Raw genomic sequence first — 113,159 nt, 5'->3', positions numbered from 1 at the left:
GAGGGTGCCGGTGGGGGTGCTCTCGGGATCGACGGAGTAGGCGCCGAGCGACGGAGCCAGCAGCAGCGCGGTTCCGGCCACACCCTCGCTCCCCGCTGCGTAGTGCAGGGTCATCGGCCGGCCCGCGGCACCGAGCGCGGCGGCGATCTCCTGCGCGGGAGCCTCCGACACCTCCACGAGACTCAGGGCGTCGACCGCGTTCTCGGTCGCGAGAGCGACGACCGTGTCGACGGGCACGGAGTCGAGCGTGTTCCAGGTCAGGATCCGCAGGTCCGCGAGGCGGTGGGCGCGGGGCGGCGAGGAGTCGTCGCCCCGGACGGCCTGCAGACCGGCGAGGACCACGGCGAACGCGAGTCCGAGCCCCGCGATCACGAGCGCGAGCCGGCGCACCGGGCGCACCAGCACCGCCACCACGACGAGGACGACGGCCACCGCCACGGCGCCGAGCGCCGTGCCGAGCCGGAACGAGACCAGCTGGGCGAAGGGCGCCTCGCGAGCGAGACCGAAGAACCCCGGCGCGGTCGCCACGAGCAGGACGATCGCCACCGCCGCCGCCACCGCGGTCTTCACCAGTCTCGTCCCCATCCCGGTCAGGGTAGGGCATCCTCCCGGCCCCGGGCGCAGGACGCGCGTCTACGATGGGGGGCATGCATGTCGCGGGAGGCGGGTTCGACCTCCACACCCACTCCCTCGTCTCCGACGGCACCGAACCGCCCGAGGTGCTCGTGCGCGCGGCGGCCGACGCGGGCCTGGCCGGGGTGGCTCTCACCGATCACGACTCCACCGGCGGCTGGTCCGCCGCGATCGACGCGGCCCGCGACTGCGGCATCGAGCTGGTCCCGGGCATGGAGCTCTCGTCGCGCGTCGGCTGGGCGAGCGTGCACGTGCTCGCGTACCTCGTCGATCCGGAGGATCCGGGCCTCGTCGCCGAGACCGCGCGCATCCGCTCGGAGCGGAGGCACCGCGCCGAGGCGATCGTGACCGCGATCTCGGCCGACTACGACCTCACCTGGGACGACGTCCTCGCGCAGACCCGTCCCGGATCCACCATCGGCCGCCCGCACATCGCCGACGCCCTCGTCGCCCGCGGCCTCGCCACCGACCGCTCGGCGGCCTTCGCCGGGATCCTCGACTGGCGCGGCGGCTACTACCGACCGCACTACGCCCCCGATCCGGTCGACGCGGTCCGCCTCGTCCGCGCCGCGGGGGGCGTGCCGGTGATCGCGCACCCGGCGACCAGCACCCGCGGCATCGTCGTCGAGTCGATGCTGCCGGACCTCGTCGACGCCGGGCTGTTCGGCCTCGAGGTCGAGCACCGCGAGAACACGGCGGGCGGCCGGACGAGGCTGCGCGAGCTGGCCGAGCGCTACGGACTGGTCACGACCGGGTCGAGCGACTACCACGGCACGGGCAAGCCGAACCGGCTCGGCGAGAACACGACGCCGCGGGCGACGGTCGACGCGATCCGCGCCTCCGCTCGGGGCTGACGCCGACGCTCACCCCCGGGTGAACGCACGAGCCCCCTCGCGCGATCGCTCGCGGAGGGGGCTCGTGAGGTGCTGCGTCAGACCTGCGCGTCGGGGCGCGGGCTGCGGCGGCGCTGGCGCGTCCGGCGGCGCGGCTCGCTGTTGCCGTCGTGGTGCTCCTTGCTCTCGCTCGAGGGCGCCTGGCCGGTCTGCGGTGCGGCGGCCTCGGCCTGCTCGCCTCCGCCGCGGGTGCGGCGACGGGGCTCGCGACCCTCGCGCGGCTCGCGCGGCTCGCGCGGCTCGCGCTGACGGGTGCTGCGCTCGGGCTGCGCGTCGGCCTTCGCCTCGGCGGGGATCGGAGTCGGCTTCAGCCGGCCCTTCGTGCCCACGGGGATGTCGAGGTCGGTGTAGAGGTGCGGCGACGAGGAGTACGTCTCGACCGGGTCGGGCTGGCCGAACTCGAGCGCGCGGTTGATGAGGGCCCACTTGTGCAGGTCCTCCCAGTCGACGAACGTGACGGCGATGCCGGTCTTGCCCGCGCGGCCGGTGCGGCCGACGCGGTGCAGGTAGGTCTGGTCGTCGTCCGGGATCGTGTGGTTGATCACGTGGGTGACATCGTTCACGTCGATGCCGCGGGCGGCGACGTCGGTGGCGATCAGGATGTCCTTCTTGCCGGCCTTGAACGCCGCCATCGCCCGCTCGCGCTGCTCCTGGTTGAGGTCGCCGTGCACGGCGGCGGCGTTGAAGCCGCGGTCGTTCAGCTCCTCGACGATGCGGGCCGCGGCGCGCTTGGTGCGGGTGAAGATGACGGTCTTGCCACGTCCCTCCGACTGCAGGATGCGCGCGATGACCTCGTCCTTGTCGAGCGAGTGCGCCCGGTAGACGATGTGCTTGATGTTCGCCTGCGTGATGCCCTCGTCGGGGTCGGTCGCGCGGATGTGGATCGGCTTGTTCATGAAGCGGCGAGCGAGCGCGACGATCGCGCCGGGCATCGTCGCCGAGAACAGCATGGTGTGGCGGGTCTGCGGCGTCTGCGCGAACAGCTTCTCGATGTCCGAGAGGAACCCGAGATCGAGCATCTTGTCGGCCTCGTCGAGGACCATCACCTGGACGTTCGCGAGCGACAGCAGTCGCTGACCGGCGAGGTCGAGGAGGCGGCCCGGGGTTCCGACGACGATCTGCGCGCCGGCCTTGAGCTGCTCGATCTGGCCCTCGTACGCCTTGCCGCCGTAGATCGAGACGATCTTGGTGGGGCGGTTCGAGGCGGCGAGCTCGATGTCCTCGGTCACCTGGACGGCGAGCTCGCGCGTCGGGACGACGATGAGCGCCTTGACGCCCGGCTCGGGATCGGTGCCCAGCGCCTGGATAAGGGGGAGGCCGAAGCCGAAGGTCTTGCCGGTGCCGGTCTTGGCCTGGCCGATGATGTCCTGCTTCTGCAGGGCCAGGGGGATCGTCTGCTCCTGGATGGGGAACGGCTCGAGGATGCCCTTGGAGGCGAGTGCGGCGACGATGTCGTCGTCGATGTTGAGATCGGAGAAAGTCACGGGAGTGAAGCGCCTGTCGTGTCGAACGGTCTACGCCCCTGTACGACTCCGGGCGCAGGGTCACCGATCCAGCGCCGGTGACATCCCGGCGAGTCTACCGCCACGCTCTCTCCGGGCCCCGGAAGGCGGCGGCGGGGCGGACCGCCCGCGCTCTAAGCTGGGCGAATGGCAGCCTGGTTCCGACGCCGACGTCCCTCCGGAGAGGCCCCGCGTCTGACCCCGCGGGGCGAGTCGGCCAAGCGCGACCGCGTCGACCTGGCGGATCTGACCCCCGAGGTGCTGCCCTACCTCGGGCAGGTCGCCTACCTGCAGCTTGCGATCTTCGAGGCGCTCGCGCGCGCGGTCGCCGACACCGACGACCTCGCCGACAAGGAGGCGATCTCGGCCGCGGCCGGCACCGCGCTCTCGAAGCACCACGCGGTGGTCGCCGAGCTCCGCCGGCGCGAGGTGGAGCCGGGCGAGGCGATGGCGCCCTTCCGCCCCGCGATCGACACGTTCGAGCGGCTGACCCGAGGAGCGGACCTGCACGAGACGCTCCTCTCGGCCTACATCACGGCCGGGCTGCTCGACGACTTCTTCATCCGCCTGACCGGGGGGCTCCCGAACGACGTGGGACCGCGGATCGCTCAGACGCTGGGCGCGGACACCGGCATCGACGGGTTGATCACCATCCTGCGCCGCGAGATCGCCTCGGACGAGCGCCTCGGCTCCCGTCTGGCGGTCTGGGGTCGCCGCCTGGTGGGCGACACCCTGCTCGTCGCGCGCTCGGCGCTGATGGGGTCGGGCAACCCCGACTCGGACGAGTCGCGCATCGAGCCGGTCTTCACCGAGCTGATCGCCTCGCACACCCGGCGGATGGACGCGCTCGGGCTGACCGCCTGAGCCGCCGGGCTCACTCCGCCGAGAAGCCGGGCACGTCGGCGAGCGTCGCGATCGTGCGCTGCCGCCCCCACTCGACGTGAGCGTGAGCCACCGAGGAGGCGAGGCCCGCGTCCCCCGCGGCGACCGCCTCCGCGAGGCGCACGTGCTCGTCGTGGCGCACGCGCGGCTCCGCCTGGATGTTCGCGATGTTGAGGCGGTTGCTCCGCTCGTCCAGCGGGCCCATCGTCGAGATCAGCAGGCGGTTGCCCGCGATCGCCTCGATCGCACCGTGGATGCGGCCGCTCTCGGAGTGGAAGCGCGCGAGGTCGCCGTCGGCGAGGGCCGCGCTCGCGTCCGTCACGACGGCGACGAGCGCCGAGGCGTCGGCGCCGCGCGACACCGCTTCGGCGGCCTTCCGCGCCACGAGGGGCTCGAGCGCCGACCGGATGTCGTAGAGCTCGTCGACATCGCGTCGGGTGACGATCGTCACGACGGCGGTGCTCCGGGGCCGCACTGTGACGAGGCCGGCCAGCTCGAGCCAGGGGAGGGCCTCGCGGATCGGGACGCGCGAGACGGCGAGCTCGGCGGCGAGATCGCGCTCGCGGATCGGCTCGCCGGCCGGGAGCCTGCCGTCGAGGATCCTGCGGCGCAGCTCCTCGTAGACGGACTGCGACATCGTCTTCGCCGGGCTCTTCTCGACCATCGCGTCTCCTCGGGTCTACCTGTGCGGATGGGGCCAGGGTAGCGGGCGCTGTGATCACCAGCCGTAACAGCGATTTCACGCGGGCGAAACATGCGGGCGGGAGCACGACCGTAGCGTTGCGGTCGTGCTTCGGTATACCGAGCGCCTCCCTGACTCCGTTCGAAAGGATCCGCCCATGAGCACCGTCACGAACCCTCCGCCCTCGACGACGATGGGGGACCGCATCGAGGCCGCCTACTCGCGCATCGGAGTCACGAGCGCGCACGTGGGCATCGTCGCGATGATCCTGTTCGGCGTGTTCTTCGACGCGATCGAGCAGAACACGGTCGGAGTCGCCGGGCCGGTCCTGGCCGCGGACTGGGGCCTGGCCGGGGCGCAGCTGGGCCTCCTCAACACCGCGACGTTCACCGCCGTCGCGCTCGGCCGCGTGCTCGCGGGAGTCGTGATGGACCGGGTCGGCCGGCGGACCCTCCTGGGCGCGAACCTGATGGTCTTCGCGGTCGGCAGCCTGCTCTGCGCCCTCGCGCCGAGCTACGAGATCCTGGTCGCGGCGCGCTTCCTCGTGGGCCTCGGGCTCGGCGGCGAGATCGCGACAGCCGTGATCATGCTCGCGGAGTTCTTCTCGGCCAAGCACCGCGGGACGGCGGTCGGCCTCATCAACGTCGCGGCGGCCGGGCTGGGCAACATGCTCGCGCCGCTGTTCGGAGTCATCGTCTTCACCGTGTTCACGGGCGACGACCGCTGGCGCTGGCTCTTCGGCCTCCTCGTGATCCCCGCCCTCGCCGTCGTGGTCTACCGCCGAGCGCTGCCCGAGACGCCCCGCTACCTCGCAGCCCGGGGACGCGTCGCCGAGGCGAACACGGTCGTCAACCGTCTGGCGCAGGGGCGGCTGCACCGGCCGCTGACCGAGGAGGTCGACTACCTCGGTGCTGCCGAGATCGCGCCGATCACCGCCGCAGCGACTCCGCGCTGGACCGAGCTCTTCGGCCGGCGCCACCGTCGCACGACGATCGCCCTCGGAGTCGCCGTCTGCATGTCGTACGCCGCGCAGATCTCGATGCTCACCCTCATCCCGCTTATCCTCACGTCCCGCGGCTTCGACATCACGAGTGCCCTCTGGTATACCCTCGTCATGCAGTCGGGCTCCCTGGTCGGCGCGCTCGTGGCCGCTCTCGCCGCCCGCCGCCTGCCCCGCAAGCTCACGCTCACGGTCGCCGCGATCCTCGGCGTCGGAGCGGGGCTGGGATTCGGCTTCCTCGGCACGACCGTCGCCCTCGTGCTGATGTTCGGCTTCCTCTTCAACTTCTCGGTGATCGTGCTCAACACCACCATCTGGCTGTTCGCCCCGGAGCAGTACCCCACGCGGATCCGCGGGCTCGGCACCTCCGTCATCCTCGCGCTCGGATCGCTCTCGGGAGGCCTGTTCCCGCTCCTGGCAGGAGCCGTGCTGGACGCCTCCGGGGTCGGCGGCATGTTCGCCCTGCTCGCGGGCCTCTTCGCGATCTGCGCGATCGCGGTGCAGTTCCCCCGCGAGACGGTCGGCCGCCCGATGGCGGAGGACTGAGCGCCGTGCGCACCCTCGTCGTGCTGAACCCGAACACCTCCGTGACCACCACGCGGCTGCTCGTGGGCATCGCCCGGGACGCGGTGCGCGGTCTGGACGTCCGGATCGCGGGGGAGACGGCGGCGAGGGGACCGCGGATCATCACCGACCCCGTCACCCTGGCCGCCGCAGCGGGCGAGGTCGTGGCGGCGGCACGGCGCTCGGTCCCGCTGCATGCGCCCGACGCCCTCATCGTGGCCGCGTTCGGCGATCCGGGTGCGGAGGCGGCGGCCCGCGCGACGGGGCTCCCGGTGATCGGGATCGGCGCCGCTGCGGTGCGCGCGGCGGGGATCGGCGGCCGTCGGTTCGCGATCGCGACGACGACGGCCCGGCTCGAGACGACTCTGCACTCGTTGGTGGCCTCGGCGGGTCGGTCGGAGGACTACGTCGGCTGCTTCCTGACGGAGACGGCCGCCGAGGAACTCGAGGACCCCGAGCGCCTGCTCGCCGAGCTCCGCGGCGCCGTGCTGCGCGCCGAGGCGGCCGGCGCGGAGGCGGTGATCATCGGCGGAGGACCGCTGAGTGCGGCGGCGCAGGTGCTCGTCGCCGAGTTCGCGGGTCGGCTGCCGATCGTCGAGCCGATCCGGGCCGCCGTGGCGGAGGCGCTGCTCGCGACGGAGGTCGCGGAGACGGTGCCGGCCTGAACCCCCGCGGACGACGAACGGCGCGGGAGTCGAGGACTCCCGCGCCGTTCGCTCGTGATGCGGTTCGTCTAGGGCGCGACACGGCCCGCGAGCATCGCCTGGAGCGAGGCGTCGTCGCGGCGGGCGCGAGAGCGGCCCAGCACGAGGTCGGCGACGACCACGGCGACCGCGGTGAGCGCCAGCACGAGGAACCAGATCAGGCCGCCGTCCCAGGGCAGCCCCGCCCAGGTCAGCGCGACCCAGAGCACTGCTGCGACGACTCCGCCGACGACGGGCACGAGCACCGAGCCGTGCAGGTGGCGGTGCGGCAGCGAGTACCGGGCGGCGAGGCCCAGGAGGACCCCGCCGATGCCGATGAAGAGGAGCTCCACGTCGTGCTCGGGAAGTGCTTAGGCGACGAAGCCGACGCGGCGCGACTCTTCCGAGCCGAGCTCGACGAACGCGATGGTGTCGGTCGGGACGATGTAGATCTTGCCCTTCTCGTCGCGCAGGCGCAGGACCTTCGCACCGGCCTCGAGAGCGGTGGTGACCGTCTTCTCGACCTCGGTCGCGGACATCGAGGACTCGAAGTTGAGCTCTCGCGGGGTGTTGACGATTCCGATACGGATTTCCACCAGCAGTTGCCTTTCGGGAGGAGGGACGTGGCTGTCACGATACGGCACCGTGCGGAGGCACCGACGCGGGTTTCGCGCTGAGCGGACCGGGGTCCGGGGCTGCCGCGCCGCGGGCGCCGGGCAGTGTCGGCGGTGTTGGCTAGCGTGGTCGCGTGCCCGCTCCTGGAACCCCCTCCGCCCGCGCCGCCTCCGTCGAGGAGCGGCCCCAGGAGCGCGCCCGGGCGGGGCTCGACGCCTCGCAGCGGGCCGTGGTGGACCTGCCGGACGGCCGCAGCGCCGCCGTGCTCGGAGCGCCGGGATCGGGCAAGACCACGACGATCGTCGAGCTCGTGGCCGAGCGGGTCCTCGAGCGCGGCTACGCCCCCGAGTCCGTCGCCGTCCTCGCCGCGAGCCGCACCGCCGCCACCTCCCTCCGCGACGTCCTCGCCCTCCGACTCGACGTGCCGACGCGCGGGCCCTTGGCGCGCACCGCGACGTCGCTGGCGTTCGAGGCGGTCACCGCCTCCGCCAAGGAGCTCGGGATCGAGCGGCCGACGCTGCTCACCGGCGGTGAGCAGGACGTCCTCCTGTCGGAGCTGATCGAGGGGCACCTGGCCGAGGGCACCGGGCCGCGCTGGCCCGACGGGTTCGGCCCCGAGGTGCTCCGGCTCCGCACCTTCCGCACGGAGCTGCGCGAGTTCGGCATGCGGGCGACCGAGCACGGGCTCGACACCGCGGCGATCCGCGCACTCGCGGTCGACGCCGAGCGCGGCGAGTGGGCGGCGGCCGCCGAGCTGCTGGAGGAGTTCCGCGAGGTCGTCGACTGGATGTCGCCGGACGTCGGCACGAAGCTCGACGCCGCCGAGTTCGCCGCGTTCGCGGCCGAGACCATCCGCGGCGGAGGCGGGGGCGAGCGGATCACCGCGCTGCGGCTCGTGGTCGTCGACGACCTGCAGGAGGCGAGCGAGTCGACCGTCGTGCTGCTGCGCGCCCTCGCCGCGCGCGGGGTGACGATCATCGCGTTCGGCGACCCGGACGTGGCGACCAGCGCGTACCGGGGCGCCTCCTCCGACACCCTCGGGCGCTTCTCCGCGAGCATCAGCGTCCCCGACGCCGAGACGCTCGTCCTCGAGCGGGCCCACCGGCATCCGGCCTCGCTGCGGGCGCTGGTCTCGCGGGCGACCCAGCGCATCGGAGCGGCGGCGGCCGGCCGCCAGCGCGCGGCCGGCGCCGACGACGACGCTCCGGGCGCCCCCGCACCGATCCTCGTGCTGCAGGCGCCGACGGCCGCGCGCGAGGCCGCGACCCTGGCGCGGCTGCTGCGCGAGCGGCGGCTGCGCGACGGAGTGCCGTGGCACCGCATGGCCGTCATCGTGCGCTCGGGAGCGGCGGTGCAGCCGCTCGTGAAGGCGCTCGCCGTGGCCGAGGTGCCGGTGCGCTCTGTCCTGGCCGGTCGCGCGCTCCGCGACGACCACGCGGCCCGATCGCTGCTCGTGCTGGTCGGCGTCGCCATCGGCGAGCGGCCCCTCGATGCCGCGCTCGCCGCCGAGCTCCTGCTCGGGCCGTTCGGCGGCGTCGACCGGCTCGGCCTGCGCCGACTCCGGCTCGCCCTGCGCGCCGAGGAGCTCGCGGGCGACGGGATCCGTCCGAGCGACGCCCTGCTCGTCGAGGCGCTGTCGGCCCCCGGCCGCTTCGCGACCATCGACTCCGGCCCCGCCCGGCAGGCCGAGCGACTAGCGGTGACGATCGACCGGGTGCGGCGGCTGCACGCCGAGCACGGCTCGATCGAGGAGCTCCTCTGGTCGGCCTGGGAGTCAAGCCGGGTCGCGACGTCCTGGCGCGAACTGGCTCTCGGCACCGGGCTCACCGCCGCCGAGGCGAACCGCAACCTCGACGGCGTGGTCGCCCTTTTCAGCGCGGCCCGCCGCTTCGTCGAGCGCGCAGCGGCGTCCTCGGCGATCGGATTCGTCACCGAGATCCTCGAGGCCGAGGTGCCCGAGGACACGCTCGCGCCGCGCTCCGTCGACGACGCGGTGCTGATCGGCACTCCCTCCTCCGTCGTCGGGCTCGAGTTCGACGTGGTCGTCGTCGCGCGGCTCCAGGACGGCGTCTGGCCCAACCTCCGCCAGCGCGGCTCCCTCCTGGATCCCGACGGGCTCGTCCGCGCCGCGCGCGGCGAGGGAGGGCTGCCGCTCGACGGGCGGAAGGCCACCCTCGACGACGAGCTGCGGATGTTCGCGCTCGCCGCCTCCCGCGCCCGCCGCCAGCTCGTGCTCAGCGCGGTCGCCGGCGAGGACGAGACCCCGTCCCTCTTCTTCCGGCTCACGCCGCCCGATGCGCCCCACCTCGACGCCGTCTCGGCGGTGCCCCTCACCCTGCGCGGAGCGGTCGCGGCGCTGCGGCGCACGGCGACCACTCCGAACTCGCCCGACGCGCCCGCGGCGATCCGCGGGCTGCGCGCCCTGGCGCTCGCCGAAGTGCCCGGCGCCGATCCGGTCTCCTGGTACGGGGTGCTCGAGCCCTCGACCAGCGAGCCGCTGTTCGAGCTCGACGACCCGGAGCGGCCGGTGTCGGTCTCGCCCAGCCGGCTCGAGGCGTTCGAGAGCTCGCCGCTCAACTGGTTCGTCGATGCGGTGTCCGGATCGACCACGAGCACGGCGATGGGCGTGGGCACGCTCGTGCACTGGGTGCTCGAGAACGCCGCCGAGCCCGACACCGAGACCCTGTGGGCGCAGCTCGAGTCGCGCTGGCCCGAGCTCGTCTTCGAGTCGCCCTGGCTCGGCGAGCGGCAGAAGCGGCTGACCCGACGGCTGGTCGAGGGGCTCGCCGAGTACCTCGTCGACTTCCGCGAGGCGGGGGGCGAGGTCCTCGGCCGCGAGCAGCAGTTCGAGATCGGAGTGCCGCCGGCCCGCGTGCGCGGTTCGATCGACCGCGTCGAGCGCTCGGCCGACGGCTCCGTGACCATCGTCGACCTCAAGACCGGACGCAGCATCCCTCCGCAGGCCGCGGTCGCGGAGCACGCCCAGTTGGGCAGCTACCAGCTCGCGGTCGCGAGCGGGGCGATCGAGGCGGCGGGCTCGGCCGAGCGGGGCGGCGCGAAGCTCCTCTTCGTCTCGGGCGGGGTGCGCGGCAGGCGCTACCGGGAGGTGGTGCAGCCGCGCTTCGGCGAGGAGGAGCTCGAGTGCCTGCGCGAACGGGTGCGCGCCGCGGCGACCGGGATGGCCGCTCCGGCCTTCTCGGGCCTGCTCGACGCCGTGCCGTTCTCGCCGGGGGACGCACTGCGCTACCGCCAGCACGCCGTGCCGGAGGTCTCGGGGGACGGCACCCTCGCGCTCGACGAGGTCGAGCCCGACGACGACTCCGATGAGGACGAGTCGGAGGTGTCCGCGTGATCGACGCCCTCACCATCGCCGAGAAGCTCGACCTCCGCCCGCCGACAGCCGAGCAGCGCGCCGTGATCGAGGCGCCGCTCGCCCCCGCGCTCGTCGTCGCGGGCGCGGGCAGCGGCAAGACCGAGACCATGGCGAACCGCGTGCTGTGGCTCCTCGCCAACGGCCTCGCCACCCCGTCCGAGGTGCTCGGACTGACGTTCACCCGCAAGGCGGCCGCCGAGCTCGGCGAGCGGATCGGCCGGCGCATCGACCAGCTCGGCGCGGCGGGGCTCCTCCCGCTCGCGGAGGGGCAGACCGAGCCGGATCCCTTCGACGCCGCGACGGTCTCCACCTACAACGCCTTCGCCAACACGATCTTCCGCGACAACGCCGCGCTGATCGGGAGGGAGGGCGACGCGACGGTGCTGTCCGAGGCCTCGGCCTGGCATCTGGCGCGCGGAGTGGTCGCCGACACGTCCGACCCGCGCATCCTCGACGTCGAGGCGAACATCGACCGCCTCACCGACCTCGTCATCGCCCTCGCGCACGACCTCGCCGACAACCTGGCCGACCCGGCCGACGTCGCGGGCTTCGCCGAGGACTTCGTGCGGATCGCCGAGCTGCCGCGCGGCTCGAAGGGGAGCGGTGTCTACCGCGAGGTCGAGAAGGCGGTCCAGGCGGTCGGCGCGCTGCCCGTGCTCACCTCCCTCGCCGAGCGCTTCCAGGAGGCGAAGGCCGAGCGCGGCTTCGTCGAGTTCTCGGACCAGGTCGCCCTGGCGCTGCAGATCACCGAGCGGGTGCCGAAACTCGTCGACGAGCACCGCGCGCGCTACCGGGTCGTGCTGCTGGACGAGTACCAGGACACGTCCGTCCTGCAGACCCGCCTGCTCTCGCGACTGTTCGCCGGGCAGGGCGTCATGGCGGTCGGCGACCCGCACCAGTCGATCTACGGGTGGCGCGGCGCGAGCGCCGAGGGCCTCGGCCGGTTCGGCGTCGACTTCGGCTCGGCGGCGCGCTTCTCGCTCAGCATGAGCTGGCGCAACGGCCACCGCGTCCTCGCCGCGGCGAACGCGATCGTCCAGCCGCTCGAGGCGACCAGCGGAGTGGCGGTCGACCGGCTCGAGGCCGGTCCCGCCGCGAGCGGGCACCCCGTCGAGCTGACCTTCCCGGAGACCATCGAGGACGAGGCCGACGACGTCGCCCGCTGGTTCGCGGGCCGGCTCGCCGAGAGTCCCGAGCCGCCGTCGGCCGCCGCCCTCTTCCGCGTCCGCGCCCACATGGACCGCTTCGCGGCGGCCCTGGCGAAGCACGGCGTGCGGTACCACATCCTCGGGATCGGAGGGCTGCTCCGCCAGCCCGAGATCACCGATCTGGTCGCCGCCCTCACCGTGGTGGAGGACCCGGCCGCCGGCAGCGAGCTCGTCCGCCTCCTCGCCGGCGCGCGCTGGCGGATCGGGGTGAGGGACCTCCGCGCCCTGCGCGACCTCGCCTCCTGGCTCGCCTCACGCGACCACGCGCACCGGCTGCTGCCCGAGGACGTCCGCGAGCGGATGCGCGCCTCCGTCACCGAGGGCGAGGGCGGCTCGATCATCGAGGCGCTCGACTTCATCGCCTCGCGCCGCCCGGGCGAGGACGGCAGGATCGACCACTCCGCCCTCTCGGCCTTCAGCGAGCAGGGTCTCGCGCGGATGCACGACGCGGGCACGCTCTTCGCCCGGCTCCGGGCCCGGGCCGGGCTCGATCTGCTCGACTTCGTCACCCTCGTCGAGCAGGAGCTCGGCCTCGACATCGAGGTCGAGGCGAACGAGTCGCGCAGCGACGGCCGCGCGAACCTCGAGGCCTTCCGCGAGGCCGTCGCCGGCTACCTGCAGACCGACGACCGGGGCGGCGGCACCGGATCCTCGCTCCGCGGCTTCCTCCGCTGGCTGGTCCTCGCCGACAAGCGCGACGGCCTGGCGCCCCGACCGGAGGATCCGGAGCCCGGAACGGTCCAGCTGCTGACCGTCCACGGCTCGAAGGGCCTCGAGTGGGACCTCGTCGCGGTGCCGCGGATGGTCGACGGCGAGCTCCCGGGCACGCCGGTCGAGGGCTTCCGGGGCTGGGTGCGGCTGGGCGCCATGCCCTACGCCTTCCGCGGCGACGCGGCCGAGCTGCCCGATCTCGACTGGCGCACCGCCGAGACGCAGAAGGACGTCGTCGACGCGATCGGCGAGTTCGGCGACACCCTGCGCGAGCGCAACGAGTCCGAGGAGCGGCGCCTCGCCTACGTCGCCGTGACCCGCGCCCGCCACCATCTGCTGCTGAGCGGATCGTGGTGGGCGGGGCAGTCCAAGCCCCGCGGGCCCGGCGTGTTCCTCCGCGACCTCGCCGAGGCAGGCACGATCCCCGAGCTCCCCGTCGAGCCGTCCCACCTCGAGAACCCCCTCGAGCGCGCCCCGCGCACCTTCCGCTGGCCGCACGATCCGCTCGGATCGCGCGGGGAGCGCGTGCGCGCGGCCGCCGAGCGGGTGCGAATCGCCGAGCCGGGGCTCCAGGGCCCGCGCGGCGACGACATCCGGCTGCTGCTCGCCGAGCGCGCCGTGCGGCTCGCCGGCGGGGAGCGCGTCGCGCTGCCCGTGCGCATCCCCGCCTCGCGCTTCAAGGACGTCATCAGCGTGCCGGAGGAGGTCGCCGCCCAACTGCGCCGGCCGATGCCCGAGCGCCCGTACCGCCAGACCCGGCTCGGCACGACGTTCCACTCCTGGGTCGAGAACCGCTTCGGCGTCCAGGGCGAGGCGGAGGCGGTCGACACGTTCCCCGACGAGCTCGACGACCTCGGTGCGACGAGCGTCGAGCAGGAGCGGCTCGCCGCCCTCGTCGAGACCTTCGAGCACTCGGAGTGGGCCGCCCGTCGCCCGGAGGCGGTCGAGATCGAGATCCACCTGCAGCTCGCCGAGCACGTCGTCGTCTGCAAGATCGACGCCGTCTACCCCGTCGCAGGCGGCTACCAGATCGTCGACTGGAAGACCGGCCGCGCCCCGAAGGACGCGGCCGACCTCGAGCTGAAGCAGTTCCAGCTCGCGCTCTACCGGCTGGCCTTCGCGAAGTGGAAGGGCGTGCCGCTCGAGAGCATCGACGCCGTCTTCTACTTCGTGGCCGACGACCTGGTGCTGCGACCCGAGCGGTTCTACTCGGAGCGCGAGCTCTCGGAGTCGCTCTCCTCGGCCCTCGGGGCGAGGCCGCGGCCGTGAGCCGAGGCGCCGGTCCGGGCGCCGGGCGTGCGGTTGAGCAGCTCCTCGACCTCCGAGACCTCGAGCACCGGGCCCGTGTCGGACGACAGCGGAGCGGAGAGATCGCCGAGCACGCTGTCGACGAGCGTGTCGAGCATCGCCACCGCGTCGTCGACGATCGCGGAGTCGTCGGTCTCGGTGCCGTGCAGCAGCCAGCGCGCCAGCTCGAGCTCGGCGTAGAGCTGAGCCCGCTGGCGCAGGGTCCGGTCGACCGCTCCCGCGCGCATCCGCGAGTAGGCGGCGAAGGCGGTGCCGGCACCGGGGGCGCTCAGCAGCCAGTGCAGATCGCGCGCCGGGTCGCCGACGCGCAGAGCCGCCCAGCCGAGCACCGCGGTGACGACCTCGCCCGAGCGCAGGAAGGAGTCCGACGTCATCGAGCCGTTCACGACGGTCGGGTCGAACTGCCAGAGCGAGTCGTCCGAGGACGCCGTCTCCCAGCGCGCGACGAGCGCCGCGGGGACGTGCCCGGTGTCGGCGGCGCGCTCGATCACGGCGACCGTCTCGTTCACGCTGTCGCGGGCGGTCGAGACGGGCAGGCCCGCCTCCTGCACGAACGACGCCGGCAGCGAGTGGATCGCTCCGATCGCGCGACCGATCGAGTCCGCGAGCCCGCTCGCCGGGGCGACGTCGTCGATGAGGACGCGGTCGCCGTCGAGGAACTCGTAGACCACGGCCCGGGTGCCGTCGAAGGGCGCCTGCCCGACGCTCGTGTGGAGGTCGAACGGCAGGCGGCTGCGGATCCCCGCGGTCAGCGCGCGCAGCGCGACGAGGTCGCCGAGCTGCTCCTGCTCGGCCAGGGGCGAGGTCGGCACGCGCACGAGGAGCCGGGCTCCCTCGCGGGTCGAGAGCAGGGCGGAGTCGAAGTCCCCGTGAGTCGAGTGGGTGAACGCGCGCGCGGTCCGGACGTCGAGGCCCTCGACGGCCGAAGTGGCCAGCGCGGCTAGAGTGAGATGGGATCTGGCCATGGCTCCAGGTTAGGTCGCTCCGCCCCCGACCGGCCCGTCCGCCACGCGCTCTCCCGCCGATGCCGTGCTCGGGATCCGGCTCCGGCCCAGGCGCTCCGCCCGTCCCCCTGCGCCTCCCGATCCCGCGGCACCGCCTCCTGGAAAGAGCCCCGAATGACCACGCCCTTCACCGACCGCCTCCCGCTCGCCCGCCAGGCCGTCGATCGCGACTACCTCACCCGCGCCCGTCCGGATCTCTACGACGAGCTGCTCGCCGATCCCGCCACCCGGGTCCTCGCCCTGCGCAAGGACCGCGCCCTCGTCGACGGCGACGCCCTCGCCCTGCAGAGCGCGAGCGCGGTCACGGCGGGCACCCTCCGCGTCTACCTCGGCCGCACCACCGTCGACGCCCCGGGGGAGCCCGCGGGCACGCCCGTCGTCGCCACGGTCCTCACCGAGGCCGCCGCGCTCGAGCTCGAGCCCGACGAGGAGCGCTGGAGCGCGCTGCGCCCGATCGCCGAGCGCCTCAGCCGCCGCGACGCCGGCCTCTTCACCGAGGCGCTCGCGATCGCCAACTGGCACGCCTCCCACGCCTACTCGCCGCGCAACGGCGATCCGACGATCGTGGAGCAGGGCGGCTGGGTGCGCCGCTCGCCCACCGACGGCAGCCAGGTCTTCCCGCGCACCGACCCCGCGATCATCGTCTGCGTCCTCGACGCCGACGACCGCCTGCTGCTCGGCTCGAACGCGATGTGGGGGGCCGACCGCTTCTCGCTCCTCGCCGGCTTCGTCGAGCCGGGGGAGTCCCTCGAGGCCGCCGTCGTCCGCGAGATCTTCGAGGAGTCGGGCATGCGGGTCGTCGATCCCGTCTACCTGGGTTCGCAGCCGTGGCCCTTCCCCGCGTCGCTGATGGTCGGCTTCACCGCCCGCCTCGCGCCCGACCAGGAGCCGGCCGCGCTGCTCCCCGACGGTGAGGAGATCGTCGACCTCCGCTGGTTCACCCGCGACCAGCTGCGCGACTCGCTCGAGTCGGTCCTGCTGCCGGGCCGCTCCTCCATCGCCCGCGCCATGATCGAGGACTGGTACGGGGGCGAGCTCGAGAACGGGCCGATCGCGTGAGCCTGCTCGACGGACTCGACGAGGGGCAGCGCGAGGCGGCGGAGGCTCTGCTCGGCCCGGTCTGCGTGCTCGCGGGAGCGGGCACGGGCAAGACCCGCACCATCACGCACCGCATCGCGCACGGGGTCGCGACCGGCGTCTACACGCCGAGCCGGGTGATGGCGCTGACCTTCACGAGCCGGTCGGCGGCGGAGCTGCGCTCGCGCCTGCGCGTCCTCGGTGCCGGGGGAGTGCAGGCCCGCACGTTCCACGCCGCGGCGCTGTCGCAGCTGGGCTACTTCTGGCCCCAGCTCGTCGGCGGGACGATGCCTCAGCTGCTCGACGGCAAGGCCCGCCTGCTCGGACACGCCGCCGAGCGGCTCCGCCTGAAGCTCGACACTGCGACGCTGCGCGACCTCTCGGCCGAGATCGAGTGGCGGAAGGTCTCGGCGCTGTCGCTCGAGCAGTACGCCGTCGCCGCCCGCACCCGCGCGCTCCCCGGTCGGCTGACGCTCGAGCAGACCGTCGCCCTCGTCGACGAGTACGAGGGGCTGAAGGACCAGCGCCGCCAGATCGACTTCGAGGACGTCCTGCTCGTCACCGCGGGCATGCTCGAGTCTGAGCCCGCGATGGCCATGCAGGTCCGCGAGCAGTACCGCTTCTTCGTCGTCGACGAGTACCAGGACGTGAACCCGCTCCAGCAGCGCCTGCTCGAGCTGTGGCTCGGCGACCGCAGCGACCTGTGCGTCGTGGGCGACGCGAGTCAGACGATCTACTCCTTCGCCGGCGCCCGCGCCGACTACCTCCTCGACTTCCCGGGCCACTGGCCCTCCGCCACCGTGGTGCGCCTCGAGGAGAACTACCGCTCCGCGACTCCGATCGTGCAGACGGCGAACCGCTTGATGCGCGGTCGCCCCGGCGCCCTCGTCCTGCACGCCGTCGAGAAGGGCGAGGCTCCCGAGCCCTCCATCGACGCCTACCCCGACGACATCGCGGAGGCGCGCGGCGTGGCCGAGCGGGTCGCCGCCGACATCCAGGCGGGCGTCCGCCCCTCCGACATCGCGATCCTCTTCCGCACCAACTCGCAGTCGGCGGTGCTCGAGCACGCGCTCACCGAGCGCGGCGTCAGCGCGCACATGCGCGGCGGCAAGCGCTTCTTCGACCTGCCCGAGGTGAAGCAGGCGGTCATGCAGCTGCGCGCCGCCTCGGTCTCGATCGCCGGCGAGCCCCTCTTCAAGTCGGTCAGCGACGTGCTCCGCTCGCTCGGCTGGAGCGCCGAGCCGCCGTCCGCCCCCGGCGCGGTCCGCGACCGCTGGGAGTCGCTCGACACCCTCGCCCGCCTGGTCGACGAGGCCCCCGCTGACTGGAGCTTCCGGCAGTTCACCGATGACCTCCTCGCCCGTCAGCAGGTGCACCACGAGCCCGACCGGGCGGCGGTGACCCTCGCGACCATCCACTCCGCGAAGGGCCTGGAGTGGGAGTCGGTCCACCTCATGGGCCTCTCGGAGGGGCTGCTGCCGATCTCGTACGCGAGCGGTCTCGAGGGCATCGACGAGGAGCGCCGACTCCTCTACGTCGGCATCACCCGCGCCCGCAGGCGGTTGCGCCTGTCGTGGTCGCGCTCGACCGTGGGCCGCGTCACGAGGCGGGAGCCGTCGCGGTTCCTGGAAGAGCTCGGCACGCGCACTCGCGGTGCGGCTCCAGCCTCCGCTCGCTGAAGCCGCCCGACGCATCGGAGTAGGTGCGCTCGCTCTCGCGCAGCGCCGTCGATCCCGCGAGGACCCGGCGGAGCACCGCATCGGCCGCCACCACCGCGATCGAGGCGCTGGCGAGGCCGGTCCTGGTCGGGGCGCGGCGGCCGAGCACCTGGATCACGAGCCGCGGCCACTCGGGGTCGAAGTCGATGCGGTCGCGCTCGGCGCAGTGCAGGCAGGGCCCCGCGCCCGGCTCGACCAGCGGGCCGACCCGGACCGCCTCGTCGCCGAACACCACCGCGAGGTGGGGGACGTCCGCCGCCAGCCAGTGCGCCGCCCGCGCGGGAGCGACGGCGAAGTCGGCGAGGAGCACCGCCACGTCCGGCACCTCCTCCTCCGCCACGAGCTCGCAGCCCTCTCCGCGCAGCAGGGTGCGCAGGGCGTCCGCCGCGGCGCCGTCGCCCTCGACGACGACGCGCGGCGCCGGCGGTGGAACGGGGGAGACGTTGCGGGAGAGCACCGGGCGCAGCGTCTCGAGCAGGTCGTCGATCCGGTCGTCGGAGGCGCCGGCCCGCTGCGCGATCAGCCGCGCGGTGCCGGCGCTCGTCCCGATCCGCAGGGCGTGCAGGAGCAGCTCCTCCGCGTAGCCGACGCCCTCGAGGACCGCGTGCGGTCGGTCGAGGCCGATCTGCACCGCGGTCGCGGAGCGCCAGAGGACGGGGAGTCGGGGATCGAGCCGGAGGACCATGCCGAGAGCATGGCCGAAACGACGGAGGGGCCCGCGGAGTTCTCCACAGGCCCCTCGCGCGTCGTCGGATCAGACGGGACGGTCGCCCGTCGGGCCGGTGCCGTCCTCGGAGGAGGCGTCGGGCGTCCCGCCGTTCAGGAGCTCCTCGAGTGCGAGGTCCATCTCGTCCGGCTCCGGAGTCTCGCCCCGGGCCTCCGCGCTGAGCCGCGCCACGAGGCGGCTGGGGTCGTCCAGATCCTCGGAGCCGGGAAGAAGATCGGGGTGCGACCACAGGCTGTCGCGCGCCTGGGCTCCGACCGCGTCGGTGACGGCCTGCCACATGGCAGCGGCGTCGCGCAGGCGCCGGGGACGGAGCTCGAGGCCCACGAGGGTCGCGAACGCCGACTCGGCAGGGCCTCCGGAGGCGCGGCGGCGGCGGACGGTCTCGGCGATCGCGCCGGCACTGGGCAGGCGCGTCGTCGCGGCGGCGGTCACCACGTCGACCCAGCCCTCGATGAGCGCGAGGACCGTCTCGAGGCGGGCGTGCGCGGCGAGCTGCTCCTCCGTCTTCGGCGGGATCAGAGCGCCGGAGGTCATCGCGTCGCGCAGCTCCTCGGGGTTCGAGGGGTCGAACGTCTCGGCGAGCTCCTCGAGGCGGGTGGTGTCGATGCTGATGCCGCGCGCGAAGTCGGTGATCTGCGAGATCAGGGCCAAGCGGAGCCACTTGCCGTGGCGGAAGAGGCGGGCGTGCGCGAGCTCGCGCACCGCCAGGTAGATCTGGACCTGGTCGATCGGGATGTCGAGGCCCTCGTTGAACGCGGCGACGTTCTGCGGCAGGATCGCGGCGTCGCCCTCGTCGAGCAGCGGGATGCCGATGTCGCCGCCCGAGACGACCTCGGCCGCGAGCTGCCCCACGACCTGACCGAGCTGGAGGGCGAACAGCGTGCCGCCGATGCCGCGCATCATGTTCTCGGCGCCGGCGATCATCGCGCGCATCTCCTCCGGAGCCTGCTCGCGCATCACACGGGTCAGAGCGTCCGAGATGCTCAGGGCGACGGGCTCGGCGAGCTGCGTCCAGACCGGCATCGTGAGCGAGATCCACTCGAGGCGGCTGATGCTGCGCGGCGGGCGGCTGAGCTCGGACACGTGGGCGACCTCGTCGAGCCAGAGTGCGGCGACGCCGAAGGCCCCGTCGAGCGGGGCGCGCACGGAGTCGGTGACCGGCACCGAGTCGGCGCGGGCGAGCTGCTTGGCCTGCTCGCTCGCGAGCGTCCAGTTGATCCCGTCGCCGTTCTGCTGCATCGCGCTCTGCAGCTGCGAGAGCAGGTTCTGCAGCGCGACCGGGTCGTTCGGCAGCCCGGCCGCACCGGCCAGCTGGGAGGGGTCGATCGGCCCGTCGCCCGAGAGGAACCGGCTCAGCATCTCGCGGAACTCGTCCTCCGAGCCCTCGCCGGGTCGGTCAGCACTGTCGCCTGCGGCCATTCGGATCAGCCCTCCGTCGTTCGCGTGAACGCCCGGGATCGTGACTCGACTCCCAGTCGTGCAAGCTACGTTAGCCCGAGTGCCCGGGCGATCGGCCTGAAGACGACCGCAACCGCAGGGCCCGCTTCCGCCCGCCGCGAACACTCCGGCGGAGCTTCCCCGCACGCCCTGAGGAAGGCCCCCGTGACGCTGTTCTCCGACGATCCCCGGCGCTCTCCCACGCGGGAGCGGCGGGCCTGGGTGGGGCCGGCCGTGCTGTTCTCGGGGGTCGCTCTCGTCGTGGTGCTGGGCGTCGCCCCGGCCCCCTACGTCATCGAGCAGCCGGGCCCCGTCTTCGACACCCTCGGCACGAGCGAGGCCGACGGCGAGGACGTGCCCCTCATCTCCATCCCCGACGAGCCGACCTACCCCACCACCGGAACCCTCGACATGCTGACCGTCTCGGTCGTCGGCAACCCCGAGAGCCTGCCGAGCTGGGTCGAGATCGTCGGCGCGTGGTTCGATCGCAGCAAGGCGGTCGTGCCGGTCGAGTTGATCTTCCCGCGGTCGGTCACGGTCGAGCAGCGCGACGAGGCGAACCAGGCCGAGATGACGGATTCGCAGCAGGAGGCGATCGCCGCCGCGCTGACCGAGCTGGGGTACCCGGTCGAGCAGCGCGTGTCCGTCGTGCAGATCCCCGACGGGTCGCCGTCGGTCGACGTCCTCGAGCCCGGAGACGCGGTCGTCGCGGTCGGGGGCGAGCCGGTCGCCGACGTGGCAGCGCTGCGCGAGGCGGTGCAGGCGTCCGGAGCGGGCACGCCCGTCGACCTGACCGTCGAGCGCGGCGGGGAGCAGCAGGACGTCCGCGTCGTGCCCGTCGACCGCGACGGCTCCGCGGTCCTCGGCATCGTCGCCGGCGCCGCGTTCGACTTCCCCTTCGAGGTCGACATCCAGCTCGACGACGTGGGCGGCCCGAGCGCCGGCATGATGTTCGCGCTCGGCATCATCGACAAGCTCACCGAGGGGTCGCTCAACGGGGGAGCGGAGGTGGCCGGCACCGGCACCATCGACGCCGCCGGCGAGGTCGGGCCGATCGGGGGCATCCGACAGAAGATGTTCGGAGCGGTCGACGCCGGAGCCGACTGGTTCCTCTCTCCTGCGCAGAACTGCGGAGAGGTCGTCGGGCACGTACCGGACGGCCTGCAGGTGCTCAGCGTCTCGACGCTCGACGAGGCGCTCGCCGCGCTCGAGGGCATCGCCGCGGACGACGTCTCCGGGCTGCCGACCTGCGACACGGCCGAGCCGATCGACTGACGTGCGGCTCCCGGCGGTCGGGGCCGACGCTCAGGTGGGCCGGACACCCGTCGCATAGCATGGGTGCCCTCCCCTCACATCTCGACAGCAAGAGGCTTATCCGTGAGTTCCACAGCAACCGAAACCCCGCCGCGGAAGAGACGGAGCGTCCTCGCCGTCACTGTCGTGGTGGTGGCCGCTCTGGTGGTGGCGTTCTTCGTCTTCGCCGGTCTCTACACCGACATCCTCTGGTACGACCAGCTCGGCTTCCTCTCCGTGCTCACGACGCAGTGGGCGGCGGCGGGCGGCCTCTTCGTCCTCGGCTTCGTCGCGATGGCCGTCCCGGTCTTCATCAGCCTCAGCCTCGCGTACCGCCTCCGGCCGGTCTACGCCAAGCTCAACTCGCAGATCGACCGCTACCAGCAGGTGGTCGAGCCGCTGCGGCGCCTGGCGACCTTCGGGATCCCCGCGGTCCTGGGCCTCTTCGCCGGAGTGTCCTCGGCGTCGCGCTGGCAGACCAGCCTGACCTTCTGGAACCGCACGCCCTCGGGCGACGTCGACCCGCAGTTCGGGCTGGACACGTCCTTCTACCTCTTCGAGCTGCCCTTCTACCAGAGCCTCGTCGGCTTCGCCTCCGCCGTCCTCATCATCTCGGCGCTCGCCACCCTCGCCACCGGCTACCTCTACGGAGCCATCCGCGTGAACGGCCGCGAGGTGCGCGTCTCGAAGTCCTCCCGCATCCAGGTCGCGATCATCGCGGCGCTGTACCTGCTGGTGCAGGCGGTCAGCCTCTGGCTCGACCAGTACGCGACCCTCACCGACCAGGGCGCCCGCATCACCGGAGCGACCTACGCCACCGTCAACGCCACGATCCCCGGTCTGCAGATCCTCGCCCTGGTCGCGGCGCTCGTCGCGGTCCTCTTCGTCGTCACGGCCTTCATCGGCCGCTGGCGCCTCCCGGTCATCGGCACCGCGCTGCTGATCGTGTCGAGCCTGCTCGTCGGGTCGCTCGCCCCGTGGGTCGTGCAGAAGTTCCAGGTCGAGCCGAACGAGCGCACGCTCGAGGAGCCGTACATCCAGCGCAACATCGACATGACGCGCCAGGCCTACGGAGTCGACGACGTCGAGGTCATCCCCTACGACGCGACGACCGACGCCGAGCCGGGCGCGCTCCGCTCCGACGCCGAGACGACCGCGAACATCCGGATCCTCGACCCCGCGGTCGTGACCGACGCGTTCTCGCAGCTCCAGCAGTTCCGCCAGTACTACTCCTTCGGCGACGACCGCAACGCGCTCGACGTCGACCGCTACTCCATCGAGGGCGCGACCCAGGACGCCGTCGTCGGCGTCCGCGAGCTGAACCTCAACGGCCTGGGCAACAACCAGACCTGGTACAACCAGACGCTCGTCTACACCCACGGCTACGGCCTCGTCGCCGCCTACGGCAACCAGCGCTCGGCCGACGGCGAGCCCGTCTTCATCGAGTCCGGCGTGCCCACGACCGGCGACCTCGGTGACTACGAGCCGCGGATCTACTTCGGCGAGAACTCGCCGGCGTACTCGATCGTCGGCGGTACCGAGTCGCGCGACATCGAGCTCGACTACCCTTCGGGCACCGACGGGGCGCAGCAGACGTACACGACCTTCGACGGCGAGGGCGGCCCCTCGCTCGACAACGTCTTCAAGAAGCTCGTCTACGCGATCAAGTTCCAGTCCGAGCAGATCTTCCTGTCGGACGGCGTGAACAGCGAGTCGCAGATCCTGTACGACCGCAACCCGGTCGACCGCGTGCAGAAGGTCGCTCCGTACCTGACGCTCGACTCGGACGCCTACCCGACCGTCGTCGACGACCGCGTGGTCTGGGTGGTGGACGGCTACACCAAGTCGGCCGACTACCCCTACTCCGCCGTGCAGAGCCTCTCGCAGGCCATCGCCGACACCAACACGCAGCAGCAGTTCCCGACCGACGACGTGAACTACATCCGCAACTCGGTGAAGGCCACGGTCGACGCCTACGACGGCAAGGTCACCCTGTACGCCTGGGACACCGAGGACCCGATCCTGCAGACCTGGCAGAAGATCTTCCCGTCGACGGTGAAGCCCGTCAGCGACATGTCGGCCGATCTGATCAGCCACGTCCGCTACCCGGAGGACCTCTTCAAGGTCCAGCGCGCGGTGCTCGGCACCTACCACGTGACCGAGGCGGGGTCGTTCTACTCCCGCGAGGACGCCTGGTCGACGCCGAACGACCCGACGAGCGGAGCCGCCACCACGGCCGCCGCGACCGGCGACACCCTGCAGCCGCCGTACTACCTGACGCTGCAGACCCCCGACCAGGACGTCCCGTCGTACTCGCTCTACTCGACGTACATCCCGGCGAGCGTCGCGGGCAGCCAGACGAGCCGCAACGTGCTCACCGGCTACCTCGTGGCCGACTCCGACGCGGGATCCGCTGACGGCGAGGTCGCCGACGGCTACGGCACGCTCCGCCTCCTCGAGCTGCCCAAGGACGACACGGTCCCCGGACCCGGCCAGGTGCAGAACGCGTTCACGACCGACCCCACTGTCGCGAACGAGCTCAACATCCTGTCGCGCGGTGACACCACGGTCACCCGAGGCAACCTGCTGACGCTCCCCGTCGGAGGCGGTCTGCTGTACGTGCAGCCGATCTACGTCCGCTCCAACGGCGACACGAGCTTCCCGCTCCTCCAGAAGGTGCTGGTCGCGTTCGGTGACGACATCGCGTTCGAGGACACCCTCGACGCCGCGCTCGACAGCCTCTTCGGCGGCGACTCGGGAGCGACTGCCGGCGACACGGGAACGCCCACGACTCCGGACACCGGCACCGACCCGGGCACCGACGTCGGGACGGATCCGGGAACGGACACCGAGACCGGTGGATCGGACGCCGACACCGGCGACCAGACGCCGCTGCAGCAGGCGCTCAGCGACGCCCGCACCGCGCTCGACGCCCGCGAGGCGGCCCTGCGCGCCGGCGACCTGACCGCGTTCGCGGCGGCCGACGAGCAGCTGACGGAGGCTCTCGCCCGGGCCCTCGAGGCCGAGGGGGCGCAGTAGCACCATGGTCCAGGTCGACCGCGGCGAGCACCTGCGCTCGGGGGAGTGGCTCGATCTGAACCGCGCCCTCTGGGACGAGCGCGTCGCCGCGCACGTCGACAGCTCGTTCTACGACCTGTCGGCGCTGCGCGGCGGGGCGGGCCGGCTCTTCCCCGTCGAGGAGGAGTCGCTCGCCCGCGTCGTGCCCGACGGCTGGGAGGGCAAGCGGGTGCTGCACCTGCAGTGCCACTTCGGCGCCGACACCCTCGCGCTCGCCCAGCGCGGCGCGGACGTCATCGGAGTCGACTTCTCGATGCCGGCCGTGCGCAAGGCGCGCGAGCTCGCGGCGGAGCTCGGCCTCGCGGACCGCGCCCGCTTCGTCTGCGCCAACCTCTACGAGCTGCGGCACATGCTGCCGGAGCCCGACTCCTTCGACGTCGTCGTCACCACCTGGGGCACCGTCGTCTGGCTGCCCGACCTCGTCGAGTGGGCGCGCATCGTCGAGTGGTTCCTCGCCCCCGGCGGCTCCTTCGTCTTCGTCGACACGCACCCCGCCGCGGCGGTCCTCACCGGCTCGCCCGAGGGGGAGGAGCCTCGGTTCCAGCAGCCCTACGACGGCCGCGGCGAGCCCGTCGTCGTCGAGAGCTCGGGTGACTACGCGGTGTCGGACGCCTCGTTCGAGAACGTCCGCGCCCACGAGTTCAGCCACCCCATCGGCTCGATCGTGTCGGCGCTGCTCGGTGCGGGGCTGTCGCTGACGGAGCTGCGCGAGGAGCCGATCGCGCCGTGGCGGGTCGTTCCGCAGCTCGTCGAGAGCGACGGCGTCTGGTCCTGGCCCGACCGGGAGTGGCTGCCGCTGGCGCTCGCGATCACGGCCGTGAAGCCCCGCTGAGGGTCGGACCCTCCCGCTCCCGGCCCTCGATTTGCATCGCTCGCGATCCGCGTGTAATGTCTTCTCTTGTGCCGCGGGGTGGAGCAGTTCGGTAGCTCGCTGGGCTCATAACCCAGAGGTCGTAGGTTCAAATCCTGCCCCCGCAACAAGAAAGCGAAACCCGGTCTCCTCGGAGGCCGGGTTTCGTCGTTAACGGGCGCCCGATCGTCGCCCCTCCGCCGATCGAGCAGCCTGCGGAAGGCGTCCCCTGCCTGCTGATCGAGCAGCCCGCGGAGCGGGCGCGTCGAGATCCGGTTCAGTCCGCGGCGATCACGCTCAGCACGTTGCCCGCCGGGTCGCGGAACCAGGCGATCTCCGGGCCGTGCCCGCGCATCACTCCGGTCGCGTCGGTCGGGAGCTCGTCGTCGTCGTAGATCTTCGTCACGACGCCCGCGGTGTTCAGCTCCGCCACCGCGTCGTCGACCGACTCGACCGAGAGGTTGAGGATCGTGAAGGTCGCGGGCACGTGGTCCTGCTTCGGGTACGCGATCGCGTGACCTCCACCGGGGAGGTCGATCTCGAGGATGCCCATCGAGTTGAGCGACACGTCGAACCCCAGCGTCGTCCCGTAGAAGGCCCTCGCCGCCTCGATGTCGTCGACGCTGAAACCGCTGAACACGCGCTCGCTCCGGACCACGGTGCACCTCTTCCGTCCGCGGGGCAGCGTCGTTGCCGCCCTCTCGGGCCAGACGCTACTCTGATCGGCTGCCCGCGTCACCACCGCGGAGGAGGGATCGGCATGGCCCCCGCCCTCCCTCGCGCGCTCCGCCCCTTCGAGACGCGCGGCTACCGGTTCCTCGGCGGCTCTCTCGCGCTCTCCCTCCTCGCGAGCGGTGTGTGGATCGTCGCCCTCGTCTGGCAGGTCATCGCCCTGGGCGGCGGCCCCGGGGACGTCTCTCTGGTGGCGACGGCCAGCGCCCTCGGTCTCGTGCTCGCCGTGCTCCTCGGAGGAGTGCTCGCCGACCGGGTGCCGCAGCGGCGCATCCTGATCGTCGTCGAGGCCGTGCGGGTGCTCGTCGTCCTCGCCGCGGTCGCCCTCTCCGCAGCCGGGATCCTCACGGTCTGGCAGCTGACCGCGGTCGCGTTCGTGCTCGGCGTCGGTGAGGCGTTCTTCTTCCCGGCGTACTCCGCGCTCCTCCCGCGCCTGCTGCCGGCCGATCAGCTCCTCGCGGCGAACGGCGTCGAGGGGGCTCTTCGCCCGATCGCCCAGAGCGCCGCCGGGCCTGCGATCGCGGGGGCCGTGATCGCGGTGTCCGCGCCGTCCGCGGCGTTCGCCGTCGCGGCGATCGGATACGCGCTCGCCCTCGCGGGGCTGCTCCTGGTGGGTCCCGTCCCCTTCGAGCGGGCCGCGGAGGCCGGAGGGAGCCCGCTGGGCTCGGCTCTGCGCGACCTCCGCGAAGGTTTCGGCTACATGGTGCGCACGCGGTGGCTCCTCGCGACGCTGCTGTTCGCGATCGTCCTCGTGTTCCTGGTCGTGGGTCCGATCGAGGTGCTCGTGCCCTTCGCGGTGCGCGATCAGACCGGGACCGGCGCCTCGGGCTACGCGCTCGCACTCACGGCGTACGGCGTGGGCGGAGTCGTCGGCTCCCTCGTCGTCTCCTCGCGCCCCGTGCCGCGTCGCTACCTGACCACGATGATCCTGCTGTGGGGCCTCGGTGCGCTCCCCTTCGTCCTGCTCGGCGTCGTCGACCAGCTGTGGATGATCGCGGCGATCCTCTTCCTCGACGGCGTCACGGGAGCGGCCGCGCAGGTGCTCTGGGGCACGCTCCTGCAGCAGCGAGTGCCGTCGGCACTGCTCGGACGCGTCTCGAGCCTGGACTTCTTCGTGTCCCTCGCTCTGATGCCGGTCTCGATGGCCGTCGCGGGCCCGGTCGGCGAAGCGGTCGGGATCGCGCCGACGTTCGCGGTCGTCGGCGTGCTCGCGGCGGCGTCGGCGGTCGTCACGCTCCTGCTCGCGCGGCTGGGACCGGACGAGCTCGCTCACCCCCTCCGGAACGGGTGAGCAGGGTCGCCGTGCCGGGTGTCGCAGGGCGGTGTGTCGGAGGTGGTCGGCCGGTATCCTCGACGGGGACGCGAAGGGTGACGGTGTGACGGACGAACAGGTGGACGGGACTCCGACGGCCGGCGACGGATCTGGAGCGATCGACCACCCGACCCGGCGCAGCCGCCGGGCCGCCGAGGCGTCGCCGGCGTCCTCGCTCTCCGACTCCGTCCCGGGAGAGGCCGCCCACCGCGGCGATCGACCCGCCCGCGCCGCCGCCGGCCGCCGCGCGGCCCCTGACGCTCCCGTCCTCGCCGTGACCTCGCCCGTCCTTGCTCCACGGGTCCCCTCCGTCCCGCCTGTGCGCCGCCGCAAGGCCGCAGTGCTCCGCGGCGCGATCAGCACCGCCGCGGTGGCCGCGATCGCCGGCATGGTCGCCGTCATGGCGCTCCCCGCCTACTCGTTCGACCCCGCCGACGACTCGCAGGCCGCGATCGAGGCGGAGGCGCGCATCCGCGCCCTCGGCACGCAGAAGCTCACCGTGTCGGCATCGGCCGCCCAGGAGCAGGTGATCCGCGACTCCTTCACCGCGCCCACCCAGCAGCAGCTCGACGAGGCCGCCGCCCAGGCGCGCGCCCTCGCCGAGGCCGCCGAGAAGGCCGCCCGCGAGGCCGAGCTGGCCGCGTCGGTGGCCGCGGACCCGACGGCGGCACCAGGATCCTCGAGCACCTCCGTCACTCCCCGCGAGGAGGGCGACGACTACCCCTGGCGCGACCAGCTCACCGACGACCAGGGCGGCGGCCTCTCGCCGCTGCGCTACTACTACCGCGAGTGCGTCGACTTCGTGGCGTGGCGCCTCAACCGCGACCAGGGCTCGACCGGTGCGCCGTGGAAGTGGACCTGGGGCAACATGACCCCCGGCGGCGGCAGCGCCTACGCGTGGGCGGGCCAGTGGGCGTCGCACGGCTGGGAGACCAGCACCACTCCGGTCCCCGGCAGCGTCGCCTGGTTCACCGGCAACCACGTCGCGTACGTGCAGGCGGTCAACGCCGACGGCAGCGTCTCGCTCGAGGAGTACAACTGGGGCAACGACCACTCGTACCACACGCGCACGATCCCGGCCTCGAGCGTGCCGCTCTTCCTCTACCCGCCGAGCTGATCGTGTCGACCGGACCCGCCACGGGCATCGGATTCGCCGTCGCGCAGTTCGCGCCGGTCGCCGACCGCGACGCGAACCTCGCGACCATCCGGCGACTCGTCGAGGTCGCCGTGCAGCGCGGCGCGCGCGTGGTCGTGCTCCCCGAGTACAGCTCCTCCTTCGCCGACCCGCTCGGTCCCGGGACGCTCGCCGCGGGGGAGCCGCTCGACGGCGCCTTCGTCCAGGGGCTCGGAGCGATCGCCCGCGCCTTCGACGTGTTCGTGGTCGCCGGCATGGTCGAGGCGATCGAGGGGGAGCGCCGCGTCGCCAACACCCTCGTCGCCGTGGATCCCGAGGGCGCGCTGGTCGCGCACTACCGCAAGCTCCACCTCTACGACGCGTTCGGGCAGACCGAGTCGGAGTGGATCGCCCCCGGCGAGATCGGCGCGCCCGAGACCTTCGCCGTTGGCGACCTCGTCGTCGGGCTGCAGACCTGCTACGACCTCCGCTTCCCGGAGGTGACGCGCTGGCTCGTCGACGCGGGGGCCGACGTCGTCGCCGCGCCCGCCGAGTGGGTCAGGGGGCCGCTCAAGGAGGCGCACTGGCGCACCCTCGTCACGGCGCGGGCCCTCGAGAACACGATCTACCTCGTCGCCGCCGACCAGATCCCGCCGATCGGGGTCGGGAACAGCATGATCGTCGACCCGATGGGCGTCGAGATCGCGACGCTCGGCGAGGCCGAGGACGTGGCGGTCGCCTGGCTCTCCCGCGAGCGGATCGACGCGGCGCGCGCGAAGAACCCGGCGCTCGCCCTGCGGCGCTTCACGGTCCGTCCGCTGTAGGAGCCGCCGACGGGTCCGCGGAGGACCCCGTCAGGCCCGCAGGCGGGCGAGGCGCCCGGCCGCCTCCTCGAGCACCTCGAACCGCTTGCAGAAGGCGAAGCGCACCAGCGAGCGGTACCCGGCCGCGTCCTCGGGTCGGCAGAAGGCCGAGACCGGCACCGCGACCACACCCGCGAGCTCCGGCAGCGACCGGCAGAAGGCCGTTCCGTCGGTCCAGCCCAGCGGGGCGACGTCGGCCACGACGAAGTAGCTCCCGGACGAGGGCGACACCGCGAAGCCCGCGGCCGCGAGACCGGCCGAGAGGATGTCGCGCTTACGCTCGAGGGTGCCCGCGATCCCGCTGAAGAAGGAGTCGTCGAGCCCCAGACCCCGGGCGACCGCCCCCTGGAACGGCGAGCCGCTGACGTAGGTGAGGAACTGCTTGACCGCGAGGACCGCCGTGATCAGCTCGCGCGGCCCGGTGATCCATCCGATCTTCCACCCGGTGGTGCTGAACGTCTTCCCGGCCGACGAGATCGTCAGCGTGCGCTCCCACGCGCCGGGCAGGGTCGCGATCGGCACGTGCGGGGAGTCGAAGCGGAGGTGCTCGTAGACCTCGTCGGTCACGATCAGCGCGTCGTGCCGGTGCGCGAGCCGCACGATCAGCTCGAGGGTCTCGACCGGCAGCACCGAGCCGGTCGGGTTGTGCGGGTCGTTGACGAGGATGACCCGCGTGCGATCCGTGACCGCCGCCTCCAGCTCCGCGTGGTCGACCGAGAAATCCGGTCCGCGCAGCAGCACCGTCCGGTGCACGCCCCGGGCGAGGGCGATCAACGCCCCGTACGCGTCGTAGTGCGGAGTGAACGTGACGACCTCGTCCCCGGGCTCCAGCAGGGCGAGGAGGGTCGCGGCGAGGGCCTCGGTGGCGCCGGTGGTGACGAGGACCTCGCCGTCCGGGTCGGGCTGGAGACCGTAGAAGCGCTCCTGGTGCGCGGCGACCGCGCCACGGAGGACCGGGAAGCCCGGACCCGGCGGGTACTGGTTGAGGCCCGACGCGATGGCCTCCCGCGCGGTCTCGAGCACCTCGCGCGGTCCGTCCTCGTCGGGGAAGCCCTGACCGAGATTGATCGCGCCGGTGCGTTGCGCGAGCGCGCTCATCTCGCTGAAGACGGTGGCGGCGACCTCGCCGCGGGGACCGAGTAGGCCGGCGCCCGCGGCGGCGCGGGTCCAGGATCCATGGATGCTCACGGCCCCAGTCTGCACGCTCGGGCGGGTGTGGACTTCGAGTCCCGCTTCCAGCCCGGTCATAAGGAACCCCCAGGTTCGGTGGCCAAGCTGACTGAGCTTGGAAGGAGCACTACCCATGACCGAGAGTCACGAGGGTCCTCGTCAGCCCGAGGATCCCACCGTTCCGACGGACCCGCAGGCGTCCGCGGCGGCCGAGCAGGGCCGCGGGTCCGAGCACCCCACCCTCCCGCTGCCCGAGGCGTCTGCGCCCCGCCACGAGGCACCCGCGCACCCTGCGGCGGCCCCCCAGCCCGCCTCCTCCGCGGGTGACGAGGCGCGCCCCGTCGCACCCGCCCCCCGGTACGGCCAGTACGCACCGCCCGCGGCGAACACGGTCCACAGCTCCGAGAACCCGCCCTCCTCGAGCGCGTTCGGCCCCGGCGGCGAGCAGCCGCCCGCGCCGACGACCGCTCCCGCCAAGCGCCGTGCCGGCGTCAGCGTCGTCGCCGCCCTCGCCATCGGCGCGGTCGTCGGGGGAGTGGCCGGCGCCGGCGTGTTCGGCCTCTGGTCGGCATCGAACGGCTCGGCCACCCGCGTCGTCTCGGCCGGCGGCGGCCAGACCATCACGGTGAACAACGCCGAGGACGCGACCACGGCGACCGCGGTGGCCGCGAAGGCGACTCCGAGCGTCGTGACGATCGCGGTGAGCGGCGGCTCGTCGGCGGGCACCGGCTCGGGCATCGTCCTGTCCGACGACGGCTACGTGCTCACCAACACCCACGTCGTCACCCTCGACGGAGGCGTCGCCGACGCCGCGGTCACGGTCACGACGAGCGACGGCCGGATCTTCGACGCGACCATCGTCGGCACCGACCCGACTCTCGACCTCGCCGTCATCAAGCTGACCGACGCGAGCGATCTCACTCCGATCACCTTCGCCGACTCCTCCGAGATCAACGTCGGCGACACCGCCGTCGCGATCGGAGCGCCGCTGGGCCTCTCCGGCACGGTCACCGACGGCATCGTCAGCGCGCTCAACCGCAGCATCCAGGTCGCCTCCTCCGCGGCGCCCGACGACTCCGGCGACAGCTCGAGCGGCAGCACCGACAGCCCGTTCAACTTCGACATCCCGGGTCAGGCTCCGCAGACGCAGGCGACGAGCACGATCTCGCTGCCGGTCATCCAGACCGACGCGGCGATCAACCCGGGCAACTCGGGCGGCGCGCTGCTCGACAGCGACGGCGAGCTCATCGGAGTCAACGTCGCCATCGCGAGCGCGGGCTCCTCGAGCTCGGGCGACCAGAGCGGCAATATCGGAGTCGGCTTCGCCGTTCCGAGCGCGGTCGCCGAGCGCATCGCGAAGGAGATCATCGAGAACGGATCGGCGACGCACGGCCTGCTCGGGGCGAGCGTCACCGACTCCACGGAGGACGTGCTCGGCGCGGCCATCCGCGAGGTCACCTCGGGCGGGGCCGCCGAGGCCGCGGGCCTCCGGGCGGGCGACATCGTCACGGGGATCGACGGCACCCCCATCACGAACGCGTCCGATCTGACCGCGCAGGTGCGCGCCCGCGCGGCCGAGGCCGACGTGCAGATCACCTACGTCCGCAGCGGTCAGAGCTACGAGCTCGACGCGACGCTGGGCACCATGGCGACCAGCTGATCCGCTCCTTCCGCACCACCGGCAGCCCCCGAGGATCCGTCCTCGGGGGCTGCTGCTAGTGTGGGGCGGACTTCTGCCCGGACGCCGTCGAGCGGCCGGATCCTCCCGCACGAACTGGACACATGCAGCCCGAGAACCCGACGGACCAGGCCTCGACGGACGACCTCTCCGGCCTGCCCGGCGTCTCGTACGTCATGCCCGTCCTGAACGAGGTCACGCACGTCCGCGCGGCCGTCGACTCGCTGCTCGCCCAGGACTACACCGGTCCCTTCGACGTCGTCCTCGCCGTCGCCCCGAGCATCGACGGCACCGAGGCGCTCGTCGAGCAGCTGAGCGCCGCGGACCCGCGGATCCGCGTGGTGCCCAACGGCGTCGGCTCCACTCCCGCGGGCCTGAACGCGGCGATCCGCGCCTCCCGCCACCCCGTCGTCGTGCGGGTCGACGCCCACTCGGTGCTGCCGCGCGACTACGCGCGGGTCGCGGTCGAGACGCTGCAGCGCTCCGGAGCGGACAACGTCGGCGGCGTCATGGCGGCGGAGGGGCTCACGCCGTTCCAGCGCGCCGTCGCCCGGGCCTACGGCTCGCGCATCGGACTCGGCGGCACCCCGCACCACGTCGGCGGTGCGGAGGGACCGGCCGAGACCGTCTACCTCGGCGTGTTCCGGCGGTCGGCTCTCGAGCGGGCCGGCCTGTTCGACGAGCGCTTCAAGCGCGGCCAGGACTGGGAGCTGAACCGCCGCCTGCGCGAGCAGGGGGGCACGGTCTGGTTCACTCCGAGGCTCACGGTCACGTACCGCCCCCGCTCGTCGATGCGCGCCCTGCTCCGCCAGTTCCTCTCGACGGGGATGTGGCGCGGCGAGCTGACCCGCCTGTTCCCGGCGTCCCGATCGCTGCGCTACTTCGCTCCGCCCGTCCTCGTCGCGCTGCTCGCCCTGGGGCTGCTCCTCGGTCTCGCCGGGGTCGTGCAGGCGCTCGTCGGCGCGGCGCCCTGGCTGCTGCTCGGATTCGCCGTCCCGGCCGGGTACCTCCTGCTCGTCGCGGCCGCCACCGTCGCCGTCGCCCGGGTCGACGGCCCGCGTGCGATGCTGTGGTTCGCCGTCGTGATCCCGTCGATCCACGTGGCGTGGGGCACCGGGTTCGTCCTCGGCTTCGCCGGGCTGACGAGCAACATCTCGGCCGCCCGCAACCAGCCGCGCACGCAGGGAGTGCCGACCGGCACCGACGGCACCGACACTGCGAGGGGCGCATGACCGCGACCACGAGACCCCGATCCATCGCCGAGCTGAAGGCCGTCGCGCAGCCCCCCGAGGTGCGCGGGCGTCGCAACGCCGAGCACTGGACGGCGTCGCTCTACCTCCGCCGCTTCTCGCCGTACCTGACCTGGGTGCTGCTGCGCACGTCGATCTCGGCGAACGGCGTCACGGGTCTGATGATCCTCGTCGGCTGGAGCGCGGCCGCTGCGCTGCTGATCCCCGGAGTCGCCGGCGCCGCGCTGGCACTGCTCCTCGGGCAGCTGCAGATGCTGGTCGACTGCTGCGACGGCGAGGTCGCCCGCTGGCGGCGCACCTCCTCGCCGGCCGGCGTGTTCCTCGACAAGGTGGGCCACTACACGACGGAGTCGCTCATCCCGATCGCTCTGGGCCTCCGGGCCGCGGGCTTCCCGTTCGAGACGCCGGGCGACTTCCTCTGGACCACGATCGGCCTCGCGCTGGCCCTGGTCATCGTGCTGAACAAGGCGCTCAACGACATGGTGCACGTGGCGCGCGCGAACGCCGGTCTGACGAAGCTGGCCGACACGAAGGGGGAGGCCGTCCCGTCCTCGTCCGGGCTCGCGGCGCTGCGCCGAGCCGCGCGCTTCGTGCCGTTCCACCGCCTCTACCACTCCGTCGAGCTCACGATGCTCGCGTTCGCCGCCTCGCTCGTCGGCCTCGTGATCGGAGCGGGCACCGCCGACCGCGGGCTGGTCTCGGCGCTCCTGCCGCTCGCGCTGCTCGCCCTCGCCGGGCACTTCGTCGCGATCATGGCCTCGCAGCGTGTCCGCTCCTGACGCGGCTCCGGAGGCGCTGCCCCGCGTCGGCGTCGTCGTCCTGACCCAGGGCACGCGGCCCGACGACCTCGCGGCCGGGCTCGCGAGCGTCCTCGCCCAGCGCGGCGTGGAGCTCGACGTGGTCTGCGTCGGCAACGGCTGGCCTCCCGAGGGCCTGCCCGAGGGGGTGCGCCCGCTCGCGCTCCCCGAGAACCTCGGGATCCCCGCCGGGAGGAACGCCGGAGTGCCCGCGACCCGCGGCGAGTACCTGTTCTTCCTCGACGACGACGCGCGCGTGCCCTCCCCGGACTTCCTCCGCGACGCGATCGCGCTGCTCCGGTCTCCGCGGCGCATCGGACTCGTGCAGCCGCGCGTCGACAGCACCGACGGCACTCCCGCCCCGCAGCGCTGGATCCCGCGGATCCTCAAGGGCGACCCGCGGCGCTCCGGACCAGTCTTCTCGGTCTGGGAGGGCGCCGTCGTGCTCCGCCGCGACGTCTTCGAGGAGATCGGCGGCTGGGCCGATCCGTTCTTCTACGCCCACGAGGGCATCGAACTGGCCTGGCGGGTCTGGGACACGGGGCGCACCACCTGGTACGCGGGCGAGCTCGTCGCCCAGCACCCGGTGATCCAGCAGACCCGGCACGTCGACTACTACCGGCTGAACGCGCGCAACCGCGTCTGGCTCGCGCGGCGCAACCTGCCCGCTCCGCTCGCCCTCGCCTACGTCGGCTCGTGGACCGCGATCCAGTGCCTGCGCTGGGCGCGGGACGCTCCGGCCCTGCGCGCGTGGTTCGCGGGCTGGTGGGAGGGGTGGCGCACGGACGCCGGTCCGCGGCGCGTGCTGTCGTGGCGGACGGTGCTCCGCATGGGTTTCGCCGGTCGTCCGCCCATCGTCTAGCATCGGGGCAGCCGCTCCCGCCGGGGCGGATGCCCCCCGGAAGGACGACGGTGTTCGATTCGACGCAGCTGCTCTCCACGGTGCGCGAGCACCTCGACGAGGGGGACGTGGTCGGCGACGACGACGAGTTCCGTGCTCGTCTCGAGGCGCACCTCCCGCGCCTGGTGGAGCTGCTCGCGCAGGTCTACGGTCACCGCGAGGACCTCGCCGAGCAGATCCTCGGCGTCGTGGCCCTCGCCGCCGCGGCCAGGGCCCAGCGACCGGAGGAGCTCCGCGCCCTCGACCGGACCCGCGAGCAGCATCCCGACTGGTTCCTCTCGAACACGGCGCTCGGCGGCGTCTGCTACGTCGACCGCTTCGCCGGCGACCTCGAGGGCCTCCGCGCCGAGATCCCGTACTTCCGCGAGATCGGGCTCAACTACCTGCACCTGATGCCGCTCTTCGACGCCCCCGAGGGCGAGTCCGACGGCGGCTACGCGGTGTCGAGCTACCGCCGGGTGCGCCCGGACCTCGGAGACATGGACCAGCTGCGCCTGCTCGCCGCGGACCTCCGCGCGCAGGGCATCGCGCTCGTCGTCGACTTCGTCTTCAACCACACCTCGAACGAGCACGAGTGGGCGCAGCGGGCGCTCGCCGGCGAGAAGCGGTTCGAGGACTACTACTGGATCTTCCCGGACCGCGAGCAGCCCGACGCGTTCGAGCGGACGACCCGCGAGATCTTCCCCGAGGACCACCCCGGCTCCTTCGTCCCCCTGGAGGACGGCCGCTGGGTCTGGGCGACGTTCCACCGCTACCAGTGGGACCTGAACTACTCCAACCCCGAGGTCTTCCGCGCGATGGCGGGCGAGATGCTGTTCCTCGCCAACCAGGGGATCGACGCCCTGCGGATGGACGCGGTCGCGTTCATCTGGAAGGAGCTCGGCACGACGTCGGAGTCGCGCCCCGAGGCGCACCAGCTCCTGCGGGCCTTCAACGAGGTGTGCCGCCTGGCCGCTCCGTCGCTGCTGTTCAAGTCCGAGGCGATCGTGCACCCGGACGAGGTCGTCGAGTACATCGACGTGCAGGAGTGCCAGCTCTCGTACAACCCGCTCCAGATGGCGCTGACCTGGGAGGCGCTCGCGACGCGCGACGTCCGCCTCCTCGCGCAGGCCCTCGAGCGCCGTCACGCGCTGCCGGAGGGCACGGCGTGGGTCAACTACGTGCGCGGCCACGACGACATCGGCTGGACCTTCGCCGACGAGGACGCCGCGGAGCTGGGGATCGACGCGGGCGGGCACCGCCGGTTCCTCAACGACTTCTACACCGACCGGTTCGACGGCAGCTTCGCGCGGGGCGTCCCGTTCCAGGAGAACCCGCGCACGGGCGACCGGCGCGTCTCGGGGACGACGGCCTCGCTCGCCGGCGTCGAGGCGGGCGACCCCTACGGCATCGAGCGGGTCCTCCTCGCCCACTCGATCGCGCTCAGCACGGGCGGGCTGCCGCTGCTCTACCTCGGCGACGAGGTCGGCCAGCTGAACGACTACGGCTACCGGGACGACGCGACCACCGCCGGCGACTCGCGCTGGGTCAACCGGCCCCGCCGCCCCACCGAGCGCTACGCCCAGCGCGAGACCCCGGGGACCGATGCGGGCGAGATCTTCGGCGGTCTGCTGCACCTCATCGCGATCCGCAAGGCGGTGCCGCTGTTCGCCGGCAACGCCCTCACCGTCTTCGACGCGCAGAACCGCCACGTGCTCGGCTACCAGCGCCCGGGCGACGGCGAGGCGCTGCTCGTGCTGGCGAACGTGTCGGACGAGGTGCAGGAGATCGCGCCGGAGCGCTTCGGCGGCCTCGATCCGGTGGCCCTGGATCTCGTGACCGAGATCACCGTCGACCTGCGCGAGGGCTTCCGGCTCGCTCCGCTGCAGTTCGTCTGGCTGCGGGTGGCGACGCCGCGCTGATCGGCCCCCGGCGCGGAGGGGGAGGCTTGTAGCCTGGAACGATGACGTCCCGCGATCTCCTCCACCGTCTCGTCCGGGATGCGCGACTGGCGCGGAAGGTCGGCAGCGACCTGCTGGCGTCCCGTCGGGCCAGGGCCACCGTGGCGCGGATCCTCGCCGAGCGGGCGCCCCTGCCCGAGGACCGGTTCGAGATCGGCGTCTACTTCGCCGACGGCGACATCAACCTGTACCAGGTACGGCAGTGGTACCGCCCGCTGGTCGAGCTCGCGAAGACGCATCCGGTCGTCCTGCTGACCCGCAACGCGAGCGCCGCCGCGATCCTCCTGCGCGAGAGCCCGGTCCCCGTGGCCTACGTCCGGTCGGTCGTCGACCTCGAGGACACGATCGCCCGCCAGCCGCTGCGCATCGTGCTCTACGTCAACCAGAACGCGCGCAACTTCCAGATGATGCGCTACGGGCGACGCTGGCACGTCTTCGTCAACCACGGCGAGAGCGACAAGATGTACATGACCACGAACCAGTTCAAGGCCTACGACTACAGCTTCATCGCGGGGGACGCCGCCCTCGCCCGCCTGCACCGGGTGCTCTGGGACTTCGACTTCGCCAATCGGGCGATCCCGATCGGCCGTCCGCAGGCCGACCACTTCGCCGGCCGCACGCCGTTCACTCCGGACGAACGCCAGGTGGTCCTGTACGCCCCGACGTGGGAGGGCGACCGGGCGGCGGCCGGCTACGGCTCCGTCGCGAGTCACGGCGTCGCCCTCACGAGGGCGCTCCTCGCCGATCGCCGCTTCCGCCTGGTCTACCGGCCGCACCCCCGCAGCGGAGCGGTCGATCCCGCCTACGGAGCGGCGAACCGCGAGATCATCGCGCTCATCACCGCGGCGAACGCGGCCGACCGCAGCGCCCAGCACGTCCACGACACCGGCGGCGAGCTCGGCTGGCAGCTGGCCGCCGCCGATGTCGCGATCCTCGACGTGTCGGCGATGGTCTACGACCGGCTCGCGACCGGGCGCCCGCTGATGGTCACGCGACCCGTCAGCGCCGACGCCGACGTCGACGAGTCGGGCTATCTCGGCGACGCGGAGTGGCTCCTCGCCCGGGACGCCTCGTCGATCGCGTCCCGGATCGACGGCCTGGAGCACGACGCGGAGGCCGTCGAGCGCCTGCAGCGCTGGGTGGGGCACTACTTCGGCGACACGCGGCCGGGAGCGGCGACCGAGCGCTTCCACGCCGCGATCGAGCACCTGCTGGAGGAGTGGGAGCACCACGCCGCCCTGCACCGCGACGATCCGGCCGTCGACGACCACGATCCGGAGGGCTGACGGCAGGCTGACGGCACCCGAGTCAAGTCCCGGTCGAGGCGGAGGGGCGCGTTCTGCGCGCCGCTACGCTCGTCCCATGAGGACCAGACGCATGTTCGCCCGCGCCCGACGGCGCACGGCGGCGCCGACACCGCCCGCGGTCGACTCCGACATCGTCGTGTCGGCCGACCAGGAGCGCCCGGTCTTCACCATCCGCTCGTTCCGCATCGGCCTCTTCGGCGGTCTGGGCGTGCTCGTCGCGCTGGTGCTCGGCGGCCTCGTGGTCGAGCTCAGCACGGTGCTCACCTACGTGTTCGTGGCGCTGTTCTTCTCGCTGGGCCTGGACCCGCTGGTGTCGTGGCTCGAGCGCAAGAGGATCCCGCGCGCTCTCGCGATCACCATCGTGTTCGCGGTCGTGGTCCTGGGCTTCGCGGGGCTGCTCCTCTACATCATCCCGATCCTGGTCGCGCAGCTCACTCTGTTCGTGACCGACGCCCCTCGGATCGTCACCGACATCGCTTCGCAGCCCTGGGTCCTCGATCTGGAGCAGCAGCTGCGGGGCGTGATCAATGTCGACGAGCTGATCCAGACCGTCCAGACCTTCATCGGCGACCCGCAGAACCTGCTCTCGCTCGGCGGCGGTCTGCTCGCGGTCGGGACCGGCATCGCCAGCGGCGTCACCGGCGCGATCATCGTGCTGATCCTGACCCTGTACTTCCTCGCGTCGCTGCGCTCGATGAAGTCGGTCGCCTACCGCTTCGCCCCGGCCTCTCACCGCGCGAAGGCCCGCGAGGTCGGCGAGGAGATCACCGGAGCGGTCGGCCGCTACGTGGTGGGCCAGGTGACGCTCGCGGGCGTCAACGGCGTCCTCACGTTCATCCTCCTGGTCTCGATCGGCGGACCGGTGCCGGCGCTGCTCGCGTGCGTGGCGTTCCTCGGATCGCTGATCCCGCTCGTCGGCACGATCTCGGGAGCGGCGATCATCTCGCTCGCCTGCCTGCTCGCCTCGCCGCTGACCGCCCTCGTCGCGGCGATCTACTACCTCGTCTACATGCAGGTCGAGGCGTACGTGCTCAGTCCCCGCATCATGGCGCGCGCGGTCTCGGTGCCCGGCGCCGTCGTCGTCATCGCGGCGGTCGCCGGAGGCACCATCGCGGGTGTGCTCGGCGCGCTCGTCGCGATCCCGGTCGCCGCCTCGATCATCATCGTCGTGCAGAAGGTCGTGTTCCCGCGGCAGGACGGGAAGTAGGGCGCTGCTGCCCGCGAGATCCGCCGATCAGGAGTAGTCGGGCAGGGTCGCGTCGACGCTCCGGACGAACGCCTCCACCGACGGCGGCGGCGAGCCCTGCACTCCCGTCGCGAGGACCGGCGGCAGTGTCCGGGTGACCAGCGGCACGACTCCGGCCCAGACGCCGTCCGTCTGCTCGGCGTCGTCGGAGGGCCCTGCCGCGCGGATCTTGACGCTCGCCTCGGTCAGCGGCATCCGGAGCACCAGCGTCGCGGCGATCTCCCGTGAAGTGGTCGGGCGCACCTCCTGCGCGCGTCCGGGGAGCAGGCGGTCGACGAGCACGTCGAGCGCCCGGCGCTTCTCCTCGCCCTCCAGGGTCTCGGCGGCGCCGAGGATCATGGCCGAGCGGTAGTTCATCGAGCTGTCGAAGGTGGATCGCGCGACCACGAGACCGTCGACGAGCGAGACCGACACCGTCAGGGGCGCGCCCTGCGCGGCGGAGCGCAGCAGTCCTCCGCCGCTGGACCCGTGCAGCAGGAGGGAGTCGCCGTCGCGCGCGAACAGGATCGGCAGGACGATCGCGGCGCCGTCGCGCACCACGGCCACGTGCGCGACGAGCGCCTCGTCGAGCAGGGCGTCGAGGACGGCGCGGTCGGTGACCTGCCGCTCGCGGATCCGGGTGACTCGGGTGCGGTCGGTGACGGGGAGGGTGCTCATGCTCCGATCCTGGCGCGCATCTGGATCTGTCAGAATGCCACCGGGCCGCGATCCGAGTGGTCCAGAGCGGAGGATTCCATGGCGTCCGGTGATCTCGAGATCCCGCTGCTGCTGGCACCGTCGCCCCGGGGGTCGGTCCGAGCGCACCTCGCGGAGGCGCTGCGCGCCGCCGTGCTCGACGGCCGCTACGCCCCCGGTGAGCCGATCCCGTCGAGTCGCGTGCTGGCCGGGCAGCTCGGAGTCTCGCGCGGGTCGGTCGTGGCCGCGGTGGACCAGCTGGTGGGCGAGGGCTACCTCGTCGCCGAGCCTCGCGCCGCCGTGACGGTGGCGGCCGACGGCGTGGTGGTACCGGTGCACGTCACGAGGCCGAGCGGGGAGCGTGCTCCGGCCGAGCGCACCGCGCCGCTCCTGGACCTGCGGCCCGGCCGTCCGGACACCCGCGGCCTCGACACCCCGGAGTGGCGCGCGGCCTGGCGGCCGGCCCTCGCCGCACCGCCCTCGGCCCTTCCCGCGCCGACCGGCGATCCCGGCCTCCGCGCGCAGATCGCCGACCAGCTCCGGCGCTCCCGCGGCGTCGACGTCACTCCTGCCGACGTCGTGGTCACGAGCGGCACCGCCGACGCCGTCGCGCTGCTCGTCCGCGCCGCCTCGACCGCGCTCGGACGCTCCGTGCGGGTCGGAGTGGAGGACCCGGGCTACCCGGCCGTGCGGCGCCGCCTCCTCGCCGAGGGTCACGAGGTAGTCGGCATCGGTCTCGACGCCGACGGGATCGACCTCGCGGCGCTTGCCGCGGCCCGACCCGACGTGGTCGTCGTCACTCCCTCGCACCAGTACCCGACCGGCGGCCGACTCGCCCTCGCCGCCCGCCTCGAGCTCGTACGGCGTGCGACGAGCGAGCGGATGCTCGTGATCGAGGACGACTACGACAGCGAGTTCCGGTACGTCGGCGCTCCGCTGCCCGCGCTCGCCTCGCTCGACGCGACCGGGGGAGTGGCGCACGTCGGCTCCTTCTCGAAGACCGTGTCGCCCTGGCTGCGCGTCGCATACCTCGCTCTGCCGGCGGCGTCGTGGCTGCGCCCGGCGCTGGCCGGCCTCGACTCCGAGCGCGACGCCTCGGTCTCGGGTCCGACTCAGGAGGCGCTCGCCGCCTTCATGGCGGGCGGTGCGTTCCGCCGGCACCTCACCCGCACCCGGCGGAGGTACGCGCACCGGCGCGAGCTGGTCCGCGCGTTCTCGGAGCGGATCGGCTGGGGCGAGGCCCGCGGGCTCGACGGAGGGCTGCACGTCGTCCTCTCGCTGCCCCGCTCTCTCGCGGCGGCCGAGGTCGCCGCCGCACTGGCCCGGGAAGGGCTCGAGGTGGCGACGCTGGACGCCTACGCGCTGTCGGGCAGGGCGGACCGACCCGCGCTGGTCCTCGGCTACGGCCACCTCACCGACCTCGAGCTGACCGCCTCGCTCGGGACGATCGACCGCGTGGTCCGGCGCCTCGCCGACGAGCGTGGTATCCCTGAGGGATGACCTCCGACGCGCTCCACATCACCGACGACCCGGACGCCGACGCGCTGCTGACGCGCGATCCGCTCGCCCTGCTGATCGGCATGCTCCTCGACCAGCAGGTCGCGATGGAGACCGCGTTCGCGGGCCCGCTCAAGATCGAGCAGCGCCTCGAGGCCCGCGGCACGTCCTTCGACGCCGAGGCGATCGCGGCCCTCGACGAGGAGGCCTTCTCGGAGCTCTGCCGCACTCCGCCGGCCGTCCACCGCTACCCCGCCAACATGGCGGGGCGCGTGCAGACGCTCTGCCGGGCGATCGTCGACGACTGGGGCGCGGACGCCTCTGCGATCTGGACCCGCGACGAGCCCGACGGGAAGGCCGTGCTCGCGCGCCTGAAGGCCCTGCCCGGTTTCGGCGACCAGAAGGCGCGCATCTTCCTCGCGCTGCTCGGCAAGCAGCGCGGCTTCGACGGTGCGGGCTGGCGCGAGGCCGCCGGCGCCTACGGCGAGGAGGGCTCGTTCCGCTCGGTCGCCGACATCGTCTCCCCGGAGTCGCTGACGAAGGTGCGCGCGACGAAGCAGGCCGCGAAGGCCGCGGCCAAGGCGTCGAAGTAGCGGAGCCCCGCTAGAGCCGGTCCTCGATCGCGGCGATCAGCGCCGGTCGGTCCTCGCGCAGGATCGAGGATCCCGCGCCGGGGATGCTGCGCACCTCGATGCCGTGGTCCGAGAGCACTCCGGCGAGCGACGGGTGCGCGATCGGGTCCTCCGGGAGCACCGCGAGTGTCGGCACCACGACGATGTCGGGGGCGTCGGCGGCACCGCGCACGGTGAGCCCGGCGGCGGACGCCGGATCCCAGAGCCGGTGCGCCGAGACGTCGAGCTCGATCTGCTCGTCGGTCCAGATCGGGTGGCGGCGCCGCAGCTCGCCGGCGTCGCCCTTCTCGATCTTCGTCAGGGAGCGGGAGCCTCGCAGAGCGGCGGCCGGCCCGCGGGAGTCGGAGAAGGCGGGGTCGAGCAGGATCACGCGCTCCGGCCGGTACTCGTCCGCCAGTCGCGCCGCCACGACCGCGCCGAGGCCGTGCCCGATGATCAGGTCGGGGGTCTGCAGCACCGAGCCGCGCACGTCCGACGCCCAGCGCTCGGGTGAGTAGGCGGTCGACTTCGGCGAGCCGCCGTGCCCCGCGAGATCCGGAGCGATCACCCGGTAGCCGTGCTCGTGCAGCGTCGGCACGAGGGCGTACCAGGTGCGCGAGTCCGAGGCGAGACCGTGCAGGAGGAGCGCCACGCGGTCGCCCTCGCCGCCGTAGTCGCGGACGTGCAGCTCGAGCGGCTCGTAGGTGCCGGCGGTCAGCGCGCGCTTGCGCTCGGAGCGGGTCGGCTCGATCACGAGTGCGTTGCCGAAGACCTGCGGAGCGGGACCGAAGGCGTCCCGCGCGTTCTGCACGACCTTCCGGCCGAGCATCGCGTTGCCGACGCCTCCGATGGCCGCGCCCACGCCGAAGGGCATGGCGCGCCCGACCAGGCCCGCACCCTGCTGCGTCAGGAAGTGCCGGGTGAAGGAGCGCTTCGCGCGATCGGCGAGCTCCCCGACGAGGAACGAGGGGAGCCCCTTGGTGACGACCGAGCCCCAGTACTGGGTGAGGCCCGCCCCGCCGGCCGCCTGCCCGGCGACCTGGCGCACGAGCTCGCTCCCGGAGGAGCCCATCATCAACGTGAGAACGAGGGCGCGGGCGCGCTCCGGGTCCTCGAGCCGGATGCCGTGCACCTCGGTGACCGACTGCGCGAAGAGGGCGCTCGCCTCGAGGAACCCGACGGCGCCGGCGCCCGAGAGCGCCACGGAGGCGGCGGTGCCGATGCCGGGGACGACGGCCGTCGCTCCGATGGCCGCCCCGCCGGCGGCGACGCTCGAGAGGTACTGCCGTTCGAGCGAGGTGACGAGCTGCTCCGGGCTCGCATCCGGCCGGCGGCGGCGCAGCGCCCGGATGTTCGCGAGCACGGCCGGCCGCTGCACGGCGAGCACCCTGTCGAGGAGCTTCGCGAACTGGGCGGAGTCGACCGCTCCGGGCTCCGACTTCTCGATGTCCCGGCCGCGGTCCTTCGGCGCCATGTGCTGCAACTCCTGCGTCGTCCGGGTGCCGATCGCTCGGCTCCGTCGTCAGTCGGCGGGAGTCGGCGGCTTCGGCGCGTAGTCCTCAGCGTAACGCGCGAGCACCTGATCGATCGGTGCATCCAGCACCAGGGAGCCCTTGTCCAGGTAGAGCCCGCGGGTGCAGAAGCGGCGGAGGTCGCGCTCGTTGTGCGAGACGAAGAACAGCGTGCGCCCGGCCGCCAGGAGCTCCTCGATGCGGGCGTAGCACTTCTCGCGGAAGGCCTTGTCGCCGACCGCGAGCACCTCGTCGACGAGGATGATCGGCTCCTCGAGCCGCGAGACCACCGAGAACGCGATGCGGACCTTCATGCCGCTCGAGAGGTGCTTGTAGGGGGTGTCGAGGAAGTCCTGGATCTCGGCGAACTCGATGATCGAGTCGAAGCGCTCGTCGACCTCGCGCCGCGACATGCCGTGCAGCCCCGCCGTGAGGTAGACGTTCTCGCGCACGCTCAGATCGGCGACGAACCCGCCGGTGATCTCGATCAGCGGAGCGACGCCGCCGCGCACCTCGACGACGCCCTCGTCCGGGAGCACCACTCCCGCGACGAGCTTCAGGAGGGTCGACTTGCCCTGGCCGTTGCGGCCCACGACCCCGATGGCCTCGCCCCGCCGCACCTCGACGTCCAGACCGCGCAGGGCCCAGAACTCGCCGGGGCGAGAGCGGCGCGCGCGGCCCGCGAAGAGGTCCTTGAAGGAGCGGGTGCCGCGGCGGTTGCGCCGGAACCGGATCCCGAGACCGCGGCACGCGATGACGACCGGCTGCTGATCGGGGGAGGACGTCGAGGACATCACAGCTCCTTCAGCACGGCGCGCTCGGAGCGGCGGAACACGATCAGGCCGACGACGAGCAGGAGCACCGAGATCAGGGCCGAGGTGAGGATCAGCGGCACGTCGAGCTCGCTCGCGAAGAAGGTGGAGCGGTAGAGGGCGAAGATGCCGCTCAGCGGATTGAGCGCGGCCCACGGCTGGATCTCGACCGGGAGGTTGTCGGTCGAGTAGATGATCGGCGACGCGTAGAAGAGGAAGCGCAGCACGAGCTTGATGACGCGCTCGAGGTCGCGGAAGAAGACGACCAGCGGAGCGACCAGGAGCCCGACGCCGAGCGTCAGCACCCCCTGCAGGAGGATCGCCACCGGGAACAGCAGGACGGCCCAGGTCACCTCCGCCCCGGCGACCACCGCGAACAGCACCAGCACGGGGATGCTCGCGACGAACTCGATCCCCTTCGACAGCACGATGCGGCCGACCCAGATCGTGCGGGGGATCGACGTCGAGCGGACGAGCTTCGCCTCCTTGAGGAACGCGCGCGTCGCGTCCGAGGTGGCCTGGTTGAACCACATCCAGGGCAGGAGCCCGGCGAGGAGGAAGACGATGTACGGGTCCTCGCCGACCGAGCGGTCGAAGACGACGGTGAAGACGAAGTAGTAGATGCCCGACATCACCAGCGGGTCGAGGATCGACCAGAAGTAGCCGAGGGCGCTGGTCGCGTAGCGGACCGTCAGGTCGCGGCGCGTGAGCAGCCAGAGGGAGTGGCGGTAGCGCCAGCCCGACGAGCGCCGGTGCCGGTCGGCGACCGCGGTGCCCGCCCCGCCCGCCGTGCTCGTGCCGTCCGCTCTGCTCACTGCGCGCGACTCCTCACCCGGCTCGGATCGAGCCGGGGAGGGTCCGGGCGTCAGACGAAGAGGTTCGCGCGCTCGAGGTCCTCGGCGAAGTCCACCTCGACGGCGTAGAGGTCGGAGATGTCCATCGGCTCGACGAGCAGTCGGTCCTGCTCGATCGCCAACTCTATGCCACGCTCGAAGTAGTCCTGGGCGTCGACCCGGGCGAGCTGGCGGATGAGTGCGGGCTTGTCGGCCGCCGAGACGTAGTTGATGCCGACGGCCTCGCCGAGACCGCCGCGGACGGTCTTCGAGAGCTCCTCGATGTAGCCCTCGGCGCTCGTCGTGTACTTGACCTCCTCGTCCGAGACCTTCGCGGTGTTCACCGTGACGAAGGAGGCGTCCTTCGCGATGAGGGCCGCGGCGCGGTCGAGGATGCGCGGGTCGAAGACCACGTCGCCGTTCATCCAGAGCACGCCGCCCTGGCCCGAGGCCTGGAGGGCGCGGAGGAGGCTCTTGGAGGTGTTGGTCTGGTCGTACTGCTCGTTGTAGACGAACGACGCCGACGGGAACGCCTCGATGATGTGCTCGAGCTTGTAGCCGACCACGATGCTGACGGGCGCCGAGGCGCCGAACGCGTGGTGGATGTTGTCGAACTGCTGCTGCATGATCGTGCGGCCGTCGCTGAGCGGCGTGAGCGGCTTCGGGAGGGAGCGGCCGAGACGGCTGCCCATGCCGGCGGCGAGGATCACGACGGTGGCGGGCGTGCTGGTCGTGCCGCTCGCCTGGCCCCGGTTCGTTCCGTTGTTCGTCATCGTCTGCTCGTCTCCTCGAATTAACCGCTGCGTATCGATCTGATTGCTCCTCGGGTCGAGGGATAGTGTACAGTCCCCGCCCTCGAGGGCCAGGGTGGTTGACCTCGGCCGTGTCGGCGGGTGCGGCGCGGGCCCCGGCCGACCGGCGGCCGGGCTTGATACCGTTGCCGGATGACGTCGACGAACGCCGAGGGGACCGAGCGCTCGCCGCGCCCCGCTGACCCGGAGGACGCCGTCCGTCCCGATGCGCCCGCCGATCCGGCGTCCGAGGGGCACCCCGTCGTCTACGAGCTGCACGCCGTCACCCGGACCTTCGGCCGCACCGTCGCGGTCGACCGCCTCGACCTCGCGGTCCGAGCCGGGACGTTCTACGGCATCATCGGCCCGAACGGCGCAGGCAAGACGACCACCCTGTCCATGATGACCGGGCTCCTGCGCCCCGACTCCGGCCGCGTCCTCGTGCACGGCGTCGACGTCTGGAAGGACCCCGCGGCGGCCAAGAAGCTGATCGGCGTCCTGCCCGACCGCCTCCGCCTGTTCGATCGCCTGACCGGCGCCCAGTTCCTCTTCTACGCCGCGGCCCTCCGCGGGATCGACAAGGCCACCGCCAAGCAGCGGGCGCAGGAGCTCGCCGAGGCGCTCGGCCTGACGGACGCGCTCGAGCGCCTCATCTCGGACTACTCGGCCGGCATGGCCAAGAAGGTCGCCCTCGCCGGAGCGATGATCCACGCGCCGCGGGTGCTCGTCCTCGACGAGCCGTTCGAGTCCGTCGACCCCGTGTCGTCGGCGGCGGTGATCACCGTGCTCCGCCGCTTCGTCGCGGGCGGGGGCACCGTCGTGCTCTCGAGCCACGGGCTCGACTTCATCGAGCGCGTCTGCGACGACGTGGCCGTGATCGTCGGGGGCCGCGTACTCGCCGCCGGAGCGGTGGCGGACGTCGCCGGGACCGTCACCCTCGAGGAGCGCTTCCTCGAGCTGGCGGGCGGCAAGCAGATCGCCGAGGGGCTGCAGTGGTTGCACGACTTCTCCGGCTGAGGCTCGACGTGCTGCTCGGGGCGTTCCGCTCCGGGCCCGCCCGCACCGCGGGGGTGCTCCTGGGAGTCGTCGTCGCGATCGCGGCCGCAGCGGGGATGCTCGCCGGTCTCGGCGCCCTGGGCGAGGATCCCGCACTCGCGGCCGATGCGACCATCGCGGTCGGCGCCCTCGTGACGGCCGGGTTCCTCGTGCTGCCCTTCCTCCTCGGTCCGCTGGATCCGATGGACCCGCGGGCGTTCCGGCTCTTCGGGATCCCCAGCGCCCGCCTGGCCGCCGCGCTCGCCCTCGCGGGCCTGATCTCGGTGCCGGTGCTGGCGCTGCTCGTGGTCGCTCTGGCGCTGGTGCCCGTGTTCGCCGGTGCAGGGGTCCTCGCGGTTCTCGGGCCCCTGGTCGCCGTCGCCACCGCGGTCCTCTGCGCGCGGATCGGTCTCGCCGCCTCGGCGGCGCTGGTCCCGTCGCGCACCGCCCGCGAGCTCCTCGCGATCCTGGGCCTCGTGCTGCTCCTGGCGGTCCCCGCGGTGCTGGTCGTCGTCACCGGACTCGACTGGGGCGGAGCCGGGACGCGCGCTCTCGACTCCCTCGCGTCGGCGCTCGGCGCGACTCCGCTCGGTGCCGCGTGGGCGATCGCCCCGAGCGCGGTCGCGGGCGACCCCGCCGGTCCGCTCGTCGTCGCCCTGCTGACACTCGCCGCCCTCGGCGGGCTCTGGTGGCTGCTCGTGCGCCTGCTCGTCGAGCGGCCCGAGCGCACCCACCGTCCGGCGCGGGGACTGCGCCTGGGCTGGTTCGACGTCCTCGGCGCCTCGCCCGCCGGAGCGGTCGCCGCCCGCAGCATCACCTACTGGATCCGCGATCCGCGCTATCAGGCGTCGCTCGTCGCCGTGCCGGTGCTGCCCGTCGTCGTGATCGTGCTGCTCGCCGTCGTCCAGGTGCCGTTCCCGCTGCTGTCGCTCCTCCCGGTGCCGCTGGTGGTGCTCTTCCTCGGCTGGTTCCTCCACAACGACGTCGCGTACGACGGCTCGGCGTTCTGGCTGCACGTCGCGGCCGGAGTGAGCGGACACGCCGATCGCCTCGGCCGCGCGTTCCCGACCCTCCTGCTCGGGCTCCCCGTCGTGGTGCTCGGCTCGCTGGTGTCGAGCGCGACCTCGGGGCTCGACGGTGCGCTCCCCGTCCTGCTCGCCGCCAACACCTGCCTCCTGCTGGTGCCGGCCGGAGTGGCGAGCGCCGTGTCCGCGGGGCTCGCGTACCCCGCCCCGCGGCCGGGCGATAGCCCGTTCGTGCAGCCGGAGGCACCGGGAGCCAGCGGAGCCGGGCCGCAGGCGCTGGCGTTCGGGCTCGGACTCCTGCTGGCCGCGCCCGCCGTGGTGCTGGCGATCCGCGCGCTCTTCCTCGATCCGGAGGTGGCGTCGGCCGCGGTGCTGACGGGCTTCGGCAGCGCCGTGGCCGTCTTCGCTCTCGGCGTGCTGGTCGGCGGATGGCTCTTCGACCGCCGGGCCGCCGACCTGGTCTCGTTCACGAGCCGGTACTGAGCCCGGCTCCGAGTCCTCCCGACCCCCGAGCCCGCGGTCGTCCGCGCGTAGGATCGAGGGCATGACGACCCGCCCCGAGAACAGCAGCACCGACCCTCTCGAGGGAGGCGGAGGAACCGCCACCCTCGACCGCGAGCTCGAGGAGCTCCTCAATCAGGAGACGATCGAGCCGGGAGACCACGAGCGGTTCTCCCACTACGTGCAGAAGGACAAGATCCTCGAGAGCGCCCTCACCGGCAAGCCGGTCAAGGCGCTCTGCGGCAAGAAGTGGCTGCCGGGACGCGACCCGGAGAAGTTCCCGGTGTGCCCCTCCTGCAAGGAGATCTACGCGCGGATGAAGTGATGCGCAGGGCCCGTGCCGCCGTCGGCGGTGCGGGCCCTCACGCGTAGCGCGTCGGGATGACCGGGTCGCCCCGGCCCAGGCGCAGCGCGTCGAGGGGCAGCTCCGCCACCGCCGACGCCCGATGCTCGCGCGCCGCGGCCGTGCCGGCGGCTCCGAGCGCCTCGCCCAGGATCTCGCCGCTCTCCACGAGCGGCACGAGCAGCGGACGCTCTCCTGCTCCGACGCCGCCCTCCGGTCCGGCGCCCACGTGCACGACCTCCTCCTCGGCCACTCCGTCCGAGAGCAGCCGGCCCGCCGCCTTGCGGCCGCCGATCGAGGCCTTCGAGGCCGACTTCTTCGCGACGGCGACCCACTCGCCCGCGTCGTCCTCGTGGGCGACGAGCTTGTAGACCATGCCCGCCGTCGGGTGACCGGATCCCGTCGCGACAGAGGTGCCGACGCCGTAGGAGTCGACGGGGGACGCGGCGAGGCCGGCGATGCCGTACTCGTCGAGGTCGTTCGTCACGGTGATCCTCGTGCCCGTGGCACCCAGGGCGTCGAGCTGCGCGCGCACGGCGGCCACCTGCTGCGGCAGATCGCCGGAGTCGATCCTCACCGCGCCGAGTCCTGTTCCGGCCACGCGCACGGCCAGGTCCACCGCGGCGGTGACGTCGTAGGTGTCGACCAGGAGCGTGGTGCCGGGGCCGAGGGCCGCGACCTGCGCGCGGAACGCGTCCTCCTCCGAGTCGTGGAGCAGCGTGAACGCGTGCGCGGAGGTGCCCATCGTCGGCACGCCCCAGCTGCGGCCCGCCTCGAGGTTGGAGGTGGCACCGAAGCCGGCGATGTACGCGGCGCGCGCGGCGGCGACGGCCGAGCGCTCGCCGGCCCGTCGCGAGCCCATCTCGGCGAGCGGGCGGCCGTCGGCGGCCGAGACCATGCGGGCGGCGGCGCTCGCGACGGCGCTGTCGTGGTTGAGCACCGAGAGCGCGAGCGTCTCGAGCAGCACGCCCTCGGCGAAGGGCGCCTCGACGATCAGCACGGGGGAGCCGGGCAGGTAGACCTCGCCCTCGCGGTAGCCCCAGACGTCGCCGGTGAAGCGGTAGTCGGCGAGCCAGTCGAGGGTGCGGGAGTCGACCACGCGGTTCTCGCGCAGCCAGTCGAGCTCGGGCTCGCCGAACCGGAAGCGCGAGACGAGCTCGAGCAGCCGCCCGGTGCCGGCGAGGATCCCGTACCGCCGGCCGGCAGGCAGGCTCCGGGCGAAGACCTCGAACATGCACCGCCGATCGGCCGTGCCGCTGCCGAGGGCGCCCTCGACCATCGTGAGCTCGTACCGGTCGGTGAGGAAGGCCGTCGCGTCCATCCCCGCAGTCTTCCACGAGGCGGACGGAGCGCGGAGGGGGCTCGCGGGCCCGCGCGGGCGCCGCTAGGACCGCGGGCTCGCGACGCCGCGGAGGGTCGCGAGTAGGCTGGTCGATCGTGACCGACGCGCCCCTGGGAATCTTCGACTCCGGTGTCGGCGGCCTCACGGTGGCCCGGTCGATCATCGACCAGCTGCAGAACGAGTCGATCGTCTACCTCGGCGACACCGCGCACTCGCCCTACGGCCCCAAGCCCCTCGCCGACGTCCGCGCCTACGCCCTCGACACGCTCGACACCCTGGTCGACCAGGGGGCGAAGCTGCTCGTCATCGCCTGCAACACCGCGTCGGCGGCCATGATGCGGGATGCGCGCGAGCGGTACACGATCGGCCGCGGCATCCCCGTGGTCGAGGTGATCCAGCCGGCCGTGCGCAGTGCCGTGCGCGACACGCGCAACCGCCGCGTCGGCGTCATCGGCACCGTCGGAACGATCCGCTCCCGGGCCTACGACGACGCGTTCGTCGCCGCTCCCGATCTCGAGCTCGTCACCGCGGCCTGCCCGCGCTTCGTCGAGTTCGTCGAGGCGGGAGTCACGTGGAGCGACGAGCTGCTCGCCGTCGCCGAGGAGTACCTCGCGCCGATGAAGGCGGCCGGCGTCGACACGCTCGTGCTCGGCTGCACGCACTACCCGCTCCTGCGCGGCGCGATCGCCTACGTGATGGGGCCGGACGTCCGCCTCGTCTCGAGCGCCGAGGAGACCGCGCTCGACGTGTACCGCACGCTCGTCGCCCACGGCCTGCAGCGGACCGCCCCCGAACCGCCGACCTACCGGTGGGAGGAGACGGGCTCGAGCGACTTCGTCCGCCTCGCCCGCCGCTTCCTCGGCCCCGAGGTCTCGAGCGTCGACCTCGTCGAGACCGGCACCATCAATCTGCGCGAGCTGGACCAGTCCGCGCCCCATCGAGGGAGAAGCCAGTGACCGACACCACCCCGAAGGCCGTCGTCCGCAAGGACGGCCGCGCGAGCGACGAGCTGCGCACCGTGACCATCGAGCGCGGCTGGAGCACGCAGGCCGAGGGATCGGCCCTGGTCTCGTTCGGGAACACGAAGGTGCTCTGCACCGCGTCGTTCACCAACGGGGTGCCGCGCTGGCTGCAGGGCAAGGGCAAGGGCTGGGTGACCGCGGAGTACGCGATGCTGCCCCGCTCCACCAACTCCCGGATGGACCGCGAGTCGATCAAGGGCAAGGTCGGCGGGCGCACGCACGAGATCTCCCGGCTGATCGGCCGCAGCCTCCGCGCCGTCGTCGACATGAAGGCGCTGGGCGAGAACACCCTCGTCATCGACTGCGATGTGCTCCAGGCCGACGGAGGCACCCGCACTGCCGCGATCACCGGCGCGTACGTGGCCATGGTCGACGCGATCGAGTGGGCCCGCGGCAAGAAGTACATCGGGCAGAAGGCTGTGCCGCTGATCGACAGCCTCTCGGCCGTCTCCGTCGGAATCATCGACGGCGTGCCGATGCTCGACCTCGCCTACGTCGAGGACGTGCGCGCCGAGACCGACATGAACGTGGTCGTCACCGGCCGCGGGCTCTTCGTCGAGGTGCAGGGCACGGCCGAGGGCGCCCCGTTCGACCGCCGCGAGCTCGACGCCCTGCTCGACCTCGCCGTCTCCGGGGCGTCGGACCTCGCCCGCATCCAAGCGGAGGCGCTCGCCGGGGAGGCCGGCGCGTGAGCCTGGACCTCGTCCTCGCCACCCACAACCCGGGCAAAGTGGAGGAGTTCCGCGCCATGCTCGCCGAGGCCCTGCCGGGCGTCGGCGTCCGCGCCTACGACGGTCCGGAGCCGGTCGAGGACGGGGTGACCTTCGCCGAGAACGCTCTGATCAAGGCGCGGGCCGCTGCCGCGCACACGGGCCTCGTGGCGCTCGCCGACGACTCCGGGATCCGGGTGGACGTCCTCGGCGGCTCTCCCGGCATCTTCTCGGCGCGCTGGTCGGGGAAGCCGCACGACGCCGTCGCGAACCTCGAGCTCCTGCTCGCCCAGATCGCCGACGTGCACGAGGAGCACCGCGGGGCGCACTTCGTTTGCACCATCGCCCTCGTCGTCCCGGACCGCGTGCTCCCCGGCGGTCAGGAGATCGTCGTCGAGGGCCGGTGGCCCGGCGCGATCGCCGTCGCCCCGCGCGGGACGAACGGGCACGGCTACGACCCGGTCTTCGTGCCCGAGGGATCCGACCGCACGGCGGCCGAGCTCTCGCCCGAGGAGAAGAACGCGGCGAGCCACCGCGCGCGGGCGTTCACCGCTCTGCGCGCGGAGCTGACGGAGCTGGCGGCGCGCCTGGCCTGACGGCCGAGCAGGCTCAGTGCTCGCGGGCTCAGTGCTCGCGGCCGCCGTGCGCGCGGCGCTCGTCGTCGAGCGTCGTCGGGTCGAGGACGAGCGCGCTCGCCTCGGACGCGTCGGTCTCGGGATCCGCAGCGTGCCTGGCCTTGCGCTGCTGCTGGACGAAGTGGAAGAGCGTCGGCACGATCGCGAGCACGACCGCTCCGATCAGGATCACGTCGATGTAGTGAGACACGAAGTCGGCGACCGGCGGGATGAAGGCGAGCAGCCAGCCCAGGAGGGTCACTCCGCTGCCCCAGAGGAGCGCACCGATCAGGTTGTAGAGGCTGTACTTCTTGTAGTTCATGTGCGCGACGCCCGCGGCGATCGGCGCGAAGGTCCGCACGATCGGGACGAAGCGCGCGAGGATCACGGCGAGACCGCCGAAGCGCTCGAAGAAGGCGTTGGTGCGGCGCACGTTCTCGACGCTGAAGAAGCCCGACTCCTTGCGCTCGAAGATGCGCGGACCGGCCTTGTGCCCGATCAGGTAGCCGACCTCGCCGCCGACGAACGCCGAGAAGCCGATGGCCAGGCAGATGATCCAGATCGGGACGCCGAGCCCGCCGTTCGAGGCGTTCTCGTGCGCGAGGAGGCCCGTGATGACGAGCAGGGTGTCGCCCGGGAAGAGGAAGCCGATCAGCAGCCCGGTCTCGGCGAAGACGATCAGGCAGACCACGAGGACGCCCCACGGCCCGAACGAGGTGAGGATCGTCTCCGGGTCGAGCCAGGGGATCAGGGCGGCGTGGTTCAACAGGTCTCCAGTCGTCTGCGGTGCCGTGGGGCCGGGAGGCGGTCGGGCGGCGTGACAGCGCACAGCGTACCGGTCGACTCCTCACGGGAGCCGTGGATCCGCGACCGCTCGCACGGGGTCCGCGACCGGCGGACGGGACGACGGCGTCGTGCGGAAGGAGGGACTCGAACCCTCACGCCTCTCGGCACAGGAACCTAAATCCTGCGTGTCTGCCATTCCACCACTCCCGCGGGTGCCGCTCCAGTGTAGGAGGGGTGCGCCGGGGCTCAGTGGCCCGGGCGGCGGTGCGGCAGGTACCGCGGGATCCAGCGGGCGAGCGCTCCCGCGCCGACGAGGCCGAGCACTCCGATCGCCCCGGCCGCGAACGGCAGGGACACCGCCGCGGTGAGCGCCGAGACGACGATCGGAGCCGTCGCGTTGCCGACGTCGCCCGTGAAGCGGAACGCGCCGAGGAACGGGGCGGGGTCCTCGCGCGGCGCCAGGTCGGCTCCGATGGTCATGAGGATGCCCGAGCCGATGCCGTTCGCCACCGCCAGGACGCACGCCACGGCGATGAACCACGGCACCGGGTCGCCGGCGAGGAGGGTGAACGCCAGGACGATGTGGCCGACCCCCAGTCCGATCATCGAGGGGATCGCCGTCGCGCCGCGGCCGAAGCGGTCCATCAGCTGCCCGCCCGCGTAGAACAGGGCGAAGTCGAGCCCGCCGGCGATGCCGATGACGATGGCCGTGTCGGTCTCGCCCATCCCGATGCTGACCGCCCAGAGCGGCAGGATCACCGTGCGGCTCGCCCGGAGTGCGCCGATCATCGCGGCACCGCTGCCCATCCGGGCGAGGACCCCGCGGTGCTGCCGGAGAGTGGCGACCAGCCCCTGCTGGGGCTCCGGCTCGGGAGCCTCCTCGACCGGGGCCGCCGAGCGGCGGAGGATCGTGGCCGGGTCGGGGACGAGGAGCAGCACGGCGACCGCCAGGACGCAGCAGACGATGTGGATCCAGAAGACGGACTCGACGGTGCCGGTCAGGTGCACCACTCCCGCCGACACGAACGGGCCGATCAGCCAGCCGGCGCGGAACGCCCCGGCGAGGGCGGACAGCGCGCGCGCCCGGTAGCCCACCGGCACGAAGGACGTCATGAACGCGTGCCGCGCCAGCGCGAACACGGCCGTCGCGACTCCGATCACGAACACGCCGACGGTCAGGCCCACCCACGACGTCGACAGGAGGCAGATCACGAGACCGAGGATCGACGCGGCCGAGGCGGCGAGCATCGCGCCGCGCTCGCCGATGCGCGAGACCACCCATCCGCTGGGCACGTCGCCCGCGAGCTCGCCGATCATGATCATGCCCGAGACCAGGCCCGCGATCGCCAGCGTCGCCCCGAGGTCGCCGGCCGCGACCGGCAGCAGCGGGATGATCGCTCCCTCGCCGATCGAGAAGAGGAGGGTGGGGAGGAACGTCGACAGCAGGAGCGGCCCCACGGGGAACGGGCGCTCGGCGGGGACGGTCACCATCCCCAGCGTACGCCGGGGCCGAGGGTGGTCCCCGGTAGTCTGGGGGCACCATGCTGGACAACGACTTCACCGAGCAGATCACTGCTCTCCGCTCCACCTTCGACGACATCCGCGCCGTGATCGACGTCGATCGCCTCCGCACCCGCATCGCGGAGCTGAACGAGCAGGCCGGCGCCCCCGATCTCTGGGACGACACGGTCAACGCGCAGAAGGTGACGAGCGCCCTCAGCCACCGGCAGTCCGAGCTCGCGCGCATCACCTCGATCGAGCGCCGCCTCGACGACCTCGAGGTGCTCGTCGAGATGGCGAACGAGGCCGAGGACGCCGACTCCGAGGAGGAGGCGATCGCCGAGCTCGCCTCGCTGCAGAAGGTGATGGGCGAGCTCGAGGTCCAGACCCTGCTCGACGGCGAGTACGACGACCGCCCGGCGGTGGTCACCATCCGCGCCGGGGCCGGCGGCGTCGACGCCTCCGACTTCGCCGAGATGCTCATGCGCATGTACCTCCGCTGGGCCGAGAAGCACAAGTACTCCGCGACCGTGATGGACGCGAGCTACGCGGAGGAGGCGGGCATCAAGTCGGCCACCTTCCAGATCGACGCCCCCTACGCCTTCGGCACGCTGTCGGTCGAGGCCGGCACGCACCGCCTCGTCCGGATGAGCCCCTTCGGCGCGGCGGGCAAGCGCCAGACCTCCTTCGCCGCGGTCGAGGTCATCCCGCTGATGGAGGAGGCCGGGGCGATCGAGATCCCCGACAACGACATCCGCGTCGACGTCTTCCGCTCCTCGGGCCCCGGCGGCCAGTCGGTCAACACCACCGACTCCGCCGTCCGCCTCACCCACATCCCCACGGGCACGGTCGTCTCGATGCAGAACGAGAAGAGCCAGATCCAGAACCGCGCGGCCGCCATGCGCGTGCTGCAGTCGCGCCTGCTGCTGCTGCAGAAGGAGCAGGAGGCGGCCACCAAGAAGGAGCTCGCCGGCAACATCACGGCGAGCTGGGGCGACCAGATGCGCAGCTACGTGCTCGCTCCGTACCAGATGGTCAAGGACCTCCGGACGGACTACGAGGTCGGCACCCCGGCCCACGTCTTCGACGGCGACCTCGACGGCTTCATCGCCGCGGGGATCCGCTGGCGCAAGTCCGCCTAAGCCGCTCCGCAGCGCTCTCCCGGTCGCCTCGCCCGGCGCGCCGGGGGAGCGCGGCGGCGGCCGCCGGGGCATCGTCGCTTACCCTCGTATCGACATGATTCGCTTCGACAACGTCTCCAAGCAGTATCGCGGCGGCACGAGACCCGCCCTGAACGCCATCGACCTCGAGATCCTGCGGGGCGAGTTCGTCTTCCTCGTGGGCGCCTCCGGGTCCGGCAAGTCGAGCTGCCTCCGCCTGATCCTCAAGGAGGAGCGGCCCTCCTCGGGGTCGATCCACGTACTCGGGCAGAACCTCGGCAAGATCTCCAGCCGCAAGGTCCCGTACTTCCGCCGCAACATGGGCGTGGTGTTCCAGGACTTCCGCCTGCTGCCGAACAAGTCGGTCTTCGACAACGTCGCGTTCAGCCTCCAGGTGATCGGCAAGTCCAAGGGCTTCATCCAGGAGGCCGTCCCGGACACCCTGAAGATGGTCGGCCTCGCCGGCAAGGCGTCGCGGCTTCCGCACGAGCTCTCGGGTGGCGAGCAGCAGCGCGTCGCGATCGCGCGCGCCGTCGTCAACAAGCCCGCCGTCCTGCTCGCCGACGAGCCCACCGGCAACCTCGACCCCACGACCAGCGCCGGCATCATGGCGCTCCTCGAGCGGATCAACGCCGGCGGCACGACCGTGATCATGGCCACGCACGAGGCCGGCATCGTCGACCAGATGAAGCGCCGCGTCATCGAGCTCTCGGCGGGCAGCATCGTCCGCGACGAGAGCCAGGGCGGCTACGGCCAGACCGAGAGCATCACCGTCGTGCACGACGGAGTGGTCGTGGTCGCGGCCGACGACCACCCCGCCGTCGAGCCGGACGCCGGGCCCGTCGCCGCCCCCGCACTGATCGACGGCGAGCTCGCTCCGGCCGAGGTGCCGGAGGTGGACCTGCGGCGCGGCGCCGCACCCGTGGAGCCCGAGGCCGCCTCGCGCACCGGGTCGTTCCTCCGCCCGCGCCTGTCGCAGACCGCCGCGCAGCCCGTCGTGCCGGAGGGGCGCCGCTCCGCCGCCGCGCCGGATCCGGCGCCCGCCGCTCCGGCCGCCGAGGAGTCGACCCCCGCACCCGCCCCCGCCGAGCCGGAGGCGCCCGCCGCCCCGCGCGTCGAGCTCCAGAGTCAGACCGGTCCGATCTACCTCCCCGCCGACACGGGCACGCTGCCCGAGGAGTCCCTCGCGGCCCGCCTGGGCCTGCGCGCGCACGCGGGAGAAGGCGACGAGACCGGCGACGACCAGCAGAACGTAGGACCCGTCAAGTGAGAATGGCACTCATCTGGTCGGAGGTCGCGAGCGGCCTCCGACGCAACGTCTCCATGGTCGTCTCGGTGATCCTGGTGACCTTCATCTCCCTCACCTTCGTCGGCACGGCGATCCTGCTGCAGATGCAGATCGGCCAGATGAAGAACTTCTGGTACGACAAGGCCCAGGTCGCGGTGTACATGTGCACCGCCACCTCCGGCGGCTCGAACTGCAGCGGCTCCGACGCGACGCAGGAGCAGATCGACTCGGTCGAGTCGCAGCTCGACGGCTCGACCCTCGCGCCCTACATCGACCGCTTCTACTTCGAGGACCACGACCAGGCGTACGCGAACTTCCAGGAGCAGTTCGCCGGGAACCCGGTCGCCGAGTACGTCACTCCGGACCTGCTGAACCAGACGTTCTGGATCAACCTGCAGGACCCGACGCAGTCGGACGTGCTGGTCGAGAGCCTCTCGAGCGTCTCGGGCGTCGAGAGCGTCACGGACCAGCGGCAGTACCTCGACCAGATCTTCTCGATCCTGAACGCGGCGAGCTACACGGCGATCGGGATCGCGGTGCTCATGCTCGTGGCGGCGGTGCTGCTGATCGCCACGACCATCCGGTTGTCGGCGTTCTCGCGTCGGAGGGAGCTCGGGATCATGCGCCTGGTGGGCGCGTCGAACCGCTTCATCCAGACCCCGTTCATCCTCGAGGGGGTGTTCGCCGCGCTGCTCGGCTCCCTGCTGGCGGGTGTGGCCGTGGTGGCGATCGTGCAGTTCTTCGTGCAGGGGTTCCTCGCCTACCGCATCCCGCTCACGTCCTTCGTGGGCCTGGACGACGCCTTGATCGTGGTCCCGATCCTGGTGGTGGTCGGCGCGATCCTCGCGGCGATCGCCTCCAACGTCGCGATCGCCCGGTACCTGCGGGTCTGACCGGACGGCGCGCGTATACTGATGGGCTGCCCCGGACGGGGCGGCCCATCATCGCTCTCGGACGCAAGGAGCCGCCGTGCCCAGGGAACAGGGACAGAAGGTCGTCGCGACCAATCGCAAGGCGCGCCACGACTACCTCATCGAGGACACCTACGAGGCCGGCCTCGTGCTCACCGGCACCGAGGTCAAGTCGCTGCGCGCGGGCCGGGCGTCCCTCGTCGACGGCTACGCCTTCGTCGACGGCGGAGAGGCGTGGCTCGACGCGGTCCACATCAACGAGTGGGCGCAGGGCACCTGGACGAACCACCCGCCGCGCCGCAAGCGCAAGCTGCTGCTGCACAAGGCGCAGATCCTCAAGATCCACAACAAGGTGAAGGAGGGCGGGTACACGCTGATCCCGCTCTCGCTGTACTTCAGCGACGGCAAGGCCAAGGTCGAGCTCGCGGTCGCAAAGGGCAAGAAGGACTACGACAAGCGCCAGGTGCTCCGTGAGCGCCAGGACCGCCGCGAGGCCGACCGCGCCATGGCGACCCGTCGCCGCCTGGGGGAGTAGGCCGGGAGCACTCGCGCGCGCAAGCCGGGTGACGGCTCGGCGCGTGCTGGGAGACTGGACGGCGTGACCGCCTCCGAGAGCTCCCCCGACGCACCGCGCACCGCCGCCGAGGAGAGGACCCGCTGGCGGGCCTTCGCCGTGGCGGTGTCGGTCGCGGCCTTCACGATCCTGGACCTCTCGAAGGTCAATGTCGGTCTGCCGTCGATCGAGAAGTCGCTCTCGGCGGATGCGAGCCAGCTGCAGCTGATCGTCGCGGGCTACGCACTCGCGTTCGGTCTCTCGCTCGTGCCCGCCGGACGCCTGGGCGACATCCGCTCGCGACGGCTGCTCTTCCTGATCGGCCTCACCGTCTTCACGCTGACGAGCCTGCTCTGCGCTGTCGCGCCGTCGATCGAGCTGCTCGTCGTCGCCCGCTTCCTGCAGGGGATCGCGGCGGGCATCCAGATGCCGCAGGTGCTCGGTCTCGTGCAGCAGCTCTTCACCGGAGCCGAACGCGCCCGGGCGTTCGGCGTGTTCGGCGCGGTGATCGGCCTGTCGACCGCGTTCGGTCCGACGCTGGGCGGGCTGCTCATCGCGATCGGCGGCGAGCAGGACGGCTGGCGCCTGCTGTTCTGGATGAACATCCCGCTGGGTGTCGCCGCCCTGGTCCTCGCGTGGCGCCTCCTGCCGCGGGTGCAGCGGAAGTCGGCCGGGGACACCTCTCTCGATCCGGTCGGGCTGCTGCTGCTGGGCGTCGCGATCTTCGCCTTCATGCTCCCGTTCCTGCTGACCACCGGGGCGTCGAGCGATTCGCCGTACCGCTGGTTCTGGCTGCTGCTCGCCGTGGTGGCCGCCGCGGTCTTCGTGCGCTGGGAGTCGCACTACGCGTCGCTCGGGCGCACCCCGGTCATCGACTTCCGCATCTTCCGCACCAGCTCGTACCGCAACGGGATCCTCGTCGCGACGTCGTACTTCGCGGCCATCCCGGCGACGTTCCTGCTCACCACCCTGTTCCTCCAGCAGGGCCTCGGGCTCGCGCCGGTGTTCGCCGGCATGGTGAGCATCCCCTTCGCCCTCACCTCGGCGCTGACCGCCTGGTACGGCGGCAAGCTGGTGCAGACCTACGGCCGCGCCCTCGTCGTGCTGGGCATCGTGCTGGTGGTGATCGGCTTCACGCTGGTGCTCCTGGCGGCCGAGCTGATGTCGGCCGACACGGCGGCCTACGGCATGGCCGCGGCGATGCTGGTCGCCGGAGCGGGCGGCGGATTCGTCGTCTCGCCCAACCAGACGCTGACGCTGGCCGAGATCCCGCCGGAGCAGGGCGGAGTGGCGGGGTCGGTCGGGCAGCTCGGCCAACGCCTCGGCACTGCGGTCGGCACCGCCTGCGCCTCCGCCGTCTTCTTCGCGACGCTCGCCAGCGAGGCGGGCATGACCGAGGGTCTCGTGGCGTACCACGACGCGTTCCGGAACGGCTACTTCGTGACTCTCGGGCTGATCGCGCTCGCGCTGGTGCTCGGCCTGCTGGACCTCCGGCGTCGACGGGTGACGGCGCGCGCCGAGTCCTGACCCGCGGGCCCCACGCGCTCGCAGGAGCGGCTAGAATGGTCTTCTGCCACTGCGGTTCCACCCGCTCGCGGCAGCCGCCGCTCCTCTCGGGGAGCAGCGGATCCACAACTCGACAGTGTGCGACGACGACCCACTCCAGGGCGGTGCTTCCCAGCATCCGCACCGAGTGCTCGCGGGGATGATCGGTTTCGACATTGCCTGCGAAACTGCGAGAAGCGGGTCGAGGATTCAGGGTCATCTCGTTAACGATCTCTGAAAAACACAGGTGCCGAACAGAAGCGCACCGACTTCGCTCTCGCTGCCTAAGCAGAGTCGATAGTCCGTCAGCCCGTGGGTGCGTCCTCGCCCCGGATCCTGGCGTCATCTAGAGGACTTGCTGCGTCGTTACGCCTGAGGGCGACGCGGGACTCGAACTCGGGCTGGGCCCGTCGACCGATGCGTCAGTGGTAACGGTCGGGGCCGAGTAGAACGCTTTCACTGGCTACACCCGTAGAAGGCGCAGAATCACAGCGATGGACGGGGGTTCAATTCCCCCCATCTCCACCACCGGTCGTCGTCGCACACGTCGAGCAGACAGAAGCCCCGCTCCCGAGAGGGAGGCGGGGCTTCTGCACGTCCGGCGCCGCTCACTCCGGCCGCACGTCGAGCTGGCGCAGTCGACCGTAGAGCGTCAGCAGCTCCACGCGGTCGGCCTCCTCCCGCGCGGGTCCTGCGAGCGTCACGGGCGCGGCCCACGAGCGGTACAGCTCGGTGGGCGTCAGCGCGGCGGCGGCGGTCCCGGGCGGGTAGTCCGAGTGCCCGCGGACGGGCAGCTCGGCGAAGGCGTCCGGGAGGACCCTGGCGAGGGCCTCGATCAGCGGGCGCAGCCGCTCGGAGCGCTCCGCGTCGACCGTGAGGGTCACGGCGTTCATCGCGGCGAGGGCGGCGGAGACGTGCTCGACCGTGTGGGCGTCGTCGCACTCCTCCGTCACGAGCAGCGAGACGATGCCGCGGGCCTTCAGCCAGCCCAGCGTCGCGGCGTCGGCATCGCCGTGCACGGACAGGACCTTGTCCGAGGCGACCGTGTAGTCGCGCAGCACGGCGGCCCAGTCGGGGTGGCCGCCCTCCTCGAGGGCATCGGCGGCGGCGATCAGCGCCGTCTCGTGGCGGATGCGGTCGAAGAGAGTGTCCGCGGGCGCGAAGTCCCGCTCGGTGACGGAGCGCCGGTCGGGTGGTTCGGCGCTGGTCTCTTGCTGCATGGACGACTCCTCGTCGCTCGTCCGGCGCCCCCCGGGCCGTTCTCGGGTCCGTTCACAGTGCGCCGACTGCTGGCGCGTGTCAACGGGTCCGGGGCAGGGATTGACGGACGACCCTGCGGTCGCGGTGGTGCGCAGCGTCAGCGCGCGGCGCCGAAGAGTGTGCCGGCGGCGGGCCCCGTGGTGGGGTCGAACACCGCGCAGAGGATCGTCCGGTCGCCGTGCCTCCAGCTCGACTCGGAGGGCACGATGCTGCGGTACTCCAGCGCGGAGGCGCCGTACGCGACGCCGATCGCGGCCGGGAACTCCAGATCGCACGCGGCCTTCGCCTGGGCGAGGAGGGTGTTCCGGCTCGTGTAGTCGTCACCGGGCTGCGCGAAGGCGTGGAACACCTCCAGGTCGTGCACGTCGGCGCACGGCACGAGCTCGACGTCGGCGACGCGGCTGCCGTCGGGAGCGAGCAGGCAGTCGCCCCTCCGCACCGAGAACGCGTCGACGACGCCCGCCGCCACCACGGCTCCGGCCTCGTCCCGGACGGCGTCGGGGGAGTCGGAGCCGACGACCGAGGAGCAGGAGGCGAGCGCCAGGACGACGGCGGCGCCGGCGAGGAGGGAGAGGCGGCGCCTCATCGAGCCGCCACGATCGCGAGGATCTCGTCGTGCAGGACGCCGTTCGTCGCCAGCGCGCTGCCGTGCCACGGCCCGGCCTCGCCGTCGGCCGAGGTGAACCGGCCGCCGGCCTCCTCGACGATCGGCACGAGGGCCGCGAGGTCGTAGGGCTTCACGTCGAACTCGCCCGCGCCGTCGAGCAGGCCCTCGGCGACGAGCATGTACGCCCAGGCGTCGCCGTACGCGCGGTCGCGCCAGACGCCGCGCGCCAGCTCGAGCAGCTGATCGAGGCGACCGGCGCCGTCCCACTGCTGGATGCTGTTGTAGCTGAAGGTCGCGTCGGCCAGGTCGGCGATGCCCGAGACCCGGATCCGGCGCGGCTGCTGCACCGCCGGGGCGGCCAGGACGCCGCGCAGCTCGTCCGGCAGCTCGATCCGGCCCACGGCTCCGGTGCTCTCGTCCGTCCACGCGCCGGAGCCCTTCGCGGCCCACCAGCGCTTGCCGAGGGCGGGCGCCGAGACGACGCCCACGACGGGGACGCCGTCGACCGCGAGGGCGATGAGCGTGGCCCAGATCGGCACGCCGCGGAGGAAGTGGGCCGTGCCGTCGATCGGATCGAGGATCCACTGGCGGGACGCCTCGCCCGAGGTGCCGAACTCCTCGCCCAGGATCGAGTCCTCGGGCCGCTCCTCGCCGAGGATCCCGCGGATCGTCTCCTCGACGGCGCGGTCGGCGTCGGTGACCGGGGTGCGGTCGGGCTTGGTGGTCACGACGAGGTCCCTCGCGAGGAACCGCTCGCTCGAGACGGCGTCGGCCGCGTCGGCGAGGCGGAGGGCGAGGCGGAGGTCGTCGTCGAGGCTCGGAGTCACGGCTCCACGATACTGAGCGGGTCCGTCGCGGGCGGCCCGGGCCGGGTGCGCCCCGCCGTCGACGCTCCGATTTGACGAGACGGGGGGAGCCACTGCTAATGTGATTCCTCGGTTCGGAAAGCATGTTTCCTCCGGATCACGGCAGCATCGCCACGCACCTCTAGCTCAATCGGCAGAGCAACTGACTCTTAATCAGTGGGTTCTCGGTTCAAGTCCGAGGGGGTGCACCACCCGAGACGCCCGCCCCTCCGGCGGGCGTTTCGTCGTTCCGGGGCGCGGTCGCCCCACGCGCGAGCGGCTCGCGTCCGGCTCTCCCTGGAGCCGCGTCGCGCCGTTCCCCGTCCGCGCCCGGGCATCCGCACGACGTCGCCCGGCGCCGTGCCGTCCCCGGCGCGTCCGGGGGAGGCAGGACCGCTCGCCCGATCCCTCCCCGACGAAAGGACCGACGTGCCCGAAGACGTCCTCCCCGAGATCGGCGGCATCGCACTCGCGGTCGCCGTCGCCGTGGTGATCGCCGTGGTCGTGACCGCCGTGGTCGCCCTCGCGATCCGCATGATCGGCAAGCGCAAGGTCTGGGCGCGGCTGCTCATCCGCCGCGTCCGCATCCCGTTCCGCGTGCTCCTGCTGACGATCGCCGTCTGGATCGCGCTGGCCGCGACGGTGACCGGCGACGTCGCTCCTGAGCTCGTCGACCGGATCTTCCAGATCGCGACGATCGGAGCGTCGGCCTGGCTGGTCGGCGCGCTCTTCGTCTTCCTGGAGGATCTGGGCGCCGAGCGCTACCGCACCGACACCGTCGACAACCGCCGGGCCCGCCGCCTGCGGACCCAGATGACGATCATCCGGCGCGTCGCAGTGGCCGCCGTCGTGGTCGTGGCGATCGGAGCCGCGCTGCTGACCTTCCCGCAGGCGCGCACCGCGGGAGCGAGCCTCCTGGCCTCGGCGGGTGTGCTCTCGATCGTGGCGGGCCTCGCCGCGCAGTCGAGCCTCACGAACATCTTCGCCGGAGTGCAGCTGGCCTTCAGCGATGCGATCCGCCTCGACGACGTCGTGATCGTCGAGGGAGAGTGGGGGCGGATCGAGGAGATCACGCTGACCTACGTCGTGGTGCACCTCTGGGACGACCGCCGCCTCGTGCTGCCGACGAACTACTTCACCACGCAGCCGTTCCAGAACTGGACCCGCACCGGCTCCGAGCTGCTCGGCGCGGTCGAGCTCGATCTCGACTGGCGCGTGCGCCCGGACGAGATGCGCGAGGAGCTGCACCGGATCCTCGAGCAGACCGACCTCTGGGACCAGCGCGTCAGCGTCCTCCAGGTGACCGACGCGGTCGGCGGCTTCGTGCGGATCCGGGTGCTCGTCACCGCGAAGGACGCGCCGACGCTGTTCGACCTCCGCTGCTACGTGCGCGAGCGGCTCGTGCAGTGGCTGCACGAGAGCGGCCCGGTCGCCCTGCCCCGCCAGCGCGTCGAGATGGAGCGGCAGGAGGCCGGAGCGAACGGCGCGGCCCGGCCGACGCCGCCGCGCCAGCACGCGACTCCGGACAACCTGTTCTCGGGGGACGCCGCGTCGAACGAGCGCGGCGCGCTGTTCACCGGCCTGATCGACCTGCGCGATACCCGGCGGCCCGACTGACGCGAGCGGAGGTCGCCTCCCGCAGGCGGCCTCCGCTGCCGGTCAGCGTCCGATCGAGGACATGTCGGCGTAGCGCTCGCCCACCGGCGGCTCGATGGCCGTGAGCGCCGCGAGCTGCTGCCCGGTCAGGACCAGCGCATCCGCCGCCGCGTTCTCCTCGATCCGCGACACGCGCTTCGTCCCGGGGATCGGCGCGATGTCGTCGCCCTGCGCGAGCAGCCACGCGAGCGCGACCTGCGCCGACGTGGCGCCGACCTCGGCCGCGACCCGGTCGACCTCCTCCACGATGCGGATGTTCGCCTCGAGGTTCCCGTCCGCGAAGCGCGGGTTGGAGCGGCGGAAGTCGTCGTCGCCCAGCGCGTCGACGGAGCGGATGGCTCCGGTGAGAAAGCCGCGGCCCAGAGGCGAGTAGGGCACGAAGCCGATGCCGAGCTCGCGCAGCAGCGGCAGCACCTCGGCCTCGGGGTCGCGCGTCCAGAGCGAGTACTCCGACTGAACGGCCGTGACGGGATGCACGGCGTGCGCCCGGCGGATCGTCGCGGGCGCCGCCTCCGACAGCCCGTAGGCCCGGATCTTGCCCTCCTGAATCAGCTCGGCGAAGGCGCCGGCCGTCTCCTCGATCGGCACGCCCGGGTCCATCCGGTGCTGGTAGTAGAGGTCGATGCGGTCGGTGCCGAGGCGCTGCAGCGACCCCTCGACCGCGAGGCGGAGGTTCTCGGGGGAGCCGTCGAGGCCGCGCTCGCCGGAGCCGCGGTGCTGGATCATGCCGAACTTGCTGGCGATCACCACCTCGTCGCGGCGGTCGGCGAGGGCGCGGCCGACGAGCTCCTCGTTGGTGAACGGGCCGTAGATCTCGGCGGTGTCGATGAAGACGACGCCGAGGTCGACGGCGCGGTGCAGGGTGCGGATCGACTCCGCGTCATCGGTTCCGGCACCGGAGTAGAAGGCGGACATGCCCATGGCGCCGAGGCCGAGGCGGGAGACGTCGAGGGCGGTTCCGGGGTCGCCGGCGCCGAGGGTGATCTTCTTCACGAGGTGGTCCTCTCCTGGTAGGCCGCGATCTTGATGTCGATCGCGGCGAGACTGCGGTGCGTCCGTGCGAGCTGCTCCTCGACCTCGGCGCGGTGCGCCCGGAGGAGGGCGAGCCGTTCGGGCTCGCTCGCGGGACCGATCCTGAGCAGACCGGCGTACTCGCGGAAGCGCGCGATCGGCATCCCCGTGGCGCGGAGCTTGGTCAGGAAGTCCACCCAGCCGACGTCCGAGGGGCTGTAGCGCCGGTGCCGCGACGACGCCCGCTCGACGGGCTCGAGCATGAGCCCGACGCGCTCGTAGTAGCGCAGCGTGTGCACGGTGAGACCGGTCGCCGCGGCGACCTCCGAGATCGACAGCACGTCGGCGGCGGGCGCCTCGGCGAGGGAGGTGGTGGACATGGCGTCACCCTAGGACTTCGAGCGCGCTCGAAGTCAAGCCGCCCCGGATCCGCGCCCGCTCAGCGCTCCGCCGTCAGGAACGCGGTCAGCGCCTCGGCCAGCTGCGCATCCGACTCCTCGTGGCCGATCGTCGCGACGCCGTCGCCCGGCTGCGGGCCGTACCAGCCGAAGGCGGCGTGGTTCGCGCCTTCGATCTCGACGGACTCCGCGGAGGCGGGCAGCAGGTCGCGGGCGGCGACGACCTTCGCGGGGGTGCTCAGTCCGTCCTCCGATCCGCTGACGCTGAGGACGGGGAGGCCGCTCTCCGAGAGGTCGTTCGCACAGTAGCTGCCCAGCAGCACGAGGCCGGCGACGTCGTCGCCTCCCGCCCACTGGCAGGCCTTCACGCCGCCGAGGGAGTGACCGCCGACGAACCACTCGTCGACCCCCTCCGCCTGGTCGGTGAAGCTCTCGAGCGAACGGAGGTCGAAGAAGGCGAGGTTGAGGATCGGGCGCGTGACGACGACCGTGACGCCCTCCGCCACGAGCGGGGCGAGGGTCGCCTCGTACGACTCCGCATCGACCTTGGCACCCGGCACGAAGACGAGACCCTCGCCCGACGCGCCGCCGGTCGGGGTCATCACGATCGCGGAGTCGGTGCGCTCGACGCTCACTCCGGGATCGGCCCGCACGCGCTCGAGGGCCGCCTCGTCCGGCCCGAGGACGATCGAGGACCAGGTGAGGAAGCCGAGCACGGCGACCGCGAGCAGCCCGCCGAGAGCGAGCAGCACGATCCGGAGCGGCCGGCGCCGGCGCGCGCTCATCGGCTCGCCGCGATCGCGTCGGCGGCCTGCACGAGAGCGAGGTGCGAGAGCGCCTGCGGAGTGTTGCCCGCGTGGCGGCGGTTCTCGACGTCGTACTCCTCCGAGAGCAGGCCCACGTCGTTCGCGAGCGACACCAGCCGGTCCATCAGCGTCCGGGCGTCGTCGAGGCGTCCGGAGGAGGCGTACTGCCGGACGAGCCAGAACGAGCAGGCGAGGAACGGGTGCTCGCCGCCCGGCAGGCCGTCGACCGAGGACTCGGTGCGGTAGCGGTGCAGCAGCCCGTCGTGCAGGAGCGTGCGCTCCAGCTCGGCGACGGTGCCGGTCATCCGCGGATCGTCGGCGTCGACGTAGCCGACCATCGGCAGCACGAGGAGCGACGCGTCGACCTCCGTCGATCCGTAGGACTGCACGAAGTGACCGCGCTCGGCGTCGAAGCCCTGCGCGTCGATCTCGGCGCGCACCTCGTCGCGCAGCGCCTCCCAGGTCTCGACCGGGCCGTCGAGGCCGTGCTCGCGGACCGCGCGCACACCGCGGTCCAGCGCGGCCCAGATCATGACCCGGGAGTGCGTGAAGTGGCGCGGCTCCCCGCGGATCTCCCAGATGCCGTTGTCGGGTCGCTGCCAGTTCTCCTCGACGAAGCCGAGAAGGGCGCGCTGGAGCGGCCACGAGAACCGGTTCTCGTCGACACCCGCGGTGCGCGCCTCGTGCAGAGCGACCATGACCTCGCCGATGACGTCGGCCTGGTACTGGTCGACCGCCGCGTTGCCTATCCGCACGGGCGAGGCTCCGTCGTACCCGGGCAGGCTCGGCATCGTGCGCTCCGCGAGGTCCCGCTCACCCGCGATGCCGTACATGATCTGCACGTCGGCCGGATCGCCGGCCACCGCGCGGAGCAGCCAGGCGCGCCACTTCTGCGCCTCCTGCTCGAAGCCGTGCGCGAGCAGCGCCTGCAGGGTCAGCGCGGCGTCTCGGAGCCAGACGTAGCGGTAGTCCCAGTTGCGGCTGCCGCCGAACTCCTCCGGGAGCGACGTGGTCGCGGCGGCCACGATGCCGCCCGTCTGGTCGTCGGTGAGGGCGCGGAGCGTGAGCAGGGAGCGCACGACCGCCTCGCGGTACGGGCCGTCGTAGCGGATCGATCCCGCCCACTCCGACCACCAGGCCAGCGTGCTCTCGAGAGCCCGATCGACGTCGAGGGCCCTGGGGGAGCGGTGATGGGAGGGGAACCAAGCCATCGAGAGATCGGTGACGGCACCCGCGGCGACGTCGAACTCGGCGCTGTGGACGTGGTCGGTCGCCGTCAGCCGCACACCGCGGACGACGACCGCGTCCGGTCCCGCGACGGCGACGAGCAGCGGGGCGTCTTCGGTGCCCTCCTGCCGCACCCACGGCACGACCCGCGCGTAGTCGAAGCGGAGCCGCAGCTCCTGCCGCATCCGCACCGTGCCCGAGACGCCGCGCACCCGGCGCACGAGCTCGGCCCGGTCGTCGCGCAGGGGCATCACATCGGTGACCTCCACCACTCCGCTCGACGTCGTCCAGCGGGTGAGCAGGGCGAGCGTGTCGCCGAGGTACCGCCGCTCGACGCGGGCGTCGGGATCGACCGGCCGCAGGGACCAGCGCCCCTGCTCGTCACCGCCCAGAAGGGCGCCGAAGACGGACGGGGAGTCGAAGCGCGGGAGGCAGAGCCAGTCGATGCCGCCGTCGCGGGAGACGAGAGCGGCGGTGCGGCAGTCGGAGAGGACCGCGTAGTCCTCGATCGGGGAGACCATGCAGGGATCCTCTCAGCACGAGCCGGGCACTCCCCGTCAAGGCGGAGCGTCGGTCCCCGACCGCGCCGTAGGGTGAGCCGCATGACGCACTCGGTCTCGACACTGCTCATCCTCGGAGCGACGGGGGACCTCTCCTCCCGGCTCCTGCTCCCCGCGATCGGCCAGCTGCTGACGCGCGAACCCGACCGGAGGCTGCAGCTCGTCGGCGCCGGTCGCGAGGACTGGACGCAGGAGCACTGGCACGAGGTCCTCTCCACCTCGCTCGCGACGGTCGAGACGAGCGGCACCGGCGCCGACGAGATGGTGGCCGGCACCCGGTACCAGCAGATCGACGTCGCCGATCCGGAGGCGCTCGCCGCGCTGCTCGCGAGCTGCGAGGGACCGGTCGCGATCTACTTCGCCCTGCCGCCCGCGATCGCCGCGAAGGCGTGCGACGCGCTCGCCGCGCACGACCTGCCCGCGGGCACCGTGCTCGCGCTCGAGAAGCCCTTCGGCGTCGATGAGGAGAGCGCCCGCGCCCTGAACCAGCGTCTCGCCGCCCTCGTGCCCGAGGAGCGGGTCCACCGCGTGGACCACTTCCTCGGCCGCGCCACCGTGATGAACCTGCTGGGCCTGCGCTTCGCCAACCGGATCCTCGAGCCGCTGTGGTCGGCCGAGCACATCGAGAGCGTCGCCATCGTCTACGACGAGCAGCTCGGGCTGGAGGGGCGCGCCGGCTACTACGACGGCGCCGGTGCCCTGATCGACATGATCCAGAGCCACCTGCTGCAGGTGCTGGCGGTCGTCGCCATGGAGGCGCCGTCGACGCTCGACGCCGCCGACCTGCGCGACGCCAAGGGGATCGTGCTGCGCGCCACGCGGATCCGCGAGGAGGAGGGCTCTCGCCGGGCGCGGTACACCGCCGGGTCCGTCGACGGACGCGAGCTCCCCGCGTACGCCTCGGAGGAGGGCGTGGACCCCGAGCGCGGCACCGAGACGCTCGCCGAGCTCACGGTCGAGATCGACACCTGGCGCTGGGCCGGCGTGCCCTTCACGCTGCGCTCCGGCAAGGCGCTGGGCGAGCGCCGCCGCGAGGTGGTCATCCGCTTCAAGCCCGTGCCGCACCTCCCCAGCGGCTTCCACGGCACGGAGTCGCCCTCGGTGCTGCGGCTGTTCCTCGCTCCGGACAAGATGGCGCTCGAGCTCAACATCAACGGTCCCGGCGACCCCTACACGCTCGAGCGCGCGTCGCTCGAGGCGACCTTCGGAGCCGGCGAGCTGCTGGCCTACGGCGAGGTGCTGTCGGGGATCCTCGACGACGACCCGTCGCTCTCGGTGCGCGGGGACGCGGCCGAGGAGTGCTGGCGGATCGTGCAGCCGGCACTCGACGCCTGGCGCTCGGGCGCCGTGCCGCTCGACGAGTACCCCGCGGGCAGCGGGGGCCCGGAGGGCTGGAAGCAGGTCTGAGCGGCGGGGCCTAGCGGCTCGCGGCGGCCGGGAGCTGCGCGGGCGCGTCGGGCTCGGCCCAGACGGCGATCGGCTTCGGTTCCCAGGTGAGGGCCGCCGGCTCCGTCTCGACGGGCGGGGTCGAGGCGCGCATCACCGGGATCGCCGAGGTGACGGGGTTCGCGGTCTCCGCGACCCCTGCGCGCAGCTGCTGCGCCTGGATCGCTCCGGCGAGCTCGTGCGCGAGGGACCGGGCGAGCATCCCGTGGAAGATCGGATCGCGGTCGTCGTGGCTGCGGCGCGTGACGACCCACGCCCCGTCGGAGCCGACGAACGCGGCGAGGCGCTCGTGCACGACGGCGAAGAGCTCGTCCTGCGTGAGCGCCGGGGCCGCGACGACCTCGGGGACCGGCGGGCGGCGCCTCAGACGAAACCTCATGACGAACCCCGATTCCCGTGCGACCAACAGTTGAGACCAGTGTCGCGGGGGAGCAGGGAGGAGGGTCGCTGACACGCCGCCGCACAGGGCGAACGGCGCGTCAGCGGGCGCGATCAGCGATCAGCGATCGCGCTTCTTGCCCTTCTCCTCCTTGGCGAGCTCCTGGGAGTCGTAGGAGACGGATCCGAAGGCGACCGCCACGGCGATCGCCCAGCTGATCCACTGCAGGACGAGTCGCCAGTCGCGCGGCCCCTTGCGGGTCGTCTGAAGAATCGACCAGCCGCCGACCAGCGCGCTGATGACGCTCGAGTTGAGGATGAACTTGCGCATCGATTGCCTCCCGGTGTTCACGACGACGCTACCGGTGCCGCCGCGATGCCCGGAGCGGTTGACAGGACGGACCCGTCCTCCCGCTACCGTGGACCGCCGCCCGGCAGCATCCGGGCGCCGGGAGGAACGGAACAGCATGCGCACCGCAGTCATCGGGGTGGTCCTGCTCCTGCTCGGAGCGGTGGCGGTGCTCACGGGAGTCCTCCCTCCCGAGGCGCTGGGCGAGCTCGTCGAGCGCACCGGTCCGATCCTCGCCTTCGTGGTGGCGGTCACGGTGGTGGCCGAGCTGGCCTCGGAGGCGGGCGTCTTCACCGTGGTCGCCGAGCGCGCCGCCGTCTGGGGCCGGGGCCGGACGGCCGTTCTCTGGCTGCTCGTCGTGCTCCTGGCGGTGCTGAGCACGGTCTTCCTCTCGCTCGACACGACCGCGGTGCTGCTGACACCCGTCGTGGTGCTGCTCGCGGCGCACGTGAAGGTGTCGCCCCTGCCGTTCGCGATGGCGACGGTCTGGCTGGCGAACTGCGCGTCGCTCCTGCTGCCCGTGTCGAATCTCACGAACCTGCTCGCGGAGCGGCGGCTCGGCGTCGACGGGCCGCTCGAGTTCGCCGCGCTCACCGCCCTGCCCGCCCTGGTGGCCGCCGCGGTCCCGGTGCTGGTGCTCGCCCTCCGGTACCGCCGCGAGCTGGCGGGCCGGTACCGCACGGGGGAGCGGACCCCGATCGAGGACCGGGTGCTGCTCGTCGGCTCCGGCGTCGTGGTGGCCGTCCTGCTGCCCGCGCTGGTGTCCGGTCTGGAGGTGTGGATCCCCGCCACGGCTGCGGCGCTGGTGCTGGTCGCCCTGTTCGCGGTGCGCCGGCCCCGCGCGCTCCGCGCCTCGCTCCTCCCGTGGCAGCTCGTCGTCTTCGCCGCGGGCCTCTTCGTCGCGATGGAGGCGGCGCACCAGCTCGGGCTGGGGGCGGCGCTCGCCGTGGTCGCGGGGCAGGGCGGCGGAGTCGCGGACCTGCTGCGTCTCGCCGGCTCCGGCGCCGTGGCCGCCAACCTCGTCGACAACCTGCCGGCGTACCTCGCCCTCGAACCCGTGGCCGCGGATCCGGTGCGCCTGGTCGCCCTGCTGATCGGCGTCAACGCCGGCCCGCTGATCACGCCGTGGGCGTCGCTCGCGACCCTGCTCTGGCACCAGCGGCTGACGGCGATGGGCGTCCGGATCTCGTGGACGCAGTACGCGCTGCTCGGTCTCGTCGCGGTCGTTCCGACGGTCGGCGGCGCCGTGCTCGCCCTCGCACTGACGCAGGGGTAGGCGGCGGGAGGACATCTCCTGTCCGACACCCGTTCGAGAGGGGCTGGTAGCCTCCTGGGGTCCACGACGACCCGATTCGACGAGGGGTACACCATCTCCGAGCACGCAGTTCCCGATCTCCAGGACGGTGCTCCGGCGCCGCGCAACGCGTTCGTGGTGGTGTCCAACCGGCTGCCCGTCGACCGTGTGACGGCCGAGGACGGCACCGCGTCGTGGAAGACGTCCCCCGGAGGCCTGGTGACCGCGCTCGAGCCCGTGATGCGGGCGAACGAGGGCGCCTGGGTGGGCTGGCCGGGAGTCGCCGACGAGGTCGTCGCCCCGTTCGAGAACGACGGCGTGCTGATCGTGCCCGTCGCCCTCAGCGCGCAGGAGCTCGAGGACTACTACGAGGGCTTCTCGAACGACACGCTCTGGCCGCTCTACCACGACGTCATCGCGCCCCCCACCTACCACCGCGACTGGTGGGACGCGTACGTGCGGGTCAACCGGCGCTTCGCTGAGGCCGCCGCCGCGGTGACGGAGGAGAACGGCGTGGTCTGGGTGCAGGACTACCAGCTGCAGCTCGTGCCCAAGATGCTCCGCGAGCTCCGCCCCGACGTCACGATCGGCTTCTTCAACCACATCCCGTTCCCGCCCTACGGGATCTTCGCCCAGCTGCCGTGGCGCAAGCAGATCGTCGAGGGCCTGCTGGGCGCCGACGTCATCGGCTTCCAGCGCCAGGGCGACGCGGGCAGCTTCCTCCGGGCGGTGCGGCGACTGCTCGGCTACGACACCCGCAGCACCGTCGTCGAGGTCCCGGTCGAGGACGAGGCCGCCGGCGGCACCCGGCGCGTCAACCGTTCCCGCCGGGGAGCGAGCGTGCGGCCCGTGGTCGCCCGGCACTTCCCGATCTCGATCGATTCGGCCTTCTTCGAGGAGATGGCCCGCACGCCCGAGATCCAGGCGCGCGCGAAGGAGATCCGCGACGAGCTCGGGAACCCCGAGGTGATCATGCTCGGCGTCGACCGGCTCGACTACACCAAGGGCATCGGCCACCGGCTGAAGGCGTTCGGCGAGCTCCTCGCCGACGGGCGCCTCAGCACCGCCGACGCCGTGCTCGTGCAGGTCGCGAGCCCCAGCCGCGAGCGCGTCGACACCTACCGCCAGCTGCGCGACGACATCGAGCTGCAGGTCGGCCGGATCAACGGCGACTACGGCAGGATCGGGCACCCGGCGATCAGCTACCTCCACCACGGCTACCCCCGCGAGGAGATGGTGGCCCTCTATCTCGCCGCCGATGTGATGCTCGTCACGGCGCTGCGCGACGGGATGAACCTCGTCGCCAAGGAGTACGTCGCCTCGCGCTTCGACAACGACGGCGTGCTGGTGCTGAGCGAGTTCACCGGAGCCGCCGACGAGCTGAAGCAGGCGGTGCAGATCAACCCCCACGACATCTCGGGGCTGAAGGACGCGATGGAGGCCGCCGCACGCATGCCGCGGGCCGAGAAGACGCGGCGGATGAGGGCCCTGCGCCGCCGGGTCCTCGAGAACGACGTCGCGCGCTGGTCCGAGAGCTTCCTCTCGGCGCTCACCGAGCACGCCGCGGGCCAGCAGCTCGACGTGCGGCCGGCGGCGCGCGGCCAGGAGGCCCCCGTCGGGCAGGAGGCCGAGCACCGCGAGGACTCCGAGCGCGGCAAGGAGGCGGAGGCGCGATGAGCACCGTCACCCCCTCGCCCGTCGACCCGCACCTCCCCGGCGTCCCCGACCGCCTCGTCCTCGCTCTGCGCGAGCTGGCGGCGACCGGCCGGCTCCTCGTCGCCCTCGACTTCGACGGCACCCTCGCCCCGGAGGTCGACGACCCGGCGCGCGCCCGAGCCCTGCCCGAGGCGCGCGAGGCCGTGCTGCGCCTCCTGGACCTGCCCGGCACCCGCGTCGCCCTCGTCTCGGGTCGCGCGCTCGAGAGCCTGGAGGAGGTGTCGCAGCTGCCCGACGCGGCCCTGCTCGTCGGCTCCCACGGAGTGGAGATCCGGCTCGACCCCGATGAGGACGCCGTGCGTCTGAACCCCGTCGAACTCGCGAAGGTCGACCGGCTCGAGGGCGTGCTCAAGGGCATCGCCCGCGGGATCGACAACGTCTGGATCGAGGACAAGCCGGCCGGCTTCGCCCTGCACACCCGTCTCGCCACCGACAAGCACAGCAGGGTCGCGCACGTCGTCGCACTCTCTGAGGCGCGCGCCGAGGTCGCGGGCGTCCACGTGCGAGAGGGCAAGAACGTGCTCGAGTTCTCGGTGCGCTCCACGACCAAGGGCGAGGCCGTCGAGCACCTGCGCCGCTACACCGGCGCCACCGCGGTGCTCTACGCGGGCGACGACGTGACCGACGAGGACGCCTTCGCCGTGATGCGGGCGGGCGACGTGGGCGTGAAGAGCGGGCCGGGCACCACCTCCGCGGCGTACCGCGTGCGGGGTCCGGAGCAGGTCGCGCACGTGCTCTCGCTGCTGGCGGAGTTCCGCGGCGCCTCGGCCTGACGAGGAGCGCGATCGGGGCGCCCGGGAGCGCCGGAGCAGGGGCCGCGAGGCGGTAGCCTCGTCACATGCCGGAAATCGATTGGAAGCCTCGTTCGCGCACCGTCACGGACGGCATCGAGGCCACGACGTCCCGCGGGATGCTCCGCGCCGTCGGAATGGGCGACGACGACTGGGAGAAGCCCCAGATCGGGATCGCCTCCTCCTGGAACGAGATCACCCCCTGCAACCTCTCCCTCGAGCGCCTCGCGCGCTCCGCGAAGGAGGGCGTGCACTCGGGCGGCGGGTACCCGCTGCAGTTCGGCACCGTCTCGGTGTCGGACGGCATCTCGATGGGCCACGAGGGCATGCACTTCTCGCTCGTCTCGCGCGAGGTCATCGCCGACTCCGTCGAGACCGTGATGATGGCCGAGCGCCTCGACGGCACCGTCATGCTCGCCGGGTGCGACAAGTCGCTGCCCGGCATGCTGATGGCCGCCGCGCGACTCGACCTCGCCGCCGTCTTCGTCTACGCCGGATCGATAGCCCCGGGCTGGGTCAAGCTCTCGGACGGCACCGAGAAGGACATCACGATCATCGACTCCTTCGAGGCGGTCGGCGGCGTGAAGGCCGGGATCATGTCCGAGGAGGACGCCAAGCGCATCGAGTGCGCCTTCGCCCCGGGCGAGGGCTCGTGCGGCGGCATGTACACCGCGAACACCATGGCCAGCGTCGCCGAGGCGCTCGGGATGAGCCTGCCCGGCTCGGCCTCGCCCGCCGCGGCCGACCGCCGCCGCGACTACTTCGCCCGCAAGTCCGGCGAGGCCGTCGTGGAGCTGCTGCGCAACGGCACCACCGCGCGCGACATCCTGACGAAGGAGGCGTTCGAGAACGCCATCGCCGTCGCGATGGCCTTCGGAGGCTCGACCAACGTCATCCTGCACCTGCTCGCGATCGCCAACGAGGCCGAGGTCGACCTCACGATCGACGACTTCAACCGCATCGGCGACACGATCCCGCACATCGGCGACCTCAAGCCCTTCGGCAAGTACGTCATGAACGACGTCGACCGCCACGGCGGCGTGCCCGCCGTCATGAAGGCGCTGCTGGACGCGGGACTCCTGCACGGCGACTGCCTGACGGTCACCGGCAAGACGGTCGCCGAGAACCTCGCGGCGATGGACATCGCGCCGCTGGACGGCGAGGTCATCCGCACGCTCGACAACCCGATCCACGCGACCGGCGGCCTCACGATCCTCAAGGGCTCGCTCGCCCCCGAGGGCGCGGTCGTCAAGACGGCGGGCTTCGACGCCTCCGTCTTCGAGGGCCCCGCGCGCGTCTTCGAGCGCGAGCGCGCCGCGATGGACGCGCTGACGAACGGCGAGATCGAGAAGGGCGACGTGGTGGTCATCCGCTACGAGGGCCCCAAGGGCGGCCCGGGGATGCGCGAGATGCTCGCCATCACCGCCGCCATCAAGGGCGCGGGCCTCGGAAAAGATGTACTACTCTTGACCGACGGACGATTCTCAGGCGGCACAACCGGCCTGTGCATCGGACACATAGCACCCGAATCGGTGGACGCAGGTCCCATCGCATTCGTGCGCGATGGGGACCCGATTCGGGTCGACATCGCCGCTCGCTCGATCGACCTACTTGTCGACGACTCCGAGCTCGCCGCCCGCCGAGAAGGCTGGGCCCCCCTTCCTCCGCGCTACACCCGCGGTGTCCTCGCCAAGTACGCCAAGCTCGTGCGCTCGGCGGCCGTGGGCGCCACCACCGGGTGACCCCGGCCCGCTCCCGCCGGCCGCGCACTCGCGCCTCCCGCGTCCAGGACCTCGCGGTCCCGGGCCCGCCGCCGCACTCCCTCTCGAAGGAAACGACACCCGCATGACCCCGGACCCGTCCGCCGTGCATCCCGCACCCACGCCCCAGCCACCCCGCCCCGCCGCGTCCGCAGCGGCCCCGGCCCCCGCGGTCGAGACCCTCACCGGAGCGCAGGCGGTCGTCCGCTCGCTCGAGATGCTCGGGATCGAGGACGTCTTCGGCCTGCCCGGCGGCGCGATCCTCCCGGTCTACGACCCGCTGATGGACTCGTCGAAGATCCGCCACATCCTGGTCCGCCACGAGCAGGGCGCCGGCCACGCCGCCGAGGGCTACGCCTCGGCGACCGGCAAGCTCGGCGTCTGCATCGCGACATCCGGCCCCGGAGCGACGAACCTCGTCACGGCGATCGCGGACGCCTACATGGACTCCGTCCCGATGCTCGCGATCACCGGTCAGGTCTTCTCGACGCTGATGGGCACCGACGCCTTCCAGGAGGCGGACATCGTCGGCATCACCATGCCGATCACGAAGCACTCGATCCTGGTCACGCGACCCGAGGACATCCCGCAGGCGCTCGCCTCCGCCGCCCTCATCGCCACGACCGGCCGTCCCGGCCCTGTGCTCGTCGACATCACGAAGGACGCGCAGCAGAACGAGGCGCCGTTCCTCTGGCCGCCGAAGATCGACCTGCCCGGCTACCGCCCGGTCACCAAGGCGCACGGCAAGCAGATCCAGGCCGCGGCGCAGCTGCTGGCCGAGTCGAAGAAGCCGGTGCTGTACGTGGGCGGCGGCATCATCCGCGCCCGCGCCTCGGCCGAGCTCCTCGCGTTCGCCGAGACGTCCGGCGCCCCGGTGGTCACCACGCTGATGGCCCGCGGCGCGTTCCCGGACTCGCACGAGCAGCACCTCGGCATGCCCGGCATGCACGGCACCGTCCCCGCGGTGCTGGCGCTGCAGGAGGCCGACCTGATCCTCGCGCTCGGCTCGCGCTTCGACGACCGCGTGACCGGCAAGGCGGCGCTCTTCGCCCCGCACGCGAAGGTCGTGCACGTCGACATCGACCCCGCCGAGATCTCCAAGATCCGCACCGCCGACGTGCCGATCGTGGGCGACCTCAAGGACGTGCTGCCCGACCTCACCGACGCCTATGCCAAGGTGATCGACGGCGGCGCTCCCGACACCTCCGAGTGGTGGTCCTACCTCCAGGGCCTCCAGGAGGAGTTCCCGCTCGGCTACACGGAGCCGGCCGACGGCCAGCTCTCTCCGCAGTACGTGATCAAGCGCATCGGCGAGATCACCGGCCCCGAGGGCGTCTTCGCCTCCGGCGTCGGCCAGCACCAGATGTGGGCGGCTCAGTTCATCAAGTACGAGCGCCCCAACTCGTGGCTGAACTCGGGCGGCGCCGGCACCATGGGCTACTCCGTCCCGGCCGCCATGGGCGCCAAGGTCGGCGAGCCCGACCGTGTCGTGTGGGCGATCGACGGCGACGGCTGCTTCCAGATGACCAATCAGGAGCTCGCCACCTGCACGATCAACGACATCCCGATCAAGGTCGCGGTGATCAACAACTCCTCGCTCGGCATGGTGCGGCAGTGGCAGACCCTCTTCTACGAGGGCCGCTACTCCAACACCGACCTCAACACCGGACACGACACCGTGCGGGTGCCCGACTTCGTGAAGCTGGCCGACGCGTACGGCGCGCTCGGCATCCGGGTCACGAAGCCCGAGGAGATCGACGACGCGATCCGCCTCGCGATCGCGACGAACGACCGCCCCGTGGTCATCGACTTCGTGGTCAGCCGCGACTCGATGGTGTGGCCGATGGTGCCCCAGGGCGTCTCGAACAGCTACGTCCAGTACGCCAGAGACCACAGCCCGACCTGGGACGACGAGGAGTAGACCGCATGACGCACCACGTTCTCTCCCTGCTCGTCGAGGACAAGCCGGGACTGCTCACCCGTGTCGCCGGGCTCTTCGCCCGCCGCGGCTTCAACATCGAGTCCCTCGCCGTGGGCCCGACCGAGCTCGACGGACTGTCGCGCATCACGGTCGCCGTCGACGTCGAGGACCTCCCGCTCGAGCAGGTCACGAAGCAGCTCAACAAGCTCGTCAACGTGATCAAGATCGTCGAGCTCGACCCCGACCAGTCGGTGCACCGCGAGCACCTGCTCGTGAAGGTGCGCGTCGACAACGTCACCCGCTCGCAGGTGCTCGAGGCCGTGAATCTCTTCCGCGCCCGCGTGGTCGACGTCGCGACCGACGCCCTCGTCATCGAGGTGACGGGCGACTCCGGGAAGACCAACGCCTTCCTCCGCGTCATCGAGCCCTACGGCATCAAGGAGATCGCGCAGTCGGGCCTGCTCGCCATCGGGCGCGGCTCGAAGTCGATCACCGAGCGCGTCTTCAAGAACTGACCGCGACCACTCCTCAACAGAAAAGGACACACCACGTGACCGAGCTCATCTACGACACCGACGCCGATCTCTCGATCATCCAGGCCAAGAAGGTCGCCATCGTCGGCTACGGCTCGCAGGGCCACGCCCACGCGCAGAACCTCCGCGACTCCGGCGTCCAGGTCGTCATCGCGCTCAAGGACGGGTCGAAGTCGACCGCCAAGGCCGAGGACGACGGCTTCGAGGTCAAGAGCGTCGCCGACGCCGCCGACTGGGCCGACCTGATCATGATCCTCGCGCCGGACCAGCACCAGCGCGCGATCTACAGCGAGCAGATCGCCGACAAGCTGACCGAGGGCAAGACGCTCGCCTTCGCGCACGGCTTCAACATCCGCTTCGGCTACATCGAGGCCCCCGCGGGCGTCGACGTGATCCTGATCGCGCCGAAGGCCCCCGGCCACACCGTGCGCCGCGAGTTCGTCGCCGGCCGCGGCATCCCCGACATCATCGCCGTCGAGAACGATGCGACCGGCACCGCCTGGGAGACCGCGAAGTCGTACGCGAAGGCCATCGGAGGAACCCGCGCGGGCGTCATCAAGACGACCTTCACCGAGGAGACCGAGACCGACCTGTTCGGTGAGCAGGCCGTGCTCTGCGGCGGCACCTCGCAGCTCGTCCAGTACGGCTTCGAGACCCTCGTCGAGGCGGGCTACCAGCCCGAGATCGCCTACTTCGAGGTGCTCCACGAGCTCAAGCTGATCGTCGACCTGATGTGGGAGGGCGGCATCGCCAAGCAGCGCTGGTCGGTCTCCGACACGGCCGAGTACGGCGACTACGTGTCGGGCCCCCGCGTCATCGACCCCAGCGTCAAGGCGAACATGCAGGCGGTCCTCGGCGACATCCAGAGCGGCGCGTTCGCGAAGCGCTTCATCGCCGACCAGGACGCCGGAGCGCCCGAGTTCCAGGAGCTGCGCGCCAAGGGCGAGCAGCACCCGATCGAGGCGACCGGCCGCGAGCTGCGCAAGCTCTTCGCCTGGAAGCAGACCGACACGGACTACACCGACGGCAGCGTCGCCCGCTGACGCACTGACGTCTGACGGACCGAGGGAACCCCGGACCGTCGAAGGAACCCGCTCCAGCGGGATCCCTCGACGGGTCGGGGTTCCCTCGCGTCCGGGGCTCCCTCGGGGCGGCGGGTAGCGTGGGGCGGATGGAGCGACGGGCGCGGCGGCTGCGGCAGTGGGACGAGAGGGCGGCGGCGATCCGGGACGGGCTGTCGTACGGGGTCTCGGCGGGGGTCGTGCTGTGCGGGCTCGCGGGAGCGGGTCTCGCGGCGGCGCTCGCGCTGCTGTCCGGCGGGATCCTGGAGTCGTCTCCGCCGCTGCTGCGCACCCTCGCCGCTCTGCCGCTCGCGCTCATCGCGGCGACGACGCTGGTCGTGACGGCGTCGCAGCTCCGTCGGCACTCCGACCGTGCTGCGCGGCGGTTCACGGCGGCGGCGTGGCCCGTGCCGGCGGACTTCGACCGGAGCGACCTGCAGGGGACCGCGATCTGCCGTTCGACGTGCGTCTGCCCGAGGACGCTCTGACTCCGGCGGACCTCGCGAGCATCCTCAGCCCGTCGGCCGCCGAGCGCGCCGAGGCGCGGACGCGGAGCGCCGCGGCCGGCCTCTGGAAGCGCTCGGTGCTGGTCGCCCTGCTCTCGATCGCGGGCGTCGCCACGGCGGGCGCCGGCCTGCTCCTGCTGTTCGCGACCCTCCTCATCAGCGGAGAGGAGCGGTTCGTCCTCGCGGCCGCCGTGCTCGCCGCCGCCGGGGCCGGGGCGGGCATCGGATCCTCCCAGGCGAACGCCGTGCCGATCGCCCTCGCGCGCGTCGGCGACGCGCAGCTGGCGCGGAGCCGTCGCCTGCTCGTCGAGCTGTGGCCGGGGGACCTCGAGGAGGGGCCGCTGTCGGTCCGCGGGGGAGTGGCCGCGATCGACCGGCGTGCTCTGCCCGGAGCATCACGGAGGGCGGCGCCGGCGAGCCCCGCCGCCGGACGGGCGGCTCCGATCGTGATGCTGGCCGCCGTGCTGCTCCCGGTGCTGGTGCTGCCACTGCTGAGCTGACGGGCCCTAGCTCCCGGCCTCCCGCGCGAGGCGGCGCAGGCCGCCCTTCGGTGGCACGCGCACCGGTTCCGGCCAGCGGGGCGCCAGGTGGTCGCCGAGGGTGACGCGCCGGATCTTCCGGCCGACCAGGGGGAGCACCCAGTCCGTCGTCCAGCGCTGCTGGTCGCGCAGCCACTCGAGGGGAGTGAGCGGCTCGGGCGGATCCCACGGTCCGTCCGAGATCGAGTGCGGCACTCCGAGGGTGTCGAGCACGCGCGCGGCGAGGTAGCGGTGGCCGCGCTGGGAGAGGTGCATCCGATCGGGCGACCACATCATCGGCTCGCGGAACGCCTGCATCCGCCAGTAGTCGACGAGGACCGCGCCGCGCTCGCGGGCGATGCGGCGCACCGCGCTGTTGTAGATCCGATTGCGGCGCACGAACATCCGCGGCGCCGGCAGTCCGGGGATGTCGAAGCCCGTGAAGAGCACGAGCACCGCGCCGGTGGTGGCGAGGTCGTCGACGAGGCGTTCGTACCGCCGGACCAGCACCTCCATGTCGGTGCCGAGGTCGAGGATGTCGTTGCCGCCGGCGTAGAGGGTCACGAGCGTGGGCCGCAGCGCGAGAGCGGGCTCGAGCTGCTCGTCGCGGATCTGCGCGAGGCGCTTGGAGCGGATGGCGAGGTTCGCGTACTCCCAGCCCGGCTCGGCCTTCGCGAGACGGTCGGCGACGCGGTCGGCCCAGCCCCTGACTCCGTTGGGCAGTCGCGGATGCGGATCGCCGACGCCCTCGGTGAAGGAGTCGCCGATCGCGACGTAGCGCCGCTCGCCGGCCGCCGCAGTGCGTTCCCCCATCCGGGGAGGATCGCGGGTGGGGGAGACCGGGCGGTGGCGAGCAGGTGTCCGAGCGGTGACCCCTCACTCCGAGCCGCCTGGGAGCCGGGCGCGGTTAGGGTGTCGGGGTGATCGATGCCAGGGACGACGACGCGCTCAGCTGGGCGGGCGAGGACGAGGACCCGACGCTCGCGGCGGGGCCGGGGACGACGCGGCGGCGTCCGCCCCGCGCGGTCCGCTCGGCGCCCCAGGAGCGACCGGCGCTCGAGGACGAGACCGAGGAGCCGCTCCCGGAGGAGCTGCGCGAGGACGAGCCGGAGGAGGACGGGACGTCCGAGCTCGACGCCGCGGCCGCCTCCTCCGTGCTTCTGATCGCGACCGGGGTCACCGCCGGCGTCTACCTGCTGTACACGATCGCGTGGATGATCTCGGCCACCCGACAGAACGCCGCGATCGCGGCCACCTTCGCCGGCGATGCGGTCGGCGGGGCGCTCTACGGCCTCGGGCTGTGGCTCGCCGTCGCCGCTCCCGTCGCCTGGTTCACCGCGACGCTGCTCGGCACGCGGGACGCCCGGGTGCGCACCCGCGTGCTCTGGCTGGTCGCGGGACTCGTGCTGCTCGCTCCGCTGCCGTTCCTGAAGGGGGCGTGAGGATGAGCGACGAGACCGCCACGAAGGCCACCCTGGGCGGCCGGCGCGAGGGCCGGGGGAAGCGCTTCGCGCTCTCGGTGCTGATCGCCGTGCTGTTCGGGGCCCTGTTCGCGTGGGACGTGTGGGAGGCGATCGGCAACCTCGTGGGCATCCGCGCCTACGCCGCGGGGCTGAACACCGATCTCAACGCGACCGGATGGACGGTGCTGCTGCTCGGGCTCGCGCTGCCCGTGGTGTGCTTCGCCGTCGCGCTGCTGCTCGGACGGCGCCGAGGAGTCGCCGCGCGGGCGGGACTCCTGGTCGCGGCGCTCTGCCTCTCGGCCGTGCTCTCGCTCGACGTGCAGCAGGTCTTCGGCTTCGCGAGCCTCGTCTCGCTGGGCTGAGCGGACCGTCGTCACCGCGGGGAGTGCGACGTCATACGGCCGAGCCCGGTGGTGGGGCTCCGCTACAGTGGCGGGGGCTCCCGCGACGCCCGCGTCCGGTGCCCGCACCGTCCCCTCCCCGAAGGAAGCGCACTCGTGACAAAGCCGGTCGTCCTGATCGCCGAAGAACTCTCGCCCGCCACCGTCGACGCCCTCGGTCCCGACTTCGAGATCCGCTCCGTGGACGGCACCGACCGCCCGGCGCTGCTCGAGGCGCTCGGCACCGCCGACGCGATCCTCGTCCGCTCGGCGACTCAGGTCGACGCCGAGGCCATCGCCGCCGCGCCCTCGCTCAAGGTGATCGCGCGCGCGGGAGTGGGTCTCGACAACGTCGACATCACCGCCGCGACCGCCGCCGGTGTCATGGTCGTCAACGCGCCGACCTCCAACATCATCTCGGCCGCCGAGCTGACCGTGGGCCACATCCTGAGCCTCGCCCGCCACATCCCGGCGGCGCACAGCGCGCTCGCGCAGGGCCTGTGGAAGCGGTCGAAGTACACCGGCACCGAGCTCTACGAGAAGACCGTCGGCATCATCGGCCTCGGCCGCATCGGCGCGCTCATCACCGCGCGCCTGCAGGCGTTCGGAGTCGACGTCGTCGCGTACGACCCCTACGTGACGAGCGCCCGCGCGCAGCAGCTCGGAGTGACGCTCCTGCCGCTCGAGGAGCTCCTGGCGAAGAGCGACTTCATCACCATCCACATGCCGCGCACCCCCGAGACCACGGGGATGATCTCGGACGAGCAGCTCGCGCTGATGAAGCCCACCGCGTACATCGTGAACGTGGCGCGCGGCGGCCTCATCGACGAGGACGCCCTGCACCGCGCCCTGGTCGCCAACACGATCGCCGGCGCCGGACTCGACGTGTTCGTGAAGGAGCCGCCGGCCGGCTCGCCGCTGCTCGCCCTCGAGAACGTGGTCGTCACTCCGCACCTCGGAGCGTCGACCGACGAGGCGCAGGAGAAGGCGGGCGTCTCGGTCGCCAAGTCGGTGCGCCTCGCGCTCTCGGGCGAGCTCGTGCCGGACGCGGTCAACGTCGCCGGCGGCGTGATCGACGAGTACGTGCGCCCCGGCATCCCGCTGGTCGAGAAGCTCGGCCAGGTCTTCGCGGGCCTGGCGCACTCGCCCGTCACCTCCATCGACGTCGAGGTGCGCGGCGAGCTCGCCGCGTACGACGTCAAGGTGCTCAAGCTCGCGGCGCTCAAGGGCGTCTTCACCAACGTCGTGTCCGAGACGGTCTCCTACGTGAACGCGCCCGTCCTCGCCGAGCAGCGCGGCATCGAGGTGCGCCTGATCACCGACGGCGTCTCGGACGAGTACCGCAACCTGATCACGCTGCGCGGCGCCCTCTCGGACGGCTCGCAGATCTCGGTCTCGGGCACGCTCACCGGCACCAAGCAGGTCGAGAAGCTCGTCGCCGTCAACGGCTACGACGTCGAGGTGCCGATCGCGAAGCACCACGTCGTGATGAGCTACGTCGACCGCCCGGGGATCGTCGCGGTCTACGGGCGCGAGTTCGGCGAGGCCTCCGTCAACATCGCGGGGATGCAGATCGCGCGCACCGAGGCGGGCGGCAAGGCCCTCTCGGTGATCACCATCGACTCGCCGGCGCCGGCGGGCCTGCTCGAGAAGGTCCGCGTCGCCATCGACGCCGACATCATGCAGGAGATCGACATCACGGAGCAGTAGCCCCGTCGCGAGCACGACCCGAGCCCGTCCCGCGCACCGTCGCGGGGCGGGCTCCGTCGTCGGCGCGGTGCCGGTGCGCTCAGTCGCCGCGCGGGGCCAGGAGGCGGTCGATGACCGCGAGGACGTCCTCGGCCTCGCCGCGCGACTGCTGGCCCGTGGGCAGCAGGGCGGAGTTGTAGTAGAGGCCGTCGCTCATCAGGACGATCGCACGGGCGACCAGCGGATCGCCGACGGCCTCGACGACGACGTCGTTCCAGCTGTCGTGGATCCGGGCGAGGGCGGTGCTCGCACGCTCGTCGTGGCCCTGCGCGATGCGCGAGACGGCGAGGATCGTGCGGTCGAAGGGGGTGTCGGCGGCGAACGAGGTGCGGATCAGGTACGGGACCACGCCCTCGTCGGACGTGCGGATGCGATCGATGTCCTCGGCGAGGCGCTCGTCGAGCCGCGCGACGAGTCCGTCGACCAGCGCGTCCTTCGAAGGGAAGTGGTAGAGCAGGCCGCCCTTGGAGACTCCGGCCGCGCGGGCGACGGCGTCGAGGGTGGCCGCGCGCTCGCCCTGCTCGTTCAGCAGCTCCTCGAACGCGTCGAGGACGCGGTCGCGGGCGGGGGAGGCGGGAGGCATGCGCCCCATCCTACGGTCGGCCTTGCGCTACTGTACCGGCTGGACGGTATACTCCTCGAGTCGCCCGCTGCGCACCGTCCGGTGCCGGCGCGACGTCGATCCGAGAGAGAGCACCACCGTGTCCGCCCGCACCGCCCCCGTCACCGTTCCCCCCACCTCCGCCGCGCCCGCCGAGGACCGCGTCGGCCGCCGCGCCTGGTTCGCCCTCGCGGTGCTGATGCTGCCGGTGCTGCTGGTCTCGGTCGACAACACGGTGCTCAACTTCGCGCTGCCGCTGATCGCCGAGGACCTCGGGCCGACGGGCACCGAGCTGCTCTGGATCGTCGACGCGTACCCGCTGGTCCTCGCGGGCCTCCTCGTGGCGATGGGCAGCCTGGGCGACAGGGTCGGCCGGCGGAAGCTTCTCGTGATCGGCGCGATCGGCTTCGCCGTCGTCTCGATCGCCGCGGCGTTCGCTCCGACGGCCGGCGCGCTCATCGCGGCCCGCGCGGCGCTGGGCCTCTTCGGCGCGACGCTCATGCCCTCGACGCTGTCGCTCCTGCGCAGCCTGTTCCCGAACCGCGACCAGCGCCGGCTCGCGATCGCGATCTGGGCGACCGGGTTCGCGGTGGGCTCCGCGGTCGGTCCGCTCGTCGGCGGGGTGCTGCTCGAGAGCTTCCCCTGGGGCTCGGTGTTCCTGCTCGCGGTGCCCGTGCTGCTGCCGCTGGTCGTGCTCGCGCCGATCCTGGTGCCGGAGTCGCGCGACCCGCAGCCGGGACCCGTGGACGTCGTCAGCATCCTGCTCTCGCTCGCGACGATGGCGCCGATCGTCTACGCGGTGAAGTCCGTGGCCGAGCACGGCGTCGACGCGGTCGCCGTGACCGCCCTCGTCGTCGGCGTGGTCAGCGGCGTGCTCTTCGTGCGGCGCCAGCAGCGGCGCGCGGTGCCGATGCTCGACCTCTCGCTCTTCCGCCGCGGCTCGTTCAGCGCGGCCATCGTGGTGAACCTCCTCAGCGTGGTGGCGCTCGTCGGCGGACTCTTCTTCGTCTCGCAGCACCTGCAGCTGGTCGTGGGGCTCTCGCCGCTGCAGGCCGGGCTCGTGCTCGTGCCGGGGCTCGCGGTGATGATCCTGGCGGGGCTCGGCGTCGTTCCCGTCGCGCGCCGCATCACTCCGCGGCTCGTCGTGCCCGCCGGACTCGTGGTGTCGGCGGTCGGCTACGCGCTGCTGGCGATCGGCAGCGGGGCGGAGGGAGGCGCGACGGCGCTGACCGTCGCCGTCGCGTTCGCGTTCCTCGGCCTGGGCATCGGTGCGGCCGAGACGGTGTCGAACGAGCTCGTGCTCGCGAACGCGCCGGCCGACAAGGCGGGGGCCGCCTCGGCGGTGTCCGAGACGGCGTACGAGCTGGGCGCGGTGCTGGGCACGGCGACGCTGGGCACGGTGCTGACGTCGGCGTACCGCAGCGGAGTCGTGCTGCCCGCCGGGCTCGACGCCGATCAGGTGCAGCGCGCGGGGGAGACCCTGGGCGGAGCGGTCGCGGTGGCGGGCGAGCTGCCCGCCGACTCCGCCGCGAGCCTGCTGGCCTCGGCCGGCGCCGCGTTCGACGCCGGAGTGGGCTGGTCGGCCTGGATCGGCGTCGGCCTGGTGCTGCTCGCGGCGGTCGTCGCGGCCTGGCGGCTGCGGCGCAGCTGAGCGGCCCGAGAGTACGCTGGGACCGTCTCTGCCCCGCACTGCTCGCGCACTGCCCCCGCACGCCTGAGGATGCCCCATGCCCCGCACCGTGAAGCTCGCCGTCATCCCCGGAGACGGGATCGGACCGGAGGTGATCGCCGAGGCCGTGAAGGTCCTCGATGCCGTCACCGCCGACTCCGACCTGGTGATCGAGAAGACGCCGTTCTCGCTCGGGGCGGCCCGGTTCCTCGAGACCGGCGACGTGCTCACCGACGAGGACCTCGCGGCGATCGCGGCGCACGACGCGATCCTCCTGGGCGCCGTCGGCGGCGTGCCCGGCGACCCGCGCCTGAAGGACGCGAACATCGAGCGCGGCCTGCTGCTGCGCCTGCGGTTCGCCCTCGACCACTACGTGAACCTGCGGCCGACGCGGGTGTACCCGGGCGTCCCGTCGCCGCTGTCCGCGCCGGGCGACGTCGACTTCGTGGTCGTCCGCGAGGGCACCGAGGGCCCGTACGTCGGCAACGGCGGAGCGATCCGGCAGGGCACCCCGCACGAGATCGCGAACGAGGTGTCGGTGAACACCGCCTACGGGGTGGAGCGGGTGGTGCGCCACGCGTTCGAGCTGGCCCGCAAGCGCCGCTCGAAGCTCACCTTCGTGCACAAGACCAACGTGCTCGTCTTCTCCGGATCGCTGTGGAAGCGCCTCGTCGACGAGGTGGGGGCCACCTACGAGGACGTGGCCGTCGATTACCTCCACGTGGACGCCGCCACGATCTTCCTCGTGACCGACCCTGCTAGGTTCGACGTCATCGTCACCGACAACCTCTTCGGCGACATCCTCACCGATCTGGCCGGCGCGATCAGCGGCGGCATCGGCCTCGCCGCCTCGGGCAACATCAACCCCGACGGCGCGTTCCCCAGCATGTTCGAGCCGGTCCACGGATCCGCGCCCGACATCGCCGGGAAGCAGCTCGCCGATCCGACCGCCGCGATCCTCTCGGTGGCCCTGCTGCTGGACCACCTGGGCCGGCCCGACGAGGCCGCCCGCGTGACTGCCGCGGTCACCGCCGACATCGAGTCCCGCGACGGCTCCGCCCGCGCCACCTCGGCGATCGGCGACGCCGTCGTCGCCCGGCTGAGCTGACCCGGCCCCTCCTCCCGACGCTTCCGACGAAAGACACCGAGATGACCATCCCCCTCCCGCTCGCCCCCCAGGACCTCGCCTTCCAGGTGACTCCGAACCCCGAGCCGCGCTCGATCGAGGAGCGCGACCGGATCCTGGCCGACCCCGGCTTCGGCGTCTACTTCACCGACCACATGGTCGACATCTGCTGGTCGCGCACCGGCGGCTGGCACCGCCCGCGCGTGCAGCCCTACGGCCCGATCGCGCTCGACCCGGCCGCGGCGGTCCTGCACTACGCGCAGGAGATCTTCGAGGGGATGAAGGCCTACCGCCACGCGGACGGCTCCGTCTGGACGTTCCGCCCCGAGGCGAACGCCGCGCGCCTGCAGCGCTCGGCCCGCCGTCTGGCGCTGCCCGAGCTGCCGACGGAGCACTTCATCGAGTCGCTCCGCCGGCTGATCGCCGTCGACGGCGACTGGGTGCCCTCAGAGCCCGAGACGAGCCTGTACCTGCGGCCCTTCATGTTCGCGAAGGAGGCGTTCCTGGGGGTCCGCGCGGCCGAGAAGGTCGGCTACTACGTGATCGCGAGCCCCGCCGGCGCCTACTTCTCGGGCGGCGTCGCTCCGGTGTCGATCTGGCTGTCGACCTCGTACGCCCGCGCGGGCAAGGGCGGCACGGGAGCGGCCAAGACCGGCGGCAACTACGCCTCGTCGCTCCTGCCGCAGCAGGAGGCCTACGAGCACGGCTGCGCGCAGGTGCTGTTCCTCGACTCGCAGGAGTCGCAGTACATCGAGGAGCTCGGCGGCATGAACGTGGTGCTGGTCAAGAAGGACGGCACGCTCGTCACTCCGGAGTCGGACTCGATCCTCGAGGGCATCACGCGCGACAGCGTGCTGCAGCTCGCCGAGGACCGCGGCCACCGCGTCGAGCGGCGCCGCGTGAGCATCGACGAGTGGCGCGACGGAGTGGCGTCGGGCGAGGTCGTGGAGGTGTTCGCGTGCGGGACCGCCGCGGTCATCACTCCGATCGCCGAGCTCAAGGGCGAGGGCTTCTCGGTCGGGCACGCGGACGCGCCCGCCGGCGAGCTCACGATGTCGCTGCGGGAGGAGCTGACCGGCATCCAGTACGGACGCCGCGAGGACCGGCACGGATGGATGACGAGGTTGGACGCATGAAGATCGCACGATTCGCCACGCAGCGCTCGGGGGACAACGGGGGAGCGATCCACTTCGGGATCGTCGACGAGGACGACCTCGTCGTGCTCGCCGGGGACCCCATGTTCGCGGGCTTCGACACGACGGGGGAGCGCATCCCGATCTCGGAGGCGAAGCTCCTCGCCCCGGTGATCCCGCGCTCGAAGGTCGTCGGCATCGGCAAGAACTACTCGGACCACGCGGCCGAGATGGGCGGCGACGCTCCGGCCGAGCCGCTGATGTTCCTCAAGCCCAACACCTCGGTGATCGGGCCGGACGAGGCGATCGTGCTGCCCGAGGACAGCCAGCAGGTGGACTACGAGGGCGAGCTCGCGGTCGTGATCGGCGCCGTCGCGCGGAACGTGCGCGCGGAGGACTACGAGGACGTCGTCTTCGGCTACACGATCGCCAACGACGTCACCGCTCGCGACCTGCAGAAGAGCGACGGCCAGTGGGCGCGCGCGAAGGGCTACGACACGTTCTGCCCGATCGGGCCGGTCATCGAGACGGAGTTCGTCTGGAACGAGGCGGCGCTGGAGACGCGCGTGAACGGACGCCGCGTGCAGTCCGGGAACACGGGCGACATGATCCACGGGGTGCCCGAGATCATCGCCTACGTGTCGCGGGTGTTCACGCTGCTGCCGGGGGACATCATCCTCACCGGGACGCCCGCCGGGATCGGGCCGATCGCGAACGGCGATGCCGTGGCGATCGACATCGAGGGCATCGGGACGCTGTTCAATCCGGTGATCGTCCGGGGCTGATCGCGCGACGGTCGGGAAGGGCCTTCCCCCTGCGGGTGGGAGGCCCTTCCGCGTGTCCGGGCGAGTCAGTCGGCGGTGGTCGGGCCGGTCGTCTCGTCGGGGAGCTCGTCGTCGTCGGCGACGGAGTCGCCTCCGCTGTCGAGGTCGGTGACCTGGTCGGAGGTGCCGCGGTCGATCGCGGTGCCGCCGGGAGCGGCTCCCGCCATCGAGGCGTCGGTCGCGTCCTCGCCGGGCAGGGTGGTCTGCGCCCCGTCGACGGCGGTCGGGTCGGCACCCGCGGTCGAGCCCGCTCCGGTGGTCTGCTCGGGGAGGTCCTCGTTCGCCATGGTGGCTCCTTTCCAGTCGGTGATCCAGCTCAGCACCGGCAGCGACGCCGACGCAGGACGTTGACAAACGCGGCGGGGGAGCGTCCGGCGCGTCGGGGTGAGGGTTCCGTGGGAGCGCTTCACCGTGCTCCCCCGAGCTGTCAAGCGGAGTCGCTCGAAGAGGTGTTCGACGTAGCGTCGAAGACATGAACACGTCCCGGAACGACCCCGTCGCACGCATCGCCCGAGAGGACTTCGGCTGGACGTCGCTCCTGCCGGGGCAGCGCGAGGCGATCGAATCGGCGGCCTCCGGACGCGACACCCTGCTGGTCCTCGCGACCGGCGGCGGCAAGTCCGCGGTGTACCAGATCGCGGGAGCAGAGCGGGGCGGAGTGGTCCTCGTGGTCTCCCCGCTGGTCGCGCTCCAGGCCGATCAGCTCGCCTCGATCGAGGCGGCTCCGGCGGCACCCCCGGCCGTCGCGGTCAACTCCTCGCTGGGCGCCGCGGCAGTCGCCCGCGCCTGGGAGCGGATCGACGAGGGCGGTCCGCTGTACGTGCTCCTCGCGCCGGAGCAGCTGGCGAAGGCCGAGAACGTGGCGCGGCTCGCGAAGGCGGGTGTCTCGCTGCTGGTCGTCGACGAGGCGCACTGCGTCTCGAGCTGGGGGCACGACTTCCGGCCCGACTACCTGCGTCTCGCGGACGTCCGCGGCGAGCTGGGCGATCCTCCGGTGCTCGCGATGACGGCGACGGCCTCGGGCCCGGTGCGCGCCGAGATCATCGAGCGACTGCGCATGACCGACCCCGAGGTGCAGGTCCACGGCGTGGACCGGCCCGAGATCCGGCTCGTCGTGCACCGCCACGAGAGCGAGAACGAGAAGCGCGCGGCCGTCGTCGAGGAGGCGCGCAGCTGGACGGCTCCGGGGCTCGTCTACGTCGCGACGCGCAAGGAGACCGAGACGTACGCCGCGGAGATCGGCGCGGAGGGCCGCACGGTCGCGGCGTACCACGCGGGGCTCAAGGTGTCGGAGCGCCGCGAGGTGCACGAGCGCTGGCGTTCGGGAGAGCTCGACGTCGTCGTGGCCACCTCGGCGTTCGGCATGGGGATCGATCGGGCCGACGTGCGCTTCGTGCTGCACGCGACGACGACGGAGTCGCTCGATGCGTACTACCAGGAGATCGGACGCGCGGGGCGCGACGGCGAGCCCGCGACGGGGGCGCTGCACTACCGCGCCGAGGACCTCGGGCTCCGCCGCTTCTTCACCAAGCGCTCGATCGACAAGGCGGCGCTGCGGGTGATCTGGGCCGCGGTCACCGCGGAGCCCGGCCGGACGATCGCGGAGCTCGCGGACGAGCTCGGGAAGCCGGCCCGGACGCTCTCCCGACTCGTCAACGACCTCGCCGACGCCGACCTGATCGAGACCGGGAAGGGCGTCCGCCCGACCCGCGAGGCGAGCGCCGACGACGCCGTGCAGGCGGTGGCCGATGCCGTCGCCTCCCGCGAGCGGATCGCGGAGTCGCGGCTGTCGATGATGCGCGCGTACGCCGAGACGCAGCAGTGCCGGCGCCGCGTGCTGCTGGACTACTTCGGCGTCGAGGGCCCGGAGTGGTGCGGCAACTGCGACGGCTGCGAGCGGCACGAAGCGCAGCAGGAGGCGGCCTCGACGGCGCCGGCCGACGCTCCGCTCTCGGTCGACGAGTCGGTCGAGCACCGCGAGTGGGGCACCGGCACGGTCATGAGCGTGGAGTCGGACCGGGCGACGATCTTCTTCGAGTCGGAGGGCTACAAGGTGCTGTCGTTCCAGGCGCTCGAGTCGGGCGTGCTGCGCGAGCGCGAGGACGTCTCCGTCTGATCGCTCCGGGAACGGGGAGAGGCCCCTCGCGCACCGCCGAACGGCGGGCGCGAGGGGCCTCTCGCGTGGCGGGTCAGACGTTCGAGACGGCCGAGCTCACCGCGGTGGGGGCGTCGTAATCGCCCTCGGGGATCGCGCGCAGAGCGTCGAGGACGTCGCTGGGAGCGTTCTCCTTCTCTGCGGTCTCGACGATCGTGTCCTTCGAGGCGGGGTAGTCGATTCCCGAGAGGTACTTCTGGATCTGGATCGGGTTGGGTGCGTCCATGGTGCTGTCCTTTCGTCGCCGTGCGGGTGGTGGCGCCGGTGTCACCGGCTGTGCTCTTCGGCGAAGAGCCGGTCGAAGGCGTCGACGCGCCGGTCGATGACCGTCGTGGGCGTCTCGAGATGGACGGCGCCGCTGGGGATGAGCCCCGCGCCGCCGAACCGCTCCATGACGCGCCACTGCGCGGCGACGTCCTCGCCGCTGTGCTCCGGGGGCAGCTGCTCCCAGAAGTCGAAGCCGCCGCTGGCCACGAGGGCGTCGCGACGGTAGAGGACGCAGGCGCCGAGCCAGGCGACGCGGTACGCGCGCCAGTCTCCCTCGGCCACGTCGAGGCGGGCGGCGAGATGCGTCAGATTGGCCGCGTTGTGCAGCGGCCAGCGCTCGAACTCCGGGGTGCCGCGGCGGATGCGCTCGGGCTGCACGCCGTCGTCCCACGGTTCGAAGGCGGTCTGCTCGTGCGGACGCTCGTCCTCGAGGTAGGACAGACCCTGCACCGCGGAGCCGACGAAGCCGCAGCCGAGGCGCTCGAGGGCCTCGTGCAGGCGGAGCAGAGTGCCCGGCTCGAGCCACACGTCGTCGTCGAGGAACAGGACGGCCGGAGCGCTGGACAGCGAGAGCAGGTACTGGCGCTGCTCGGCGAGACCGCGGCGCGGGAGGTGACGGGTGACGAACGGCGCCCGGCCCTGCGCCTCCAGAACGCGCAGCATGGCGAGCACGGTCGGATCGTTCTCGGCGACGGCGTCGTCGGACTGGTCGCTGAGGAACACGCGGAACGCCGGATCGTCCTGCGCCGCGAGACCGGCGAGGGTCGCGGCCAGTTCGGCGCGGCGCCCGACCGTCGGCACGAGCACGTCGATCAGCGGGGCGTCGGGCTCGGTGGGCCGCCCCCATCGGCCCGACCAGCGCCGGCTGGTCACCGCGGGGCCGCCGATCGGATGCGCTGCACCATCTCGGTGGTGGAGTGCTCGGACACGTAGCCGACGGTGGTGACGGTGCCGCCGTAGGAGCGGACGACCACCGCCTCCTGGAGCATGTCGGGGTTGTAGTCGCCGCCCTTGACGTAGACGTCGGGCCGTACGCGCTCGAGGATCGGGATGGGGGTGTCGCCGCTGAAGAGAGTGACGTAGTCGACGCAGCCGAGTTCGGCGATCACTCCGGCGCGGTCACCCTCGGGGTTGATCGGGCGGCCCTCGCCCTTGAGGCGGCGGACGGAGTCGTCGTCGTTCACCGCCACGACCAGCACGTCGCCGAGCTCCCGCGCCTGGCGGAGGTAGGCGGTGTGGCCGCGGTGCAGGACGTCGAAGCAGCCGTTGGTGAAGACGATGCGGCGGCCGCGGCGCGACTCCTCGGCGAGGACCTCGACGAGGCGGTCCTCGCCGAGGACCACGGCGCCAGGGGCGGCGAGGGAGGCGAGGAGGTCGTCGGCCGAGCAGACGGAGGTGCCGGGGCGCTGGACCACGACGTCGGCCGCAGCCTGGGCGAGGTCGACGGCGGTGGCCAGCGAGCGGCCGGCGGCGAGGGCGAGCGTGGCGGTGGCGGCGAACGTGTCGCCGGCTCCGGACGCCTGCTTCTCCTCGGCGGGCTGCGCGAAGGTGCGGCTGACCGTGCCGTCGGCGTCGAGCGCGACGGAGCCCTCGCGGTCGAGGGTGACGACGACGTGACGGGCGCCGGAGCGCTCGCGGAGCTCATCGGCGGCGTCGCGGACGGCGGTCGCCCTCGCTGCTCCTCGGCCGAGCTGCGCGCCCAGGAGCGCCTCCGCCTCCTTCGCGTTCGGCGTGACGAGGTCGGGACGGGCGAAGGCCCAGTCGGCGAGTGCGTGCGCGTCGATCACGAGCAGGCCCGGGCGGTGCTCGGCGAGCACGCGCTCGACGGCCGCGCGGAGGATGCCGGAGCCGTAGTCGCAGACGAGCACGGCGTCGGCGCCCTCGGCCGCCCGCACGGCCAGCTCGGCGAGCCGCGCGATCTCGTCGTCGGAGGGGCGGTGCGGCCCGGAGTCGACGCGCAGCATCACGCTGTCGCCGCCGACCACGCGGGTCTTGATCGTGGTGGCGGCGGCGGTCCGGAGGATCGACCCGGTGTCCAGGCCCGCCCGCTCGAGCGACGCGATCAGGCGGTCGCCCTCGGGATCGCGGCCCGCGACTCCGACCGTGCGGACCTCGGCGCCCAGGGCGCGCAGGTTCGCGGCGGTGTTGGCGGCGCCGCCCGCGACGTCCACGACGTCGTCGAGCCGGAGGACCGGGGCCGGAGCCTCGCGCGTCACGCGCTCGGCGTCGCCCAGCCACCAGGAGTCGAGGATGAGGTCGCCGACGACGGCGACGACCGGCGGGTGCTCGCGCACGTGCGCGACGAGCGCGCTCGCCCGCTGGAGCGCGGAGCCCTCGAGGCTCATCGTGCGCCGCCGGGCAGGACGGGGAGGCCGAAGTGGACGACCGTGGTGGTGGTCATCTCGTCCAGCAGCTCGGGGCCGTAGCCGAAGCCGGAGCCGCTCGTGCCGCGCGGCTGGGCGCTGCCGCCGGGGGCGCCTCCGAAGACGGCGTTGATCTTGACGGTGCCGACGGGCAGGGCCGCCGCGGCGCGGTGCGCGTGCTCCATGTCGGCGGTGAGCACGGTGGCGGCGAGGCCGTAGGGGCTCGCGGCGGCGCGGAGGAGCGCCTCGTCGAAGTCGTCGACGACGACGATCGGAGCGACGGGGCCGAACGTCTCCTCCGTCATCACGAGCATCTCGTCGGTGCAGTCCGCGAGGACCGTGGCGGGGTAGAAGGTGCCGTCGCCGGGCTCGCCGCCGGTGAGGGCGCGGGCGCCCGCCCCGAGCGCCTCGGTCACGTGCTCGTGCACGGCGTCGCGCATCCGGGCGTCGACGAGGCGGGGGAGGGGGCCCGCGCTCCAGCGGTCGGCCTCGGCGACGAGCGCCGCGGTGAACGCGTCGGCGACGGCGCGGTGCACGTAGATCCGCTCGACGGAGGTGCAGATCTGGCCGGCGTTGGCGAAGGCGCCCAGAGCGGCCTGCTCCGCGGCCCAGACCGGGTCGACGTCGGCGTCGACGACGAGCGCGTCGTTGCCGCCGTTCTCGAGGATCACGTGCGCGCCGGTGACTGCGGCGACGCGGGCCAGCGCACGGCCCGTGGCCGTGGATCCGACGTGCGCGAGGACGGCGACGCCCTCGGTGCGGGCCAGGGCGTCGCCGACGGCGCCGTCGCCTTCGACGAGCGTCAGGACGCCCTCGGGGAGGGCCTCGGCGAGGATCCGCGTGAAGAGGGCGCCCGTGCCGGGGCTGCGCTCGCTGGGCTTGTGGACGACGACGTCGCCCGAGACGATCGCAGCGCCGAGCATGCCGGCGGCGACGGCGACGGGGTCGTTCCACGGGGTGAGCGCGAGGACGACTCCGCGCGGGTGCGGAAGGGCGAGGTCGACGTTGAGGGCGCCGCCGCGGAGGGACTTGCCGCGGTGCAGCGGGCCGAGCTCGGCGTACTGGAGGAGGGTGTCGACTCCGGCGCGGACGCCGCCGAGGGCGTCTCCCGCGGGCTTGCCGGTCTCGTCGGTGTTGAGGGCGGCGAGCTCCTCCTCGCGGTCGGCGACGCGGTGCGCGGCGGCGCGGAGGAGGGCCCCGCGCTCGGCGGGCGGGGTGGCGGCCCAGCCGGGGAACGCGGCGCGGGCGCGGGCGACGGCTGCGGTCGCGGTGTCGGTGGTGCTGCGGGGGGCGTCGTCCGCGGTGGCGGAGTCGGCGGGGGTCGCGGTGTCGATGGTCACGGTCACCTCTCGTTCCAAGGCTCGCCGGAGGCGGCGGGCGCGTCTGCCCACGTCCGGTACCCCGGGGGTCCGCGGCTAGACACGGCGCGCGGGATCGCCGGACGGGGTTGCGCGGGAGGCGGGTGGTGCCGCGCGGTTCCGCAGAAGTTGCGGGAGAGGCGCGCGCTTACCGCAACTTTTGGGGACGTGAGGGGGCGCCTGAGTGGAGGGGCGGGCGCGGTTCCGCAGAAGTTGCGGGGATCGCGCGCGCTTACCGCAACTTGTGGAGAAGCGAGTCGGCTAGCGGGGGAAGCACGGGAGAGGGGACGAGCGGTGACGCGCCTCCGGAGCCGCTCAGGCCGCGCCGAGGCGCGTCACCGCGGAGGCGATGGCGGGGGTGGTCTCGCCGTCCGGCCAGCGGAGGACGACGCCCTCGCCCGGGACGAGGCGGCCGATCGGGGCAGTCGCGGCGTGCGGGGAGCGCATCCGTCCCCGCCCCGCCCGGTCGGCGGTGAGCATCGCGAAGCCGGGGAAGCAGGAGAGCCAGTCGGCGACTCCGGCGGCCGCGGGGCGGGGGATCGCGGAGACGTCGAGCTCGGCGGCGGTGCCGGACGCCTCGGCGAGCATGCCGACGGTGCCGACGAGGCCCGCCATGCTGACGTCCTTCGCGCCGTCGGGAGCGCAGGTGCCGACGCTCGCGGCGAGGGAGCGCAGGACGTCGGGGGAGCGGCCGGAGGTCGAGTCCCACTGGGCTCCCGCGTACCCGGGGCGCCAGGATCCGCTCAGATCGGCCGTCAGGCTCAGCTCGTGACCGAGCGGGGCGGAACCGGGGACCGGGCGGGAGGTCCGGCCCAACCCTGTCACGGACAGCGCGGCGGGGACGCCGAGCTGGGTGTGCCCGCCGAGCAGTGGAACGCCCCAGGCCTCGGACGCCGCGCGGAGGCCGCGCAGGATGCGGGCGGCGGAGCCTGAGTCGCGGGCGCCGACCGCGTCGAGCAGGCCCACGGGATCCGCGCCCATGGCGGTGAGGTCGTTCACGTTCACGAGCACCGAGCACCAGCCCGCCCACTCCGGATCGCGCTCGACCATCGAGGGGACGATCGCGTCGCAGACGGCGATGAGGTCGGAGCCGGGCACGGGGGCGCCGTCGTCGCCGCGGAAGCCGGGGCCGCCGAGCTGACCGGCGAACGCCTCGAGCAGCGGTCCGAGGGAGGCCTTCGCCGATCGGGCGAGGCGGTCGAAGCGGTCGATCGGCCAGCGCATCCGCACGTGCGGCAGGCCCGCGACGTCGGCGGTGCCCAGGCGGTCCCAGCCGAGGCGGCGGAAGAGGACCTCGTTCTGCCGCTGCACGGTCGCCTCGAAGCGGATCACTCCGCGCGACTCCGCCTCGGCGCACGCGGCGCGCACGAGGGCGGCACCCAGCCCGGCCGCTCCGCGGGCGTCGCGGCGGACCACGAGGCGGCTGCCGGTCCACCAGCCGAGGTCCTGCTCGAGCGCGGGCGCGAGGCGCACCCCGCCGACGACCTCGCCGCCGAGGCGGGCGACGAGCACGACGGTGCGGGGATCGTCGTCGAGGGCGTCGCGATCGTCGGAGTCGAAGAGCTGCTGCTCCTCGACGAACACCGCACGGCGCAGGGCGCGATAGGCGCGGGCGTCGGCCGCGTCGGCGACTCCGATCGACGGCAGGGCGGCCGGAGCGGTCCTCCGCACACCCTCGAGGATCGACAGCTCCATCAGGCGCCGGCGGTCTTCAGCACGCCGCACGCGCCGCAGGCGGCGCATCCCGCCTTCTGGCCCGACGACAGCATGCCGGCGGCGATGAGCAGCGCGGCCACCTGCTCGCTGACCGTCTCGAGGAGCGAGCCGGCGGGCGGGAGGACGTGGTCCACCTCCGTCGCGAGCGTGCCCTTCAGGGGGCGGAACGGGACGACGAACGGGTACACGCCCATCTCGATCAGCTCGCCGGCGCTCGCCACGAGCTGGTCCGGGTCCTCGCCGAGGCCGACGAGGAGGTAGGTCGACACCTGGTTGCGGCCGAAGATCCGCACGGCCTCCGCCCACGCCTCCTTGTACTTCTCGGTCGAGACGCGGGCCTTGCCGGGAGTCCAGCGGCGGCGGATGTCGTCGTCCATCGACTCGATGTGGATGCCGATCGAGAGGGCGCCGGCGTCCTTGAGCTCCTGCAGCGCCGCGAGGTCCTCGGGCGGCTCGCACTGCACCTGGATCGGCAGACCGGGCACGGCCTCGAGCACGGCGCGGACGCAGCGGGCGAGGTGGCGGGCGCCGCGGTCGCGGCCCTTGGAGGTGCCGGTCGTCATCACCATCTGGCGGATGCCGTCGAGCCGGGCGGCCGCCTCGGCGACCTCGGCGAGCTGCGCGGGGGTCTTCACCGCGATGGTCGAATCGTTCGTCAGGGATGCCTCGATGGCGCAGAAGCGGCACCGCTCGGCCTCGTCGTAGCGCATGCAGGTCTGCACGACGGTGGTGGCGAGGATGTTGCGGCCGTGCAGCCGCGCGATCTTCTCGTACGAGACGCCGTCGGCGGTCGCGAGGTCGTAGAAGCGCGGGCGCTTCACCGGCTCGACGTCCAGGCCGATGTCGGCGCCGTCGAGCAGCAGGCGTCCGTTGGTGACGGAGTAGGGGCTGCGCGGATTCACGGGGATCGCGGCGCCGAGGCCGCCGAGCACGACGTGGCCGTCGTCGCTCGGGCCGGCTCCGGCCTCGCGGTGCACGGGGGCGTCGACCCGGATGCCCTGCAGGGCGATGTCGACGCGGGTGCGCAGCGGAGTCGCTCCGCAGGACGCGTCGGCGGAGTCGGACGGGACGGAGTGCGAGGCGGTGCGCAGGCGGGGCATCTGCAGATCGGTCATGGGGCTCCTCGGTGCATCGAGTCGAGCGGTGCGCGGCGCGGACGTCCGTCGCCGTGACCACCCATTAGAGGCGCCGGGTGTTTCCGAACGATGACATCGGGAACGCGATCGTGTTACATCGGCGACGGCTGTCGTGTAACGCAGGCTTCTTCCGCTCGAAACCACACGGAAACAGGAGCGGCCTTGACTGATCGGTACCGGGAGGCGTCCTCGACGACCCGGCCCCGTCGCTCCGCTCGTCCGGATCCGCCCCGAGCGACACCCGCATCACAGCACGACCGCATCACCGGCTCTCCTGTCCCGCACCATCGCACCGCGCTGAGGCGCAGTCGTCCCCCACTCGCACCGTGCTCAGGCGCGGTCGTCCCCCTCGCACCTGCGCCCCTCGGCGCAGTCCCTCGACGAACCCCGGAGGTTCCCGTGTCCGACATCGAAGACCAGATCACCGCCAACATCGAGAAGTCCCGCTCCGAGATCGCGCACCCGTCGCTCCCGAACGGCAGCAACCTCTACGGCTCCACCAAGGTGTTCCCCGACTACCAGGCCGAGCCCGGCCAGTCGTACTTCACGCTCGTGCACGGCATCGCCCACGAATCCTCCGTCAGCTTCGTCGCGATCCTGCAGGCGACCCGCGCCGCCCGGAAGGGCTTCGAGTCGGCCGTGTACTTCTACGGTCCCGGCACGATCAACGCGATGGCGACCCGCGGCTTCCCCACGGTCGGCGACTCCGGCTTCCCGGGCGAGCAGAACATCAACAACGCGCTGAAGACGTTCATCGAGGAGGGGAACCGCGTCTTCGTCTGCCGCTTCGGCATGGCGCTGCACGGCCTCCGCGAGGAGGACCTGATCGAGGGCACGATCCCGTGCCACCCGCTCGACGTGCAGGACGCCCTCATCCACTACGCCCGCAAGGGCGCCATCATCAACTCGACCTACAACCTCTAGGCGCCCGCGATGACCGTCGTCGGATCCGTCGCGGCCAACTTCACCCGCGACCTCGATCAGAACTACGCGCTCATCCGGGCGCTCGTCGACGAGGCGAGGGAGAAGCGCGTCGAGTTCCTCGCGCTGCCCGAGGCCGCGATCGGCGGCTACCTCTCCTCGCTCGGCAACCACGGCGACACGATCCGCACCACCACGCGCTCGATGCCGCCGGCGATCTCGCTCGACGGCCCGGAGCTGCGGCGGGTGCAGGAGATCGCGGGCGACCTGCTCGTCGCGATCGGCTTCTGCGAGCTCGACGAGGACGGCGAGACGCGGTACAACGCGGCGGCCTTACTGGACGGCGGGCAGATCTACGGCAGCTACCGCAAGGTGCACCAGCCGCTGGGCGAGCACATGTCGTACTCGCCGGGCCCCGGCTACGCGGTGCACGAGACTCCGGTCGGCCGCGTCGGCCTGCAGATCTGCTACGACAAGGCGTTCCCGGAGGCGGCGCGCTCGATGGCGCTCGACGGCGCCGAGATCATCGCCTCGCTCTCGGCGTGGCCGGCCGCGCGAACGGCGACCGCCGAGAACCTCCAGGAGGACCGCTGGACCTACCGGTTCAACCAGTTCGACATCGCCCGGGCGCTCGACAACCAGGTCTTCTGGATGGCGTCGAACCAGTCGGGCACGTTCGGATCGCTGCGCTATGTCGGCAACGCGAAGGTCGTGGATCCGGGCGGGAACATCCTGGCGACGACACTGCTCGGCTCGGGCATGGCCGTCGCCGAGATCGACGTGCAGGGCACCTTCGAGGCGATGCGCGGCGGCATGTTCCACCTGCGCGACCGCCGCCCCGACGCGTACGACATCGACCGGGTCTGGAGCGGAGGGCTCGTCCATGCCTGAGATGACCTTCCGGGTCCGCTGGCCCGACGGCGTCGAGGAGCGCTGCTACTCGCCGAGCCTGGTGATGCACGACTTCCTCGCCGCGGGCGAGAGCTACCCGCTCGAGGACTTCGTCGACCGTTCGAGCGAGGCCCTGCGCATCGCGAGCGACCGCGTCCGCGCGAAGTTCGGCTTCGCCTGCACTTCCGCGATGCAGCAGGAGGCGGACATCGTCGCCGCGGCCGCCCGCTTCGACGGCGGACGCGTCCGCGTGCTGGCCATGGATCCGCCGGCGGTGCCCTCGTGACGGCGCTCGAGAACGGCCGGCACGTCGAGGTCGCGGTGATCGGAGCGGGCCAGGCCGGCCTCTCGATCAGCCGGCACCTCACCGACGACGGGATCGACCACCTGGTGATCGAGCGCGACACGATCGCGCACGACTGGCTCGACCGGCGGTGGAGCAACTTCACGCTGGTCACCCCGAACTGGCAGTGCCGTCTGCCCGGCTACCCGTACGACGGCGACGACCCCGACGGGTTCATGACGCGCGACGAGGTCCACGCGTGGGTCCGCCGCTACGCCGCGTCGTTCGACGCCCCGGTGGCCGAGGGCACCGAGGTGCTGCGGATGCGCGAGCGCGAGGGCGGCGGGTTCGAGGTCGTCACCTCGCGCGGCACGATCACGGCCGACCGCGTCGTCGTGGCCACCGGCGGCTACCACCGTCCGGTGCTGCCGGCGGTGGCGCAGCGGATCCCCGACTCCGTCGCGCAGCTGCACTCGGCCGACTACCGCTCGGCGGCCGACCTGCCCGAGGGCGGCGTGCTCGTCGTCGGCTCCGGTCAGTCGGGCGCGCAGATCGCGGAGGACCTGTTCCTCGAGGGCCGCGAGGTGCACCTGGCGCTGGGCACGGCTCCGCGGGTCGCCCGCTTCTACCGCGGGCGCGACTGCGTCGCCTGGCTCGCGGACATGGGTGTCTACGACGTGCCCGTGCACGCGCAGGTCGGCGGCCTCTCGAAGCGGGAGTCGACGAACCACTACGTGACCGGGCGCGACGGCGGCCGCGACATCGACCTCCGGGCCTTCGCGCGCGACGGCATGCGCCTCTACGGCCGGCTGCAGAAGGTCGACGGCGGGGTGCTGCGCTTCGCGCCGACGGCGGAGGCGTCGCTGGACTACGCGGACTCGGTGGCGGAGTCGATCAAGAACGACATCGACGCCTACATCGAGCGCTCCGGAGTGGCGGCGCCGACCGAGGCGCGGTACGTCCCCGTCTGGCGGCCGGAGCGCGAGATCGAGGAGCTCGACCTCGCGGCGAGGGGCATCACGAGTGTGATCTGGGCGGTCGGCTTCCGCTCCGACTACTCCTGGGTGCAGGTCGGCGTCTTCGACGGAGCGGGGCACCCGACGCACCGCCGGGGCGCCACCGCCGTGCCGGGGCTCTTCTTCCTGGGCCTGCCGTGGCTGCACACCTGGGGCTCCGGACGCTTCGAGGCCATCGCGCGCGACGCGGGCCACGTCGCGGAGCAGCTGCGCTCCGGTCGCCGACTGGACCGGCTCGAGAGCACCGCGGTACGGTGACGCCCACCGGTCGCGGGGCCGGTCGCCGGGAAGAGGACCATGACGACGATCACCATGGCCGCCGTCGCGGCGCACTTCGGCCGCGACCTCGAGCGGACCCTCGTGAAGCTGCCCGGGATGATCGCCAGCGCCCGCGAGCGCGGGATCGACCTGCTCGTGCTCCCCGACGCCACGCTCGGCGGCTACCTCCTCGACCTGCACCACCCGGGTCCCGACGATCTGCCGGAGGCGGTCGAGGTGGACGGACCGGAGGTGGCGGCGGTCGCCGAGATGGCCGGGGACATGACCGTCTGCTTCGGCATCGCCGAGCGGGCCCTCGAGGGCGGGGAGGCTCGGCGCTACAACTCCGCCGTCTGCGTGCAGGGCGGTGAGGTCATCGGCACGCACCGGAAGGTCCACCTGCCGCTGGGGGAGTCGCAGGTGTACGCGCCGGGCGACCGCTTCGGCGCCTTCGACAGCCCGGTCGGGCGGATCGGCATGATGATCGACTTCGACAAGACGTTCCCGGAGTCGGCGCGCTCGCTCGCGCTGGACGGGGCCGAGATCCTCTGCTGCCTCAGCGCGTGGCCGGCCAGCGTGACCGACCGCTCCGACCGCATCCGCAACGACCGCCAGGCGCACCTGTTCGACCTCTACGACTGCGCGCGGGCGGCCGAGAACCAGGTGTACCTCGTGTCCTCGAACCAGACCGGGGTGCTGGGCGGGCTGCGCTTCCTCGGGCAGGCCAAGGTCGTCGATCCGGCGGGCGAGATCGTGGCGAAGACCTGGGCGAAGGGCGGTCTCGCGACCGCGACGGACGACGTCGCCGCCTCCGTCGCCCGCGCTCGCCGCAGCATGGACCACCTCCGCGATCGGGCGGAGCACAGCTACCACCCCGGCGTGCGGCTCGCGGCCGACGAGGGCTGACGGCGTGCGGATCGCGCTGCTGACGTACTCGACCCGGCCGCGCGGGGGAGTCGTGCACACCCTCGCCCTCGCGGAGGCGCTCGCCGCCCGCGGTCACGAGGTGACGGTGTGGACGCTCGGGCGCGGGGGCGACGAGGCGTTCTTCCGGCCGGTCGCGCCGGCGGTGCGGGTGCGGGTCGTGCCGTTCGCGGCGCGCGACGACGAGAGCGTCGGCGACCGCATCGTCCGCTCGCTCGCCGCGATGGCCGCGGCGCTCGGAGGCGAGGCCGACGTCGTGCACGCGCAGGACTGCATCTCGGCGAATGCGGCGCTGGACGCCGGATTCGCGGGGCCGGGCGGACTGCTGCGCACGGTGCACCACCTGGACGAGTTCACGACTCCGGCGCTCGTCGCGTGCCACGAGCGCGCCCTGGTCGCCCCGGCGGCGCTCGTCTGCGTGTCGCAGGCGGTGGCCGACGACGTGACGGCGGGATGGGGACGGCGGGCGGAGGTGATCCCGAACGGGGTGGACGCGGCGCGGTTCGCGGCGGCGGCCGGGAGCGACGCGGCGCTGGAGTGGCGCGCCCGGCTCGGCCCGTACGTGCTCGCCCTCGGCGGCATCGAGCCGCGGAAGGGCAGCATCGACCTGCTCGAGGCGCACGCCCGCCTCGCTCCGGGCACCGCGCTCGTCTTCGGCGGAGGCGAGACGCTCTTCGACTACCGGCCGTACCGCGAGGAGTTCGAGCGCCGGGCCCGCGAGCTCGGGGTGTCGCCCGTCGTGCTGGGCACTCTGGCAGAGGAGGAGGTCGCTCCGCTCGTCGCCGGTGCGACGGTGCTCGGCTTCGTGTCGACCAAGGAGGGCTTCGGTCTCGCGGCGATGGAGGCGCTCGCCGCCGGGGTGGCCGTCGTCGCCCGCGATCTGCCGGTGCTGCGGGAGGTGTTCGGCGACACGGTGGCGTACGGGGCGGACGTCGAGGGGATCCGGGCGGCGCTCGCGGCGGCCCTCGACGGGTCGGCGCCGCGCGACGGCCGGGCGCTCGCGTTCTCGCACGACTGGCGCGACGTCGCGGCCCGGCACGAGGACCTCTACCGTCGGCACCTCGCGAGCTGATGCGCCGCTCCTTCTCGCGCTGCGTGACGGCGCTCGCCGAGGCGGATCCGGAGCGGATCGTGGTGATCGCGGACGACCGCACCCTCACGGCGGGCGAGCTCGAGGCCGACAGCACGCGGCTCGCCCGGGCGTACCTGGCGCTCGGAGTGACGCACGACTCGCTCGTCGCGGTGTCGCTGCCGAACACGGCCGAGTTCGTCGTGGTCTGCGCGGCGATCTGGAAGGCGGGAGCGACTCCGCTGCCGCTGTCGAGGGACCTCTCGCCGAGCGAGCGGGCGGAGATCGCCGAGCTCGCGCGGCCGGCGCTGGCCGTCGGCTTCGCGCTGGACGGGGTGCCGTCGGTGCCGGCCGGGCACGTGCCGGACCCCGCGCTGCCGGACGCGCCGCTGCCGGACGCCGCCGCCTCGTCGTGGAAGGCGCCCGCCTCCTCCGGCAGCACCGGCCGCCCGAAGATCGTGCTCGCCGCCGCGCCCGCCGTCATGGATCCGACTCAGCCGGTCGCCGCGTTCCTGCCGCGGGAGGGGGTGCAGCTGGTCGCGGGGCCGCTCACCCACTCGGCGACCTTCACCTACGCGTTCCGCGGGCTGCTGACGGGACAGCGGCTCGTGATCCTGCCCCGGTTCGACGAGCGGCGGGTGCTCGCGGCGATCCAGGAGCACCGGGTGACCTGGGCGCTGCTGGTGCCCACGACCATCCACCGGCTGCTGCGCTGGCCGGGGCATCGCGACGTCGACGTGTCCTCGCTCGAGACGGTGCTGCACCTGGGCTCGCCGTGCCCGCCCGCTGACAAGCGCGGGCTGATCGAGTGGGTCGGGGCGCGGACGGTGGTCGAGGTGTACGCGGGGAGCGAGTCGAACGGGCTCACGATGATCCGCGGCGACGAGTGGCTCGAGCGGCCGGGCAGCGTCGGCCGGCCGATCGGAGGGACGGAGGTGCGGATCCTCGACGCGGACGGGGCTCCGGTGCCGGTCGGGCGGCCGGGCACGATCTGGATGCGGCGCGGCGCGGATCCGGCGTACCGCTACCTCGGCGGGGAGTCGCGCCGGACCGGGGACGGCTGGGACACGCTCGGCGACCTCGGCTCGCTCGACGCGGGCGGCTGGCTGACCGTGCTCGACCGCGTCGACGACCTCGTGCTGCGCGGCGGGGTGAGCATCCACCCGGCCGAGATCGAGCGGGTGCTGGAGGAGCATCCGGACGTGCGCGGGGCCGTCGCGTTCGGCGTGCCCGACGAGGACCTGGGGCAGGCGATCGAGGCGGTGGTCGACATCGACCGGGCAGACGTGGGGGCGGAGGAGCTGCTCGCGTTCGCGCGGCAGCGGCTCGGGCGGGCGCGCACGCCGCGGGCCCTGCGGCTGCAGCGGGAGCCGCTGCGCAGCGATGCGGGGAAGGTGAACCGGCGGCGGCTGCGCGAGGGGTGAGCGGGGCGCCGGTTCCGCAGGAGTTGCGGTATCCGCTGGCACTTCCCGCAACTTGTGGAGAGCCGAGGGGAGGCGTGAGGCGGTTGATGTTCGGGTCGTGCGTGCGTACTGGTTCCGCAGTATTTGCGGGAACCGCTCGCGTTTACCGCAATTGTGGAGGAGGAGAAGGAAGGGGGCGCGCTCAGTCGCGCGGGCAGTGCAGCTGGGTGCGCTCGCCGGAGCGGTCGATCGAGTGCTGCGCCATCGGTCGGCCGCAGAGCGGGCAGGCGGGGTCCGCGGGGGCGACGTAGGGCTCCTCCGGGCGGCCGATGCCGACGTGGGCCGGGCCGGTGAAGGAGTAGATCGCGCGGTTGATCCGGTTGTAGAGGCCCGGCTTGCCGTCGAAGGGATTCATCGGGTTCGGCGTGCGGTTCGAGGTGCCGTCGTTCTTCCTTCGTGCCATAAAGGTTAGTATACGAAGGATTACGGCGAGCGGCGAGGGAACACGGGGTTCTGCTGTCGATCGCCCGGCCGCCCGCTGGCAGACTCGAGTGATGAGTGCGGCACTGCCGACGGTGTCCGGCTTCGAGCACGCGAGCCGTCGGGTCGACGAGGCGGTCGCCTTCTACTCGAACGGCTACCACGGCACGCGGTTCCGGGCGGAGCCGCTGCCCGACTCCTTCTTCTTCCGCTACACCGCGCTGGGCGACGAGCAGGTCAGCGTCCGCACCTCCACCTTCCGCGGCTCCATCCGCGGAGAGATCGCCCCGCAGGGGGAGTACGTCGTCTCGTGGCTCCAGGCGGGCCGTGGAGTGATGGACGTCGGCCGAGACGAGACGCCGCTGACGCGCGCACGCCCGGCCGTGTTCCCCACCGGACGCCCGTTCGAGTTCGACTTCGGCGAGTACGACCAGAGCCTCGTGCACGTGGACGGCGGGTTCCTCGAGGGAGTCGCCGCGGAGTCGACGGGCGCCGATCCGGCCCCGCTGGTCTTCGACCACCGCGTGGTGCCCCGACCCGCCGATGTCGACGCCTGGTGGGATGCGGTGCGCGACCTGTCCGGGCTGCTCGCCTCTCGCGCGTCGGCACTGCAGCTGGCCGAGGCCGACCGCGGAGTCGCGCTGCGGCTCCTCGCTGCGTTCCCGCACCGCCCGGTCGCCGTCCCCGCCGACGTGCTCCGGCCGCGCAACGCCCACCTCCTCCGAGCGGCCGAGTTCGTGCACGCCTTCGCCTCATCGCCGATCTCGCTCAGCGACATCGCGGACTCGGCGGCGCTCACCCCGCGCGCGCTGCAGCTCGCGTTCCGGCGGCACTTCGGCCGGACCCCGCTCGGCTACCTCCGCGACGTCCGGCTCGACCGGGCCCGCGACGAGCTGCGGCACGCGGATCCGGACACGACGACGATCGCCGCGGTCTCGGCGCGCTGGGGGTTCCTCAACCCGGGCCGGTTCGCCGGCGCGTACCTGCAGCGGTTCGGGGAGTATCCGCTCGAGACGCTGCGCCGAGGGCGCTGAAGCGGGTACACGGCGCTGAGGCGGCTCAGGGCCCGCCGAGCCAGTGGTCGATGCGGTGGTGATCCGGCGTGAAGCCGTGGTCGACGCCCCAGAGCACGGCCTGCGTGCGACTCGTCGCTCCGATCTTCCCGTAGACGCTGCGGATGTAGGACTTCACCGTGTTGGGGCTGAGGTAGGTGAGCGCCGCGACGTCGGCGTTGCTCTTGCCCTGCGTGATGAGCGCGAGGATCTCGGACTCGCGGTCGGTGATGCCCTCGTGCCGGCCCGGCCAGTCGAGCCCGGGCGCGGCTCCGGCCCGCTGCGGCGGATCGCTGACGACGACCTCGCCCGCCGCGACGCGCTCGAGGGCGGCGACGAGGTCGCGCGCGGGCAGCGTCTTGGAGAGGTAGCCGTGCACGCCCTGCTCGAGCGCATCGGCGACGAGGGTCGGCGCGAAGTTCCAGGTGTAGACGACGACGTGGCGGGCGCGCGGGTTCTTCACGAGGCCCGCGATCTCGTCGTGGTCCGACTCCGGCTGCGCGAACGAGTCGTAGAGCACGACATCGATCGTGTCGGACAGTGTCGCGTTGGCGTCGATCTCGGCGACCAGCACGCGGTGGCGGTAGTGGTCGAACATGTGCGCGAGGCCGGTGAGGACCACGTCGTAGTCGTCGACCAGCGCGACGGTGAGGGGCGCGGTCCGGGACATGGGTCGGACGCTACCGCACCCCGGCGAGGCGCGACCACACCCCCAGGGGTGTACCGCCGCCTCCCTGCGGGTGGAACCGTTGCCTCAGGCCCCGCACCAGCAGGGCTGACACGCGGACCCGGTCCGCCCAACGGAAGGTGACCATCGTGATCGGTCTCATCATCAGCATCGTCGTCGTCGGTCTCATCGCCGGAGCGCTGGCGCGGCTCCTCGTCCCCGGACGGCAGAGCATCAGCATCCTCATGACCATCGTGCTCGGCATCGTCGGCTCGTTCGTCGGCGGGTTCCTCGGCTTCCTGATCTTCGGGCAGGACGCCGGCGACGGATTCCTGCAGCCGGCCGGCATCATCGGCTCGGTCATCGGCGCGATCATCGTGCTGCTCGTCTACACCCGCTTCGCCGGCCGCTCGGGCGCGCGCCGCTGACCCCGCGGGGTCGACTCCGGTCGCGGGCGTTTCGGATCGGGCCGTCCGGGGAAGGGGAGGAGTGCACCTTCCCCGGATCCGGCCCGCCGGCTCCGCACCACCGAGAGGAACACCCCGTGGTCGCCATCGCCCCCTTCCGAGAGCGTTTCGACGGAGTCGAGAGGATCGCCGTGCTCCGCGGCGGCGGCCTCGGCGACCTGCTGTTCGCGCTGCCGGCCGTGGACGCGCTGGCCGCCTCCTATCCGGGGGCCGAGATCACCCTGCTCGGTACCCCCGCCCACCGCGTCCTGCTCGAGGGCGGAGTGTCGCCCGTCGCCGACGTGGAGGTGCTGCCCGTGGCGCAGGGCGTCCGCGACGGCCAGGGCGAGGACCCGCGGGTCGTCGAGGACTTCACCGCCCGGATGCGCGCGCGCTCCTTCGACCTCGCCGTGCAGCTGCACGGCGGCGGGCGCTACTCCAACCCGTTCCTGCAGCGATTGGGCGCGCGCCACACCGTCGGCTGCCGCACGCCCGACGCGGCCGAGCTCGAGCGCACGATCCCCTACGTCTACTACCAGCACGAGATGCTGCGCGCGCTGGAGGTCGTCGGTCTCGCCGGGGCGCCGGCGGTCCGGCTGGAGCCGGAGCTGCGCGTCGACGTCGAGCGCCGCGACCGGCTCGCGGCGACGCTGGGCGGAGGCGGTCCGCTCGTGCTGATCCACCCGGGGGCGACGGATCCGCGCCGCCGCTGGCCCTCCGAGTCGTTCGCCGCGGTGGCCCGGGCCCTGCTCGAGGACGGAGCGCGCGTGCTCGTCGTCGGCGACGACTCCGACGTGCCCGCCGCCGACGCGATCGTCGCGGGGGCGCCCGGCGCCGAGTCGTGGGCGGGACGCGTGGAGCTGCGCGACCTCGCTCCGCTGCTCTCGCTCGCCGACCTCGTGCTCGGCAACGACAGCGGCCCCCGCCACCTCGCCGCGGCGGTCGGCGCCCCCACCGTCGGCGTCTTCTGGGTGGGCAACGCGATCAACGCGGCTCCGCTCGGTCGGCAGCGCCACCGTGTGCAGCTGAGCTGGACCACGGCGTGCCCGGTCTGCGGTCGCGACTCCACGCAGGTCGGCTGGACGGCTCCGCGCTGCGAGCACGACCCGTCGTTCGTCTCGGACGTGCGGATCGAGGCCGTCCTGGAGGACGTGCGCGAGGTGCTCGCCTCCACCCGCTGAGACGCGAGATGCCACTCCGGTACGCCCACGACGGCGTGTCGCGTACCGGAGTGGCATCTCGCGGAGGGGATCCCTAGGGGATCAGGCTCACGGCCAGGACGGCTCCTCCTCGTGCGTGATGACGAGCTCGCGCACCTCGCAGCCCTGCGGCTGGCCGAGGACGAACATGACGGCGTTCGCCACGTTCTCGGGCTCGTTGAGCAGGGCGTCGGGGCCCGGCTTGTACTGCGCGTCGCGGTCGTCGAAGAAGCGCGTCTTCATGCCCGAGGGGATGAGCGTCGTGACGCCGATCTCGCCCTTGGTCTCGGCCGCGAGGGCACGGGTGAAGCCGAGCACGCCGAACTTCGACGCGCAGTAGGCGGTCGCGTCCGAGACGGCCTTGATCGCGAGCGACGAGGCGACGGTGACCACGCGGCCGTGGGTCTCGGTCAGGAACGGCAGCGCCGCCCGGACCACCGCGGCGGTGCCCAGGAGATTGACCGAGATGACGCGCTCCCACTCCTCCGGGTCGACGTCGACGAGGCGGCCGCAGCGGTCGATCCCGGCGGCGGTGACGACGGCGTCGAGTCCGCCGTGCTCGCGGGCGATGTCGACGACGGCCTTCTCGGCCTCGCGGGTCTTCGCGACGTCCACCTGGTAGGCGGCGACGCCCTCGGCCACGCTCGAGACGTCGCGGTCGAGCACGATCGGCGTGCCGCCCGCGGCGGTGACGGCGGCCGCGACGGCGGCGCCGAGTCCGGAGGCTCCTCCGGTGATCAGGACGCGGCCGATGGGGGTGGGGGTGAGACTCATGATGTCCTTCTGGGTGACGGTGCGACGGCGAGCGGGTGGCCGGCCGCCGCGGGGCGGGAAGAGGAAGTTCAGCCGACGCGGGCGAGCGCCGCGGCGAGGTGGGTGGTCGAGCGGCCCGGGTGGTACGGCACGGTGAGCACGCGCCCGCCCCACTCGGCGACGGTCGCGGTCTCGGGGAGGGACTCGGCGGAGTAGTCGCCGCCCTTCACCCAGACGTCCGGACGGATGCGGCGCAGCGCCTCGTCGGGGGTGTCCTCGCCGAAGACGAGCACCGCGTCGACGCACTCGAGCGCGAGCAGCAGATCGACCCGGTCGTCCTCGGGGATGATCGGCCTCGACGCGCCCTTGAGGCGGCGCACCGAGTCGTCGGAGTTGAGGCAGACGATCAGGCAGTCGCCCAGCGCCCGGGCCGCCGAGAGCGTGCGGGCGTGTCCCGCGTGCAGCAGGTCGAAGCAGCCGCCGGTCGCGACGACCGTGCCTCCGGAGCCGCGGACGGCTTCGGCGACGCGCAGAGCGTCGACGCCGGCGCCGTGCAGGACCGCCGTGTCGGCGGGGGCCGAGAGCGAGGCGACCCCGCCCGCGAGGAGGTACGCACCGGCGTCCGAGACTGCCGCGTTCACCGCCTCCGAGGCGGTCGCGCCCGAGGCGAGGGCCACCGCGGCCGACGCGGCGAAGCGGTCGCCCGCTCCGCACGGGTCGGTCGGCGGCACGGAGGCGGCGGGCACGACGACGGGCACGCCGGCGCCGCGCGAGCGCACCAGGGCGCCGCTGCCGCCCATGGTGACGGCGACGGCGGCGCAGCCCCAGCGCTCGAGCAGCGTGGTCGCGGCGGTCTCGGCGAGCGTGACTCCGCGGCCGGTCGCCTGCGAGAACGCGGTCGCCTCGGCGAGGTTCGGAGTCGCGAGCGCGGTGCCGGCGACGGGCGCGGTGCCGCGGGGGTGCGGATCCCAGACGAGCGGCACGGTGAGGGCGTCGAGCGCCGCGCGCAGCGACCCGTCCTCGGTGAGGCGGCGGCCGTAGTCGGCGACGACGACGGCGTCGACGTCCTGCAGCGCCGCCAGCATGCCGTCGGTGACGACCGGGACCGGCGGGCGCTCGCAGCCGCGGTCGAAGCGCACGACGGCCTGCCCCGAGGCGGCGACGCGGGTCTTCACCGGAGTCGGTGCTCCCGACGGGCCGGCGACCACGCGGATCCCGTCGAGCGCCGCGCGCAGCTCCGCCACGTCGGCGTCGGAGTCGTCGGCCAGCGCCGTCACGAGGGTGACGTCGTGCCCGTCGCGGGCGAGCATCCGCGCCACGAGCCCGGCCCCGCCGGCGCGCACGCCGCGGGTCGAGACGTCGACGACGGGCACCGGCGCATCGGGGCTCAGCCGCTCGGCGGGCCCCGAGAGGTCGACGTCGAGCATCACGTCGCCGACGACGGCGATCCGCAGGCGCGGGCTCACGCGGCGGCTCCCACGCGGGCGCGGATGCGGTGCTCGAAGGCCCGGCAGAGCGCGTGCACGAGCACGAGCTGCGCCTCCTGCACGTTCGAGCCGTGGCCCTCCAGGGCGATCGCCTCGTCGCACGCGTCGGTCAGCGGGTTGGGTCCGTCACCGGTGAGCGCCCAGGTGCGGGCTCCCGCGGCGCGGGCCGCCTCGGCCGCGTGCAGCAGGTTGGCGCTGCGCCCGCTGGTCGAGAGCAGCACGACGACGTCGCCGGTGCGCGCGTGGGCGGTGACCTGGCGGGCGAAGACGTGGTCGAAGCCGTAGTCGTTGCCGATCGCGGTGAGGCTGGACGTCTCGGCGTGCAGCGAGATCGCCGAGAACGGCACGCGGTCGCCGTCGAAGCGGCCGACCAGCTCGGCCGTCAGGTGCTGCGCCTCGGCCGCCGAGCCGCCGTTGCCGGCCGCGAGCAGCCGGGCGCCCGAGTGCAGGCGGTCGGCGAGCTCGACGCCCCAGGCGACGATCCGCTCGGAGTGGCGCTCCAGCTGCGCGACGACGTCGAGCGAGCGGGAGATGTGGTCGTCGACGATCCGCCGGGCGGCGTCCGTCGGGGTGTCCAGCACGGTGTCGATGCTCATCGTCGGGGGGCCGCCTTCCGGGTCTTCGAGGAGTGGGAGCTGCGGGGAGCGCCGGTCAGGACGGCGTCCCCGTCGCCGAGTCCGGCGAGGGTGGTGAGGTACGCGCGCTCCGTGTCCGCGGCGACGCGGTCCCAGGAGTAGCGCGACTCGACGCGCTCGCGACCCGCGGCTCCGTAGGCGCGGGCGCGCTCGGGGTCGGCGATCAGAGCGGCGAGGGCGGCGGCGAGGGCCGCCGGGTCGCGGGGCTGCACGTGCACGCCGGTGACGTCCTCGACGACGGTGTCGATGAGCCCGCCGACCGAGGACGCGACGACCGGCCGGCCGCACGCCATCGCCTCCAGCGGCACGATGCCGAACGGCTCGTACCACGGGGCGCAGACGACGATGTCGGCCGAGCGGAGCATCGCGGGCATCTCGGTCTGCGAGAGCTGGCCCACGAGGTGGACGCGGTCCGCGACTCCGAGGCCCTCGGCGACGCCGTGCAGGCGCTGGTACTCGGGATCGGCCGCGAGGGCGTC

105 protein-coding genes, 3 tRNA genes and 1 other RNA gene (1 of these 109 running past the window's edge) are annotated in these 113,159 nt (G+C 72.8%); 66 read left to right on the top strand and 43 right to left on the bottom strand.

Annotation, left to right across the window (positions count from 1 at the left end):
• Positions 1-585, bottom strand: the 5' portion of a protein-coding gene (locus tag ASF46_RS11365) for an endonuclease/exonuclease/phosphatase family protein (RefSeq protein WP_082485446.1). The gene continues 435 nt to the left of window position 1, outside the view; only the first 585 of its 1,020 coding nucleotides appear in the window; it begins with the start codon at positions 583-585; its stop codon lies off the left edge, out of view.
• Positions 586-647: 62 nt separating this feature from the next.
• Between ASF46_RS11365 and ASF46_RS11360 the strand changes: the two genes are divergently transcribed.
• A complete protein-coding gene (locus ASF46_RS11360; protein ID WP_056868554.1) occupies positions 648-1,487 on the top strand; it encodes a PHP domain-containing protein in 840 nt (279 codons plus the stop codon).
• A gap of 77 nt (positions 1,488-1,564) precedes the next feature.
• On the opposite strand, the gene ASF46_RS11355 is transcribed toward ASF46_RS11360, so the two are convergent.
• Positions 1,565-3,010, bottom strand: coding sequence for a DEAD/DEAH box helicase (locus ASF46_RS11355; protein ID WP_056867718.1), 1,446 nt, complete (start codon positions 3,008-3,010; stop codon positions 1,565-1,567).
• A 165-nt stretch (positions 3,011-3,175) separates the two neighbouring features.
• Between ASF46_RS11355 and ASF46_RS11350 the strand changes: the two genes are divergently transcribed.
• Positions 3,176-3,892, top strand: coding sequence for a ferritin-like fold-containing protein (locus ASF46_RS11350; RefSeq protein WP_056867717.1), 717 nt, complete (start codon positions 3,176-3,178; stop codon positions 3,890-3,892).
• Between the two features lie 10 nt (positions 3,893-3,902).
• Here the strand turns inward: ASF46_RS11350 and ASF46_RS11345 are convergent, their stop codons facing one another.
• Positions 3,903-4,574 carry a GntR family transcriptional regulator gene (locus ASF46_RS11345; protein ID WP_056867716.1) on the bottom strand — a complete coding sequence of 224 codons (672 nt, stop codon included), beginning with the start codon at positions 4,572-4,574 and terminating at the stop codon, positions 3,903-3,905.
• 175 nt (positions 4,575-4,749) lie between these two features.
• On the opposite strand from ASF46_RS11345, the gene ASF46_RS11340 reads away from it, so the two are divergent.
• Positions 4,750-6,138, top strand: coding sequence for an MFS transporter (locus ASF46_RS11340; protein ID WP_056867715.1), 1,389 nt, complete (start codon positions 4,750-4,752; stop codon positions 6,136-6,138).
• 5 nt (positions 6,139-6,143) lie between these two features.
• Complete coding sequence (locus ASF46_RS11335; RefSeq protein WP_056867714.1) at positions 6,144-6,821, top strand: aspartate/glutamate racemase family protein; 678 nt, start codon at positions 6,144-6,146, stop codon at positions 6,819-6,821.
• A 68-nt stretch (positions 6,822-6,889) separates the two neighbouring features.
• Here ASF46_RS11335 and ASF46_RS11330 read toward each other — a convergent pair whose 3' ends face one another.
• Together ASF46_RS11330 and ASF46_RS11325 are read right to left on the bottom strand one after the other, a co-directional pair.
• The gene (locus tag ASF46_RS11330; protein WP_056867713.1) at positions 6,890-7,192 is read right to left on the bottom strand and encodes a hypothetical protein; all 303 of its coding nucleotides are present in this window, start codon (positions 7,190-7,192) and stop codon (positions 6,890-6,892) included.
• Positions 7,193-7,210: 18 nt separating this feature from the next.
• Entirely contained in the window at positions 7,211-7,435 is a 225-nt protein-coding gene (locus ASF46_RS11325) for a DUF3107 domain-containing protein (RefSeq protein WP_055793661.1), read from the bottom strand.
• A gap of 152 nt (positions 7,436-7,587) precedes the next feature.
• Between ASF46_RS11325 and ASF46_RS11320 the strand changes: the two genes are divergently transcribed.
• Together ASF46_RS11320 and ASF46_RS11315 are read left to right on the top strand one after the other, a co-directional pair.
• Positions 7,588-10,806, top strand: coding sequence for an ATP-dependent DNA helicase (locus ASF46_RS11320; RefSeq protein WP_056867712.1), 3,219 nt, complete (start codon positions 7,588-7,590; stop codon positions 10,804-10,806).
• Positions 10,803-14,015, top strand: a complete 3,213-nt coding sequence (locus ASF46_RS11315; protein WP_056867711.1) for an ATP-dependent DNA helicase — start codon at positions 10,803-10,805, stop codon at positions 14,013-14,015. Before ASF46_RS11320 ends, ASF46_RS11315 begins: the two co-directional genes overlap by 4 nt.
• On the opposite strand, the gene ASF46_RS11310 is transcribed toward ASF46_RS11315, so the two are convergent.
• A complete protein-coding gene (locus ASF46_RS11310; RefSeq protein WP_056867710.1) occupies positions 13,952-15,019 on the bottom strand; it encodes a phosphotransferase in 1,068 nt (355 codons plus the stop codon). The two genes, ASF46_RS11315 and ASF46_RS11310, sit on opposite strands and share 64 nt — an antisense overlap.
• Positions 15,020-15,172: 153 nt before the next feature.
• Here ASF46_RS11310 and nudC point away from each other — a divergent pair, with 153 nt between their 5' ends.
• Both nudC and ASF46_RS11300 read left to right on the top strand, forming a co-directional pair.
• Positions 15,173-16,117: an NAD(+) diphosphatase gene (nudC, locus tag ASF46_RS11305; protein ID WP_056867709.1), complete on the top strand. Its 945-nt coding sequence runs from the start codon at positions 15,173-15,175 to the stop codon at positions 16,115-16,117.
• Entirely contained in the window at positions 16,114-17,814 is a 1,701-nt protein-coding gene (locus tag ASF46_RS11300; protein ID WP_056867708.1) for an ATP-dependent helicase, read from the top strand. Before nudC ends, ASF46_RS11300 begins: the two co-directional genes overlap by 4 nt.
• Here ASF46_RS11300 and ASF46_RS11295 read toward each other — a convergent pair.
• On the bottom strand, positions 17,735-18,538 hold the full coding sequence (locus ASF46_RS11295; protein ID WP_056867707.1) for a hypothetical protein: 804 nt from the start codon (positions 18,536-18,538) through the stop codon (positions 17,735-17,737). The two genes, ASF46_RS11300 and ASF46_RS11295, sit on opposite strands and share 80 nt — an antisense overlap.
• A 69-nt stretch (positions 18,539-18,607) precedes the next feature.
• Positions 18,608-19,999, bottom strand: coding sequence for a zinc-dependent metalloprotease (locus ASF46_RS11290; RefSeq protein ID WP_056867706.1), 1,392 nt, complete (start codon positions 19,997-19,999; stop codon positions 18,608-18,610).
• 183 nt (positions 20,000-20,182) lie between these two features.
• Between ASF46_RS11290 and ASF46_RS11285 the strand changes: the two genes are divergently transcribed.
• The 4 genes from ASF46_RS11285 (at position 20,183) to ASF46_RS11270 (ending at position 25,366) form a co-directional block, all read left to right on the top strand.
• Positions 20,183-21,292 (top strand): PDZ domain-containing protein, encoded by a 1,110-nt coding sequence (locus ASF46_RS11285; RefSeq protein ID WP_056867705.1) that lies wholly within the window; start codon positions 20,183-20,185, stop codon positions 21,290-21,292.
• Positions 21,293-21,394: 102 nt separating this feature from the next.
• Complete coding sequence (locus ASF46_RS11280; protein ID WP_200919709.1) at positions 21,395-24,349, top strand: UPF0182 family protein; 2,955 nt, start codon at positions 21,395-21,397, stop codon at positions 24,347-24,349.
• A 4-nt stretch (positions 24,350-24,353) separates the two neighbouring features.
• Positions 24,354-25,220 (top strand): class I SAM-dependent methyltransferase, encoded by an 867-nt coding sequence (locus tag ASF46_RS11275; protein ID WP_056867704.1) that lies wholly within the window; start codon positions 24,354-24,356, stop codon positions 25,218-25,220.
• 72 nt (positions 25,221-25,292) lie between these two features.
• Positions 25,293-25,366: transfer RNA gene (locus tag ASF46_RS11270), tRNA-Met, on the top strand.
• 149 nt (positions 25,367-25,515) lie between these two features.
• On the opposite strand, the gene ASF46_RS11265 is transcribed toward ASF46_RS11270, so the two are convergent.
• Entirely contained in the window at positions 25,516-25,896 is a 381-nt protein-coding gene (locus ASF46_RS11265) for a VOC family protein (protein WP_056867703.1), read from the bottom strand.
• Positions 25,897-25,998: 102 nt separating this feature from the next.
• Between ASF46_RS11265 and ASF46_RS11260 the strand changes: the two genes are divergently transcribed.
• From ASF46_RS11260 to ASF46_RS11250, 3 genes are all read left to right on the top strand, one after another.
• A complete protein-coding gene (locus ASF46_RS11260) occupies positions 25,999-27,261 on the top strand; it encodes an MFS transporter (RefSeq protein ID WP_056867702.1) in 1,263 nt (420 codons plus the stop codon).
• 85 nt (positions 27,262-27,346) lie between these two features.
• Positions 27,347-28,399, top strand: a complete 1,053-nt coding sequence (locus ASF46_RS11255) for a CHAP domain-containing protein (protein ID WP_157602457.1) — start codon at positions 27,347-27,349, stop codon at positions 28,397-28,399.
• Positions 28,400-28,401: 2 nt separating this feature from the next.
• On the top strand, positions 28,402-29,220 hold the full coding sequence (locus tag ASF46_RS11250) for a carbon-nitrogen hydrolase family protein (protein WP_200919708.1): 819 nt from the start codon (positions 28,402-28,404) through the stop codon (positions 29,218-29,220).
• A gap of 30 nt (positions 29,221-29,250) precedes the next feature.
• Here the strand turns inward: ASF46_RS11250 and ASF46_RS11245 are convergent, their stop codons facing one another.
• Positions 29,251-30,447: an aminotransferase class I/II-fold pyridoxal phosphate-dependent enzyme gene (locus tag ASF46_RS11245; protein ID WP_056868551.1), complete on the bottom strand. Its 1,197-nt coding sequence runs from the start codon at positions 30,445-30,447 to the stop codon at positions 29,251-29,253.
• Positions 30,448-30,562: 115 nt separating this feature from the next.
• On the opposite strand from ASF46_RS11245, the gene ASF46_RS11240 reads away from it, so the two are divergent.
• The 7 genes from ASF46_RS11240 to ASF46_RS11210 all read left to right on the top strand — a co-directional run bounded on the left by ASF46_RS11240 (position 30,563) and on the right by ASF46_RS11210 (position 39,509).
• Positions 30,563-32,089 (top strand): S1C family serine protease, encoded by a 1,527-nt coding sequence (locus tag ASF46_RS11240; protein WP_056867700.1) that lies wholly within the window; start codon positions 30,563-30,565, stop codon positions 32,087-32,089.
• 122 nt (positions 32,090-32,211) lie between these two features.
• Complete coding sequence (locus ASF46_RS11235) at positions 32,212-33,339, top strand: glycosyltransferase family 2 protein (RefSeq protein WP_082485445.1); 1,128 nt, start codon at positions 32,212-32,214, stop codon at positions 33,337-33,339.
• Positions 33,336-34,136: a CDP-alcohol phosphatidyltransferase family protein gene (locus ASF46_RS11230; protein WP_056867699.1), complete on the top strand. Its 801-nt coding sequence runs from the start codon at positions 33,336-33,338 to the stop codon at positions 34,134-34,136. Before ASF46_RS11235 ends, ASF46_RS11230 begins: the two co-directional genes overlap by 4 nt.
• Positions 34,123-35,016, top strand: a complete 894-nt coding sequence (locus ASF46_RS11225) for a glycosyltransferase family 2 protein (protein ID WP_056867698.1) — start codon at positions 34,123-34,125, stop codon at positions 35,014-35,016. The genes ASF46_RS11230 and ASF46_RS11225 overlap by 14 nt, the downstream gene beginning before the upstream one ends.
• A gap of 50 nt (positions 35,017-35,066) precedes the next feature.
• A complete protein-coding gene (locus ASF46_RS11220) occupies positions 35,067-36,956 on the top strand; it encodes an amylosucrase (protein ID WP_056867697.1) in 1,890 nt (629 codons plus the stop codon).
• Between the two features lie 41 nt (positions 36,957-36,997).
• Positions 36,998-38,281, top strand: a complete 1,284-nt coding sequence (locus ASF46_RS11215; protein WP_056867696.1) for a hypothetical protein — start codon at positions 36,998-37,000, stop codon at positions 38,279-38,281.
• Positions 38,282-38,357: 76 nt separating this feature from the next.
• Positions 38,358-39,509, top strand: coding sequence for an AI-2E family transporter (locus ASF46_RS11210; protein WP_235576929.1), 1,152 nt, complete (start codon positions 38,358-38,360; stop codon positions 39,507-39,509).
• 27 nt (positions 39,510-39,536) lie between these two features.
• On the opposite strand, the gene ASF46_RS11205 is transcribed toward ASF46_RS11210, so the two are convergent.
• Positions 39,537-40,205, bottom strand: a complete 669-nt coding sequence (locus tag ASF46_RS11205; RefSeq protein ID WP_056867694.1) for a pyridoxamine 5'-phosphate oxidase family protein — start codon at positions 40,203-40,205, stop codon at positions 39,537-39,539.
• 78 nt (positions 40,206-40,283) lie between these two features.
• Here ASF46_RS11205 and ASF46_RS11200 point away from each other — a divergent pair, with 78 nt between their 5' ends.
• Positions 40,284-41,723: a PLP-dependent aminotransferase family protein gene (locus ASF46_RS11200; protein ID WP_056867693.1), complete on the top strand. Its 1,440-nt coding sequence runs from the start codon at positions 40,284-40,286 to the stop codon at positions 41,721-41,723.
• Positions 41,720-42,313 (top strand): HhH-GPD-type base excision DNA repair protein, encoded by a 594-nt coding sequence (locus tag ASF46_RS11195; RefSeq protein WP_056867692.1) that lies wholly within the window; start codon positions 41,720-41,722, stop codon positions 42,311-42,313. The genes ASF46_RS11200 and ASF46_RS11195 overlap by 4 nt, the downstream gene beginning before the upstream one ends.
• Before the next feature lie 10 nt (positions 42,314-42,323).
• On the opposite strand, the gene ASF46_RS19155 is transcribed toward ASF46_RS11195, so the two are convergent.
• The 4 genes from ASF46_RS19155 to ASF46_RS11175 form a co-directional block, all read right to left on the bottom strand.
• Positions 42,324-43,805 (bottom strand): alpha/beta fold hydrolase, encoded by a 1,482-nt coding sequence (locus ASF46_RS19155; RefSeq protein ID WP_157602454.1) that lies wholly within the window; start codon positions 43,803-43,805, stop codon positions 42,324-42,326.
• Between the two features lie 48 nt (positions 43,806-43,853).
• Positions 43,854-44,636, bottom strand: a complete 783-nt coding sequence (locus ASF46_RS11185) for an ABC transporter ATP-binding protein (RefSeq protein WP_056867691.1) — start codon at positions 44,634-44,636, stop codon at positions 43,854-43,856.
• Positions 44,636-45,367, bottom strand: coding sequence for an ABC transporter permease (locus ASF46_RS11180; protein ID WP_230674088.1), 732 nt, complete (start codon positions 45,365-45,367; stop codon positions 44,636-44,638). The genes ASF46_RS11185 and ASF46_RS11180 overlap by 1 nt, the downstream gene beginning before the upstream one ends.
• A gap of 152 nt (positions 45,368-45,519) precedes the next feature.
• Entirely contained in the window at positions 45,520-46,260 is a 741-nt protein-coding gene (locus ASF46_RS11175) for an NTP transferase domain-containing protein (protein WP_082485443.1), read from the bottom strand.
• Positions 46,261-46,431: 171 nt separating this feature from the next.
• Here ASF46_RS11175 and ASF46_RS11170 point away from each other — a divergent pair, with 171 nt between their 5' ends.
• The 3 genes from ASF46_RS11170 (at position 46,432) to ASF46_RS11160 (ending at position 49,164) form a co-directional block, all read left to right on the top strand.
• Positions 46,432-47,295, top strand: a complete 864-nt coding sequence (locus tag ASF46_RS11170) for an ABC transporter ATP-binding protein (protein ID WP_082485442.1) — start codon at positions 46,432-46,434, stop codon at positions 47,293-47,295.
• A complete protein-coding gene (locus ASF46_RS11165) occupies positions 47,271-48,821 on the top strand; it encodes an ABC transporter permease (protein WP_157602451.1) in 1,551 nt (516 codons plus the stop codon). Before ASF46_RS11170 ends, ASF46_RS11165 begins: the two co-directional genes overlap by 25 nt.
• Before the next feature lie 61 nt (positions 48,822-48,882).
• A complete protein-coding gene (locus ASF46_RS11160; protein WP_055793615.1) occupies positions 48,883-49,164 on the top strand; it encodes a DUF3039 domain-containing protein in 282 nt (93 codons plus the stop codon).
• Between the two features lie 37 nt (positions 49,165-49,201).
• Here the strand turns inward: ASF46_RS11160 and ASF46_RS11155 are convergent, their stop codons facing one another.
• Positions 49,202-50,503 carry a nicotinate phosphoribosyltransferase gene (locus tag ASF46_RS11155; protein ID WP_056867688.1) on the bottom strand — a complete coding sequence of 434 codons (1,302 nt, stop codon included), beginning with the start codon at positions 50,501-50,503 and terminating at the stop codon, positions 49,202-49,204.
• A 116-nt stretch (positions 50,504-50,619) separates the two neighbouring features.
• Between ASF46_RS11155 and murI the strand changes: the two genes are divergently transcribed.
• The 3 genes from murI to rdgB are packed head-to-tail and all read left to right on the top strand — an operon-like array spanning position 50,620 to position 52,852.
• The gene (murI, locus tag ASF46_RS11150; protein WP_056867687.1) at positions 50,620-51,480 is read left to right on the top strand and encodes a glutamate racemase; all 861 of its coding nucleotides are present in this window, start codon (positions 50,620-50,622) and stop codon (positions 51,478-51,480) included.
• Complete coding sequence (rph, locus tag ASF46_RS11145) at positions 51,477-52,238, top strand: ribonuclease PH (RefSeq protein WP_056867686.1); 762 nt, start codon at positions 51,477-51,479, stop codon at positions 52,236-52,238. The genes murI and rph overlap by 4 nt, the downstream gene beginning before the upstream one ends.
• Positions 52,235-52,852 (top strand): RdgB/HAM1 family non-canonical purine NTP pyrophosphatase, encoded by a 618-nt coding sequence (gene rdgB, locus ASF46_RS11140; RefSeq protein WP_056867685.1) that lies wholly within the window; start codon positions 52,235-52,237, stop codon positions 52,850-52,852. The genes rph and rdgB overlap by 4 nt, the downstream gene beginning before the upstream one ends.
• 28 nt (positions 52,853-52,880) lie before the next feature.
• Here the strand turns inward: rdgB and ASF46_RS11135 are convergent, their stop codons facing one another.
• From ASF46_RS11135 to ASF46_RS11125, 3 genes are all read right to left on the bottom strand, one after another.
• Complete coding sequence (locus ASF46_RS11135) at positions 52,881-53,639, bottom strand: DedA family protein (RefSeq protein WP_056868548.1); 759 nt, start codon at positions 53,637-53,639, stop codon at positions 52,881-52,883.
• 146 nt (positions 53,640-53,785) lie between these two features.
• Positions 53,786-53,866 (bottom strand) — tRNA-Leu (locus tag ASF46_RS11130).
• A 36-nt stretch (positions 53,867-53,902) separates the two neighbouring features.
• A complete protein-coding gene (locus tag ASF46_RS11125) occupies positions 53,903-55,147 on the bottom strand; it encodes an MFS transporter (protein WP_056867684.1) in 1,245 nt (414 codons plus the stop codon).
• A 50-nt stretch (positions 55,148-55,197) separates the two neighbouring features.
• Here ASF46_RS11125 and prfB point away from each other — a divergent pair, with 50 nt between their 5' ends.
• From prfB to ssrA, 6 genes are all read left to right on the top strand, one after another.
• Positions 55,198-56,298, top strand: a complete 1,101-nt coding sequence (prfB, locus tag ASF46_RS11120; protein WP_056867683.1) for a peptide chain release factor 2 — start codon at positions 55,198-55,200, stop codon at positions 56,296-56,298.
• Positions 56,299-56,392: 94 nt separating this feature from the next.
• Positions 56,393-57,586: a cell division ATP-binding protein FtsE gene (ftsE, locus tag ASF46_RS11115; RefSeq protein WP_056867682.1), complete on the top strand. Its 1,194-nt coding sequence runs from the start codon at positions 56,393-56,395 to the stop codon at positions 57,584-57,586.
• Positions 57,583-58,497 carry a permease-like cell division protein FtsX gene (ftsX, locus tag ASF46_RS11110; protein WP_056867681.1) on the top strand — a complete coding sequence of 305 codons (915 nt, stop codon included), beginning with the start codon at positions 57,583-57,585 and terminating at the stop codon, positions 58,495-58,497. The genes ftsE and ftsX overlap by 4 nt, the downstream gene beginning before the upstream one ends.
• A 76-nt stretch (positions 58,498-58,573) precedes the next feature.
• Complete coding sequence (gene smpB, locus ASF46_RS11105; RefSeq protein WP_055793597.1) at positions 58,574-59,050, top strand: SsrA-binding protein SmpB; 477 nt, start codon at positions 58,574-58,576, stop codon at positions 59,048-59,050.
• A 54-nt stretch (positions 59,051-59,104) separates the two neighbouring features.
• Positions 59,105-60,595: an MFS transporter gene (locus tag ASF46_RS11100; protein ID WP_082485441.1), complete on the top strand. Its 1,491-nt coding sequence runs from the start codon at positions 59,105-59,107 to the stop codon at positions 60,593-60,595.
• A gap of 174 nt (positions 60,596-60,769) precedes the next feature.
• Positions 60,770-61,141, top strand: a transfer-messenger RNA (tmRNA) gene (gene ssrA, locus ASF46_RS18805).
• Between the two features lie 80 nt (positions 61,142-61,221).
• Here the strand turns inward: ssrA and ASF46_RS11095 are convergent.
• The 3 genes from ASF46_RS11095 to ASF46_RS11085 all read right to left on the bottom strand — a co-directional run bounded on the left by ASF46_RS11095 (position 61,222) and on the right by ASF46_RS11085 (position 63,307).
• Entirely contained in the window at positions 61,222-61,833 is a 612-nt protein-coding gene (locus ASF46_RS11095) for a hypothetical protein (RefSeq protein WP_056867680.1), read from the bottom strand.
• Between the two features lie 137 nt (positions 61,834-61,970).
• Positions 61,971-62,459 (bottom strand): septum formation family protein, encoded by a 489-nt coding sequence (locus ASF46_RS11090; protein ID WP_056867679.1) that lies wholly within the window; start codon positions 62,457-62,459, stop codon positions 61,971-61,973.
• Positions 62,456-63,307: an inositol monophosphatase family protein gene (locus tag ASF46_RS11085; protein WP_056867678.1), complete on the bottom strand. Its 852-nt coding sequence runs from the start codon at positions 63,305-63,307 to the stop codon at positions 62,456-62,458. The genes ASF46_RS11090 and ASF46_RS11085 overlap by 4 nt, the downstream gene beginning before the upstream one ends.
• A gap of 154 nt (positions 63,308-63,461) precedes the next feature.
• Here ASF46_RS11085 and ASF46_RS11080 point away from each other — a divergent pair.
• Both ASF46_RS11080 and ASF46_RS11075 read left to right on the top strand, forming a co-directional pair.
• A tRNA-Lys gene (locus ASF46_RS11080) sits at positions 63,462-63,537 on the top strand.
• Between the two features lie 217 nt (positions 63,538-63,754).
• Positions 63,755-64,942, top strand: coding sequence for a mechanosensitive ion channel family protein (locus tag ASF46_RS11075; RefSeq protein ID WP_235576928.1), 1,188 nt, complete (start codon positions 63,755-63,757; stop codon positions 64,940-64,942).
• A gap of 42 nt (positions 64,943-64,984) precedes the next feature.
• On the opposite strand, the gene ASF46_RS11070 is transcribed toward ASF46_RS11075, so the two are convergent.
• The 4 genes from ASF46_RS11070 to ASF46_RS11055 are packed head-to-tail and all read right to left on the bottom strand — an operon-like array spanning position 64,985 to position 68,944.
• Positions 64,985-65,974, bottom strand: coding sequence for an aldo/keto reductase (locus tag ASF46_RS11070; RefSeq protein WP_056867677.1), 990 nt, complete (start codon positions 65,972-65,974; stop codon positions 64,985-64,987).
• A complete protein-coding gene (locus ASF46_RS11065; RefSeq protein ID WP_056867676.1) occupies positions 65,971-66,372 on the bottom strand; it encodes a MerR family transcriptional regulator in 402 nt (133 codons plus the stop codon). The genes ASF46_RS11070 and ASF46_RS11065 overlap by 4 nt, the downstream gene beginning before the upstream one ends.
• Positions 66,373-66,431: 59 nt before the next feature.
• The gene (locus ASF46_RS11060) at positions 66,432-67,175 is read right to left on the bottom strand and encodes an alpha/beta hydrolase (protein WP_056867675.1); all 744 of its coding nucleotides are present in this window, start codon (positions 67,173-67,175) and stop codon (positions 66,432-66,434) included.
• Entirely contained in the window at positions 67,172-68,944 is a 1,773-nt protein-coding gene (locus ASF46_RS11055; RefSeq protein ID WP_056867674.1) for a glycoside hydrolase family 15 protein, read from the bottom strand. Before ASF46_RS11055 ends, ASF46_RS11060 begins: the two co-directional genes overlap by 4 nt.
• A gap of 81 nt (positions 68,945-69,025) precedes the next feature.
• Here ASF46_RS11055 and ASF46_RS11050 point away from each other — a divergent pair, with 81 nt between their 5' ends.
• Entirely contained in the window at positions 69,026-70,390 is a 1,365-nt protein-coding gene (locus tag ASF46_RS11050; RefSeq protein WP_200919707.1) for a glucose-6-phosphate dehydrogenase, read from the top strand.
• Positions 70,391-70,400: 10 nt separating this feature from the next.
• Here the strand turns inward: ASF46_RS11050 and ASF46_RS11045 are convergent, their stop codons facing one another.
• Complete coding sequence (locus tag ASF46_RS11045) at positions 70,401-70,808, bottom strand: hypothetical protein (RefSeq protein WP_056867672.1); 408 nt, start codon at positions 70,806-70,808, stop codon at positions 70,401-70,403.
• A gap of 120 nt (positions 70,809-70,928) precedes the next feature.
• Complete coding sequence (locus tag ASF46_RS11040) at positions 70,929-71,138, bottom strand: hypothetical protein (RefSeq protein WP_056867671.1); 210 nt, start codon at positions 71,136-71,138, stop codon at positions 70,929-70,931.
• A 136-nt stretch (positions 71,139-71,274) separates the two neighbouring features.
• Between ASF46_RS11040 and ASF46_RS11035 the strand changes: the two genes are divergently transcribed.
• The 9 genes from ASF46_RS11035 (at position 71,275) to ASF46_RS10995 (ending at position 81,238) form a co-directional block, all read left to right on the top strand.
• Entirely contained in the window at positions 71,275-72,432 is a 1,158-nt protein-coding gene (locus tag ASF46_RS11035; protein ID WP_056867670.1) for an SLC13 family permease, read from the top strand.
• A gap of 159 nt (positions 72,433-72,591) precedes the next feature.
• Positions 72,592-74,127 (top strand): alpha,alpha-trehalose-phosphate synthase (UDP-forming), encoded by a 1,536-nt coding sequence (locus ASF46_RS11030; protein WP_055793923.1) that lies wholly within the window; start codon positions 72,592-72,594, stop codon positions 74,125-74,127.
• The gene (gene otsB, locus ASF46_RS11025; RefSeq protein ID WP_056867669.1) at positions 74,124-74,939 is read left to right on the top strand and encodes a trehalose-phosphatase; all 816 of its coding nucleotides are present in this window, start codon (positions 74,124-74,126) and stop codon (positions 74,937-74,939) included. Before ASF46_RS11030 ends, otsB begins: the two co-directional genes overlap by 4 nt.
• A 65-nt stretch (positions 74,940-75,004) precedes the next feature.
• Positions 75,005-76,699 (top strand): dihydroxy-acid dehydratase, encoded by a 1,695-nt coding sequence (ilvD, locus tag ASF46_RS11020; protein ID WP_056867668.1) that lies wholly within the window; start codon positions 75,005-75,007, stop codon positions 76,697-76,699.
• Positions 76,700-76,802: 103 nt separating this feature from the next.
• Entirely contained in the window at positions 76,803-78,638 is a 1,836-nt protein-coding gene (locus ASF46_RS11015; protein WP_056867667.1) for an acetolactate synthase large subunit, read from the top strand.
• A gap of 5 nt (positions 78,639-78,643) precedes the next feature.
• A complete protein-coding gene (ilvN, locus tag ASF46_RS11010) occupies positions 78,644-79,153 on the top strand; it encodes an acetolactate synthase small subunit (protein ID WP_055793566.1) in 510 nt (169 codons plus the stop codon).
• Between the two features lie 35 nt (positions 79,154-79,188).
• On the top strand, positions 79,189-80,214 hold the full coding sequence (gene ilvC / locus ASF46_RS11005; protein ID WP_056867666.1) for a ketol-acid reductoisomerase: 1,026 nt from the start codon (positions 79,189-79,191) through the stop codon (positions 80,212-80,214).
• A gap of 128 nt (positions 80,215-80,342) precedes the next feature.
• Positions 80,343-80,720: a hypothetical protein gene (locus ASF46_RS11000; RefSeq protein WP_056867665.1), complete on the top strand. Its 378-nt coding sequence runs from the start codon at positions 80,343-80,345 to the stop codon at positions 80,718-80,720.
• The gene (locus ASF46_RS10995; protein WP_056867664.1) at positions 80,696-81,238 is read left to right on the top strand and encodes a hypothetical protein; all 543 of its coding nucleotides are present in this window, start codon (positions 80,696-80,698) and stop codon (positions 81,236-81,238) included. Before ASF46_RS11000 ends, ASF46_RS10995 begins: the two co-directional genes overlap by 25 nt.
• Positions 81,239-81,244: 6 nt before the next feature.
• Here the strand turns inward: ASF46_RS10995 and ASF46_RS10990 are convergent, their stop codons facing one another.
• Positions 81,245-82,069, bottom strand: coding sequence for an SGNH/GDSL hydrolase family protein (locus ASF46_RS10990; RefSeq protein WP_056867663.1), 825 nt, complete (start codon positions 82,067-82,069; stop codon positions 81,245-81,247).
• A gap of 107 nt (positions 82,070-82,176) precedes the next feature.
• On the opposite strand from ASF46_RS10990, the gene ASF46_RS10985 reads away from it, so the two are divergent.
• The 3 genes from ASF46_RS10985 (at position 82,177) to serA (ending at position 84,809) form a co-directional block, all read left to right on the top strand.
• Positions 82,177-82,698, top strand: a complete 522-nt coding sequence (locus ASF46_RS10985; protein ID WP_056867662.1) for a hypothetical protein — start codon at positions 82,177-82,179, stop codon at positions 82,696-82,698.
• Between the two features lie 2 nt (positions 82,699-82,700).
• Positions 82,701-83,081, top strand: coding sequence for a hypothetical protein (locus tag ASF46_RS19150; RefSeq protein WP_056867661.1), 381 nt, complete (start codon positions 82,701-82,703; stop codon positions 83,079-83,081).
• Between the two features lie 135 nt (positions 83,082-83,216).
• Entirely contained in the window at positions 83,217-84,809 is a 1,593-nt protein-coding gene (gene serA / locus ASF46_RS10975; RefSeq protein WP_056867660.1) for a phosphoglycerate dehydrogenase, read from the top strand.
• A 79-nt stretch (positions 84,810-84,888) separates the two neighbouring features.
• On the opposite strand, the gene ASF46_RS10970 is transcribed toward serA, so the two are convergent.
• Positions 84,889-85,431 (bottom strand): TetR/AcrR family transcriptional regulator, encoded by a 543-nt coding sequence (locus tag ASF46_RS10970; protein WP_056867659.1) that lies wholly within the window; start codon positions 85,429-85,431, stop codon positions 84,889-84,891.
• A 118-nt stretch (positions 85,432-85,549) separates the two neighbouring features.
• Between ASF46_RS10970 and ASF46_RS10965 the strand changes: the two genes are divergently transcribed.
• The 4 genes from ASF46_RS10965 to ASF46_RS10950 all read left to right on the top strand — a co-directional run bounded on the left by ASF46_RS10965 (position 85,550) and on the right by ASF46_RS10950 (position 90,162).
• Positions 85,550-87,100, top strand: a complete 1,551-nt coding sequence (locus ASF46_RS10965) for an MFS transporter (RefSeq protein ID WP_056867658.1) — start codon at positions 85,550-85,552, stop codon at positions 87,098-87,100.
• 76 nt (positions 87,101-87,176) lie between these two features.
• Positions 87,177-88,226 (top strand): 3-isopropylmalate dehydrogenase, encoded by a 1,050-nt coding sequence (locus ASF46_RS10960; RefSeq protein ID WP_056867657.1) that lies wholly within the window; start codon positions 87,177-87,179, stop codon positions 88,224-88,226.
• 41 nt (positions 88,227-88,267) lie between these two features.
• Positions 88,268-89,380: a branched-chain amino acid aminotransferase gene (locus ASF46_RS10955; protein ID WP_056867656.1), complete on the top strand. Its 1,113-nt coding sequence runs from the start codon at positions 88,268-88,270 to the stop codon at positions 89,378-89,380.
• Positions 89,377-90,162 carry a fumarylacetoacetate hydrolase family protein gene (locus ASF46_RS10950; RefSeq protein WP_055793545.1) on the top strand — a complete coding sequence of 262 codons (786 nt, stop codon included), beginning with the start codon at positions 89,377-89,379 and terminating at the stop codon, positions 90,160-90,162. The genes ASF46_RS10955 and ASF46_RS10950 overlap by 4 nt, the downstream gene beginning before the upstream one ends.
• Positions 90,163-90,227: 65 nt before the next feature.
• Here ASF46_RS10950 and ASF46_RS10945 read toward each other — a convergent pair whose 3' ends face one another.
• Positions 90,228-90,488, bottom strand: coding sequence for a hypothetical protein (locus tag ASF46_RS10945; RefSeq protein ID WP_056867655.1), 261 nt, complete (start codon positions 90,486-90,488; stop codon positions 90,228-90,230).
• 185 nt (positions 90,489-90,673) lie between these two features.
• Between ASF46_RS10945 and ASF46_RS10940 the strand changes: the two genes are divergently transcribed.
• Positions 90,674-92,317 (top strand): RecQ family ATP-dependent DNA helicase, encoded by a 1,644-nt coding sequence (locus ASF46_RS10940; RefSeq protein ID WP_056867654.1) that lies wholly within the window; start codon positions 90,674-90,676, stop codon positions 92,315-92,317.
• A gap of 73 nt (positions 92,318-92,390) precedes the next feature.
• Here ASF46_RS10940 and ASF46_RS10935 read toward each other — a convergent pair whose 3' ends face one another.
• The 6 genes from ASF46_RS10935 to ASF46_RS10910 form a co-directional block, all read right to left on the bottom strand.
• Positions 92,391-92,582 carry a DUF2795 domain-containing protein gene (locus ASF46_RS10935; RefSeq protein WP_055793540.1) on the bottom strand — a complete coding sequence of 64 codons (192 nt, stop codon included), beginning with the start codon at positions 92,580-92,582 and terminating at the stop codon, positions 92,391-92,393.
• 41 nt (positions 92,583-92,623) lie between these two features.
• Positions 92,624-93,496, bottom strand: a complete 873-nt coding sequence (locus ASF46_RS10930; protein ID WP_082485439.1) for a glycosyltransferase family 2 protein — start codon at positions 93,494-93,496, stop codon at positions 92,624-92,626.
• Entirely contained in the window at positions 93,493-94,968 is a 1,476-nt protein-coding gene (rfaE2, locus tag ASF46_RS10925; protein WP_056867653.1) for a D-glycero-beta-D-manno-heptose 1-phosphate adenylyltransferase, read from the bottom strand. The genes ASF46_RS10930 and rfaE2 overlap by 4 nt, the downstream gene beginning before the upstream one ends.
• Positions 94,965-96,326 carry an aldehyde dehydrogenase family protein gene (locus ASF46_RS10920; protein ID WP_082485577.1) on the bottom strand — a complete coding sequence of 454 codons (1,362 nt, stop codon included), beginning with the start codon at positions 96,324-96,326 and terminating at the stop codon, positions 94,965-94,967. Before ASF46_RS10920 ends, rfaE2 begins: the two co-directional genes overlap by 4 nt.
• Positions 96,327-96,659: 333 nt before the next feature.
• Entirely contained in the window at positions 96,660-98,087 is a 1,428-nt protein-coding gene (locus ASF46_RS10915; RefSeq protein ID WP_082485438.1) for an MSMEG_0567/sll0787 family protein, read from the bottom strand.
• Positions 98,039-99,175 carry an MSMEG_0568 family radical SAM protein gene (locus ASF46_RS10910; protein WP_235576927.1) on the bottom strand — a complete coding sequence of 379 codons (1,137 nt, stop codon included), beginning with the start codon at positions 99,173-99,175 and terminating at the stop codon, positions 98,039-98,041. Before ASF46_RS10910 ends, ASF46_RS10915 begins: the two co-directional genes overlap by 49 nt.
• Positions 99,176-99,595: 420 nt before the next feature.
• Between ASF46_RS10910 and ASF46_RS19730 the strand changes: the two genes are divergently transcribed.
• From ASF46_RS19730 to ASF46_RS10875, 7 genes are read left to right on the top strand one after another with little or no spacing between them, the layout of a single operon-like run.
• On the top strand, positions 99,596-100,120 hold the full coding sequence (locus ASF46_RS19730) for an MSMEG_0572/Sll0783 family nitrogen starvation response protein (RefSeq protein WP_056867650.1): 525 nt from the start codon (positions 99,596-99,598) through the stop codon (positions 100,118-100,120).
• Positions 100,121-100,129: 9 nt separating this feature from the next.
• Positions 100,130-101,008 carry a carbon-nitrogen hydrolase family protein gene (locus tag ASF46_RS10900; RefSeq protein ID WP_056867649.1) on the top strand — a complete coding sequence of 293 codons (879 nt, stop codon included), beginning with the start codon at positions 100,130-100,132 and terminating at the stop codon, positions 101,006-101,008.
• Positions 101,001-101,294, top strand: coding sequence for an MSMEG_0570 family nitrogen starvation response protein (locus ASF46_RS10895; RefSeq protein ID WP_056867648.1), 294 nt, complete (start codon positions 101,001-101,003; stop codon positions 101,292-101,294). The genes ASF46_RS10900 and ASF46_RS10895 overlap by 8 nt, the downstream gene beginning before the upstream one ends.
• Entirely contained in the window at positions 101,291-102,565 is a 1,275-nt protein-coding gene (locus ASF46_RS10890) for an MSMEG_0569 family flavin-dependent oxidoreductase (RefSeq protein WP_056867647.1), read from the top strand. Before ASF46_RS10895 ends, ASF46_RS10890 begins: the two co-directional genes overlap by 4 nt.
• Before the next feature lie 39 nt (positions 102,566-102,604).
• On the top strand, positions 102,605-103,471 hold the full coding sequence (locus tag ASF46_RS10885) for a carbon-nitrogen hydrolase family protein (protein WP_056867646.1): 867 nt from the start codon (positions 102,605-102,607) through the stop codon (positions 103,469-103,471).
• 4 nt (positions 103,472-103,475) lie between these two features.
• The gene (locus ASF46_RS10880) at positions 103,476-104,561 is read left to right on the top strand and encodes an MSMEG_0565 family glycosyltransferase (protein ID WP_056867645.1); all 1,086 of its coding nucleotides are present in this window, start codon (positions 103,476-103,478) and stop codon (positions 104,559-104,561) included.
• On the top strand, positions 104,561-105,982 hold the full coding sequence (locus tag ASF46_RS10875) for an AMP-binding protein (protein ID WP_056867644.1): 1,422 nt from the start codon (positions 104,561-104,563) through the stop codon (positions 105,980-105,982). The genes ASF46_RS10880 and ASF46_RS10875 overlap by 1 nt, the downstream gene beginning before the upstream one ends.
• Before the next feature lie 181 nt (positions 105,983-106,163).
• Here ASF46_RS10875 and ASF46_RS10870 read toward each other — a convergent pair whose 3' ends face one another.
• The gene (locus ASF46_RS10870; protein WP_235576926.1) at positions 106,164-106,424 is read right to left on the bottom strand and encodes a hypothetical protein; all 261 of its coding nucleotides are present in this window, start codon (positions 106,422-106,424) and stop codon (positions 106,164-106,166) included.
• A gap of 91 nt (positions 106,425-106,515) precedes the next feature.
• Between ASF46_RS10870 and ASF46_RS10865 the strand changes: the two genes are divergently transcribed.
• The gene (locus ASF46_RS10865; protein ID WP_056867642.1) at positions 106,516-107,475 is read left to right on the top strand and encodes a helix-turn-helix transcriptional regulator; all 960 of its coding nucleotides are present in this window, start codon (positions 106,516-106,518) and stop codon (positions 107,473-107,475) included.
• Positions 107,476-107,500: 25 nt separating this feature from the next.
• Here the strand turns inward: ASF46_RS10865 and ASF46_RS10860 are convergent, their stop codons facing one another.
• Positions 107,501-108,163 carry a response regulator transcription factor gene (locus tag ASF46_RS10860; RefSeq protein ID WP_056867641.1) on the bottom strand — a complete coding sequence of 221 codons (663 nt, stop codon included), beginning with the start codon at positions 108,161-108,163 and terminating at the stop codon, positions 107,501-107,503.
• Between the two features lie 146 nt (positions 108,164-108,309).
• Here ASF46_RS10860 and ASF46_RS10855 point away from each other — a divergent pair, with 146 nt between their 5' ends.
• Both ASF46_RS10855 and ASF46_RS10850 read left to right on the top strand, forming a co-directional pair.
• A complete protein-coding gene (locus ASF46_RS10855) occupies positions 108,310-108,588 on the top strand; it encodes a GlsB/YeaQ/YmgE family stress response membrane protein (protein WP_055793914.1) in 279 nt (92 codons plus the stop codon).
• Between the two features lie 116 nt (positions 108,589-108,704).
• Positions 108,705-109,787 (top strand): glycosyltransferase family 9 protein, encoded by a 1,083-nt coding sequence (locus tag ASF46_RS10850; protein ID WP_056867640.1) that lies wholly within the window; start codon positions 108,705-108,707, stop codon positions 109,785-109,787.
• An 87-nt stretch (positions 109,788-109,874) separates the two neighbouring features.
• Here ASF46_RS10850 and ASF46_RS10845 read toward each other — a convergent pair whose 3' ends face one another.
• The 4 genes from ASF46_RS10845 to ASF46_RS19725 all read right to left on the bottom strand — a co-directional run.
• Positions 109,875-110,579, bottom strand: coding sequence for an SDR family oxidoreductase (locus tag ASF46_RS10845; protein WP_055793508.1), 705 nt, complete (start codon positions 110,577-110,579; stop codon positions 109,875-109,877).
• A gap of 68 nt (positions 110,580-110,647) precedes the next feature.
• Entirely contained in the window at positions 110,648-112,012 is a 1,365-nt protein-coding gene (locus tag ASF46_RS10840) for a PfkB family carbohydrate kinase (RefSeq protein WP_056868543.1), read from the bottom strand.
• Between the two features lie 8 nt (positions 112,013-112,020).
• On the bottom strand, positions 112,021-112,641 hold the full coding sequence (locus ASF46_RS10835; RefSeq protein WP_056867639.1) for a D-sedoheptulose-7-phosphate isomerase: 621 nt from the start codon (positions 112,639-112,641) through the stop codon (positions 112,021-112,023).
• The coding region (locus tag ASF46_RS19725) for a glycosyltransferase (RefSeq protein WP_235576925.1) at positions 112,638-113,159 on the bottom strand (522 nt) is incomplete at its 5' end. The genes ASF46_RS19725 and ASF46_RS10835, both read right to left, overlap by 4 nt.

It is taken from the genome of Rathayibacter sp. Leaf296, from assembly GCF_001423045.1.
Lineage (GTDB): Bacteria > Actinomycetota > Actinomycetes > Actinomycetales > Microbacteriaceae > Rathayibacter > Rathayibacter caricis.
This window is presented reverse-complemented; position numbering and strand designations above follow the sequence as displayed.

Excerpts from the sequence above, each read along its gene's own strand:
- ilvN (WP_055793566.1), top strand. The coding sequence starts at position 78,644 with ATGACGCACCACGTTCTCTCCCTGCTCGTCGAGGACAAGCCGGGACTG.
- ASF46_RS11205 (WP_056867694.1), bottom strand. The coding sequence starts at position 40,205 with ATGAGCACCCTCCCCGTCACCGACCGCACCCGAGTCACCCGGATCCGC.
- ilvD (WP_056867668.1), top strand. The coding sequence starts at position 75,005 with ATGCCGGAAATCGATTGGAAGCCTCGTTCGCGCACCGTCACGGACGGC.
- ASF46_RS10940 (WP_056867654.1), top strand. The coding sequence starts at position 90,674 with ATGAACACGTCCCGGAACGACCCCGTCGCACGCATCGCCCGAGAGGAC.
- ASF46_RS11160 (WP_055793615.1), top strand. The coding sequence starts at position 48,883 with ATGACGACCCGCCCCGAGAACAGCAGCACCGACCCTCTCGAGGGAGGC.
- ASF46_RS11090 (WP_056867679.1), bottom strand. The coding sequence starts at position 62,459 with ATGAGGCGCCGCCTCTCCCTCCTCGCCGGCGCCGCCGTCGTCCTGGCG.
- ASF46_RS11340 (WP_056867715.1), top strand. The coding sequence starts at position 4,750 with ATGAGCACCGTCACGAACCCTCCGCCCTCGACGACGATGGGGGACCGC.
- rfaE2 (WP_056867653.1), bottom strand. The coding sequence starts at position 94,968 with ATGAGCCTCGAGGGCTCCGCGCTCCAGCGGGCGAGCGCGCTCGTCGCG.
- ASF46_RS11235 (WP_082485445.1), top strand. The coding sequence starts at position 32,212 with ATGCAGCCCGAGAACCCGACGGACCAGGCCTCGACGGACGACCTCTCC.
- ASF46_RS11275 (WP_056867704.1), top strand. The coding sequence starts at position 24,354 with ATGGTCCAGGTCGACCGCGGCGAGCACCTGCGCTCGGGGGAGTGGCTC.
- ASF46_RS11000 (WP_056867665.1), top strand. The coding sequence starts at position 80,343 with ATGGAGCGACGGGCGCGGCGGCTGCGGCAGTGGGACGAGAGGGCGGCG.
- ASF46_RS11170 (WP_082485442.1), top strand. The coding sequence starts at position 46,432 with ATGACGTCGACGAACGCCGAGGGGACCGAGCGCTCGCCGCGCCCCGCT.
- ASF46_RS11310 (WP_056867710.1), bottom strand. The coding sequence starts at position 15,019 with ATGGCCAGATCCCATCTCACTCTAGCCGCGCTGGCCACTTCGGCCGTC.
- ASF46_RS10990 (WP_056867663.1), bottom strand. The coding sequence starts at position 82,069 with ATGGGGGAACGCACTGCGGCGGCCGGCGAGCGGCGCTACGTCGCGATC.
- ASF46_RS11155 (WP_056867688.1), bottom strand. The coding sequence starts at position 50,503 with ATGGACGCGACGGCCTTCCTCACCGACCGGTACGAGCTCACGATGGTC.
- ASF46_RS10935 (WP_055793540.1), bottom strand. The coding sequence starts at position 92,582 with ATGGACGCACCCAACCCGATCCAGATCCAGAAGTACCTCTCGGGAATC.
- ASF46_RS10875 (WP_056867644.1), top strand. The coding sequence starts at position 104,561 with ATGCGCCGCTCCTTCTCGCGCTGCGTGACGGCGCTCGCCGAGGCGGAT.
- ASF46_RS19155 (WP_157602454.1), bottom strand. The coding sequence starts at position 43,805 with ATGGCGCCGAAGGACCGCGGCCGGGACATCGAGAAGTCGGAGCCCGGA.
- ASF46_RS10950 (WP_055793545.1), top strand. The coding sequence starts at position 89,377 with ATGAAGATCGCACGATTCGCCACGCAGCGCTCGGGGGACAACGGGGGA.
- ASF46_RS10895 (WP_056867648.1), top strand. The coding sequence starts at position 101,001 with ATGCCTGAGATGACCTTCCGGGTCCGCTGGCCCGACGGCGTCGAGGAG.
- ASF46_RS10860 (WP_056867641.1), bottom strand. The coding sequence starts at position 108,163 with ATGTCCCGGACCGCGCCCCTCACCGTCGCGCTGGTCGACGACTACGAC.
- ftsE (WP_056867682.1), top strand. The coding sequence starts at position 56,393 with ATGATTCGCTTCGACAACGTCTCCAAGCAGTATCGCGGCGGCACGAGA.
- ASF46_RS11345 (WP_056867716.1), bottom strand. The coding sequence starts at position 4,574 with ATGGTCGAGAAGAGCCCGGCGAAGACGATGTCGCAGTCCGTCTACGAG.
- ASF46_RS10945 (WP_056867655.1), bottom strand. The coding sequence starts at position 90,488 with ATGGCGAACGAGGACCTCCCCGAGCAGACCACCGGAGCGGGCTCGACC.
- ASF46_RS11230 (WP_056867699.1), top strand. The coding sequence starts at position 33,336 with ATGACCGCGACCACGAGACCCCGATCCATCGCCGAGCTGAAGGCCGTC.
- ASF46_RS11295 (WP_056867707.1), bottom strand. The coding sequence starts at position 18,538 with ATGGTCCTCCGGCTCGATCCCCGACTCCCCGTCCTCTGGCGCTCCGCG.
- ASF46_RS11290 (WP_056867706.1), bottom strand. The coding sequence starts at position 19,999 with ATGGCCGCAGGCGACAGTGCTGACCGACCCGGCGAGGGCTCGGAGGAC.
- ASF46_RS11095 (WP_056867680.1), bottom strand. The coding sequence starts at position 61,833 with ATGCAGCAAGAGACCAGCGCCGAACCACCCGACCGGCGCTCCGTCACC.
- ASF46_RS10915 (WP_082485438.1), bottom strand. The coding sequence starts at position 98,087 with ATGCGCCGCCTGCGGCGCGTGCGGCGTGCTGAAGACCGCCGGCGCCTG.
- ASF46_RS11035 (WP_056867670.1), top strand. The coding sequence starts at position 71,275 with ATGCGCACCGCAGTCATCGGGGTGGTCCTGCTCCTGCTCGGAGCGGTG.
- ASF46_RS19150 (WP_056867661.1), top strand. The coding sequence starts at position 82,701 with ATGAGCGACGAGACCGCCACGAAGGCCACCCTGGGCGGCCGGCGCGAG.
- ASF46_RS11215 (WP_056867696.1), top strand. The coding sequence starts at position 36,998 with ATGACGTCCCGCGATCTCCTCCACCGTCTCGTCCGGGATGCGCGACTG.
- ASF46_RS11060 (WP_056867675.1), bottom strand. The coding sequence starts at position 67,175 with ATGAGCGCGCGCCGGCGCCGGCCGCTCCGGATCGTGCTGCTCGCTCTC.
- ASF46_RS10970 (WP_056867659.1), bottom strand. The coding sequence starts at position 85,431 with ATGCCTCCCGCCTCCCCCGCCCGCGACCGCGTCCTCGACGCGTTCGAG.
- ASF46_RS11045 (WP_056867672.1), bottom strand. The coding sequence starts at position 70,808 with ATGAGGTTTCGTCTGAGGCGCCGCCCGCCGGTCCCCGAGGTCGTCGCG.
- ASF46_RS11125 (WP_056867684.1), bottom strand. The coding sequence starts at position 55,147 with ATGGTGACCGTCCCCGCCGAGCGCCCGTTCCCCGTGGGGCCGCTCCTG.
- ASF46_RS11210 (WP_235576929.1), top strand. The coding sequence starts at position 38,358 with ATGAGGACCAGACGCATGTTCGCCCGCGCCCGACGGCGCACGGCGGCG.
- ASF46_RS11050 (WP_200919707.1), top strand. The coding sequence starts at position 69,026 with ATGACGCACTCGGTCTCGACACTGCTCATCCTCGGAGCGACGGGGGAC.
- ASF46_RS11350 (WP_056867717.1), top strand. The coding sequence starts at position 3,176 with ATGGCAGCCTGGTTCCGACGCCGACGTCCCTCCGGAGAGGCCCCGCGT.
- ASF46_RS10910 (WP_235576927.1), bottom strand. The coding sequence starts at position 99,175 with ATGACCGATCTGCAGATGCCCCGCCTGCGCACCGCCTCGCACTCCGTC.
- prfB (WP_056867683.1), top strand. The coding sequence starts at position 55,198 with ATGCTGGACAACGACTTCACCGAGCAGATCACTGCTCTCCGCTCCACC.
- ASF46_RS10955 (WP_056867656.1), top strand. The coding sequence starts at position 88,268 with ATGACCATCCCCCTCCCGCTCGCCCCCCAGGACCTCGCCTTCCAGGTG.
- ASF46_RS10845 (WP_055793508.1), bottom strand. The coding sequence starts at position 110,579 with ATGAGTCTCACCCCCACCCCCATCGGCCGCGTCCTGATCACCGGAGGA.
- ASF46_RS11055 (WP_056867674.1), bottom strand. The coding sequence starts at position 68,944 with ATGGTCTCCCCGATCGAGGACTACGCGGTCCTCTCCGACTGCCGCACC.
- ASF46_RS10865 (WP_056867642.1), top strand. The coding sequence starts at position 106,516 with ATGAGTGCGGCACTGCCGACGGTGTCCGGCTTCGAGCACGCGAGCCGT.
- ASF46_RS11065 (WP_056867676.1), bottom strand. The coding sequence starts at position 66,372 with ATGTCCACCACCTCCCTCGCCGAGGCGCCCGCCGCCGACGTGCTGTCG.
- ASF46_RS11040 (WP_056867671.1), bottom strand. The coding sequence starts at position 71,138 with ATGCGCAAGTTCATCCTCAACTCGAGCGTCATCAGCGCGCTGGTCGGC.
- ASF46_RS11195 (WP_056867692.1), top strand. The coding sequence starts at position 41,720 with ATGACCTCCGACGCGCTCCACATCACCGACGACCCGGACGCCGACGCG.
- ASF46_RS10960 (WP_056867657.1), top strand. The coding sequence starts at position 87,177 with ATGCCCCGCACCGTGAAGCTCGCCGTCATCCCCGGAGACGGGATCGGA.
- ASF46_RS11015 (WP_056867667.1), top strand. The coding sequence starts at position 76,803 with ATGACCCCGGACCCGTCCGCCGTGCATCCCGCACCCACGCCCCAGCCA.
- ASF46_RS10885 (WP_056867646.1), top strand. The coding sequence starts at position 102,605 with ATGACGACGATCACCATGGCCGCCGTCGCGGCGCACTTCGGCCGCGAC.
- ASF46_RS11260 (WP_056867702.1), top strand. The coding sequence starts at position 25,999 with ATGGCCCCCGCCCTCCCTCGCGCGCTCCGCCCCTTCGAGACGCGCGGC.
- ASF46_RS11175 (WP_082485443.1), bottom strand. The coding sequence starts at position 46,260 with ATGACGAACAACGGAACGAACCGGGGCCAGGCGAGCGGCACGACCAGC.
- ASF46_RS10900 (WP_056867649.1), top strand. The coding sequence starts at position 100,130 with ATGACCGTCGTCGGATCCGTCGCGGCCAACTTCACCCGCGACCTCGAT.
- nudC (WP_056867709.1), top strand. The coding sequence starts at position 15,173 with ATGACCACGCCCTTCACCGACCGCCTCCCGCTCGCCCGCCAGGCCGTC.
- ASF46_RS11185 (WP_056867691.1), bottom strand. The coding sequence starts at position 44,636 with ATGTCCTCGACGTCCTCCCCCGATCAGCAGCCGGTCGTCATCGCGTGC.
- ASF46_RS11200 (WP_056867693.1), top strand. The coding sequence starts at position 40,284 with ATGGCGTCCGGTGATCTCGAGATCCCGCTGCTGCTGGCACCGTCGCCC.
- ASF46_RS11240 (WP_056867700.1), top strand. The coding sequence starts at position 30,563 with ATGACCGAGAGTCACGAGGGTCCTCGTCAGCCCGAGGATCCCACCGTT.
- otsB (WP_056867669.1), top strand. The coding sequence starts at position 74,124 with ATGAGCACCGTCACCCCCTCGCCCGTCGACCCGCACCTCCCCGGCGTC.
- ASF46_RS11360 (WP_056868554.1), top strand. The coding sequence starts at position 648 with ATGCATGTCGCGGGAGGCGGGTTCGACCTCCACACCCACTCCCTCGTC.
- ASF46_RS10835 (WP_056867639.1), bottom strand. The coding sequence starts at position 112,641 with ATGAGCATCGACACCGTGCTGGACACCCCGACGGACGCCGCCCGGCGG.
- ASF46_RS10870 (WP_235576926.1), bottom strand. The coding sequence starts at position 106,424 with ATGGCACGAAGGAAGAACGACGGCACCTCGAACCGCACGCCGAACCCG.